Origin of the sequence: Breoghania sp. JC706 (genome assembly GCF_037026715.1) — a bacterium.
Taxonomy (GTDB): Bacteria; Pseudomonadota; Alphaproteobacteria; order Rhizobiales; family Stappiaceae; genus Breoghania.
On sequence record NZ_JBANCG010000003.1, the window covers coordinates 401,980 to 517,322 of the forward strand.

Consider the following 115,343-nt stretch of genomic DNA (forward strand, 5'->3'; position numbering starts at 1 on the left):
TCTGCGCCGTTCCGGCCGGCCCGCCCGCGCCGCTGTTGCTGGTCCTTGACACGTATAAGAACCAAATACCGGAAGTTGTCCGACCCGCCAAGTCCCGTGCCCGGTTGCGACAAGGCCCTGTTGTGGGCCCTGTTGTGAGCCCCGTGGCGGGGGCGTCCCCGCGACAGCGATGCTTTACGACCGACTGTCAGGGCCCGCAAGGGGTTCCCTGGCAGGCTGCAATCTTCCAGCCTGCCGATTTTTACCGCCGATGCAATCACGAGCGATTGCGGACCCGTCCGCCGGCCCCGGCAGGGCATTCCGTGCAGCGAGGCTGCCGGCGCGGTACGCAATGCCGGTCGAGGCGCGTCAGAAAGGGTTCCAGGTCGGCTTCTGGGTGAATTTCAGGTAGCCGACATTGATGCCGAGGCGGGCGCCGACGCCGGCGCGGATGGGCACCACGTAGATCTCGTTGTTGGACAGCACCGTCATGCCGAAGCCGCCGACGAGATAGGCCGAGCCGTTGACGCCGACATAGCGGCGGAAGATCGCGTCGACCGAGGGCAGGTTGTAGACCAGCATCATGACGCGGGCGCCGTCGCCGCCGAAATCCCAGCCGATCGAAGGGCCCTGCCAGAAGACCTTGTGAGTACCGGCGTTGCGCGTGTAGAGCTGGCCCTCGCCGAAGCGCGCGCCGGCCACCAGCGCGCCGGAACCTTCCTCGCCGAGAATGTAGCCGTTGGGCTGGCCGTACTTGGAGACGGCGTTCTCAACGATGGACGCAAGGCCGCCGGCGGCCTTGCCGAAAAAGCGCTGGCCGGCATCGACGATCTCGTCCTGGGAATAGGACTGACTGCCCGGAGGCGCGGCGTTGTCGTAATTGCCCTGGCCCTGATAGCCCTGGGCCTGACCGGCAACCGGCGCGAGCGCGGCGACGACGAGGGTGGCCGCAAACAGTGCCGGCGCTGCAAGCCGCATCACCATTTTCCTGATCGGCAGATACATTCACGGATCTCCTTTGTGCCCTGTTGCGCATGCCAGGCTCTTGTGACAGTGCGCGCGGGCCGGGGGACATGCCGGGGCGCCCGGATCGATGCTATATGCTACATGCGACACGAACACGAAAGCCGGCCCTGACTGGGAGGCGCCGGCGGGCGCGGTGCGAATCGGTGACAAAGTCTATTCGAAATTCGGCAACCTTTGGGCTCGCCATCCCCTCGGGGGCGATATTCGTGTCCCGTTCCTTCTTCCGTTTCCTTTTCGCCGCGTTGTGGCTTGCCGCCCTCACGCTCGCAGCCGAGCCATGCATGGCGCAGGATGCGGCGGAGCCGGGGGTGGCGCAGGAGGGGGCGACCGGCACGGGGAACGCGGCTGCGGAGAACGCCGCGCCCGCAGACGGGCAGGGAACATCAGAGACGCCAGATACACCGGCGGCGGGCTCCGGCTACACGATCCCGCAGCGTTACGTCCAGGTCGATGCGGCGACGGGGCTTGCCATCGGCGGATACGACCCGGTCGCCTATTTCGTCGATCACCGGCCGCGGCTGGGCCTGCCGCGCTTCGAGTTCGTCTGGTCGCAAACCATCTGGCGCTTCGTCAACGAGGGCAACCTTGCCGCCTTCAGGGAGGCGCCGGAGATCTATGCGCCGCAATTCGGCGGGCACGATGCGCGCGCGCTCGCGGACGACCAACTGACACCGGGGGATCCGAAGGTCTGGGCGGTCTACGGCGAGCGGCTTTACCTTTTCTATTCTCCGGCGCGGCGGTTCTCGTGGCTGGTGGCGCCGGACGCCTATATCCGCAACGCCGAGCAAAGCTGGGACAAGCGGCTGCATTTCACGATCGCGCCGGATCTGAGCCGGTGAGCAGGGTTAGCGCCGCTGCCATCTGACACTGGCGGGCAAAACCGGCGGCGCGGGGAAGCGTCCCGACTTGGCACGGCGGGGGTGTCGGTGTAACCCTCGTCTGGCCTGCGTCGAATCAGGCCGATTGCCACCCATCACGGACCCGAGGTTTTCATGGCCAAGCCGATTGACCTGTCATCGCTCGATCTCGCAGCGCTGATCGCCAGCCGTGTCTGCCATGACATCATCTCGCCGGTCGGCGCGGTGACCAACGGGCTGGAAGTGCTCGACGAGGAAAACAATGAGGAGATGCGCGAATTCGCCATGGACCTCATTCGAAAGAGCGCCAAGCAGGCCTCGGCCAAGCTGCAGTTCGCCCGGCTCGCCTTCGGGGCGGCGGGGTCGGCCGGTGCGGAGATCGACCTCGGCGATGCCCATTCGGTCTCGGCCGGCTACATGGAGAACGAGAAGTCCACCCTGGTGTGGAACGTTCCCCGGCTCCTGATGGGCAAGAACAAGGTCAAGCTTCTTCTCAACCTGCTGCTCATCGCCAACCAGTGCGTGCCGCGCGGCGGCACCATCACGGTGGAGATGACCAACGAGGACGCGGCCAAGCCGAGTTTCCGGCTCACCGCGCAGGGCCTCAACGCCCGCATTCCCGCGATGATCGCGGACCTTCTCACCAACCAGGAAGTGGAGCGCATCGACGCGCATGCGATCCAGCCCGCCTATGCGGGGCTTCTGGCAGACGACAGCAACATGTCGATCCTGATGGAGAAGAAGGATGATTCGGTAATTATAACAGCCGAGTAGATGCTTATCCCGGAAGCGTGATTGCCCGCCCGCGCTTCAACCTATCTTAACTTATTCCGCCGAGACTTGGCCCTGCGGGCAGAATGCCCGTGGGGCCGCCTTGCGAGCCCCTGTGCGTATAGTATGTGGGTGGGCACCAGACATGGATGATCTCCTTCGTGAGTTCCTGACTGAGACCAACGAGAGTTTGGACGTCGTCGACGTGGAGCTCGTGAAGTTCGAGCAGGAACCCAACAACGCGACGATTCTCGACAATATCTTCCGTCTCGTTCACACGATCAAGGGAACCTGCGGGTTCCTCGGCCTGCCGCGTCTGGAAGCGCTGGCACATGCCGCCGAGACGCTGATGGGCAAGTTCCGCGACGGAGCACCCGTCACACAGGCCGCCGTGTCGCTGATCCTGTCCTCGATCGACCGCATCAAGGGCATCCTCGCCGATCTTGAGGAAGCCGAGGGCGAGGAGCCGGCCGGCTCCGATGAAGACCTCATCAAGCAACTCGAATACATGTCGGAGCACGCCTTCGAACAGGCGGGCGGCGCTGCCGGCAAGGCCGCGACGGAAACGGCCGACGATGATGCGGAGGGCACCGCGTCCGACGACGCCGATGCCGCCGCGATCAAGCCGATCGATCAGTCGCTGGAACGCGAGCTGCGCCCGGGCGAGGTTTCGCTCGACGAGCTCGAGCGCGCCTTCCAGGAAACCGCGATCGAGATCGAGCTTCCCGAACCCAAGCCCGAGCCGGAACCGAAGGCGGCCGACGTCGGCGCCCTCGCGGCCGACACCAAGGCGGCCGGCGATCACCACCCGGAAAAGGCGCCCGGCGACAAGAAGTCGTCTGTGTCCAACCAGTCGATCCGCGTCAACGTGGAGACGCTGGAACATCTGATGACCATGGTTTCGGAACTGGTGCTGACGCGCAACCAGCTTCTGGAGATCGTGCGCCGTCACGAGGACAGCGAATTCAAGGTGCCGCTGCAGCGGCTCTCCAACGTCACCGCCGAGCTGCAGGAAGGCGTCATGAAGACGCGCATGCAGCCGATCGGCAACGCCTGGCAGAAGCTGCCGCGCGTGGTGCGCGACCTTTCGCAGGAACTGGACAAGCCGATCGAGCTGGAGATGATCGGCGCCGATACCGAGCTTGACCGCCAGGTGCTGGAGCTGATCAAGGATCCGCTCACCCACATGGTGCGCAACTCCGCCGATCACGGCCTGGAAGGCCCGGAGGACCGCAAGGCCGCCGGCAAGCCGGAACAGGGCACGATCACGCTTGCCGCCTATCACGAGGGCGGGCACATCATCATCGAGGTCAAGGACGACGGCAAGGGCCTCGACGTCGATGCGATCAAGCGCAAGGCGATCCAGAGCGGCATGCACACGGAAGCCGAACTGGAGAAGATGACCGACGCCCAGATCCACAAGCTGATCTTCGGCGCGGGCTTCTCCACGGCCGCCAAGGTGACGAGCGTGTCTGGCCGCGGCGTCGGCATGGACGTGGTGCGCAACAACATCGAGCTGATCGGCGGTTCGGTGGATCTGAAGTCGGTCCCGGGCAAGGGCACCAGCTTCATCATCAAGATCCCGCTGACGCTGGCCATCGTCTCCACGCTGATCGTTGAAAGCTCCGGCGATCGCTTCGCCATTCCGCAGCTCTCGGTCGTGGAACTGGTTCGCGTCCAGAACAATTCCGAGCACCGCATCGAGCGCATCAAGGACACGCCCGTCCTTCGCCTGCGCAACAAGCTGCTGCCGCTCTTGCATCTCTCCTCGCTGCTCGGCATGGAGACGGTCGCCAACGCCGACGAGGCGCTCGACCAGGACAACGGCTTCATCGTCGTCATGCAGGTCGGTTCCCAGACCTTCGGCGTGGTGGTCGACGGCGTCTTCCATACGGAGGAAATCGTCGTCAAGCCGATGTCGACCATGCTGCGAAACATCTCGATGTTCTCCGGCAACACCATCCTCGGCGACGGCTCGGTGATCATGATCATCGATCCCAACGGCATCGCCAGCGCGATGGCGAGCCACGCCTCTTCCGCTCTTGCCGAGCAGGAAGAGGAACACGACGAGCGCAAGAAGTTCGTGGACCATCACGCGACCACGTCGCTCTTGCTGTTCCGCGCCGGTTCGGCCGAGCCCAAGGCGGTGCCGCTGTCGCTGGTCACGCGTCTGGAGGAGTTCCAGGTCTCCGAGATCGAACGCTCCAACGGCCGCGACCTGGTTCAGTATCGCGGCGTGCTGATGCCGCTCGTCTACATCGAGCCCGGCCAGGCGCACCGCACCGAAGGCACACAGCCGATGCTTGTGTTCTCCGATAGCGGCCGCTCCATGGGCCTGGTGGTCGACGAGATCGTCGACATCGTGGAAGCGACGCTGAACATCGAGGTCGGCTCGGAAGTGCCGGGCGTTCTCGGCTCCGCCATCATCAAGGAGAAGGCCACGGAGATCATCGATCTCGGCCACTACCTGCCGATGGCCTTCGAGGACTGGTTCGTGCGCAAGGAGATGGCGAGCGAGGCGCTGACGAAGTCGCTGCTGTTCGTCGACGACAGCTCCTTCTTCCGCAACATGCTGACGCCGGTGCTGAAGGCGGCGGGCTACGACGTGACCGTGTGCGACAGCGCGCGTTCGGCCGTGCAGGTCCTGCAGTCGGATCGCAAGTTCGATGTCGTCGTCTCCGATATCGAGATGCCGGATATCAACGGGTTCGAGTTCTGCGAGGCGCTGAGACGCGACCCGCGCTTCCGCAACATACCGGTGCTGGCGCTTTCGTCGCTGGTCACCCCGGCTTCCATCGAACGCGGCCGCCAGGCGGGCTTTGACGACTACGTCGCCAAATTCGACCGGCCCGGTCTCATTGCCGCGCTCAAGGATGTGCTGACGAACGAGGCGAGGGCCGCAGCATGAAGAACGAGCACCAGAACAAAGAAAAGAGCGCCGTGGAAAAGATCACTTCGGCAGGGGCCGGCAGCGAGAACATCCAGTATGTGACCGTCGTCATCGGCGGTCAGCTGTTCGGATTGCAGATCAGCCAGGTGCACGACGTGTTCGTGCCGGAGAGCGTGACGCGGGTGCCGCTGGCGCCGCCGGAGGTGCAGGGCGTCTTGAACCTGCGCGGTCGCATCGTCACGGCGATCAACATGCGCCGTCGTCTGTCGCTGCCTGCGCTTGAAGGCGGCCAGACGATGATGGCGGTCGGGATCGAATACAAGGGGGAATCTTACGGACTGGTCATCGATACCGTCGGTGAGGTACTCACGCTTCCGGTCAGCTCGCGCGAGCCGAACCCGACCAATCTCGACCAGCGCTGGGCGGAGATTTCCGCCGGCGTGCATCGTCTCGACGGCCAGCTGATGGTCATTCTCGATGTGGCGCGTCTTCTCGGCGCGATGATGAGCGAGCCCATTGCCGCTTAACGGAACCGCGTTCCGGCGTGCGTCCCGTGATCAGGAGTTCAGGTGATGAAAACATGCCTCGTGGTCGATGATTCCAGCGTTATCCGGAAGGTGGCGCGGCGGATCCTGGAAGACCTCGACTTCTCCATCGCCGAAGCCGAAGACGGCAAGGCGGCCCTGGAAAGCTGCCGCAAGGACATGCCGGACGCGATCCTTCTCGACTGGAACATGCCGGTCATGGACGGTCTGGAGTTCCTGACAGCGCTTCGGCAGGAAGAAGGCGGAGACCGCCCGACGGTGGTCTTCTGCACCACGGAAAATGATGTCGGCCACATTGCCAAGGCGATCCGGGCAGGGGCCAACGAATACATCATGAAACCGTTCGACAGAGAGATCGTCGAAGCGAAGTTCCAGGAGGTCGGTCTCATCTAGAGACCCCCCCAACAGGAATCTGACATGGTTACAGCGACCCAGTCTGCCGCCCCGCCGGTCGGGACGGTAACGGACCCCATTCGCGTAATGGTCGTCGACGACAGCGTCGTGATCCGCGGCTTGATCAGTCGCTGGGTCGACGCTGACCCGGCGCTCGCCGTGGTGGCGTCCCATCGCAACGGCAGGCTGGCGGTCGACGATATCGAGCGGTCGAACCCGGACGTCGTCGTCCTCGATATCGAGATGCCGGAGATGGACGGGCTCACGGCGCTGCCGCTGATGCTCGCCAAGAAGAAGAATCTCGTCGTCGTCATGGCCTCCACGCTGACCCGGCGCAATGCCGAGATCAGCCTCAAGGCCCTGTCGCTCGGCGCGCAGGACTACGTCCCGAAGCCCGAATCCTCCTCCTCGATCTCCACCTCCGTCGATTTTCGGCGCGACCTGATCGAGAAGCTGAAGAATCTCGGCCCCAAGGGGCGTCAGGGCGGGCTTCCCGGTGCGGCCATCGCGCGCCGTCCGATGCGGGCGGAGACGGCGGCCGGTCAGCAGCTCGGCCGCACGGCCGCGGCGCCCGCGCCGCGCCAGTCGGCGATCGCGCGTCCGCCCTTCACGCTTCGTTCCTATTCCTCCGCGCGCCCGCGCATTCTGGCGATCGGCTCCTCGACGGGCGGACCGCAGGCGCTGCAGCAGCTCTTTCGCGATATCGGCAGCAACCTGGGCGACATTCCCGTTGTCGTCACCCAGCACATGCCGCCGACCTTCACGGCCATTCTCGCCGAGCATCTGGCCAAGGCGGCGTTGCGCCCGGCGGCCGAGGCGCAGAACGGCGAAGTGCTGAAGCCGGGCCAGATCTACGTCGCTCCGGGCGGCAAGCATCTCGTTCTGGAAAAGGACGGCGTGGCTGCCAAGGTGCGGTTGACCGACGATCCGCCGGTCAATTTCTGCAAGCCCGCGGTCGATCCGCTTTTCGACAGCGTGGCGAAAATCTATGGCGCGGCGACGCTGGCCATCGTGCTGACCGGTATGGGGCACGACGGGGCGGCGGGCGTCAGGACGATCGCGGCAGCCGGCGGCAGTATCATCGCGCAGGACGAGAAGACCAGCGTCGTGTGGGGAATGCCGGGTGCCGCAGCCCAGACCGGTCAGTGCTCCGAAGTGCTGCCGCTCGAAGAGATCGGTCCCAAAGTGATCCGTATCCTGGGAGGCCGGCGTTGACCCCGACTGAATTCGAATTCCTCAAGACGTTCCTGAAGACCCGGTCCGGACTGGTGCTGTCCAACGAGAAGCAGTACCTGGTGGAAAGCCGCCTGCTGCCTCTGGCGCGCAAGGACGGTATCGCGTCGCTCTCCGAGCTTGTAACCAAACTCCAGAGGGGCACCGACAGGAAGCTGGAAACGGCCGTTGTGGAGGCGATGACGACCAACGAGTCGTTCTTCTTCCGCGACAAGACGCCGTTCGAGAACTTCACCAACACGATGCTGCCGGCGCTCTTGAAGGCGCGGGCGGACCGCAAGCGTCTGCGGATCTGGTGTGCGGCCGCCTCCACCGGCCAGGAGCCTTATTCGCTGGCGATCCTGCTGAAGGAAGCCGCGGCCCGGCTTTCCGGCTGGCGCGTGGAGATCATTGGTACGGACATCTCCACGGAGGTGCTCGACAAGGCCAAGACCGGCGTCTACTCGCAGTTCGAGGTGCAGCGCGGCCTGCCGATCCAGATGCTGCTGAAATATTTCACGCAGAACGGCGACATCTGGCAGATCAATCCGGACATTCGCAGCATGGTGCAGTGGCGGATGCTCAATCTGCTGGAGAGTTTCTCTTCGCTCGGCGAATTCGACGTGATCTTCTGCCGTAACGTGCTGATCTATTTCGACCAGCCGACCAAGTCCGACATCCTCAATCGCCTCGCCAAACAGATGCCGAGCGACGGCTATCTGGTGCTGGGGGCGGCGGAGACGGTGGTGGGCCTTTCCACGGCATTCCAGCCGGTGCCGGGCCTGCGCGGCCTCTACAATCGGGGCGCTGCGGGAGCCGAGACCGGCGCGAGCGGCCTCGGAATGGCCGCCCGCGGCAGCGCCACGTCGCGTCTTTTCGCGAATTAGCGCCGATCTGCTGTCGCGCAAGCGCGACGGTAAAACGTTACCCGGGCAGTCCGGATTGCAGATAATGCCGAAAGGGCGCCGTCTTCTGACGGCGCCTTTTTCTTTTTGTAACGTAGGGGAAATTGCTCAAATTACCTTGGGTAGACTATTTGTCGATAGGACTATTTATGGTTGTAAAATTTGTACGTCCAATTCTATCTCGCCTAAAATCCGTTTCTACTGGGTAAGTATTGCATTCAATATTTCATATTGTAAGATATGTTACGCCAACGGAACGCTGTGCGAGTATCAGATATTGCTATTGATATCTATAGTTGTTACGTGTTTTTACGAAATATTAAGCATATTATATTATTCCTCGAGACCGAAGATCTTCGCACGGCTGGCGTATGGCCGGGTCGGGATCTGGGGTGGCTTGAGAGGGCGCCCCCTGGTCATGAGGCAACAGAAATGCTCAACAACGTATCTATCAAGACGAAACTGTTCGTGGGCGTGGGGCTCCTCGTCGTCGCGCTCGCGGGCCTTGTCGTCTTCAATCTGACGGGGCTGAAGCAGGTGTCGGGGCTGTTTGACACCTTCAAGAACGGCTCGATCGAAGCGCAGCATGTCAACACCGCGACGCAGAACGTCATTCTGGCGCGACTGGCCGTTCTGAAGTTCGGCGATACAGGCGACGAAGCGCTGGCGGAGAAGGCGACCGTCGCCATCAAGGGGATCGTCGCGGAGGCCGGCAAGATCCGCTCCCAGGTCACGAATCCCCAGATACGCGCCAAGCTGGAGGCCCTGGAAAGCCAGATCAGGGACTACGGCGAAGCCTTCCGGGAGTTCGTGCTCAACGACGCCGACATCGATGCAAAGAACGCGGAGCTGGAGAAGCTGACCGCGACGATGCAAAAGGGGCTCGACGATCTGGCCCGCCAGGCCTATCGGGACGGCAGCGGCAACGAGATCTATTTCGCCGGGCAGGCGCTGGGGGCGCTTCTGTCGGGGCAGGAATACATCAACCGGGTGGCCGACGATCCCAAGGGCGGGGACATCGACCTGGCCAACGGTCAGCTCGAAGCCGTTGGCAAGCACCTGTCCAGCCTGAACGCCATGGCGTCGAACATGGAGCGCCGCAAGGCCGCATCGGGGCTTTCGGAGCAACTCAAGCAGGAAAAGGCCCTTCTGGACGCCCTGCACGCCGACTATCTGAAGCGCGACCGTATCTGGGACGAGCAGCTCGCCGCTCTGGGCTCGAAGTTCATGGATGCCTATCGCGGCATTCTCGAAGACGTCGTGGCCTCGCAGAATGATGTCGGCAAAACGGCCGGCGTGCGCATCGAATCCATCGTCATGGAGGTCACGACGATCGGCGTTGTCGCGACGCTGATCGGTGCCGTAATCGCGCTTTATCTCGGGATGTCGCTGTCGCAGGCGATCCGTCGGATCACCGGCGCGATGACCAGGCTCGCCGACGGCGATCTTGAGGTGGAGATCTTCGGAGTGGGCCGCAAGGACGAGATCGGCTCCATGGCTGCGGCGGTCGGTGTCTTCAAGGAGAACGCGATCGAGAAGGTTCGGCTGGAGGCCGAGCAGAAGGAAGTCGAGGCGCGTGCGGCTGAGGAGCGCAAGGCGCTGATGGAGCGCATGGCGAACGAGTTCGAGGAAGCCGTCGGCACCATCGTGGACACGGTTGCCGGGGCCGCCACAGAGCTTCAGGCCGCTGCCGAAACAATGACGGCGGCCGCAGCCGATACCAACGACAAGGCCACGAACGTCGCTGCCGCTTCCGAGGAGGCGACCAGCAACGTGCAGGCGGTCGCCACCGCCTCGGAAGAGATGGCGGCATCGGTGGAGGAGATCGGTCGGCAGGCGAGCGATACGGCGAGCCGGGCGGCGACCGCCTCCGGCGAAGCCAACCAGATGGTTGACAAGATGCACCAGCAGCAGACGTCGGCCCAGCGTATCGGCGACATCGTCGGCCTGATCCAGGACATCGCAGAGCAGACCAACCTGTTGGCACTGAACGCCACCATCGAGGCGGCGCGTGCGGGCGAAGCCGGCAAGGGCTTCGCGGTCGTGGCGGCGGAAGTAAAGGAGCTTGCGACGCAGACCTCCAAGGCGACCCAGGAGATCGCGGAGCAGATCTCAGAGATCCAGGCCGCCACGGCGGGCTCCTCGGAGGCGATCGGCTCCGTTTCCAGCGCTATCGCGGAGCTGAACGAGATCAGTTCGGCCATCGCGGCGGCCGTGGAGCAGCAGACGATCGCGACGCAGGAGATCGCCCGCAACGTCCAGATGGCGGCGGTCGGCACCCAGGATGTGTCCAACAACATCACCCTGGTTTCGGCCGCAGCCTCCACCACCGGATCGGCCTGTGCGCAGGTCGAGGCATCGGCCGGCGAGCTGTCGCGCATGTCGGAGACGCTGCGCAACGAGGTGAGCCGCTTCCTCTCCACCGTCCGCGCTGCCTGAACCATACCGGACGCTTGCCCGGCCGGCGGCCGGGCGGGCTTGCCTCGACAGGGGTGTGCCAATGGAGGTCCGGCTTCGGCCGGGCCTTTTTCTTTGTTTTCAGAAGGGCCGGTAATCGGTTGCCGCAGCGCTTGGGCTCCATATCTGCAACATATTGATCGGACTCGATTTTCTTGACGAGCTGGCCGCATTTCCAGCAGCTCGGGCGTCCCGTGGCCGGTGTCGCAGCAGATATCCAATTGAAAATGGCATTTTTCGCTCAACAATTCTGTTATTCTATAAAATAACGCAGGCGAATACGATAACAGGTGGCTATATCACCATACGTAAGCGCGAATGTGATAAATAGATATTGGATTTATAAATATAAATCTGTGTAAATGACATTACGTCAACTTTATCTTTTGTATGGAATATTGGAAAATATACGTATTATTAACAGGTATTACGCCTATTGTGCCTCGGGTCACGGCGTTCGCGCTCCCGTCTTCTGAGAAGATGCGATACGGCCGCGCTCCTTGCTCAATGATTGAGGTGGCACAAGTGCTCAACAACATGTCGATAAAAATCAAGCTTCTCGGGGGGGTGGGATTGCTTGTGGTTGCTCTGGCCGGATTGGCCGGGGTCAGTCTCTGGGGGCTCAACACAACGAACAGCATGTTCACGGATTACCGGGGCGAGGCGGGCAAGACCGTCGCGATTACGGACGTGACCAAGGCGTTCACGATGGCACGCGTGGCGGCACTGCAGTTCAAGCTGGCGCCCTCGAAGGAAAACGGGGAGGCCGTGGGGACCTATACGGAGCAGGTCAAGGACGGCGGTGCCGGCCTCAAGAAATGGATCAAGGATCCCGCCCAGCTCGCCCGGTTCGATGTCCTGCAGTCCGATGTCGCCAAGTACGACAAGCTCTTCGACAAGATCCGGGAGAGCCAGGGCGGTGTCACCGGAGCCTTCGCTTCGTTCAAGGCGTGGGGGATCCAGGTTCCCGACCAGATGGGCCGGCTTCTGGGCCTTCTGGCGAGCGATGGTGATCATGGTGCGGAACTGCAGGCGAGCAGGGCCCTGAACGACTTCCTGGTCGCCAGTCTCCATGCCGAACGGATCGCACGCGAGCCCTCGGAGCAGAATTTCAAGGCTGCGCAAGACAACCTCGCCAGCGCTCGCGAGGCCATTGGGGCGCTTGCCAAGGACGTGAGCGATGCGCGCGCGCGCAAGATCGCAGCCGACGTGGGGGAGGCCGTTACCCACTATCTCGATCAACTCGACGAACTGAAGCGACTTTCGGAGGCGCGCAGGCAGGCTGATACGGAAATCGCTGCCATCGGTCCGAAGATCCTCGCGGCCTATCAGGGCATGCTGGATACATCGATCGACAGTCAGAACAGGCTCGGGCCGCAGGCGGTCAAGTTCATCGACGGCACGATCCGGAAGGTCGGGATCATCGGCCTGATCTTCGTGCTCGCGGGCGCGGCGCTGGCACTCTATCTCGGTCTGTCGCTGTCGCGGGCGATCCTTCGCATCACCGCCAACATGAAGACGCTCGCGAAGGGAGACCTGAAGGTCGAGATCTTCGGCGCCGGCCGCAAGGACGAGATCGGCGCGATGGCCGCGGCGGTCGGCGTGTTCAAGGAGAACGCGATCGAAAAGGTCCGGCTGGAGGCCGAGCAGAAGGAAGCCGAGGCCCATGCGGCCGAGGAGCGCAAGGCGCTGATGGAGCGCATGGCGGACGAATTCGAGGAAGCCGTCGGCACGATCGTCAACACCGTCGCCGGGGCCGCCACCGAGCTTCAGGCCGCTGCCGAAACCATGACGGCGGCCGCAGCCGATACCAACGAGAAGGCGACGAGCGTCGCGGCCGCCTCGGAAGAGGCGACCAGCAACGTGCAGGCGGTCGCCACCGCCTCGGAGGAGATGGCGGCCTCGGTGGAGGAAATCGGGCGTCAGGCGACAGATACCGCGAACAAGGCGGCGGTCGCCTCACAGGAAGCCACGCAGATGGTGGAGAAGGTGCACCAGCAGCAGGCGTCCGCCCAGCGCATCGGCGACATCGTCGGCCTGATCCAGGACATCGCGGAGCAGACCAACCTTCTTGCGCTCAACGCCACCATCGAGGCGGCGCGTGCGGGAACGGCCGGCAAGGGCTTTGCCGTGGTTGCGGCGGAAGTGAAGGAGCTTGCGACGCAGACCTCCAAGGCGACCCAGGAGATCGCCGAGCAGGTCTCGGAGATCCAGACGGCCACGGCCGGCTCCTCCGAGGCGATCGGCACGGTTTCCAGCGCCATTGACGAGCTGAACGCCATCAGTTCGGCGATTGCGGCGGCCGTGGAACAGCAGACGACGGCGACGCAGGAGATCGCCCGCAACGTCCAGATGGCGGCGGTGGGCACACAGGATGTGTCCAACAACATCATCCTGGTGTCCTCCTCCGCTTCCACGGCCGGCTCCGCCTCGGCCCAGGTGGAAGCATCCGCGGACGAGCTGTCGCGGATGTCCGAGACGCTGCGCAGCGAGGTCGACCGCTTCCTGGCCTCCGTGCGCGCGGCCTGAGGTTTCGGCCCCCGCCGCCTGCAAGGGCGGCGGGGCACGTCTGCCGGGTTATCAAGTTCCCGCGGAGCGGCACGGACTGCTCCGTGGCTTTTGTCGAGACCCTCGACATCATCACCCGGACTTCGCCGGGCAATGACGACGGAGGGGGGATGGGGGCGCATAGCCCGATACCATTGCCGGGCTTGGCTCTGAGGAGGCGCGAGAGCGCCGTCGCGAAGGATGGGCAACGCGCTGAAAGACCCGTCGCGATCCGGCGTCGCCAGACCATGAAACGATCTCGCTTTTGTCGTCTCGAACGCGCCCATTCTCCTCGTGCCATCCCCGCCGGCGCCGGAAGCGGGCAAAGATGGGACCGACGGAAGGTTCGGCGTGCGCAAACGAAAAAAGCCTGGCCGGGGCCAGGCTTTTTCAAATGATTTCGGAGACGCGCCTCCTTATCAGGACGCGACGCGTTCCTCGTCGGGCTCGCGCAGAACGTAGCCGCGGCCCCAGACCGTCTCGATGTAGTTGCGGCCGGCGGTCGCCGCCGCAAGCTTCTTGCGCAGCTTGCAGATGAAGACGTCGATGATCTTCAATTCCGGCTCGTCCATGCCGCCATAGAGATGGTTCAGGAACATCTCCTTCGTCAGGGTCGTGCCCTTGCGCAAGGAGAGCAACTCCAGCATCTGATATTCCTTGCCCGTCAGGTGCACGCGCTGGCTGTTGACCTCGACCGTCTTGGTGTCGAGGTTCACCGTCAGGTCGCCGGTCGTGATGACCGACTGCGCATGCCCCTTGGACCGACGAACAATGGCATGGATGCGAGCGACGAGCTCGTCCTTGTGGAAGGGCTTGGTCATGTAGTCGTCGGCGCCGAAGCCGAGACCACGAACCTTGTCCTCGATGCCGGCCAGACCCGAAAGGATCAGGATCGGCGTCTTGACCTTGGAGACGCGAAGGGTCCGAAGGACCTCATAGCCCGACATGTCCGGCAGATTCAGGTCAAGCAGAATGATGTCGTAATCATAGAGCTTGCCCAGATCGATGCCTTCTTCGCCAAGATCCGTTGTATAGACGTTGAAGTTTTCGGACTTGAGCATCAGCTCGATGCTCTGGGCCGTAGCGCCATCGTCTTCTATGAGCAGTACTCGCATGCCAATTTCCTCGTCTTGCCTATTCTGGGCAAACCGCACCAACCTAGGTAGGCGATCGCGGCGAATGACTGCTGCTAACCGCGTCTCGAAACCTCGAGGCCCTAGTTAACAAATTCCGATTCGCAGCGGAAGCGTTTTGATACGTAAGCTATGAAACTGACGAGAATTTCTTGAAATTCCCGCCGAATTCCGGCCCGTTGCTATCGACAATCCACATGAGGAATTGCCGCTAACCGATTCAACGGACTCACAGCTTGAACGCTTCGGCCTATAAAGGTTCCCAATCTGTGAACATCCTCTTCAATATGATTAACCAGAACCGTAAACGATCGGTTACCATTCCCCTTAACCGGCTCAATCGGTCCCCGGAGCGGCGCACGTGCAATCCCTGATCAACGAAATCGAATCACTGGACGCCGTCGAGGTCTACGGCCGGGTTGTCGGCGTGCAGGGACTGCTCGTGGAGATCTCCGGACCGGTGCACGAGATGAGCGTCGGATCGCGGCTGGCGATCGAGGGCGGGGCGGGCGACGAAGTGCTGGCCGAGGTCGTCGGCTTCAGGGACGAACGCGCGCTTTGCCTGCCATTTTCCGGGCTTCAGGGCGTGCGCATGGGCTGCAAGGCCGTGCTGGTGGAGCGCGAGAGCGTGGTGCGCATGTCCGATGCGTGGCTCGGCCGGGTCATCAACGCGATGGGCGAGGCGGTGGACGGCAAGGGGGCGCTTGCGCGCGGCGGCGAGCCCCGTCACCTGCGCACCAGCCCGCCGCCGGCCGCCGACCGCGCCCGCGTTGGCGGGCCGATCGACCTGGGGGTGAGGGCACTCAATACCTTCGTGACATGTTGTCGCGGCCAGCGCATGGGCATCTTCGCCGGCTCCGGCGTTGGCAAGTCGGTGCTTCTTTCCATGCTGGCCAAGAACACGGCCGCCGACGTGGCGGTGATCGGGCTCATCGGCGAGCGCGGTCGCGAGCTGCAGGAGTTCGTGCAGGACGACCTGGGCGAGGACGGGCTGAAACATGCCGTCGTCATCGTCGCGACATCGGACGAGAGCGCCTTGATGCGCCGGCAGGCGGCCTATCTCACGCTGGCGACGGCGGAATATTTCCGCGACCAGGGCAAGTCCGTGCTGTGCATGATGGATTCGGTGACGCGCTTTGCCATGGCGCAGCGCGAGATCGGCCTTGCCGCCGGCGAGCCGCCGACCTCCAAGGGCTACACGCCCACCGTCTTCACCGAATTGCCCCGGCTTCTGGAGCGGGCCGGGCCGGGGGTGGTCGGGTCGGGCTCGATCACCGGGCTCTTCACGGTGCTGGTGGAGGGCGACAACCACAACGAGCCGGTGGCGGATGCGGTACGCGGCATTCTCGACGGCCATATCGTGATGGAGCGCGCGATTGCCGAGCGCGGGCGCTATCCGGCGATCAACATCCTGAAGTCGGTTTCGCGCACCATGCCGGGCTGCGTGAAGCCCGAGGCCCTGCCCGTCATTCGCGAGGCGAAAAGGCTGATGTCGACCTATGCCGACATGGAGGAATTGATCCGGCTCGGCGCCTATCGCCGCGGCTCGGACGCCACCGTCGACCTCGCCATCGAACGCCACGATGCGCTGGAAGCCTTCCTCCGTCAGGGCAAGGGCGAGGCGACCACACTGGATGAAGGTTATGGTGAACTCGCCAACCTTTTGGAAATGAGTTTGGGTTAAGGTCGCCCTTCGTTAGGGGGAGTAGTGCCCGATGAAGTCCAGAGAGAGCATCATACGGTTGAAGCGATTCCAGGTCGACGACAAGCGTCGGCAGGTGTCGCAGATCGAGGCGATGATCGCCGATTTCGACCGCATGGCGAAGGAACTAGACGACCAGATCCTGTTCGAGCAGGAGCGCGTCGGCATCACCGACGTGGCGCATTTCGCCTATCCGACCTTCGCCAAGGCGGCCATGCAGCGCCGCGACAACCTCAAGGCCTCGGCCGAGGAACTGCACGGCCAGCTCGAACGCGCCCAGGATGAACTGGCCGAGGCGGTGGAAGAGCTGAAGAAGATCGAGCTGATGGAAGAGCGCGATCAGGAACGCGAGCGCGAGGCCGCGGAAGAGGCCGAACAGGCCGAACTCGACGAGATCGCCGGGCGCAATCACGCCTTCGGCAACTGAGACGAATCATCCGAAACGGCACTGGCCCGTCCGCGGGACAGGTGCGTCAGACAGTCCGCAGCCGGGAAACCGAGGTTCTTCGCGAGCCGGGGTCCTGGCTTTTGTGTTTTGTCCGTTAGCGGGCATGCTCGAAATTCAATCCCCCATGTTTTTGCGAAGGGTAACCCCCACCCCTAACCCCTCCCCTCAAGGGGGAGGGGGATGAGATCGTGCCTGCAGCGGTTGGTCAGGTGAGCACCTGGCAAGCCAGGCTTGCCGACCGGTCCCCCTCCCCCTTGAGGGGAGGGGTTAGGGGTGGGGGTTACCCTTTGCAAAAAAAAACATGGGGTCACCCACCGCAAGCATCCGCCGGCTCTCCCTTCGAGAGCGCGGCAGGATTTTCGCCAGTTCGGCAAGCGGTCGGCGAAAGTGAGGAGGCTCGGCCGCCTGTCTTCGGCAGAAGACTTCCGAAGCCTTTGGGCCGACAGGCCCGCACGCGGGCAGGGTTCGTCGGAGCATCGCAGGGGAGCGGTCGCGAAGGTTGTAGTATCCGAATACCGCATTCGGGCTTTGTCTGCGGGCTTTTCAGTAAAATCTCGCTCGGATTGGCAATATTCACAATGTGTCTTTGTCTTCAATGATTTGAAATGCATCAAATGTCCATTTTAGTAACTTTTTTCAGGAATTTCCGACACAATTTGTTTCAGGTGAAAGCCGTTGTGTTAGCCGGGAAGGCCAGCGTGAGCCGAACCGCATGGGAGACATATGCGCTTGAGAAAACTCTTCCGCCAACTCGCTGGTCAAGACGGGCAGGACCCGGGCGGGTTGCCGAGCGTGGCCGGTCTGCTGGGCAATCTCGCGCGGCTCAAACGCACGATCTTTCTGGTCGAATTCACGCTGCTCGCCGCGTTGTTCGGTTTCGAGATCCTGCATCAATACCGCGCGACGCAGACCCACGAGCGCGATATCGTCACCTCATACATCGACGACGTGGAGACCAAGTCGCGGATCCTGATCGGCATGTCCTGGCAGGATCTGGAGGTCGCGGCACGGAGCGGCGAAGGGGCGAAGGAGACTGCCTCCCAGGCGCCGTGGCAGAGCATGCTGGAGGTCGAGGGCTATGCGACCGTGTCGCTGGTGCTCGGCGGCGCGTTGCTCGGACATGCCGATGACGGCAGCGGTGACAGCTTCATGCCGGAGGAGATCTTCCCCGATATGTCCGAGCCCGTCTGGGGCGAAAGCACTCTTCGAAATGGACGGAGCACGCCTTCGCGTGTCGTGACCGGGTGGTTCTGGCACAACGGCTCGCCCTATCTCGCGACCGCAGGTCCGGTGCCGGTGAAGCTCGATGGCGTGCCGGGCCAGCCCGGCGCCCCCATCCCCCTCCTGGTGCTGACAACACGGTTCGATGCCGCCCGGCTGCAAGCCATCGCGAAGCATTTCGACCTGCCCGAACTGAGCGCCAGCCCCGTTGACGGCGACGACGGCAACAATGGGGTGAGCCTCAGGGACAGCCGCGGTCGTCCGATCGGCGAGCTCGTCTGGGAGACACGGATCGACGATGCCTTTCGGTTGGTCGAGCTGAGCCTCGTGGTTGCCGCCCTGGCCGTCGGGCTCTTCCTGATCGGCCGCTACATGGTGCGCCGCGTAACGGCCGTCGGCCTCGCCGTCGACCGCATCAATCAGGCGAACATGAAGGAGAAGGCACATCTGCGCAGCCTGATCGAGGCGTCCAACGACGGGCTCGTCGTGCTCGACGCGACAGGGATCATTCTCGATTGCAACGAGACGGTCTCCCGGCGCACCGGCGTTGCGAAGTCGGAAGTCGTCGGCGCCAACATATGCACGTTCCTGCCGGAGTTGCCGCTGGACGACCAGGAATTCCTGGACGGAGACAAGACGGTGCGTTGTCGGATCGAGCGGCGGGACGGAACGGTCTTCTGGCTCGACGTGGGTTGCGGCCGCTTCGCCGACGAGGATTCCAAGGAGCGCTACATCGTCGTTGCGCGCGATGTGACGCAGCGGGTGGAGGCGGAGGAAGCCGTCTGGCACAAGGCGCATTTCGATACGCTGACGGATCTGCCGAACCGCGCGCTTTTCAACACGCGGCTGAACGGCGAACTGATGCGCGCGCGCGAGGAGGGCACGCAATGCGTGCTGATGTTCGTCGATCTCGACGGGTTCAAGGCCGTGAACGACACTTTCGGTCACGAGGCCGGCGATGCGCTGTTGCAGACGGTCGCCGATCGCTTCCGTGAACTGATGCCTGCCGAAGCGATGGTGGCGCGGCTCGGCGGGGACGAGTTCAGCGTCATCCTGCCGACCGGTGTGGATCTGGAGGCGGCGATCGCGCTCGCCGGCACGCTGGGGCAGGGGCTTTCGCAGCCCCACGATCTCGCGGACGGGTCGATACGGGTTTCCGCCAGCGTCGGCATCGCGCAGGCGCCGCGCGACGGGCAGACGGCGAGCGAATTGCTGCGCGCGGCCGACAAGGCGATGTATTCCGCCAAACGCAAGGCGCCCGGCGGCTATGCGCTTGCCGGCGAGGGAGGCAAGAACGGCGGCTACCGGGCGGTGAAGCGCTATTCCTGACGGCAGGCGTCGTGATGGCGCCCGGCCGCACCCGGCCGCGTTCGGCCTTGCCCGCGCTTGCCTTGCCCGGCAGCCTTGTGCCACAGGATGGGAGATGTCCCCGACAACCCACCATGCGGCACGTTCATGCGCCTGATGCTCGCCCTGCTCCTGCCGCTCGCCACCTTCTCCTTCGCGCTCGGCCTGACGCTGCCGCTCCTGTCCTTCGAGAAGCTCTATTTCTTTGAAGAGACGCCGTCGCTGATCGAGGTGGTGCGCGGGCTCGATGCGGAGGGTGACCGGGCGCTGGCTATCCTGGTCGGCTGCTTCTCCATCCTGTTTCCGGCGATCAAGATCCTGCTGCTGCATGTGGTGGCGCTCGGCGGGCGGGGGCATTTCCTGTCGCTGCTGGGGGCGGTGTCGAAATGGTCGATGATGGACGTGATGGTGGTGGCGCTGGTGGTGTTTGCGGCCAAGTCCAGCGGGCTTGCGACCGCCATCACCCAGCCGGGCCTGTGGTTTTACGCCTTCGCCACCCTGTCCACCGCGCTCGCCGCGCTGATGTGCCGGCGGTAGAGCGGTCCCTGGTTGACGGAAGGATGGGCCGCAGCACAAAGACCTGCGATCCGCTTGCGCCCGCAGAACAGGCAGGTTTCACCCGTTTTGCGCAAATTTGAAGCGCAAGTGCCGTCAGAATGGATTTGACTATTTGGTCAAAAAACTGAAACTGACGTAACGAACCCTTCCGGCAAAGAGAAGGGTCGAAACGACCACCTTTGAAGACGGGAACATGTGCCGGAACGCTGCCGGGGCCGCTCGCCATGGGCGGTCGCCCCGCAAGGCCGGCCCGCGTTCGATGAAAATGGGAAACGCGCGACGCCCCGCCTCCTGTCCGGTGCGACGGGACCCGCGCGACGAGGAGGTTCCATGACCGACGTTGCGTCCGGTCCGGACATTGCGTGCGGCCGTCTGCCCGCCGAAGCGTATCTGGACAATTTCGCCGATCTGCATCCCCCGCTCGATGCCCACGAGGCGGTGGTGGAGGCGGACCGCTGCTATTTCTGCTTCGATGCCCCGTGCACCAAGGCGTGCCCGACCTCGATCGACATTCCGCTGTTCATCCGCCAGATCTCTACCGGCAACGATACCGGCGCCGCAAAAACGATCTTCGCGCAGAACATTCTCGGCGGCATGTGCGCCCGCGTCTGCCCGACCGAAACCCTGTGCGAGGAGGCCTGTGTGCGCCAGGAGGCGGAGGGAAAGCCGGTGAAGATCGGCCTTCTGCAGCGCCACGCCACGGACCGTTTCCTTGAGACCCGCCCGAAGAGCTTCGCCACGCGGGCGCCTGAGACGGGCAAGTCCGTCGCCATTGTCGGCGGCGGGCCGGCGGGACTTTCGTGCGCCCACCGGCTGGCGGAACTGGGCCATTCGGTCACCATCTATGACGCCAAGCCGAAGCTCGGCGGGCTCAACGAATACGGCATCGCCGCCTACAAGACCGTCGACGGCTTCGCGCAGGAAGAGGTCGACTTCATTCTGTCGGTCGGCGGCATCGCGGTCGAAGCCGGCAAGGCGCTGGGGCGCGATTTCACGCTTGCGGACCTGAAGGCGAAGCATGACGCGGTGTTCCTTGCCATGGGGCTTGCCGGCGTCAACGCGCTGAGGCTTGAGGGCGAGGAGATGGAGGGCGTGCTCGACGCGGTCGATTATATCGCGCGACTGCGCCAGGCCGACAATCTTGCCACGCTGCCCGTGGGCCGGCGCGTCGTCGTCATCGGCGGCGGCATGACGGCGATCGACATCGCGGTGCAGATGAAGCGGCTGGGCGCGGAGGAGGTGACGATTGCCTACCGGCGCGGGGCGGGCGAGATGAAGGCGTCGGCCTATGAGCAGGAGCTGGCGCTGACGAACGGCGTCGTCATCCGCCACTGGATGCGCCCGGCCGCCCTCATCGGCGCCCATGGCCGGGTGAGCTCCATCGTGCTGGAAGGCACAAGGCCCGGAGACGACGGTCGGCTTGAAGGCACGGGCGAAACGTTGCGCCTCGAGGTCGATCAGGTCTTCAAGGCGATCGGCCAGACCTTCCTTGATGCGCCACTTCTGGGTGCCGTGCCGGCGCTGGAAGGGGGCCGCATCGCGGTGGACGAGGACGGACGCACCTCGGTTTCCGGCGTGTGGGCGGGCGGCGACTGCGTGGCGGGCGGCGAGGACCTCACGGTCGCCGCCGTCGCGGACGGCAAGGTCGCGGCCGATGCCATCCACCGTTCCTTTGGTCTTTAGGGGAGAAGAGGACCATGGCCGATCTTTCCAATTCATTTGTCGGCATCAAGTCGCCGAACCCGTTCTGGCTGGCCTCCGCGCCGCCGACCGACAAGGAATACAATGTCGTGCGCGCCTTTCAGGCCGGCTGGGGCGGCGTCGTGTGGAAGACGCTCGGCGACGGCGATCCGGTCGTCAACGTCAACGGCCCGCGCTACGGCGCGACGCATGGCAAGGACCGCTCGCTCACCGGCTTCAACAACATCGAGCTGATCACCGACCGGCCATTGCAACTCAACCTGCAGGAGATCAAGCGGGTGAAGAAGGCGTGGCCCGACCGGGCGCTGGTCGTCTCGCTGATGGTGGCGTGCGAGGAGGAGAACTGGGCCAATATCCTGAAGCTCGTTGAAGAAACGGAAGCCGATGGCGTGGAGCTCAATTTCGGCTGTCCGCACGGCATGTCGGAACGCGGCATGGGCTCGGCCGTCGGCCAGGTGCCGGACTACATCGAGATGGTCACGCGCTGGTGCAAGAAGCACACGCGCATGCCGGTGATCGTGAAACTGACGCCGAACATCACCGACATCCGCTATCCCGCACGCGCCGCGAAGAAGGGCGGGGCGGACGCGGTGTCGCTGATCAACACGGTCAACTCCATCACATCCGTGAACCTCGACCTGATGGCGCCGGAACCCACGGTGGACGGCAAGGGCACGCATGGCGGCTATTGCGGGCCGGCGGTGAAGCCGATGGCGCTCAACATGGTGGCCGAGATCGCGCGCGATGCGGAAACCCGGGGCCTGCCGATTTCCGGCATCGGCGGGGTGACGACGTGGCGCGATGCGGCGGAGTTCATGGCGCTTGGGGCCGGCAACGTGCAGGTGTGCACGGCGGCGATGACCTACGGCTTCCGGATCGTTGAGGAGATGATTTCCGGGCTTTCCGACTGGATGGACGAGAAGGGCTATGCCTCCATCGACCAGTTCATCGGCCGCGCGGTGCCGAACGTCACCGACTGGAAGTTCCTCAACCTCAACTACATCGCCAAGGCGCATATCGATCAGGATCTTTGCATCAAGTGCGGGCGCTGCCACATCGCCTGCGAGGATACCTCGCACCAGGCGATTTCCGCGACGATCGCGGGCAAGCGCGGTTTCGAGGTGATCGAGGCGGAATGCGTGGGCTGCAACCTGTGCGTCAACGTCTGTCCGGTGGAGGGCTGCATCACCATGGAACCGATGGCCTCCGGGACGGTCGATCCGCGCACGGGCAGGCCGGTGGAGGCGGCCTATGCCAACTGGACGACGCATCCGAACAATCCGAACCGGGTGGCGATGCCTGCGGAGTAGCGGTGGGATGCAAAAATATTGGATGGACATGTGTTCTTGAGCACATGCATGGTCGCGTTTTTACGAATCTATGTATGTGCGCTGGGGAATCGTATATCATCATAAGATGAAGAAGAATATACGCGTGGGAACATTATGGGCATTCTTATCTGTGTCTGGTAGTACGCTGGGTGCGTGCTTTCTGGACCAAAGGTATAATTCGTACGTTTTTTATGCATCTTTAGCAATATCTTTGATGTGCTGTGCATGTCTAATGTGGGAGTACCTAGCTATGTCAAAAGAAAAATCCGATAATGCAGTATGGAAAGTCGGGAAATCGGGAAATATAACATTTAGGCGACATAGGTATGAAGGTAATGGTGTGTATTTCGAGGGTGAGGACGTGGGTGATATAGTTTCAGAGGACATGGAAATGATTAGAGGGAAATCTGATGAGCAAGGAAGATAGCTCTAGTAAACGCCCGACGGCAGTTATGATAGGATGCGGGGCGGCTTATTGTGGGACCGGCGTTTTATTCGACGCTAAAGGGCAGAATTTGGTTGTGGATGGATTCAATGGGTACGAAAATAATGTCGATTTTGACATAAAGAACGCAGGAGATATTCATGCATCTCATATAAATATTAAAAAATCAGAAGAAAATAATAGAAATTATAGAAAGAAATATATCAGAGGATGGCGGCCATCTGATTAGAATTTTCCCCATAAGTTTATTTTTTTCAATTTATTTTTTAAATATTATATTATTTTGTGAATGCTGGAGTTGATATTCTGGCCTATTTTATCAGATAGCGACATTCATTGGCTATTTGATTGACTAATTGGAATTTTTTCGAAAAAAGACCATCTTCATGGTAAAGGCCTTTTGGGTGAACGTTTATGGTTTTCCCGGTATGTCATCCCCTTCTGCGCGGTAACGACAAGCTGTGTGGGCTGACGGCGCGGGAGCGGGTGGCCGGATCGTGCTTGTGCTCGCCGACCAGAACGTTTCGTGGTTTGGCAAAGCCTCCGATCCACTTCCCTCAAACCCCAAACCGCTCTACGGAATGAGCGCGCGCAGGAACAGCGTTTTCAGCGTCTCTTCAGCCGTTTTCCGAAACTTCGGTTCTTCCACCGAGTGGCCCGTGATCGCGCGGATCTGGGTGTCGAAATCGGCGTAGTGCTGGGTCGTCGCCCACAGCATGAAAACCAGGTGATGCGGGTCCACCGGCTTCAGCCGGCCCTCCTCGATCCAGGTGCGGATGACGCCGGCCTTGGCGTCGACCAGATCGCGCAACGGTCCCTTCAGCACATCCATCATCACCGGCGCGCCTTCCAGAACCTCGTTGGCGAAGAGGCGGGAGGCTTTGGGGTTCGCAGCCGAATGCTCCAGCTTGCGGGCAATGTAGTCGCCGAGTTCCGATGCCGGGTCGCTCGCGACGTCGAGCGCGCGCAGGGGCTTGAGCCATTCGTCCAGGATCTCTTCCAGAACGGCCTTATAGATCTGCGCCTTGGAGGGGTAATAATAGAGCAGGTTCGACTTCGACATGCCCGCCTCGCGGGCGATCTGGTCGAGCGTCGTGCCGCGGAAGCCGAAGCGCGAGAATATCTCGAGCGCCGCCGCCAGAATGCGGTCGCGGTTGACCGTCTGGATGCGGGTCGCCTTGCGCGATCCCTGTCGGGCCGTGCCCTCGATACTCATCGGCGCCCACCCTCGCCACGCGTCGTCATCGGATCGTTTCCTCCTCCTTGTCCGCCCCTTAGCCGACCGGCGCGGCGTCTCCTGCTATAGCGCGATTTGAACCGCGATTTCACCCCAAGACCGCGCCGGGCACTTTTGCTGCGCCGCAGCGCTTCGAAAAAGCGCCCATTTTTCGCGCGCTTGCGCCCGCAAATCGAGCAAAATCCGCAACTTGGCGATGATTGCTTTTGCATCCGCGTGGATAGAAAATGACCTTGACCGCACTTACGCGGCACTCCTATCGTTATCTTGACCATTTGGTCAGAAATCGCAACGTGAGACATCGCCGAAGTCTTGAAGCTCTCGCAGGGTTGTCGCAGAGGTTTTCAGGGGCGGTTCGGTGTTTTCCGTCTTTTTCCGGTAATGGCGCCATGCGAATGCGCGCAAGGGAAACGGGCGGGCCGGTGCGGGGGCTGACCCATCCCGCGCGACCGCCAGGAAAGGCGGCGCGTTCGCTTGGAGGAATCATGTCGCAGGCCGCCACCAACAATCTCGAAGCCTTCTGGATGCCGTTCACCGCGAACCGGCAGTTCAAGAAGAACCCGCGCATGCTGGTGGGTGCCAAGGACATGCACTACACGGCCGCCGACGGCCGCCAGATCCTGGACGGCACGGCGGGCCTGTGGTGCTGCAACGCCGGACACGGGCGGCCGAAGGTGGTGGAGGCGATTCAGAAACAGGCCGCCGAACTCGACTACGCGCCGGCCTTCCAGATGGGGCACCCGAAGGCGTTCGAACTGGCGGCCCGGCTTTCCGCGATGATGCCGAAGCCGCTCGACCATGTGTTCTTCACCAATTCAGGCTCTGAATCGGTGGAAACGGCGCTGAAGACGGCGATCGCCTATCACCGCGCCAAGGGCAATGCGGCCAAGACCCGCCTCATCGGCCGTCAGCGCGGCTATCACGGGGTGAATTTCGGCGGCATCTCGGTCGGCGGCATTTCCGGCAACCGCAAGATGTTCGGCGGGCTTCTGACTGGCGTCGACCATATCCGCGATACGCACGACATCGAGCGCAACGCGTTTACCCGCGGCCAGCCGGAATATGGCGCGGAGTTCGCCGACGATCTGGAAAACGTCATCAAGCTGCACGATGCCTCCACCATCGCGGCCGTGATCGTGGAGCCGATGGCGGGGTCCACCGGCGTGCTGATCCCGCCCAAGGGGTATCTGGAGCGGCTTCGCAAGATCTGTGATGACAACGATATCCTCTTGATTTTCGACGAGGTCATTACCGGCTTCGGGCGTCTTGGTTCGGCGTTTGCGGTCGATCATTTCGGCGTGGTGCCGGACATGGTGACGACGGCCAAGGGGCTTACCTCGGGCACGGTGCCGATGGGGGCGGTGTTCGTCTCCTCCTCGATCTACGAGGCCTTCATGCAGGGGCCGGAGCACATGATCGAGTTCTTCCACGGCTACACCTATTCCGGCCATCCCTTGGCGTGCGCCGCAGCGCTCGGCACGCTCGATACCTACGAGGACGAGGGGCTGATGACGCGCGGGGCGGAGCTTGCCGACTATTGGGCCGATGCGTTGCACGGGCTGACGGATCATCCGCATGTCATCGATATCCGCAACCTCGGGCTGATCGGCGCGGTGGAGTTGGAGCCGATTGCCGGCGAGCCGACCAAGCGGGCGTTTTCCGCCTTCCTCAAGGCATTCGAGGAGGGGCTGATGATCCGCACCACCGGCGACATCATCGCGCTGTCGCCGCCGCTGATCATCTCCAAGGCGCAGATCGACGAGCTGTTCGGGATTCTCGGCAAGGTGCTGAAGGCGATCGACTAGAGGGAGGACGTCCACTCCGGATGTCATTCCCGCGAAGGCGGGAATCCAGCAACCATCAGGGTTTGGTTGTCTGGCACGCAATTGGAGGATGAGCGGGGCATTCGGCGAACCGCCCCGCCCCGCTGTTTGCTGGATCCCCGCCTTCGCGGGGATGACAATCGAGTTTGTGGCGGGGGCGGAAGACATGGCCTTGCCAACGGATTTCAAAGCGCCCCGCCATGAGGGCGCGCGACAACGCGACGACTGGCCTTTCGGACAAAACCCGCGGCAAAAGCGGGAGCCGATCGGGCCGGACAAGAACCGAAGAGAGCGGAACAGAGTGCGGCGCGCAAGCGCCGGGAATGACATCGGCGATCAGGGGGACAGACGTATGGCCGCAAGTACCGGAGCACCGGGCGAGAACCTGCGCATCAACGCCGACAGGCTGTGGGACAGCTTGATGGAAATGGCGAAGATCGGGCCGGGCGTCGCCGGCGGCAACAACCGCCAGACGCTGACCGATGCCGACAGCGAGGGCCGCAGGCTTTTCCAGAAATGGTGCGAGGATGCCGGTATGACCATGGGGCTCGACACCATGGGCAACATGTTCATGACGCGCCCCGGCACGGAGCCGGATCTGCCGGCCGTCTATGTCGGTTCTCACCTCGATACCCAGCCGACAGGGGGCAAGTATGACGGCGTGCTCGGCGTTTTGGGGGCGCTGGAGGTCTGCCGCTCGCTCAACGATCTCTGCATCAAGACCAGGCACCCCATCGTCGTCACCAACTGGACGAACGAGGAAGGCACGCGGTTTGCCCCGGCCATGCTGGCCTCCGGTGTGTTCGCAGGCCAGCACACCGAGGAATGGGCGAAGGCGCGCGAGGACGCCAAGGGCCTGAAATTCGGCGACGAGCTTGTGCGCATCGGCTGGCAGGGCGATGAACCGGTTGGCAGCCGCAAGGACAAGATCAAGGCGTTCTTCGAGCTCCACATCGAGCAGGGGCCGATCCTGGAGGCCGAAGGCAAGGATATCGGCGTCGTCACCCACGGCCAGGGCTTGTGGTGGCTTCAGGTCACGGTGACCGGCAAGGACGCGCATACCGGCTCCACCCCGATGCCGATGCGCCGCAACGCAGGCCTCGGCATGGCGCGGATGACGGAGCTCGTCCACGAGATCGCCATGAGCCATCAGCCCAACGCGGTCGGCGCCATCGGGCACTGCGATTTCCATCCCAATTCCAGAAACGTCATTCCGGGCAAGGTGGTCTTCACCATCGATTTCCGCTCGCCCGATCAGACCATCCTCGACGGCATGAAGGCGCGCTTCGAGGCGGAAGCCCCGAAAATCGCGGAAGATCTGGGGCTTGGGCTCGAGATCGAGGTCGCCGGGCATTTCGATCCCGTCACCTTCGATGCGGGTTGCGTCAAGGCGGTGCGCGATGCGGCGGAGCGGCTCGGCTATTCGCACCGCGATATCGTTTCGGGTGCGGGGCACGACGCCTGCTGGATCAACCGCGTGGCCCCGACCTCGATGGTGATGTGCCCCTGTGTCGACGGTCTCTCGCACAACGAGGCGGAGGATATTTCCAAGGACTGGGCGAAAGCGGGCGCCGACGTGCTGTTTCATGCGGTGGTGGAGACGGCGGAGATCGTGGGGTGAGGAACGGGTGGATCCGGCGCGAGTTGCGTGCGGAACGCGCGGTTTTGGCGTGATCTTTCCACCCGTCATCCCCGGCTTGACCGGGGATCCATTGGCATCTCTGCAGGTGTTCACGGCAGAGAGACGCACGGTAGCTCTGCGAGATCGAGGGACGCGACGCGATTTCCCTGGCCGACGGGGCATTCGATCCCCGATCAAGTCGGGGATGACAGACGGTGGGTGATGCGGGCGCCGAGGATGCGGCACCGCGCGGACAGGTCCCCTCTCCCCTGGGGAGAGGGTTAGGGTGAGGGGTGTCGGGTTCTCCGTATCCACGAGGGTTCGACACCCCTCACCCGGGCTTTCAGCCCGACCTCTCCCCATGGGAGAGGTTCTTTGGACGAAGCTCGGTGTTACCGCCGTCATCACCCGGCTCCGTCCGGGTGATCCATTCGGGGGCGGTGCGTGCTGTGACGGCAATGACGGAGGAGAGTGGGGGAATTGACGGCTGAACTCAGCATTTCCATCGAGCCGGTGAACCAGCCGGAAATCGTCGAGCTGATCGAGTTGTCGGACGCCTATTCTCTGGCGCGCTATCCGGCGGAGGGGCATTTCGGCACGGATGTCGAGGGGCTTTCAGGTGACGATATATCCTTTGCCGTGGTGCGCGATGAGGGCCGGGCGATCGGCTGCGGGGCGCTGAAATGGAATGGCGACGGGACGGCTGAACTGAAGCGGCTGTTCGTGCGCGACGAGGGGCGCGGCAAGGGCGCTGCGCGCAAGGTGATGGTGTATCTGGAGGATATGGCGCGGGCGCGGGGCGTCACGCGGATCGATCTGGAAACCGGGCCGCTCAATACCGAAGCCGTGGGGCTTTACGGCGCGTTGGGATATGCCGAATGCGGGCCTTTTCCGCCTTACGAGGCGAACCCGTACAGCCTGTTCATGACGAAGGAACTGCGGGCCTGAGAGGGGCGGGAACAGGAGCGTACATCCGATGTCATCCCGGGCGCGCCGCAACGTGAAACGTTGCTGCGCAGAACCGGGATCCGGGGCGGCAGACACCGGGGGTGGATCCCGGATCTGCGAAGCGTCACTGGCGTGCCGCATCGCGTCCGGGATGACGCTGGAGAGATCGAATGCGGGATTACGCCAGAGAGATTGAGAGGCGGAGCCGGAGAGATTGATACGCGGAGCCCGAGAGGTGGGGCGGCGGGGCCAGGGAGACTTCGGCGCGGAGCCGGGGGAATTGAGAGGCGAAACCGATTTCAGGGCCGGCGGGAGCGAACAGGACCCGGACGACGAGGGATGAGGGGCGAGGTGCACCAAAAAAACAAGCGCCCGCCGGCACACCGATAAACCAGAGGAACCAGACATGGCATCGAAAGTCATCAAGGGCGGCACGGTCGTCACCGCGGATCTGAGCTACAGGGCGGACGTCAAGATCGAGGGCGAGACAATCGTTGAGATCGGGCCGAACCTGTCCGGCGACGAAACCCTGGATGCCACCGGCTGCTATGTCATGCCGGGCGGGATCGATCCGCACACGCATCTGGAAATGCCCTTCATGGGCACCTATTCCTCCGATGATTTCGAAAGCGGCACGCGGGCGGGGCTGGCCGGCGGCACGACCATGGTGGTCGATTTCGCGCTGCCGAACCCCGAACAGTCGCTGCTGGAGGCCATCCAGCGCTGGGACAACAAGTCGACGCGCGCGAACTGCGACTATTCCTTCCACATGGCGATCACCTGGTGGGGCGAGCAGGTCTTCAACGAGATGGAGACCGTGGTGCGCGAGAAGGGCATCAACACCTTCAAGCACTTCATGGCCTACAAGGGCTCGCTGATGGTGGACGACGACGAGATGTTCGCCTCGTTCTCGCGCTGTGCCGAGCTTGGCGCTTTGCCGCTTGTGCACGCAGAGAACGGCGACGTGGTCGCCCAGATGCAGGCGAAACTCATGGCCGACGGCAATACCGGGCCGGAGGCGCACGCCTATTCGAGGCCGGCGGAAGTGGAGGGCGAGGCCACCAACCGCGCCATCATGATCGCCGACATGGCGGGCGTGCCGGTCTATATCGTCCACACCAGTTGCGAGCAGGCCCACGAGGCGATCCGGCGGGCCAAGCAGAACGGCATCCGCTGCTACGGTGAGCCGCTGATCCAGCATCTCACACTCGATGACGGCGAATACCAGAACGGCGACTGGGACCACGCCGCCCGGCGCGTGATGTCGCCGCCGTTCCGCAACAAGAAGCACCAGGACAGCCTTTGGGCCGGCCTGCAGGCGGGCACGCTGCAGGTGGTGGCGACCGACCATTGCGCCTTCACCACGGAGCAGAAGCGCTACGGGGTCGGCGATTTCACCAAGATCCCCAACGGTACCGGCGGGCTGGAGGACCGGATGCCGATGCTGTGGACCTATGGCGTCAACACCGGCCGCATCACCATGAACGAGTTCGTGGCCGTCACCTCCACCAACATCGCCAAGATCCTCAACATGTACCCCAAGAAGGGGGGCGTGCTTGTGGGGGCGGATGCCGATCTCGTCGTCTGGGATCCGGAAAAGGAAAAGACGATCTCGGCCAAGTCGCAGCAGTCGGCCATCGATTACAACGTGTTCGAGGGCAAGCACGTGAAGGGCCTGCCGCGCTACACGCTGACGCGCGGACACGTGGCGATCATGGACGGCGAGATCCGTACCCAGGAAGGCCATGGCAAGTTCGTGGCGCGCGAGCCGTTCACCGCCGTGAACCGCGCGCTGTCGCAATGGAAGGAGATCACCGCGCCGCGGAAAGTCCAGCGGGCGGGGATTCCGGCGAGCGGCGTCTAGCGGCGCGCGGATGGCAGGCGGGGAGACTGCGGAGCTTGACGCGCGCTGCGCCGCCCTGCGGCACGTGATTGCCTATCTGGCGGCGGTGTTCGTGGTCGCCGTGGCGCTGTCGGTGGTCATCCACACGATGCTGCCCTTCGAGCGCTTCGGCCCGCCGCCGCCCTTTTCCGCCCTGGGGCTTCGCCAGTTCGCGGAGCTTGCCAGCGCGATTGCGGGGCTCGGCTGGATCGGGTTCGTGCCGGTCACGTGGTTTCTGCTCGCGCGCGGGCGGCGGGGCTGGCCGGCCTTTGCGCTGGCGGGGATCGGCTATGCGGTGGCGATCACGGCTGTCACGCTGGCCGATGTGGGCAGAGGCATGGCGGTTCGCGATGCGCTTTATCTTCTGGCCGTCCTGTCGGGCGGGCTTTGCGTGATCCTGGTGCCGGCCAATCTCGTCTACTGGGCGCTGGCGATCCATCCGGCAACGCTGGGGCTCTGGCCGCGAATTTGCAGGAAGCGGGGGTGAGGGGGCTGACTGCTTTTTGTGAAGGGTGACCCCCACCCCTAGCCCCTCCCCTCAAGGGGGAGGGGGATGAGATCGTGCCTGCAACGGTTGGTCAGGTGAGCACCTCAAAGGCCAAGTTTGCGGAGCAAGTCCCCCTCCCCCTTGAGGGGAGGGGCTAGGGGTGGGGGTCACCCTTCACAAGAAAGGGGGGCTTTGCAAGAAGGCCCCTTCGAGAACAAGGCGGCGTAGATCCGCGCAACCGGTGAAATGGGAACGACAACGTGACGACGAGTGCAGCACAAAGCCTGACACAGGCGGGCGCGGGGGAGGTTCGCGGCGTTGCGGAGCGCGCCAGCGTGATCGCGGCGAGGGATCTCTCGCTCACCTTCGAGACCTCCGACGGCCCGGTCCACGCCCTGTCGAACATCAATCTCGATGTGGCGCGCGGCGAGTTCGTGTCGTTCATCGGGCCGTCGGGCTGCGGCAAGACCACGCTTCTGCGCGTCATCGCCGATCTGGAACAGCCGACGTCGGGCGCGATCACGGTCAATGGCGGCACACCGGAGCAGGCACGGCTCGATCGCTCCTACGGCTATGTGTTTCAGGCCGCCGGGCTTTACCCGTGGCGCACGATTGCCGGCAATATCGCGCTGCCGCTGGAGATCATGGGGTTTTCGAAAGCGGAGCAGCAAAAGCGGACGCGCAAGAATCTGGAGCTGGTCAATCTTTCCGGCTTTGAACGCAAGTTCCCGTGGCAGCTGTCGGGGGGCATGCAGCAGCGCGCCTCCATCGCCCGGGCGCTCTCCTTCGATCCGGATCTGTTGCTGATGGACGAGCCCTTCGGCGCGCTCGACGAGATCGTGCGCGATCATCTGAACGAGCAGCTGTTGCAGCTCTGGGCGAAGACGGAGAAGACGGTCGTCTTCGTCACGCACTCGATCCCCGAAGCGGTGTTCCTGTCGACCAAGATCGTGGTGATGAGCCCCCGGCCGGGGCGGATTTACGACATCATCGAGAGCGATTTGCCGAGGGAGAGGGATCTGGATATCCGCGAAACGCCGGAGTTTCTGGAGATCGCCCATCGGGTGCGCGAAGGCTTGCGAGCGGGGCACAGTTATGAGGATTGAGGGTGTGCTTTGGGTTACGCAAGGGGCGGTTCATCCTCGCTGTCTGCCTCCACTCAATGTCATCCCGGCCCCATTTATTAGGATTGGGCCGGGATCCAGCATCCCGCGACGGCGGCCGATGGGCTCGATTAACGAAACCCGGCGGTTACTGGATCCCCACCTGCGCGGGGATGACAACGGTGAGGGCGGTGACCGCCCCACTGGAGAAATCGGGTGGGCACGCAATGCCTCCACCGTCATCACCCGGCGTAGTCCGGGTGATCCAGTCGGGCGTGCGGTGCATGGGGGCGGCAGTGGATTGCCCGGACTGCGCCGGGCAATGACGGCGGAGAGGGGCCCCGCCCGTCTCTCTGTGGACCGGGGGGCCGCCGCATGACCCGCCTCTTCTCCGGCCGCACCGGGCCCGTCATCGTCGTCGTTCTCGCCATCATCGCGATCTGGTATGCGGGCGCGGTGTATCTCAATGCGCCGTTCCAGCGCGATACCTATGCACGCGCCAAGCAGGCGGATGTGCCGGTGACGCGCCTTGTCACCGACACGCTCAATCAGGACCGGCCCGTGCTGCCCGCGCCCCATCAGGTGGCGGAGGAGATCTGGCAGACGACCGTGATGAAGTCGGTCACCTCCAAGCGCAGCCTCGTCTATCACGCGGGCGTCACGCTCTCCTCCACGCTTTTGGGCTTCGTCATCGGCACCGTGCTCGGCATTCTGCTCGCCGTCGGCATCGTGCATTCCCGGGTGCTCGACAAGTCGCTGTTGCCGTGGGTGATCTCCTCGCAGACGATCCCGATCCTCGCCATCGCGCCGATGATCATCGTGGTCTTGAACGCCATCGGCATATCGGGGCTGCTGCCGAAGGCGTTCATCTCGACATACCTGTCGTTCTTCCCCGTCACCGTCGGCATGGTGACGGGGCTGCGCTCGCCGGAAATCCTGCATCTCGACCTGATGCGCACCTACAACGCCTCGAAATCCCAGGTCTTCTGGAAGCTCCGGTTTCCCTATGCGGTGCCGTATCTCTTCACCTCGATGAAGGTGGCGGTGGCGGCCTCGCTCGTCGGAGCGATCATCGGCGAATTGCCGACGGGCGCGGTTGCCGGGCTCGGCGCGCGGCTTCTGTCCGGTTCCTACTACGGACAGACGGTGCAGATCTGGTCGGCGCTGATCGCGGCCTCGGTGCTGGCCGGCGTACTGGTCGCCATCGTCGGGGTGGCCAACGGGATCGTTCTCAAGCGGATGGGGATGGCGCGATGAGGGGGCTCATGGAACGGACCCTGCCGATGGCGGCCGGTGCGGCCGCGTTGCTCGGGCTGGTGCTGCCGTTGTTTTCCGGCGAGGCGGGGGTGGTCTCGACGTGGGGGCAGACGGGTGCGCTGGTGTTCGCGCTCGCGGTGCTGGTGATGGCGGGGGAGAACCTGCTCGGGCTCTTGGTGCAGGGAAAGGGGGCGTCGGACCACTCCTGGTTTCAAGGGCCCTCCGGCGACATGATCATCGCTGTTATTGCCCATTTCGGTGCCTGGGTGCTGCTCTCCGCGCTTGCCACCCATTCGGGGGAGGCGGCGGGCGGGTTCTGGGCGCTGATCGCCGCCGCCTGGCTGACGGGCTGGCTGTTCGTCCAGCGGCTGGCGAACCGGACGTTTGCGTCGAAATTCGCCCAGCGCGTGGTCGGCATCGTCATTCCGCTTCTGTTCGGGCTGTGGATCCTGATCCTGTGGCAGGCGCTTGTCACCGGTTTCGGCGTGCCGAAGGTGCTGCTGCCGGCGCCATCCGAAATCTGGGTGCGGCTCGTCGGCGGGTTTCCGAGCCCGCTGTGGGAGGATTTTCGCCAGACCTTCCTGAAGGCCGTGCTGATCGGCTACGCGCTGGGGTGCGGTTCGGGCTTTGTTGTCGCGCTGCTGGTCGACCGGGTGGATTTCCTCAAGCGCGGGCTGCTGCCGGTGGGCAATCTCGTTTCCGCGCTGCCCATCGTCGGCGTCGCGCCGATCATGGTGATGTGGTTCGGCTTCGACTGGCCCTCAAAAGCCGCCGTCGTCATCATCATGACCTTCTTTCCGATGCTGGTGAACACGGTCGCGGGGTTGGCGGCTTCCGATCACATGCAGCGCGATCTGATGCGCACCTATGCCGCCTCGCACTGGCAGACGCTCGTCAAGCTCAGGCTTCCGCAGGCGTTGCCATTCGTTTTCAACGCCCTGAAGATCAATTCCACGCTGGCGCTGATCGGCGCCATCGTTGCCGAATTCTTCGGGACGCCGACGGTCGGCATGGGCTTTCGCATCTCGACCGAAGTCGGCCGCATGAATGTCGACATGGTCTGGGCCGAGATCGCCGTGGCGGCGCTCGCCGGCTCGCTGTTCTACGGGTTGATGACGCTGTTGGAGAGGGTTTTCACGTTCTGGCATCCATCGTTCCGCACATAAAACAAAAGGGACGGGTGTGCCGAAACCAGAGGGAGAATGAGGACATGAGGAAGGTATTGTGGGGGGCCGTGGCACTGGCCGCCGGGCTCGGCATGGCGAATGCGGGTGTATCCGGGGCTCTGGCTGCCGATGCGGTGACGCTGCAGCTGAAATGGGTCACCCAGGCCCAGTTCGGCGGCTATTACGTCGCCAAGGACAAGGGGTTTTATGAGGACGAGGGTCTCGACGTCACCATCAAGCCGGGCGGGCCGGACATCGCCCCGCCGCAGGTGATCGCCGGCGGCGGCGCGGACGTCATCGTCGACTGGATGCCCTCGGCACTCGCCAGCCGCGAAAAGGGCGTGCCGCTCGTCAACATCGCCCAGCCGTTCAAGAAGTCGGGTATGATGCTGACGTGCCTGAAGGAGAGCGGCGTCAAGACGCCCGAGGACTTCAAGGGCAAGACGCTGGGCGTCTGGTTCTACGGCAACGAATATCCGTTCCTGTCGTGGATGGCGCATCTGAACATCCCGACCGACGGCGGGCCGGAGGGCGTCAAGGTGCTGAAGCAGGGCTTCAACGTCGATCCGCTGTTGCAGAAGCAGGCGGCCTGCATCTCCACCATGACCTACAACGAATACTGGCAGGTGATCGACGCCGGCATTTCCGAGGATGACCTCGTCGTCTTCAAGTACGAGGACCAGGGTGTGGCGACGCTGGAGGACGGGCTCTACGTGCTGGAGGACAAGCTCAAGGACCCCGCCTTCGTCGACAAGATGGCGCGCTTCGTGAAGGCCTCCATGAAGGGCTGGGAATATGCCCGCGAGCACCCGGACGAGGCGGCGGACATCGTTTTGGAAAACGATGCCACCGGCGCCCAGACCGAAAAGCACCAGCGCCGGATGATGCGCGAGATCAACAAGCTGACCGAGGGCACCGACGGTGCGCTGGACGAGGCCGACTACAAGCGCACGGTCGAGACGCTGCTGTCGGGCGGGTCCGATCCCGTCATCACCAAGGAGCCGGAAGGCGCCTTTACCCACGCGGTGACCGACAAGGCGCTCTAAGCGCTTCGGCCGGATGAGAGCGGAGGGCGGTGCAGCCGATGCGCCGCCCTCTTCGTATCCGCCCATGTCCGCGCGGCGCCCGCATGGCGCCACAGGTTTCCTTTTCACAATCGGGAAAAGCCGGTTTTATTGGTCTGTAAATTAACGTCCAAACCCATTAGATAGCGCTTGCGGCGGTTCTCATCCGAACCGACCCTTCCCACGCACAAGGCGGCAGGATCGCAAGGCTTACCCATGAGCTTCACGTTGGATCTGGCGAATTGGGTAATCGCTTATCTCGGCCACAATCCCCATCTCTCCATTGCCATCGTGTTTCTGATCTCGATGGGCGAGGCCCTGCTGATCATCGGGCTGTTCGTGCCCTCCACCGTGGTGCTGGTGGGGGCGGGCACGCTGGTGGGCGGCGGCAAGCTGGATTTCTGGCCGATCTTCGTCGCCACGACGCTCGGCGCCATCATCGGCGATGCGGTGTCCTACTGGGCAGGGCGCATCTATGGCGCCCAGCTCAAGCGCATGTGGCCGCTGTCGCGCTATCCAGGCCTCGTTGAAAAGAGCGAGCTGTTCTTCGCCGATCACGGCGGCAAGTCCATCGCCATCGGCCGCTTCGTGCCGGGCGTGAAGGCGGTCATTCCCGGCATCGCCGGCATGATGGGCATGAGCCATACGCGCTTCGTCACCATCAATGTCGTCTCCGCCTTCGTCTGGTCGCTGATGCACCTTTTGCCCGGCGTCTTCATCGGCAAGGGGCTGGCGGTCGCCAACCAGGTGTCGGGCCGTTTCGCCATCGTGCTGTTCGGGCTGATCGGTGTGGTCTTCATCGCCGCATGGCTGATCCGGGTCGTGGTGATGAGCGCGATCCCGCCGCTCATTCGCCTGCAGACGCGCTTCGTCGCCTACGTGGCCTCCAAGCCCGGCCGCGGCTGGCAGTGGCTGGCGGAAACCTTCGCGCCCGACAATCCGCGCGCGCTGCGCGTCGTTGCCCTGAGCGCGGTGCTGGCGGCCGGCGGCATCGGCTTTGCCGCGCTGTTGGAGGACCTCGTCGCCCGCGATTCGATGATCTATGCCGACCTTTCCATCGCCAATCTCGTGCAGTCGGTGCGCAACACGCCGGCCGACCGGGTGATGGTGGCGATCACCATGATCGGCGACGGCACGGTGCTGATCGCGCTGGGCGCGGTGATCGTCATCTGGCTGGCGGCGCGCAAGGCGTGGACCATCGCGGGCGCGGCGGCGGTGACGATGGTGTCGGCCGCCCTGTTCGTTCCCTTCATGAAGCTGCTGTTGCAGGGCGCGCGGCCGACGGAAGCGTTCGGCGCCGATCTCTACACCTTTCCCTCCGGGCACGCGACGCTGGCGACCGTCGTCTTCGGCATGCTGGCGGTGCTGATCGGGCTTGGTGTCGGGCGCTGGGGCAAGGCGGTGATCTTCGCCTGCGCCGGCGCCATCATCGTCGCGATAGCCTGTTCGCGCATCTATCTCGGCGCCCACTGGCCCTCGGACGTCGCCGGCGGCTTCCTGTTCGGCGTTTCCATGACGGCTGCCTTCGCGCTGGCGGTGGAGGCGACGCGTCCGGAGAAGATCGCCCCCGTCGCGCTCGGCATCGTGTCGCTGACGATCTATGTGCTCGTGTCGCTGGTCTATGTGGCCAACGGCCATGCCAATGCGATGCTGTTCTACGCCGCGCCCGTCCACGAGACGGTGATTACCGAGGACCACTGGCGCGATACTGGCTGGAAAAGCCTGCCGGCACGGCGGATCGAACTGACGGGAGAGACCGGCGAGCCCTTCATCGCGCAATGGGCCGGGCCGGTCGACACGCTCTCCCAACTGGTGCGCGCAAACGGCTGGGAGATCGTGCCGACATGGTCGTGGGTCGATGTGCTGGCCTATTCGGACGGGCGCAACCGGATCGACGCGTTGCTGCCGCGCCCCTCGCTGCACGAGGGGCGGCTGGCGGACCTGAGCGCGACCATGGCCGCGCCGCAGGATCACGGCCGTCTGGTGCTCAGGGCCTGGAAGACGGACATGATCGTGACCGGGCAGAACGGCGAGCGCTTGCCGCTGGTGCTTGTCAGCCTGACGCTGGAGCGCAAGAAGGAGCTGCCGATCATCGCACTGCCGCATGACGTTCCCGCCCCGCCGGGCGACGTGATCACGGTGCTGCGGTTGCTGTCGCGGGCCGGCAAGGCCGAAACGGCGCCCGAAGATGGGCACTCCCGGCGCAAGCCGCCGCTTCTGGTGCAGGCGGCCCGTTAGGGCGGTTCAAGGCTGGAGGGATCCGTATGGCGGGCGTCTCTCAGGATGGGCGGCAACACGAAGACGCGCGATCCGCGTCCTCATTCGCGGCATTCCTCCATCAGGCATGCGCCGTCGTTTTACGTCGGGCTCGCGGTCACTCCGCCGCGGTGTCGCCGGAGGCGGTACGCTTCGACCTCAGTGCGTGTATCATCCGGTCCAGCACATCGTAGGCCTCACGCATCAGGTCCTGGCCGATATCGCTGGTGATCGAGCGATAGAGCCGCTCCGATTCGGGCGCGATCTGGTTGAACAGGGCACGTCCCTTGGGGGCGATGGTGACGATCACGCGACGCTGGTCCGCCTTGTTGGGCCGCCGGTTGATGATGCCCGCCGCATCCAACTTCGGCAGAATGCGCGACAGACTTGCCGGATGGATGCCGCAGACGTCGCTGAGATCGAGAATCTCGCACGATTCGACTTCCATCAGCGCGCGGATGATGCGCCACTGCTGGTCGGTCAAGCCATGCGCGTGAAGATGCGGCCTGAACCGCAGCATCACCTCCTCCCGGGCCGTCATGAGTTGCATGGGCAGCGACTGATGAAACGGACGGAGGTCTTCGTCTTCGCCGCTCACATCGTGTTCCGAAGCTGACTTCAATTCATTTGCCGTCAATGGGATCGCCTTGTGTCTTGTTCAATCCTACAAAGCTGCGGCGATGGGAAGTCGTGCCAGTTTCGGTCGATCTTTCAGGGGATTGGAGATGCCCCCCTCGTTATTTATTTAACTAATGAAATAAATTCTATCGAAAATGTGTTTCGCTCCATTTCCGATAGAATAGGGCCGAAGCGGAGTATGTCAAAACATCATTTTGACGAAGGGGGCGGTGCGCGGGCGCCGTTTTGCGGCCCTGTCCTCCGGCCCATCCTCCGGCTCTTTCCTTTGGCCTCGTCCTCTGGCCATGTTCGGGGCGCCGCGCCCGACCCCGTGCCGGGACTGCGTGCGGGCGACGGGCTTGCGGCGCGGGCGTCGGCATGGCAGGGAACGGAGCGGGCCGAGGGGGGCCGGCGACACATCACCATGGAGTGCTCAATGCGGCGACGTGCAACGACCATATCGGGCCTGGCGGGCCTGCGGATAGCGGCCCTGGCCATGGCGGCCGTGGTGACGGCGGGGGGGCTCTCCGGCGCGGCGCGCGCTGCCGGATGCAGCGATCCCGCCAATTTCGGAAAATGGCTCCAGGACTTCAGGGCCGAGGCGCGGACGCAAGGGATTTCCGAGCGCACGATCGCCGCCTCGCTTGACGGGCTGCGCTACGATCCTTCCATCGTGCGCAAGGACCGGGCTCAAAGCGTCTTTTCCCAGAGCTTTCTGGAATTCTCCAACCGGATGGTCTCCTCCTACCGGATGAAGCACGGCACCGGCTATCTGAAGAAATATGCCGGCGAATTCGCCGATCTGGAGCGCAAGACCGGCGTGCCGGGGGCGGTCATCGTCGGCTTCTGGGGGCTGGAGACGGATTTCGGCGCCAATATCGGCAATCTTCCGGTGATGAATTCCCTAGCGACGCTGGCCTTCGACTGCCGGCGCCCCGATCTCTTTCGCGAACAGCTGATGTTCGCGCTGAAAATCGCGGAACGCGGCGACCTCAGGCCGGACCAGATGGTCGGTGCCTGGGCGGGCGAGCTTGGTCAGTTGCAGTTCCAGCCCAAGGACTATTACCAGCTCGGCGTCGACTACAACGGCAACGGCCGGGTGGATCTGTTGAAGGAGGTGCCGGACGTGCTGGCATCGGGTGCGAACCTGATCAGGCATCACGGCTGGCGCGCCGGCGAGCCGTGGCTGGTGGAGGTGCGGGTGCCGCGCTCGATGCCGTGGGCGGAGGCCGGACTTGAGACGCATCACGACGAGGCGAAGTGGTCGGGGTGGGGCGTGACCCAGCGCGACGGCGCGCCGTTGCGCAAGACCGGCCTCGAATCCTCTCTGCTGCTGCCCATGGGCCGCAACGGTCCGGCCTTTCTCGCCTATCCGAATTTCGACGTCTACCTGCAATGGAACCAGTCGCTGGTCTACGCGACGACGGCCGCCTATTTCGCCACCCGGCTCGCCGGCGCGCCGCCGCGTTTCGAAGGCAACGGCAACGTCGATGCGCTGAGCTTCAGCGAGATCAAGCGGCTTCAGCAGATCCTGCAGAGCCGCGGCTATGACGTCGGCGGCGTCGACGGCATGATCGGCGCCAACACGCGCTCCTCGGTGCGTGATGTCCAGGCCAAGCTCGGCCTGCCGGTCGACGGATATCCCACGCAGGACCTGCTGCGCCGGCTGTCGGGCAACTGACCTGGCGGTCCGGCCGGTCCTCGCGGTCAAGCGCGGCCCGGCCCGATGAAGAGGCGTGCGGGAAATGCGTGCGCGAGACAATAATGCTGAAGCGGTCGGCGCCGTTCGCGCCGGCCGCTTTTCTGTTTTCGACCAGGCGTTGTCAGATACGCATATATAACGATACATTATACAACGTACCGGTGATATCGTTATCTTTGGGAGTAATGATTAGAGCTGCGGCATGACGCGGTTCTGGACGGGAATTTCTACTTCGGGGTGATTTATCTCAAGACGCGAGAGGTGCGGGCCTTCGGGTCGCGGTGTCCTCCGGTTGGCGACAATCGCGCCGCAGTGGCTGATACGCGCAGGGGACGGATCCGGATACGCCAGCCAAATCGGCGATTTCGGACCGGTGGGAGGGGCGTTCTTCATCTTTCGGTGGGCGCCGTATTGCAAGTGGACGGCGGTCATGCTTGGCAAATACAAAGGCAGCGTCGCCAACAGGATCATCTTCTGGACCGTGATCTTTTCCCTCGTCGCCAGCGCTCTGGTGACGGCGGTGCAGTTCTACTTCGAGCACCGCAATCAGGTCGCCCGCATCCGGCACGAGCTTTCCGACATCGAGCGATCCTACGGCAACAGCGTGCGCCGCGCGCTGTGGACCCAGGATGTCGCGCAGCTGCAGATCCTGGCTGAAGGGATCGCGGCGGCGCGCGAGATCGCCTTCGTCGCCATCAAGGAAAACGGCAAGGCGGTGGTGGAGGTGGGCGAGCGTCCCGCCGACAGCAATATCTCTTGGGAAAAGAGGGTCACCTTCGAATACCGCGGCGCGACCATCGAGATCGGACGGATCGAGATCGTCGCCGACCTGTCAAGCGAACGCGAGCGCATGCTGTTGCTGGCGCTGCGAATGCTGGCGACGAACGTGGCGATTACCCTGGCGGTCGCGATCTTTTTCTATTTCGTGTTCTCCAGGCTGGTGACACGGCACGTCAGCGCGATGGCCGAACAGTTGAGCGGCATGTCGGGCGACGATCTCGATACCGTCGTCAGACTGCGGCGCCCGGCCGGTCACCGTGAAAGCGGCGACGAGTTCGACCTTCTCGTCTCCGCCTTCAACGGTTTGCGCGAGCGGTTGCGAGAAACCCGGCGCACCATGATGAAAAGCGAGGCGGAGCTGAAGGCGAGCGAGCGGCGCTACCGGGCGATCCTCGACGAGATGCTCGATACCTACTACCGCACCGATACCGAGGGGCGGGTGACGATGGTCACGCCGTCCATGTACGATCTGCTCGGCTGGCAGCCGCAGGAGGTGATCGGCCGCAAGGCCCGGGAATTCTACGCCGATCCGAAGGATCACGATATCTTCCTGGAGGCTTTCAAGACCGGCGGCGGGGCGGTGCGCACCTACGAGACAGCCATGCGGCATCGCGACGGACGGACCGTGTGGATTTCCACGACAGCACGGGTCTATCGCGGCGAAGACGGCAGCCTTGCCGGCATCGAGGGGATCGCCCGTGACACCACCGAACAGCGGAATGCGGCGGAAGCGGTGCGGCGCAGTCACAACCAGCTGCGGCTGGTGGCCGATTCCGTGCCTGCGCTGATCCTCTATGTGGACCACGACCTGACGATCCGCTTCGCCAACCGGGAGGCCGCAAACTGGCTTGCGCGCGATATCGGGGATCTTGTCGGAAGCGATCTCGAGACGGTGATGGACACGGCTTGGGTCGAGCGCATCCGCACGTACTGGGATGCGGCGCTGACGGGCGAGATGCAGGTGGTCTCCGATGTCTTCCCCACGCCCGACGGCAAGGAGCGCCGGCTGGAGCTGCGTCTGGTGCCGCACCTGCAGGGCGACGGCGAGGTCGAGGGCTTCTTCGCGCTCGGCCTCGACATGACCGAACGGTTGGTGCTGGAGGAAAGGCTGCGCCAGTCGCAGAAGATGGAGTCCGTCGGTCAGCTCACCGGCGGCGTGGCGCACGATTTCAACAATCTCCTGGGCGTGATCCTCGGCAACGTGGAGTTTCTCATCGAGGAGCCGGAGATGAGCGCCCGCGAGCGCGCACCGCTTCTCTCCGCGATCCAGCGGGCGGGGGAACGGGGTGCGCGGTTGACCCGGCAGTTGCTGGCGTTTTCGCGTATGCAGCCGCTGGAGCCGAGCGTGCTGCATCTCGACCGCGATCTGAGGGAATTCCTGTCGATGCTGCGCCCGACCATCGGCGATGCGGTAACGGTGACGATGCACGCCCAGCCGGGGCTGTGGCCCTGCATGGCGGACAGGGGCTTGCTGGAACTGGCGCTGCTCAACCTGACGCTCAACGCGCGCGATGCGATGCCCGGCGGCGGAGACGTGACGATCACGCTCGCCAATGCGGACGCGAACGAAATAGAGGATGCCGAACGGCTGGAATTGTCACCGGGCGACTACGTGATGATCGCCGTGTCGGACGCGGGCAAGGGCATTCCGCCGGAGATCCGGCAACAGGTCTTCGAACCCTTCTTCACCACCAAGGGGGTCGGGCAGGGGACCGGGCTAGGGCTCTCGATGGTCTACGGTTTCGTCTCGCAATCGGGCGGCCAGGTGCTTCTGGAAAGCGAGGTGGGCGCGGGAACCACGATCCGCATCTATCTTCCGGCGGCCAGGGCGCAGCCGGCGGACGCGAAGCCTGACACGCAGGCCGCGGCCGGTTCCTTCGGGGGGGCGCCGCGCGCCGGTATGTGCGGCCAGAACGACCGCATCCTCGTTGTGGAGGATGACGACGATCTGCGCAATCTGACGGCGACGATGCTCGACCGGCTGGGCTATCAGGTCCTCCCCGCCCAGGATGGAGCGCAGGCGCTGGAACTCCTGCACAAGGGGCCGGCCCCCGATCTCCTGCTCACCGACGTAAGGCTTCCCAACGGCCTTCTGGGGCCGGAGGTCGCGCGCGCCGCGCGTGAGATCAAGCCGGACATCCATGTCGTCTACATGACGGGTTTCGCCGACCGCGCCGAAACCGGTTGCGAAAGCCTGCACGACGGCGAGGCGATCATCAACAAGCCGTTCCGCTCCGACGATCTGGCATCGGTGCTGGCGCGCCTGAAAAGCGGTGCCTGAGCGCCTGTTCCCGCGATGGCGCCGCGGGACGGTCGAGACCGATACCACGCTGGCAGGAGGCTTGCGCGGCAGACCGGTTTTTGGCACTTGATTTGCGGTTGCCGGGTCCTTGTCCTTGCGGGCCCCGCGCTCGGGAGCGATCTTGCGTCGTCCCGTTCGGCCTTTCCTCCCCATCCCTCTTTCGCAACAGCAGTCGAGGCACGTCCATGAATGCCACCGGTTCCGTCATCGTCCCGCCCGCCGTCCCGGTTCTTCCCGTTCTCGGCACGCAGGCGACGTTTCCGGTGCGCCGCATCTACTGCATCGGCCGCAACTATGCCGCTCACGCCATCGAGATGGGCCACGATCCGGATCGCGAGCCGCCGTTCTTCTTCCAGAAGAACCCGGACAACATCGATACCTCCGGCCGGTTTCCCTATCCGGTGAAAACGGGCGACGTTCATCACGAGATCGAGCTGGTGGTCGCGCTCAAGACCGGCGGCACGAACATTCCCGTCGAGGGCGCGCTCGACCATGTCTTCGGCTACGGCGTCGGCCTCGACATGACGCGCCGCGACCTTCAGGCGGAGGCGAAGAAGCTCGGCCGGCCCTGGGAGATCGCCAAGGCGTTCGAGCATTCCGCGCCGATGGGGCCGCTTGTGCCGGCCGAGCGCATCGGCCACCCGCAGGCGGGCCGGGTGACGCTGTCGGTCAACGGCACGCTGCGCCAGGAGGGCGACCTCAACCAGCTCATCTGGAAGGTCCCGGAAATGATCGCCTATCTGTCGGATTTTTTCGAACTGGCGCCGGGCGACCTGATCATGTCGGGCACACCGTCGGGCGTCGGCGCGGTGGAGCGGGGCGACGTGATGGAGGGCGCGATCGCGGGCGTGGGCGAGCTCCGCGTCGAAGTCGTCTAGGGCGCGAGAGCACCCGGAAGGGAACCGATCGGCGCCCAATACCGTTGGCTAGCTGAAACGACCGGGCGGTATGCCGTCACCGGCCGGTCGTTCCGGTCAAGCATTTCAGCCTGCCAGCGGAAGGACAAGCCATTGGAATACCTTGCAAGACGTCTCGGTCTGAGAACGGATCCGGCCATCTTTTTCATCTCCGCCGGTCTGACCGTCGCCTTCGTCTTGCTGCTTGTGATCGCGCCCGGGCCGATCGGCGACGCGTTTGCCGCCGGACGGTCGTGGATCGTCACCAATCTCGGCTGGTTCTTCATCTTCGGCGTCAACCTGTGGCTCGGCTTCCTGATCTGGGCCGCCATGTCCAACCACGGCCACATCCGGCTCGGCACCAAGGATTCGCGACCGGAATATTCCAACCTGTCGTGGTTCACGATGCTGTTTGCCGGCGGCATCGGCACCGTTTTGATGTTCTGGGGCGTGGCCGAGCCGATCAGCCATTTCAAGGATCCACCGCTGCCGGGTGTCGAGCCCTTCTCCGCCACGGCCGCACAGGATGCGATCTCCATCGCCATCTATCATCTCGGCCTGCACACTTGGACGATCTTCACCCTGCCGGGGCTGGCGTTTGCCTATTTCATCAACCGCTACGACCTGCCGCTGCGGGTCAGCTCGGTCTTCTATCCGCTGCTGCGCGAGGGCATCCACGGGCCCATCGGCAAGGCCATCGACATCGCCTCGATCCTCGGCACGCTGTTCGGCGTGGCAGTGTCGCTGGGGCTCGGCTCCTCGCAGATCGCGGCCGGCCTTTCCGCGCTGTTCGGCTGGGAAGCCGGCACGTTCCTGAAGGTGGCGATCCTGACCGTGCTGACCGCCGTCGCCGTGACCTCCATCGTCGCCGGCCTCGACAAGGGCGTGAAGATGCTCTCCAACATCAACATCGCCATGGCGGTCGGGCTGATGCTGTTCGTGCTTGCTGCCGGTTCGACGCTGTTCCTGCTGCGCGGCGTGGTGGAGACTTTCGGCCTCTATCTGGAGAACCTGCCGCGTCTCGCCTTCTGGAACGACATGCTGGCCAATGAGAACCCCGCCTCCGACGGCTGGGGCTGGCAGGCGGACTGGACGGTCTTCTACTGGGCGTGGACGGTGACGTGGTCGCCCTTCATCGGCCTGTTCGTGGCGCGGATCTCGCGCGGTCGGACGATCCGCGAATTCGTCTTCGGCGTGCTGCTGGCACCCTCGCTGTTCACGCTGATCTGGTTCGCGATCTTCGGCTGGCAGGCGATGGAATTCGACGGCATCGGCGCGGCCGCGCGGGCGGCGATGGGCGACAGCGCGGGCGAGATCAGCCGTGCGGTGACCGACAGCGTGCCGCTCGCCATGTTCGCCTTCTTCGAGCATTTCCCCTTCACGCATTTCGTCCAGGGCTTTGCGGTGGTGATCGTTGCGATCTTCTTCGCGACCTCGTCGGACTCGGCCTCTCTGGTGGTCGACATGCTGTGCACCGGAACGTCGAAGCCCGGCCCCGTGCACCAGCGGGTGTTCTGGGGCGTGGCGGAGGGGCTGGTCGCGGCCATGCTGATCGTGCTGGCCGGCGAGGCGGGGCTGACCGCCCTGCAGCAGGTGATCACCGTCGTGGGGCTGCCGATCTTCGTGCTTGTCTCGATGATGATCCCCTCGCTCATCCGCGGATTCGCGCTGGAGGACATCGACGGCGTGACCATCGGTACCCGCCCGAAACTGGAGGAATTCTGAGGCGCCATGCCGGGCGCATGCGCGCCGGCGATCTTCGCCGCAGAGACTTTCTCTGCCGATGGCCGCGATGACGGCCCATCTCTCCGCCGGACGCGGTGCGAACAGTCTCTCTCTCCGGCCAGTCCGGGGCAATCTCCCGATCTGACCGGTGTTTCGCACAGGGGAGGGAGAGACCCATGACCGCAATCCGCGCCCGCCGCGAGCGTCACGACGCGCTCGATCGCCTTGCCGACCGCCGCCTCTTGCGCGAGCTCGCCTATGTGGGCGGGGCTTGGACGGCGAGCGAGACCGGCCTCGGCTTCGAGGTCGTCGATCCTGCGACGGGCGCGCAACTTGCCTGGGTGGCGGCGCTAAGTGCCGACCAGACCGACACCGCCATCGATGCGGCTGCCGGAACCTTTTCCGCCTGGGCGGGGCTTCTGCCGCAGGACCGCGCCCGCACCTTGCGCGCCTGGTACGACCTCATTTGCGCGCATCGCGAGGATCTTGCCCTCATCATGACGCTGGAGCAGGGCAAGCCGATCGCGGAGGCGCGCGGCGAGATCGACTATGCGGCGGGCTTCGTGGAATGGTTCGCCGAGGAGGCGAAACGCGTGAACGTGGAGGGCGTCACCTCGCACCTGCCCGGAGCGCACATGTCGGTGGAACGCATGCCGCTCGGCGTCGTCGGCCTCGTCACGCCGTGGAACTTTCCCTCAGCCATGCTGACCCGCAAGGCGGCGGCAGCGCTCGCCGCCGGCTGCACCGTCGTCGCCCATCCCTCCTCGCAGACCCCGCTCTCCGCTCTGGCGCTGGCGGAACTCGGCGAGCGCGCCGGCCTTCCCGCCGGGGTCTTCAACGTGGTCACGGGCGAGGCCTCGGAGATCGTCGGCCGCCTGTGCGATGCGACCCGCGTGCGCGCATTGTCGTTCACCGGCTCCACAGAGATCGGCCGGCTGATCGCCGCCCGCTGCGCCCCCACCATGAAACGGCTCGTGATGGAGCTTGGCGGTCACGCCCCGCTTATCGTTTTCGACGACGCCGATATCGACCGCGCGGTGAAGATCGCGCTCGACGCCAAGTTCGCCACCTCCGGCCAGGATTGTCTGGCCGCCAACCGGATCTATGTGCAAGGCCCCGTCTACGATCGTTTCTGCGCCCGGTTCGCTGAGGCCGTCTCGGCGCTGAAGGTCGGCAACGGCCTCGACGAGGATACCGAGATCGGCCCGCTGATGCACGCGCGCGCGGTGAGGAAGGCAACCGATCACATCGCGGATGCGATCGCGAAGGGCGCGCGCCTTCTCGCCGGCGGCGGCATCCACAAGGCCGGCCCGCTTTTCGTCACCCCGACGCTTCTGGCCGACGTCTCCGCCGATGCCGCGATCATGAATGAGGAAACCTTCGGCCCCGTCGCCGCCGTCACCCGGTTCGAAACGGAGGACGAGGTCGTCGCGCGGGCCAATGACACCGATTACGGCCTCGTCGCCTATGTCGTGACCGAAAACGGCGCCCGCCAGCGCCGCATGGCGCGGGCGCTGGAGTTCGGCATGGTCGCGATCAACCGGGTGAAGATCACAGGCGCGCCGATCCCGTTCGGCGGCATCAAGCAGTCCGGCATGGGCCGCGAGGGCTCGCGCCACGGTCTGGAGGCCTTCACCGAGCTCAAATACGTGTGCTGCGATGCCGCGTGAGCGTGGCCCGAGCTTCTTTTTTGCAGGGGGGACCCCCACCCCTAGCCCCTCCCCTCAAGGGGGAGGGGTATGAGATCGTGCCCACAGCGGCTGGTCAGGAGAGCACCTGACAGGCCAGGCTTGCGGACCAGTCCCCCTCCCCCTTGAGGGGAGGGGCTAGGGGTGGGGGTCTCTCTTCAAAAAAGAAATGGGGGCACCGGCAGAAACAACACCGAGCCGCCCGATATCCGTCATCACCAACCAAGAGGATCCGACATCATGCTCGACCGTTCCAACGAACTGACCGCGTGGGACCGCGATCATTTCTTCCATCCCTCCACCCACATGGGCCAGCACGCACGTGGCGAGACGCCGACGCGGATCATCACCGATGCGCAAGGCGTTACCATCACCGATGCGCAGGGCCGTTCCAGTCTCGATGCGTTTGCCGGGCTCTATTGCGTGAATGTCGGCTACGGCCGACGCGAGATCGCCGACGCCATCGCCGAGCAGGCGAAGAACCTCGCCTACTATCACGCCTATGTCGGCCACGGCACGGAAGCCTCGATCACGCTTTCCAAGATGATCATCGACCGCGCGCCCAAGGGCATGAGCCGTGTCTATTTCGGCATGTCCGGCTCGGATGCCAACGAGACCAACATCAAGCTGATCTGGTACTACAACAACGTCCTCGGCCGGCCGGAGAAGAAGAAGATCATCTCGCGCCATCGCGGCTATCACGGCTCGGGCGTGATGACCGGCTCGCTGACCGGGCTCGCCACCTTCCACAACGCCTTCGACCTGCCGCGCGCGCCGATCCTGCACACGGAAGCACCCTACTATTTCCACCGCGAGGATCGCTCCATGAGCGAGGAGCAGTTCGCAAGCCATTGCGCCGAGAAGCTTGAGGAGATGATTCTCGCGGAAGGCCCGGACACCGTCGCCGCCTTCATCGGCGAGCCGATCCTCGGTACCGGCGGCATCGTGCCGCCGCCGGCGACCTACTGGGCGAAGATCCAGGCGGTGCTGGCGAAATACGACATCCTGCTGGTGGTGGACGAGGTCGTCACCGGCTTCGGGCGTCTGGGCACCATGTTCGGGTCCGACCATTACGGACTGAAGCCCGATCTCATCACCATCGCCAAGGGGCTGACATCGGCCTATGCGCCGCTGTCGGGCTCCATCGTGTCTGAGAAGATGTGGAAGGTGCTGGTCGATGGCTCCGACGCGATGGGGCCGATCGGCCACGGCTGGACCTATTCCGCCCACCCGATCTGCGCGGCCGCCGGTGTCGCCAACCTGAAGCTCATCGACGAGATGGGGCTTGTCGAGAACGCCGGCACGGTCGGCGCCTATTTCCGCGGCGAGCTGACTTCGGCGCTGAAGGATCACGCCAATGTCGGCGAGGTGCGCGGCGACGGGATGATGGCGGCGGTCGAGTTCGTCAAGGACAGGGACGACCGCGTGTTCTTCGACGCGTCCGAAAAGGTCGGCCCGCGTGTGGCAGCGGCTCTGGCGGCGCGCGGCGTGCTGGGACGCGGCATGCCCCAGGGCGATATCCTCGGATTTGCCCCGCCGCTGTGCCTGACGAGGGAAGAGGCCGATATCGTTGTCGGTAAGACGGTCGAAGCGGTGAACGAGGTGCTGGGCTAAAGACCGCGAAAATGACGGGAGCCGGCGCGGGAGTATCGGCTCCAATCGCCAACCGCTGTGGAAGTGGAGGGCCCGTTACCCCCACCCGAACGACCAAGCGGTCGTTCGACCTCCCCTCAAGGGGGAGGTGGGTCGTGCTGCGGATCTCGTTCCTCAAGCCCAACGCGATACCTGGGGCAAGCCGCATCCGTCCCCCTCCCCCTTGAGGGGAGGGGTCAGGGGTAGGCCACGCGCGGGATGCCCGTGCAAGGGGAAGGAGGGGCCGCCTGCCGAGCGCCGGCGCCCTCGTTCACCCCGCCGCGATCGCCTTCAGAAACGGCTCGGCATATTCCGCGAGTTTCTTCGGCCCGACGCCGTTGACCTCGCCCATCTGCGCTTCCGACGTCGGCCGGGCTCTGGCGAGTTCGATGAGCGTCGCGTCGGGAAACACCACATAGGCCGGCACGCCGCGTTCGCGCGCCAGTTCCAGCCGCAACGCCTTCAGGTCCGCCAGAAGCCGCTGGTCGCGTTCCGACAGATCGCCGGCCGCCGCCTGCACGCGTGCCGCGCGCTTTTCCCCGCGCGCCGATTTCGAACGCGGCATCAGCGCTTCCTCGCGGATCGAGAAAGTCTCCGTGCCCGTCATGACCGCATCGGCGCGCGGCGTCAGTTCAAGGCAGCCGTATTTCTGGATGTTGATGACCAGATAGCCGCCGGATACCGCCTGGCGGATGAAGCCCTGCCAGAAATCCTTCGGCCGCGCCTTGCCGATGCCGAACACGTCCAGCTTGTCGTGGCCGCGTTCGGCGATCTTCTGCGTCTCCGCCCCGCGCAGGATGTCGATGATGTGCGCGGCGCCGAAGAACTGCCCCGTCGCCGCGATCGCCTCGAACAGTGCGCGCGCCTCGCCGGTGCCGTCGATGACCTTTGGCGGATTGAGGCAATTGTCGCAATTGCCGCAAGGCCCGGTCGTGTCGTCGAAATAGGCGAGCAGCGCCTGACGCCGGCAGCTTGAGGCCTCGCAATAGGCGAGCAGCGCGTCGAGGCGCTTGTGCTCGCGCAGCTTGTGCTCGCCGTCCTCGCCGTCGTTCTCGATGAACTGGCGCTGCATGCGGATGTCGTCGAGGCCGTAGAGCATCAGCGTTTCGGCCGGCTGGCCGTCGCGGCCGGCGCGGCCAATCTCCTGGTAGTAGGCCTCCATCGAGCCGGGCAGGTTGAGGTGGCAGACGAAGCGGATGTCCGGCTTGTCGATGCCCATGCCGAAGGCGATGGTCGCCACCATGACGACGCCGTCCTCCGACATGAAACGGTCCTGGCTTTCGCGGCGCTGGTCGGCCGGCTGGCCGGCATGGTAGGCGATCGCCTTCACGCCCTCCTCGCCGAGATAGCCGGCCACTTCCTCCGTCATCCGTCGCGACAGGCAGTAGACGATGCCGGACAGCCCCTCCTTGCCATTGAGGAACTCCATCAGCTGCCGGCGCCAGTTGGTCTTCGGCTGCACGGCGAGCGTCAGGTTCGGCCGGTCGAAGCCGTGGACGATGGTGCGGCCCTGACCGTGGAAGAGCTTGTCGGCGATGTCCACCCGTGTGGCGCTGTCGGCGGTGGCGGTGAAAGCGGCGATGGTGGCATTGGGGAAATGCTGCGAGAGCGAGGCGAGCTGCTCGTATTCCGGGCGGAAGCTCGGGCCCCACTTGGAGATGCAGTGCGCCTCGTCGATGACGAAAAGACCGGGGCCGATTCGCGCCATCGCCGAGAGCATGCGCGGGGTCATCAGCCGCTCCGGCGAGAGGTAGAGGAGTTTCGAGCGCCCTGCGGCGAAATCGCGCCATTCCTCGACATTGTGCTCGCGCGGGCGGCCGGAATGGATGGCGGCGACGTTCACGCCGTTGGCTCTGAGCGCGGCCGCCTGATCGTCGATCAGCGCCACCAGCGGCGAGACGACGACGGTGGGGCGGTCCGACAGGATCGCGGGGATCTGGTAGCACAACGATTTGCCGGCGCCGGTCGGCATGACGGCGAGCGTCGATGTGCCATCGCACAGAAGATCGATGATCTCGGCCTGCCCGGGGCGGAACGCCTGATAGCCGAAGACATCGTGCAGCACATCGAGCGGTCCGCGGAATCGCTGCGGTGCGTCCGCCGCGTCCGTCGCATGTGTCGCGCCCGCCTGCCGCAACTCACCGTTCCCGTCCACGTGCCCTGAACCTCTCGACGTTTCCGGCCAAATCAGCCGGGGCCCCTCGGGTAGCGCGTTCGCTTCGTCCGTGCAATCGTTCTGCGGGCCTTCTGCTGGCGTCCTGCGGCTTGCTTTCTGGTCGACGGGGCCCGATAACGCGGGCGTCTCGAAGGGCGGGCAGCACGCCACCCCGTCCATACGAAGCGTTTTCAACGGAGGCCCCGCCCCCTTGTTCTCCTCCCTCGGCCAGCGGATCCTGGACCGTCCCGCAAAGGGGCTCTTTCTTCTTTGCCTGATGCAGGTCGCCTTCTGGAGCGCGCTGCCGGCGATGACGAGCCGGGCGCCCACGCTCGACGCGGTGGAGATGCTGGCCTGGGGCGAGCACTGGCAGCTCGGCTACTACAAGCATCCGCCGCTTCCCGCCTGGATCGCGGAAGCCGCGCGGATGGTTTCCGGCGAGCCGATCCTCGGCCCCATGGTGGCGAGCCAGCTCCTCGTCGCGCTGACCTTCGTTTTCGTCTTTCTGCTGGGGCGGCGGCTTCTGGGCGCGCGCGATGCGATCCTCGGCACATTCCTGTGCACCGGCGTCTACTATTTCTCCTGGCCGACGCCGGAGCTGAACCACAACGTGGTGCAGATGCCGGTCTGGGCGGCATGCTTCTGGCTCTTTGCCGTGATCCGCGACAATCCCCGCCGCATGCTCCCGTGGCTGGGCCTCGGGCTCGCCGCCGGCATCGGGGTTTATGCGAAATATGCGGTCGTCGTGCTCTATGCGGTTCTGGGCGTGTGGATCCTTGTGGAGGCGCGGCTGCGCCGGGCGCTCGCAACTCCGGGGCCGTGGGCCGGCGCGGCGCTCGCCGTCCTCATCGCGCTGCCGCATCTCGTGTGGCTCGTCCAGACCGATTTCATGCCCATCGCCTATGCCGAGGCGCGCAGCGCGCGGGCGGCCGACAGCGTTTGGCGTCCGGCCGGATTTCTCCTCGCCCAGATCGCCGATCACGCGCCGATGCTGATCCTGCTGGCGCTTGCGGTACTGCTGCCGCAGCTGCGCCGTCGTGGCCCGGAAGCGCCGCACGCTCCGGCATCGGCCCGCGCGATCCGCTTTCTGGCCATCGCCACGCTCGCGCCGGCGCTGATAACGGCGGCTGGCGCATTCCTGACCGGCGCCGGGCTGAAGGACATGTGGGGGGCGCCGATGTTCACCACCTCCGGCCTCTTCGCCGTCGCGCTCCTGTCCCGCCATCTCGGCGACAGTGTGGCGAAGAGGGTGCTTGCCGGCTGTGCGGTGCTGCTGATCGTGCTGCCGGTCGCGTTTGCCGCGCAGGTGCCGGTGGCGCTGGCGATCGGCAAGGTGCCGCCACGCAACGGTGCGCCGATGCCGGCGATCGCCGGTTCCGTCACCGCCGCCTGGCGTGCGGCGACCAAGCGCCCCTTGCGCTATGTGGGCGGCAATACCTGGCTCGCCGGGCTGGTGGCGGCGGGAAGCGCCGACCGCCCGGCCATGGTCGCCGACCGCGATCTTGCCTATTCGCCCTGGGTGACGCCCGAGGACATCGCCCGCGACGGCCTGCTGATCGTCTCCTTTGCCAAGGATGCGCCGCCGGCCCAGCCCGGCATGGAGCCGCGGTCCATCGGCAATGTCGAAATCCCGTGGGGCGGCCCCCGACCGCTCGTCATCCGCTACGCGATCTATCCCCCGCGCGCGCCGGTCGAGCCGTGAAAGCCTGGCTTGGAAACAGTGCCGGGGGGCGCTTGCAAACCCACCCGCCCATAACCCTCCGCCGTCATTGCCCGGCTTTGTCCGGGCAATCCATTGCGGGCGGCGGCATATCGGGCGGACACTGGATCACCCGGACAGAGCCGGGTGATGACGAAGGAGGGGCATGAGGGGGAATTCGGGTGAAGAACCAACCGACATTTCCGGGCGAGGCTCTCAGAATAATGTAGCTGCGTGGTGCCCCTGCGGCATTGCGGACTTGCCCCGCATTAGCCCGATGCGCGGTTGCGGAAACCGCAGTTTCCCGGACAATTCTGGTTTGCTCCGCCCGCTTCCGCAGGCTATAGCCCAGAGTATCAGCGCTGCGGACGCTCTCGGCCGCGCGCGTGCGGGCTATGGGCGATCCGGAAAACGTTTCTCCTGTTCCGCATGTGTGCCGCCGGCCCATGAGCTTCGTCTTGCGCGACAACAGATGATGCTCCATGGGAAGGAAATGCCAGCATGACATTCAGTATCCGCAAGACCCTGATGCGCGCCGCCGCCGCGAGCCTTGCGCTTGCCGCGTTTTCGTCGGTCGCGGCCTCGGCCGCCGACAAGGTCACGCTCGGTGCGATCCGGTTTACTTCCCATGCCGCGAGCTTCGTCGCCTATGAGCGCGGCTACTTCAAGGAGCAGGGGCTCGATGTCGAGCTGAAGTTCTTCCAGGCCGCCCAGCCCATGGCCGTGGCGATCGCCTCCGGCGACGTCGATTTCGGCGTCACCGCGATTTCCGGCGGGCTGATGGGCCTTGCCGACAAGGGCGTCGTCAAGGTCATCGGCGGCGCGCTGCACGAGGAAAAGGGCATCGACGGCCAGATCATCCTCGTTTCCAACAAGGCCTATGACGAGGGCGTCACCGATCCCTCAAAGCTCAAGGGCCGCACCTTCGGCATCACCCAGGCCGGGTCCTCCTTCCACTACATGGCGGCCAAGATCGCCGATGCGGAAGGCTTCACGCTTGAGGACATGAAGGTGAAGCCGCTGCAGAAGGTGGGCGCGATCATCGGTGCGCTGAAGTCGGGCCAGATCGACGCCTGGGCCATCCAGCCGCACATCGCCAAGGCGCTGATCAACGCGGGCGCCGCCAAGAAGATCGGCATGGTCGCCGACTTCATCCCCGACTATCAGGTCACGACCGTCTTCACCTCCACCAAGGTGGCCGAGGAAAACCCTGACCTCGTCAAGCGCTTCCTCGCCGCGTTCTCCAAGGGCGCTGCCGACTTCAACGCCGCCCTCGTCGACAAGACGGAAGGCGAGGAGGGCCAGATCGCCATGGCCAAGCTCATCCACAAGTACGTCTATGCCGACCAGCCGTTCGAGAAGGCTTCCGTCTCGATCATCAACGGCGCCATGCGTTTGAACCCGAACGCCCGGCTGGACATGGGAAGCGTCAAGGACCAGCTCGCCTGGTTCAAGGCCGAGCATCTGGCTCCGGAAAGCCTGACGCTGGAGAAGCTGGTCAACACGAACTACGTGGAAACCTACTGAACCCGTGCAAGAGCGTCCGCTGGCGTATTGCCGGCGGATGCTCAAGACGCCGCGGCTGATTTCTTGCCCGCGATTGTCATCCCCGCGAAGGCGGGGATCCAGCATTCCAGAGACCTGTCGTTTGTGCGCCGCGCCCCTATCCTGTGGTTACTGGATCCCCGCCTTCGCGGGGATGACAGTCGCCGGATGGCGAGAGCCGGGCAATCGAATTCCGGGTTCAGGAACACCCCAAGCCGAAAGCCGACAGCGCTTCGCAAGGAGAACAGGTCGATGGACCTCAAGCTCGACCGGGTCAGCCATTCCTACGGCGCCACGCATGTGCTGGACGATATCTCGCTCACCGTGAAGAAGGACGAGATCGTCTGTCTCATCGGGCCGTCGGGGTGTGGAAAGTCGACCCTTCTGCGCTTCATCGGCGGGCTGGAGCGGCCGACATCGGGCGAGATCCTGCAGATCGGCGAGCCGCCGGCCGCCTCGCTCAATCCGCTGACCTACATCTTCCAGGATTTCGCCCTGCTGCCGTGGCGCACGGTGGAGGGAAACGTCTCGCTCGCGCTTGAAGATCACAAGCTGCCCAGGGCCGAGCACCGCGCGATCATCGAGGATGTTCTGCGCCGCACGAACCTGACCGATTTCGCGAAGGCGCTGCCGCGCCAGCTTTCCGGCGGCATGAAGCAGCGCGTGGCGATCGCCCGCGCGCTTTCCGTGCGCCCCGCCGTGATGCTGATGGACGAGCCGCTGTCGGCGCTCGACAGCCAGACGCGCGAACTGCTGATGGACGATCTCGTCGATCTGTGGACACGCGAGTCCTTCACCGCCGTCTACGTCACCCACAATCTCGCCGAAGCCGTGCGCCTCGGTCATCGCATCGTCGTGCTGTCGCGCCGGCCGGGCCGGATCCGCGAGATCGTGGAGATCGACATGCCGCTTGCCGAGCGCAAGGACCGTTTCCTCGAGCTGGAGACGAAACAGCACCACCTGTGGGATCTCATGCGCGAGGAAGCCCGCGCCGCCGACCGGGAGCTTGCCGATGTCTGAGGCCACCATGACCAACGCGGATATCCAAGATACGCGCACCGAGGCCACACCCGTCGCCCGCCCCGTGCCCTTCCGCGGCGGCGGGTTCGTCTACAAGCCGGTTCGCATCGCCGGGCCGCTCGTCTTCCTCGTGCTTCTCGCCATCTGGGAGGTCGGCTGCGACATGGGCTGGATCAGCCCGCTCATCCTGCCGGCGCCCTCGGAGGCCTGGGGCGCGTTCATGGATCTCGTCCATTCCGGCCTGCTGTGGAAGCATATTGGCGCCTCGCTGCAGCGCCTCGTCATCGGCTGGACGGCCGGCACCCTCCTCGGCATCGTCGCGGGGCTCGCCATCGGGCTCTTCTCGCTCGCCCGCTCCGGCCTGCAGCCGCTCGTCTCGGCGCTGTTTCCCGTGCCGAAGATCGCGCTCCTGCCGCTTTTCATCATCTGGTTTGGCATCGATGAGGGCTCCAAGGTCGCGACCATCCTGTTCGGCACCTTCTTTCCCACCGTGATCTCCACCTATTCCGGCGTCGACAATGTCGATCGCACGCTCATCCGGATGGGGCAGTCGTTCGGGCTGTCCTGGCTGTCGATCGTCCGCAAGATCGTCATTCCCGGCGCCATGCCGGCGATCCTGTCGGGCTTCCGCATCTCCGTGTCCATCGCCATCGTGCTGCTGGTGGCGGCGGAAATGATCGGCGCGGAATACGGCGTGGGCGCCTACATCCTGATGGCGGGCTCGCTGATGGCGACCGACCAGCTGATCGCCGGCGTCGCCATCCTTTCGGTGCTGGGGCTGATCATCGCCTGGGCGATCGGGCTTGCGGAGAAGTACTTCCTGCGCTGGCGCACGTGAGGGACGGAGCCTGTGCCCGCGAAAGCGGGTGCCGGGCAATGACGGTGGAGGACGCGGACGCCGTGGCGATCCTGGCCCCTTGCGAGGACGACGGGTCCTGCGCCCTATTCCTCTCCCGCGCCGGGCAGCAACGCGGCCACCGGCAGCGCCGCCTCGTCCTTCACCACCTTGGTGACGATGTAGGTGAAGTAGCGGTCGATGCCGATCTCGCGTTCCAGCAGCGCATCAACGAGGCGCTGGTAGGCGTCGATGTCGCGGGCGGTCACCTTCAGCATATAGTCGATGCCGCCGCCCACAGACCAGCAGGCGACGATCTCCGGCACGTCTCGCACGACACGCTCGAAGCGGTCGAAATCGGCCTGACGGTGGTTGGCGAGCGTCACCTCCATCAGCACGGTCGCGAAGGGGGCGACGGATTTCAGGTTGAGCCGCGCATGGTAGCCGGCCACGATGCCGGACTTTTCCAGCCGCGAAAGACGGGTCCAGGCCGGCGTCGGCGACAGGCCGACACGTTCGGCGAGCTTCAGCTTGGTGATGCGGCCGTCGCGCTGGATCTCCGACAGGATCTTCAGATCGATCGCATCAAGCTTCAGCTTGGCATCCATGCGGGGGGAGGTGGCCATGTGCGGATCCGTCCAGAGGGTGGAGATCAAATGACAATGCCAGAAAAAGATTGTCAATTGACCTGATTTCGATCTCTTATAAGTCATGACATTCTGGCGCCCCGATCCGACGCTTCTTCGCCGCCCCGCCTATCTCTCGCTGGCCGACCAGATCGCACGCGCGATCCAGGAAGGGGTTCTCGTCAACGGCACGCGGCTGCCGCCGCAGCGCAAGATGGCGGATGAACTGAAGCTTTCCGTCCAGACGGTCTCGCGCGCCTACGAGGAGCTGGGGCGGCGCGGGCTGATCACCGGCGAGATCGGCCGCGGCAGCTTCGTGCAGACGCCCCGGCGCGAGATGCATCCGCCCTATCTGCCGGACCGGCTGGGCGAGGTGATCGACCTGTCGATCCTGAAGCCCGTGTGCGAGCCGATGCATGTGGAGAAGCTGAAGGAGGCGCTCGGCTGGCTGGCGCAGAACCTGCCGGCGCGCTCGGCCTTGTCGTTCCGGCCGAACGTGGTGTTTCCGGCCCATGCCGCGGCGGCGGTGGAATGGCTCAGGGCCTGCGGGCTGGAAACTTCGGCGCAGAACGTCACCATCACCAACGGCGCGACCGGCGCGCAGACCGTGGCGCTGATGAGCGTTGCGCCTCCCGGCTCCACCGTTGCCTGCGAGGAGGTCACCCACCACACGCTGTCGCCGCTTGCCTGCTACCACGGGTTCACGCTGGCCGGGCTTGCCATCGACGGGGAGGGACTGGTGCCGGAGGCGCTGGACGAGGCGTGCCGGCAAGGCGGGATTCGGGCGGTCTTCATCCAGCCGAGCGTGATCAACCCGACGGCGGCGCTGATGGGGCGGGCGCGGCGCGAGGCGATCGTCGAGATCGCGCGCCGGCACGATATCGCGATCATCGAAAACGACATTCTGGGGCCGCTCGTAACCCACCGGCCGCCTCCGATTGCGGCGCTGGCGCCGGAGCGCACGCTTTACATCACGAGCTTCACCAAGGTGACGGTGCCGGGCCTCAGGATCGGCTATCTGGTGGCGCCGGACCGCTACGTGGCGGCGGCGGCGAACCGGCATCTCGTCTCCAACTGGATGGCGACGCCGATGGTGGCGGAGATCGCTACCCGGTGGGTGAATGACGGTACCGCGCTGGAGCTTGTGCGCTGGCAGCGCGCCGCGCTCGCCAAGCGTCATGCCATCGCAGCACAGATGCTCGGCAACGTCCCCTATGCGAGCCACCCCCAGGCGCTGCACCTGTGGCTGCCGCTGAAGGAGGGGCGCACGGAGGAAGGGTTCGTCGCCCAGGCGCGGTTGATGGGGGTCGCGATCGCTCCGGGCTCGGCCTTCCGGGTCACGCGTGGGGAGCGGAGGCCGGCGGTGCGTCTTTCCATCGGATCGACCACGGAAGCCGAGCTGCGCGACGGGCTGAGCGTGGTCGCCAAGCTCCTGCGCGGGGATCAGGAAGTCGTTCTGCCCGCAATCTGAACAAATTGCCTGACATCGCATCATTTGCAGCGCGATTGTCATGATACGATATAAATGATTGACATGATTTCAAAGTGCTTTCATCGTCAGGGCAATCCCTGATCACGAGCGCATTTCTTGCGAAAGGCACCGATGAACGCGCCAACGACCCCGCCCGCCCCGGATGCCTCTCCGGCTCCCATCATCGAGATCGATGCGATCTCCAAGAGTTTCGGCACCTTCCAGGTGCTGAACGGGCTGTCGATGAACGTGATGCCAGGCGAGAAGCTGGCGCTGATCGGGCCTTCGGGGTCCGGCAAGACCACCATCCTGCGCATTCTGATGACGCTGGAGAGCATCGACGACGGTCATATCCGCATCGACGGTGAAGAGCTCTACCACATGCCGAAGAACGGCGGCCTCGTGCCGGCGAGCGAGGCGCACCTGCACCGGATGCGCCAGAAAATCGGCATGGTGTTCCAGCTCTTCAACCTGTTTCCGCACAAGTCGGTCATCGACAACATCACGCTGGCGCCGATGCTGACGAAAGGGACTTCCAGGGCCGATGCGGAGGCGCGGGCGATGGAGCTTCTGGACATGGTGGGCATGGCCGACAAGGCGAAGGCCATGCCGGCCCAGCTTTCCGGCGGCCAGAAGCAGCGCATCGCGATCGCCCGCGCGCTGGCGCTTTCGCCCAAGATCATGCTGTTCGACGAGGTGACTTCGGCGCTCGATCCGGAGCTTGTGGAAGAGGTGCTGAACGTCATGCGAAAGCTCGCGGACGAGACCGACACGACCATGCTGCTGGTCACCCACGAGATGGGATTTGCCCATGATTTCGCCGACCGGGTGCTGTTCTTCGACGGCGGCCGGATCGTGGAGGAGGGGCCGCCGGAGGAGATCTTCTCCAACCCCAAGGAAGAACGCACGCAGAGCTTCCTGAAGAAAATCATCGCCGCTGGCCATCGCGTCTGAGCGCCTTGCCGCCGGACGGGCCGACCGCGGCCGGTTTTCGACACCAGACCAACAACAGAAGAACACCGCATCACGAGAGGAGTAACGAGATGAAGACCATCGGATGGATTGCCGCGGCCGGGATCGCGGTTGCCGCTCTCGCCCAGTCCGCCAATGCGGCGGATCTGGAGCAGCTGAAGGAACAGGGCTTCGCCCGCGTCGCGATCGCCAACGAGCCGCCCTATACGGCGGTTGGCGCCGACGGCAAGGTTTCCGGCGCCGCGCCCGACATCGCGCGCGAGGTGTTCAAGCGCCTGGGCGTGCCGGAGATCGTCGCCTCCGTGTCCGAATACGGCGCGATGATCCCGGGCCTGCAGGCGCGCCGCTTCGATGCGGTCACCGCCGGTCTCTTCATGAAGCCGGAGCGCTGCGCGGCGGTCGCCTATTCGGAGCCGATCCTGTGCGATGCGGAGGCCTTTCTCGTCAAGAAGGGCAATCCGAAGGGCTTCAAGAGCTTCGCCGATATCGCCAAGGACGAGAGCGCGAAGATCGGCGCGCCGGGCGGCGGTACGGAAGAGAAGCTGGCGCTTGAGGCCGGCGTTCCGCGCAGCCGCGTGATCGTGGTGCCGGACGGCCAGTCGGGCCTGAAGATGCTGCAGGACGGCCGCATTGACGTCTATTCGCTGCCTGTTCTCTCGCTCAACGACCTGAAAAAGAAGTCGGGCGACGATACGATCGAGGTCATGGCCCCGGTCGAGGGCGCTCCGGTCTATTGCGACGGCACGGCCTTCCGCAAGCAGGACACGGCGCTGCGCGACGCCTACGACAAGGTGCTGGCGGAGATGAAGGAGAGCGGCGAGTTCGCCAAGATCATCGAGCCTTACGGCTTCTCCGCCGCGGCGGCGATGTCGACCTCGCGCGAGAAGCTCTGCAAGGGCTGAGCGCACGGGACTGACGACTGCGGGCGGAGCGGCTTCAGGGGCGCTCTGCCCAACGGGTCCGGGTGCGGCGCCGGGTTAGGGGGCGTGCGGGTGGCCTATCCTTCGAGACGCCGTCTGCGACGGCTCCTCAGGATGACGTTGTTATTGTTGATTCTTCAGAGAAACAAGCGACACGAAAACGTCATCCTGAGGAGGTCGCGAAGCGACCGTCTCGAAGGATGGGCCAGGCGCTCCGTCCCGCCCCCGCTTTCCCGTCGCCACCCGACGACGGCCGGACTTTCATTCTTCAACCGCCCAACGAGTAAGCCATCATGATCGACTGGTCCGGATATCTCGGCCTGATCCTGAAAGGGGCGCTGGTCACCGTGGAGCTCACGCTGATGGGCTGCGCGCTGGCGCTCGTCATGGCGTTCATCGCCGGGCTCGGCCGGTTGTCGCGCCACTTCGCGTTCCGGGCACTCGCCACCGCCTATATCGAGTTCTTCCGCGGCACCTCCATCTTCGTGCAGCTGTTCTGGGCCTATTTCGTGCTGCCGCTGTTCGGCTTCGAGCTGACGCCGTTGCAGGCGGGCGTGCTGGCACTGGGGCTGAATGTCGGCGCCTACGGCGCGGAGGTGGTGCGCGGCGCGGTGCTCTCCATCGGACGGGCGCAATACGAGGCCTGCGTGGCGCTGAACCTGACGCGCTACCAGTGCATGCGTCACATCATCCTGCCGCAGGCCTTTCTCGTCATGCTGCCGACCTTCTGCAACAACGCCATCGAGCTTTTGAAAGCGACCGCCGTGGTGTCGCTGATCTCACTGTCCGACATGACGTTCGAGGCGCAGGTGGTGCGGGCACAGACCGGCAACACGCTGGTGCCTTTCGGCACCATTCTCATTCTCTACTTCCTGATGGCGCTCGCCATCTCCCGGTTCGTGCGGATGCTTGAGAAGCGTCTTGCGCGCGGCCTCGACGGGGTGAGGGTCTAGGTCATGGAATGGGACTGGGAATTCGTCTGGAAGATCATGCCGACCCTCATCGAGGGCGTGAAGATCACCATTCTCGCGACGCTGCTGGGCTCGGTGCTGTCGACTGTCGTGGGGCTCGCGATCGCGCTCTTGCGGCGTTCGCCATCGCGACTGATCTCCCGGACGGTCGGCTTCCTGGCGGAGTTCATCCGGGGCACCCCGCTTCTGGTGCAGCTCTATTTCATTTTCTACGTCTTGCCGGATTTCGGCATCCTGCTGCCGCCGCTGGTGGCCGGCGTCATCGGGCTCGGGCTGCATTACGGCACCTATACGGCTGAGGTCTACCGGGCCGGCATCGACAACGTGCCGAGCGGCCAATGGGAGGCGGCCAAGGCCTGCAACCTGACCGGGCGCCAGACCTGGACGCACGTGATCCTGCCGCAGGCGATCCCGCCGATGATCCCGGCGCTCGCCAACTATTTCATCGCCATGTTCAAGGAGACGCCGCTTCTGTCGGTGATCACCGTTCTGGAACTGATGAACCAGGCCAAGAGCGTTGCGAACTCCTACTATCGCTATGTCGAGCCGATGACCCTTGTCGGCGTGTTCTTCCTGACGATCAGCATCCTGTCCGTCTTCGGACTGCGCTGGCTGGAGCGTCGCTACGGACGTATCGAGAGATGACCACGATCACCAGAGTGCCCCAGATCGTGCGGGCGGAGACAACGCCGGACTTCGACCAGCGCGCGATCGAGAAGCGGGTCGGGCTCGTCGTGCTTTCGACCGATCACACGAGCGAGGCGGATTACGCCCGCATGGTGGCCGGTGAGCGCATCGGCGTCTTCACCAGTAGGGTTCCCTACGTCAATCCGGTGACGCGGGAAAACCTGCGCGCCATGCAGCCGGACCTGACGGCGGCAGCGGGGCTGATCCTGCCGGAGGAGGACCTGGACGTCGTGTGCTATTCCTGCACGTCGGCGTCCGTGATGATCGGCGATCAATCCGTCATCGACGCGATCCGCGCGGCGAAGCGCGGCGCGCCGGTGGTTACCCCCGCGATGGCGGCGGTTGCCGGGCTGACCGCGCTGGGGGTGACCCGCATCGCCATGCTGACGCCCTACACCCTGGAAACCAGCCAGCCGATGGCCGACTATTTCGTCGGGGCCGGGTTCCAGCTGGAAAGGCTCACCTATCTTGGGCTTGACGACGACCGCAAGATGGCGCGGATCAGCACGGCTACGCTGGTTGCGGCGGCGCGTGAGGCGATGGTCGAAGGTGCCGAGGCGTTGTTCATCTCCTGCACGGCGCTGCGCACGGCCTGTGTCATCGCCGAGATAGAACAGGCGCTCGGCTGCCCGGTGGTCTCCTCCAACCAGGCGACGGCGTGGATGTGCCTCAGGCTTCTAGGCGAGACGGCCGCTCGGCCCGAATACGGGCGGTTGATGACCCTGCCGCTTTCCGATGAAAGCGGGAGCCGTGCAGGTGCCGCATGAGTGCCGCGACGCTTCCGCTGACGGAAATCCATGAGGCGCGCCAACGCATTGCCGGGCTGGTGGAGCGCACCGCCTGCACCGTTTCGCCCGACCTGAGCGAACGGGCCGGGGCGCCCGTGCATCTCAAGATGGAACATCGCCAGACGACCGGCAGCTTCAAGCTGCGCGGCGCCTCGAATGCGGTGGCTTTGCTTTCGCCGACAGAACGGGAGCGCGGCGTGGTCACCGCCTCCACCGGCAATCACGGCCGCGCGCTGGCCTTCGCCGCCGGGCGCGAAGGCATATCCGCGACCGTGTGCATGTCGGAACTGGTGCCGCAAAACAAGGTTTCGGAGATCCGCAGGCTCGGGGCCGATGTTCGCATCATCGGCCGCAGCCAGGACGATGCGCAGCGGGAAGTCGACCGGCTGGTGGCGGAGGAGGGACGCACGATGGTGCCGCCCTTCGACGCGCCGGCCGTGATCGCCGGGCAGGGCACGCTAGGGCTGGAGATCCTTGAGGACGTGCCGGACGTGGCCTGCGTGGTCGTGCCGCTTTCCGGCGGCGGGCTGATCGCGGGCATCGCCAGCGCGGTCAAAGGCATCAACCCGAACGTCCGCATCGTCGGCGTCTCGATGGAGCGGGGGGCGGCGATGAAGGCGAGCCTCGATGCCGGGCACCCGGTCGAGGTGGAGGAACAGGCTTCGCTCGCGGATTCTCTGGGCGGCGGCATCGGGCTCGACAACCACTTCACGTTTTCGATCTGCCGGGCGCTGGTCGACGAGGTGATCCTGCTTTCAGAGGACGAGATCGCCGCCGGCATCCGGCATGCCTACGCCACCGAGCGCGAAGTGCTTGAGGGCGCCGGGGCGGTTGGCATCGCGGCGCTTCTGGCGGAAAAGCTGACCGTATCGGGGCCGACGGTGCTGGTGCTTTCGGGCCGCAACATCGACATGGGCGCGCATCGCGAAATCGTGGGTGCCGGGGAGGGCAGGGCATGAGCCGGATGACGATCCTCACCGAAGCCGATCTCAGGGGCGTCATTTCGCTCGATCGCGATGCGGTCGCCTGCGTGGAGGAGGCTTTCCGCGCGCTTGCGACGAAGCCCGTCGCGATGCCGCCGATCCTCCGGCTCGATATCCCGGAATATCGCGGCGAGGTCGACGTGAAGACGGCCTATGTGCCGGGCATCGACGGCTTCGCGATCAAGATCAGTCCGGGCTTTTTCGACAATCCCTCGCTGGGGGTGCCGAGCGTCAACGGGTTGATGGTGCTGCTGTCATCGAGAACCGGGCTTGTGGAGGCGCTGCTTCTCGACAACGGCTATCTGACGGATGTGCGAACGGCGGCGGCCGGAGCGGTCGCCGCGAAGCATCTGGCGCGGGAGGATGCGCGGGTGGCGGCCATCTTTGGCGCCGGCGTGCAGGCCGGGCTGCAGCTTGAGGCGTTGAGGCTGGTCAGGCCCATCGAGGAAGCGCGGATATGGGCGCGCGATCCCGGCAAGGCGGAGGCGAAGGCGGCGGAATTGAGCGCGCGGCTCGCGATGCCGGTGCGGGCGGTGGAAGCCCCGCGCGCGGCCATGGCCGGGGCCGACGTGGTCGTCACCACCACGCCGTCCGAGACGCCGCTCGTCATGGCCGACTGGCTGGAGCCGGGCCAGCACGTTACCGCCATGGGATCGGACGCGGAGCACAAGAACGAGATCGAGCCGGCCGCGCTTGTCCGCGCCGACCTCTATGTCGCCGACAGCCTCGCCCAGACGCGCCGCCTCGGTGAATTGCATCACGCGATCGCGGCCGGGCTTGTCGATGCGGATCGCGCCTTTCCGGAACTTGGCGCGATCGCCGCCGGAAATGTGCCGGGAAGGGAGCGGGCGTCGGCGATCACCATTGCGGATCTGACCGGCACGGGCGTTCAGGACACGGCCATTGCGACGCTCGCCCGGCAGCGGGCCGCCGCCGCCGGCGCGGGAACTGTTTTCGACACCTGATTTTTGACCGTCGAGTTTGCGGTCGTTGGACCGCGCCACCTGAGGATCAGCCCATGACGGGTCCCAATCTGAAATTCACGCGCGCAGAGTATGCCGAGCGGCTCGCCAAAACCCGCCGGGCGATGGAGGCCAAGGGCATCGACACGCTGATCGTGTCCGACCCGTCCAACATGGCCTGGCTCACCGGCTATGACGGCTGGTCCTTCTATGTGCATCAGGCGGTGATCGTGCCACCGGAGGGCGAGCCGATCTGGTTCGGTCGCGGGCAGGACGCCAACGGCGCAAAGCGCACGAGCTATCTCGGCCACGACAACATCATCGGCTATGCCGATCACTACGTGCAGTCGAGCGAGCGTCATCCGATGGACCGCCTGGCCGAGATCCTCAAGGAGCGGCGGCTCGATCGCGGCGTGATCGGCGTGGAACTCGACAATTACTGGTTTTCCGCAGCCGCCTATCTGGCCTTGCAGCGGCATCTGCCCGACGGGCGGCTCGGCGATGCCAACGCGCTGGTGAACTGGCTGCGCGCGGTCAAGAGCCCGACCGAGATCGACTACATGCGCAAGGCCGCGCGGATCGTCGAGAAGATCCACGAACGCATTCTGGAAAAGGCCGAGCCGGGTCTGCGCAAATGCGATCTGGCGGCCGAGATCTATGACGCTTCCCTGCGCGGCGCGGAGGGGGCTGACGGCGCCTTCGGCGGCGATTATCCGGCGATCGTGCCGTTGATGCCGTCGGGCGCGGATGCGTCCGCTCCGCATCTGACCTGGGACGACAAGCCGATGCGCAAGGGCGAGGGCACCTTCTTCGAGGTGGCCGGCTGCTACAACCGCTACCATTGCCCGCTGTCGCGCACCGTCTTCCTCGGAAAGCCGGATGCGGCATTCCTGGAGGCGGAAAAGGCGACGCTGGAGGGCATGGAGGCCGGCCTTGCGGCGGCGCGGCCCGGCAACACCTGTCAGGACATCGCCAATGCCTTCTTCGCGGTGCTGGCGAAGTACGGCATCGTCAAGGACAATCGCACCGGATACCCGATCGGGCTCAGCTACCCGCCCGACTGGGGCGAGCGGACGATGAGCCTCAGGCCCGGCGACACGACCGAACTGCAGCCGGGCATGACCTTCCATTTCATGACCGGACTGTGGCTGGAGACGATGGGGCTGGAGATCACCGAATCCATTCTCGTCACCGAGACCGGCGTGGAATGCCTCGCCAATGTTCCTCGCCAGCTTTTCGTGAAGGAGTGAGCCATGTTGGTCACCTATCCGGCCGCGCCGCTCAGGCCGTCGCCGATATCGCCGAGCGTCGATTTCGAGAAGAACGGCGTGCAGCACGGGCTTCTGCGCCTGCCCTACAGCCGGGATGACAGCGCCTGGGGCTCGGTGATGATCCCGATCTGCGTCGTGAAAAACGGGGACGGGCCGGTGGCGCTTCTGTCCGGGGGCAATCACGGTGACGAATACGAGGGGCCCCTGGCGCTCTACGATCTCGCCAACTCGCTGAAGCCGGAGGACGTCACCGGCACGGTCATCATCGTGCCGGCGATGAACTTCCCGGCTTTCCAGAACGGCTCGCGGACGTCGCCTGTCGACTACGGCAACATGAACCGGATCTTTCCCGGCCGGCCCGACGGCACGGTGACGGAAAAGATCGCGGACTATTTCCAGCGCTATCTGCTGCCGATGGCCGATATCGTGCTCGACTTCCATTCCGGCGGGCGCACGCTCGATTTCATTCCCTTTTGCGCCGCTCATGTGCTGGAAGACAAGGATGTGGAAGCGCGTGCCATGGCTGCGGTGGAGGCATTCTCCGCGCCCTATTCGGCCCGCATGCTGGAGATCGATGCGATCGGCATGTACGACACGGCGGCGGAAGAACTGGGCAAGGTGTTCCTCACCACGGAGCTTGGCGGCGGCGGCACGGCGCGGGCCGCGACCGTGCGGATCGCGCGCATCGGGGTTGCGAACGTGCTGAAACATGCCGGCATCCTGAAGGGCGAGCCGGTGCGCCAGCCGACCCGTTGGCTCGACATGCCCTCGGTCGACTGCTTTTCCTTCGCCGAGGACGGCGGGCTCTGCGAGACCATGGTCGATCTCGGCGAGCGGGTGGAAAAGGGCGACGTGATCGCGCGCGTTCACGGCTACAACCGTACCGGTCGTCCGCCGCAGGAGTTGCGGGCGAAGCTTTCGGGCGTGCTGGCGGCGCGGCACTATCCGGGCCTGATCAAGCCCGGCGACTGTGCCTCGGTGGTGGCGGTGCTGACGGATTGAGAGCCTCAGGGTGTGATGCCGCCGGATCGCCTCTCCCGTGGGGAGAGGTCGGCGCGTATGCGCCGGGTGAGGGGATGGGATTTTTCGTGGATACGGAGAACCCGACACCCCTCACCCTAGCCCTCTCCCCATGGGAGAGGGGACATATCCGCGCGGTGCGGCTGCCGGTGCCGTTTCCCATCGAACCTGAATCGGCCTAGAGATGCCCTGCAACGAAACCGGCATCGGATATCAGGCGTGGACAGGAAACGGCTTATCATCGGGATTTCCGGGGCATCGGGGGCGATCTACGGCATCCGGGCTCTGGAACTCTTGAGACGCGCGGGCGGCGTGGAGACGCATCTCGTGCTCTCGCCCGCAGCGCTTTCGACGGTGGAGACGGAGACGGACTTCACCGGGGCGGAGGTTGCGGCGCTCGCCGATGTCGTCCACGACTTTCGCGATGTCGGGGCGTCGATCGCATCAGGCTCCTATCGCACGCTCGGCATGCTGGTGGCGCCGTGTTCGATCAAGACGCTGTCGGGCATCGCCAATTCCCATTGTGACAGCCTGCTGACCAGAGCCGCCGACGTGTGCCTGAAGGAACGGCGCCGGCTGGTGATGATGGTGCGCGAAACGCCGCTTCATGCCGGGCATCTGGAGCTGATGGAACGCGCGACGCGGTCCGGCGCGGTGATCATGCCGCCGGTGCCGGCGTTCTACACCAAGCCGCAGAGCCTCGACGATGTGGTGACGCATTCCGTGGCCCGCGCGCTCGATCTGTTCGATATCGAGATCGAAGGGGTGAGGCGCTGGAAGGACGGGTAGGGGGACTTTTGGTGGCGTGCGCCGCACGCCGCTTGCTCCTCTCGCGGCGTATGATTTCCCGTCTCGAAACGTCCCCTACCTCAGGCACTCCAGCAGATCCGCCTGGCGCACCACGCCCAGCACCTCGTCGCCCTCGCGAACGATGACCGGCTCGTTGGCCTCCAGGCAAAGATCGATCAGCTCGCGCACGGGCGTGCGGGCGCCGCAGGTGGGGCCCCCGTTGAGCGTCATGCCGGTGGCGTCGCCCATCACGTCGCGCGCGCGCAACACGTTGAGCGGGTTCATGTGGGCGACGAAATCGGCCACATAGTCGGTCGCGGGCTTGCGGACGATCTCCTGCGGCGTGCCGAGCTGGACGACGCGGGCACTCTCCATGATGGCGATGCGGGTGCCGATCTTCACCGCCTCGTCCAGATCGTGGCTGACGAAGATGATGGTGCGGTTGAGTTTGGCCTGGAACTCCAGAAGCTCGTCCTGAAGGCGGGAGCGGATGAGCGGGTCAAGCGCGGAAAACGGCTCGTCCATCAACAGGATCGGTGCGTCGGTGGCAAAGGCGCGGGCAAGGCCGACGCGCTGCTGCATGCCGCCGGAAAGCTCGTGCACGCGCTTGTCCGCCCATTCGGTAAGGCCGACGAGTTCGAGCTGGGCGCGGGCGCGTTCCTCGCGCACCTTTCGTTCCACGCCGGAAAGCTCCAGCGCGAAGCCGACATTCTCCAAAACGGTGCGCCAGGGCAGCAGCGCGAACTGCTGGAAGACCATGGCGACGCGGGAGCGGCGCAGATGGCGCAGGCGCTCCGACGAACAGTCGCCCGGATCGACCATCTCCTTTCCGTCGCGCACCAGAACCCGTCCGCGGATGACGGGGTTGAGGCCGTTGACGGCCCTGAGCAGCGTCGACTTGCCGGAGCCCGAAAGCCCCATCAGCACAAGCACCTCGCCCTCGTGTACGTCGAAGGTGGCGCCGGTGACGCCGACGATCTGGTCGGTTTCGGCCTGGATCTCGTCGCGGCTCTTGCCCTCGTCGATGAGCGGCAGGGCCTTTTCAGGCCTGTCGCCGAAGACGATATCGACGCTCTCGAAGCGGACGATCGGGTTTTCGGTCGCTGTCATGTCTCCGTTTCCCATGTCAGCGGCCCGCCTTTTCGTCGTCCATCTTGAGGAAGCGGTCGAGCATGATCGCGATCATCACGATCGCGAGGCCGACCTCGAAGCCCTTGGCGATGTTGACCTGGTTGAGCGCGCGCAGCGTCGGCACGCCGAGCCCGTCCGCGCCCACGAGGGCGGCAATGACCACCATGGAGAGCGAGAGCATGATGGTCTGGGTGAGACCGGCCATGATGGAGGGCATGGCGTAGGGCATCTCGATCTTCCACAGAAGTTGCCATGGGGTGGCGCCGAATGCCTGTCCGGCCTCGATCAGCGGCTTGGGCGTGGAGGCGATGCCGAGCCGGGTGAGGCGGATGGGGGCCGGGATGGCGAAGATCACGGTTGCGATCAGGCCCGGAACCATGCCGAGGCCGAAGAGGATCAGCGCCGGGATCAGGTAGACGAAGGTCGGGATCGTCTGCATGAGATCGAGGATCGGGCGCAAGATGGCGTAGAAGGTATCCGAGCGCGCCGCCAGGATGCCGATAGGAACGCCGACGACCATGCACAGCACGGAGGCGGAAATCACCAGCGACAGGGTTTCCATCGTCTCCGTCCAGTAGCCCTGGTTGATGACAAAGAGCAGCGCGATGGCGACGAAGAGCGGGAAGCTCCAGTTGCGGCGCACGAGCCAGGCGAGCCCCACCGTGGCCAGCACCACGACGAGCGGTGGAGGCGTGAGCAGGATCCAGAGAAGACCGTCGATCAGCTGGGACAGGGCCCAGGCGATGCCGTCGAAGACGCCGGCGGCGTTGTCGGTCAGCCAGTCGACGAGCCAGGCGACCCAGCGTCCGATCTGAAGCTTGTGCTCAGCTATCCAGTTCATGCGTTCTCGTTCTTCGTGTGGGGCAAGAGGTTCGTTATCGCCAAATCGCATCCGGACCTTGCGCGCGTACCCGCGTTCCGGGTGCAGGCGGAAGGTTCAAAGTAACAATGATGCGCGCAAGCGGGCGCGCGGTCGAGGGCAAGCTTTACGCGCGCCTGAAGTGACGTGGCGGGTGCGCGCGATTGCCGGTGGAAAAAGGGGGCGCCGACAGGAGAGCCGCGTTTGCCGCCCTTCGCTCTCTGCGTCGTTTTCCGATCACTGCCGGCCTCGCCGTCGTCATTGCCCGGCGACGTCCGGGCAATCCAGTTCTTCGCCCCGCGAGGACGAGGGGGCGATGGATCCCCCGGATTGCGCCGGGGGATGACGATGGAGAGAGCGGGTGAGGGTGCGGGCGCGCCCGGTCCTCAGAGCCCTATCCTCAGAGCCCCAGCGAGGCCTTCACCGCGGGAAGCGCGTCCTTGCCGTCGATGGTCTTCACGCCGTCGAGCCAGGCGTCCAGAACGTCGGGGTTCTTCTTCAGCCAGGCCGTCGCCGCCGGCTGGGCATCTTCACCGTCGTCCAGGATCGCGCCCATGATCTCGTTTTCCATCGGCAGCGAGAATTCAAGGTTCTGGAGCAGCTTGCCGACGTTGGGGCAGGCGTCCATGTAGCCCTTGCGCACGTTGGTGTAGACGGTCGCGCCGCCATAATTGGGGCCGAAGACGTCATCGCCGCCCGACAGATACTCCAGATCGAAGTTGGAATTCATCGGATGCGGCGCCCAGCCGAGGAACACGATGTCCTTGTCGCGGCGCGTGGCGCGGCGGACCTGCGAGAGCATGCCCTGTTCCGACGATTCCACCAGATCCATCTTGCCCAGGCCGAACTGGTCGTTCTTGATCATGTCGAGGATCAGGCGGTTGCCGTCATTGCCCGGCTCGATGCCGTAGATCTTGCCGTCGAGGTCGTCTGCAAACTTCGCGATATCCTGGAAGGACTTGAGGCCCTTTTCATAGGTGTATTTGGGAACCGCCAGCGTGTACTTGGCGCCTTCGAGATTGGCGCGCACGGTCTCCACCGAGCCGTCCTCGCGGTAGGGCTTCAGGTCTGCTTCCATGGTCGGCATCCAGTTGCCGAGGAAGACGTCGATGTCCTTGTTCTTGAGCGAGGTGTAGGTGACCGGCACCGAGAGAAGCTTGACGTCCGGCTCGTAGCCCATGCCTTTCAGCACGACCGAGGTGGCCGCCGTGGTCGCGGTGATGTCGGTCCAGCCGACGTCGGAGAAGCGGACCGTCTTGCAGGCGTCGTCCGCCGCCGTCGCCGATCCGGCGAACCCGAGGCCGATGACCGTCGCGGTGGCCAGTGCCGCGATCGTGCGCGCAAGGACCCGTCCGTTCTGGCGCCCGCTGGCGCTCACTTCGGTTCGGCTCGTGTCGTTCTGCATCGATGACATCTCCTCGTTTGTCTCAGGTTCGTCGGTCTCAGGTTCGTCTAACGCCCGGGGGCGCAATCTGGATTTTGTCGGGCCGCAATCTCCGCGCACCGCATCAGGGTGAGCGGTATCGAGCGGGCTGGCCCGGAAGCACCGGAGCTTGCGCGTTCGGGGAAGCGGGCACAAGCCATCGGGCCGCGCGGCGGGGCGCACGTCGGAATCTTTCCGGTCGTTTCCACCGGAAAGATGGTTATATCGGCGCGGAACCGGGCCGCAATCGGACGATGCCGGCTCGCGGATGCTGGCCTGCCGGTGCGGGCAAGAGACTGCCCCGGATGCGCGGAAGCATCATGCTGCGGGCGCGCTCGTCCTGGCCGCTTGCCGAAGACATTCCGCGAGGCGGAGCGCCGGCTCTGCGGGATGCAATCCGTAGCAATCCCCTACGCGATACTGCGACCATATAACCACCAACCCGCATGGATGGCAAATTTTTATTGATTGACTGTTCAATCAAAAATAGATTGGTGCCGATCGGCGGCCAGTCAGAGGTGGCGGGCTCAAGGTCAGATTTGGGGGTAAACGCTGAAGTCAGGCGCTAAAATCCGGCGCTTAAGTCAGACCCTGAGATCTGGGGCGGTGCCGGGCGTCCGGCGAGAAAAGCCGGTCTTCGCACGCCTGTCCGGCGGCTGGAATGGTGCCGTACGGAGCGAAGGGGGACTGTCGGCTGTGCTGCGCCCCTGGGCTGGCTGTGTGGCGGGCCGGCGGGACCAATTGAAGAACATGAAGGCCCCGCAAAGGATGCTACGGCGCGCCCGAAAGCGGCCGGCCGCATCGCGAAGGGCCTCGGGAAAGCGAAAATGCCTCGGATCGGAATGGAAGGCGCGCGCAGGCGCGCGTTGATCTCGGCGACGGTGGAAGCGATCCACGAGCGCGGCTTCTGCGATGCGACGGTGGCCGACATCGCGCGGCGCGCCGGTGTCTCCGGCGGGCTCGCGCTGCACTATTTCGGCTCCAAGAAGGCGCTTCTGACGGAGACGATGCGCCATCTGCTGGCCGATCTCGCGCGCGAGTTGAAGGAAGAGAGGGCGAAGGCGCGCACGCCGCGCGAACGCATCTCGGCGGTGATATCGGCGAGCTTCGCGCCCTCGCAGTTTCGTTCCTCGATCATTTCCGCCTGGCTCGCCTTCTACCTGCAGGCGGAGACGGATCCGGAAACGCAGCGGCTGTTGCAGGTCTATCACCGCCGGCTCGTGTCCAATCTGACCTATGAGTTTCGCAGCGCGCTCCACCGTCGCGGAGCCGCGCGGCAGGCGGCGGAGGGTACGGCGGCGCTGATCGACGGGTTGTGGCTGCAACGGGCGCTCGCCAGCGGCGAGCCGGATGCCCGCTCCGCCATCCGTCTGGTGGAAGACTATGTGGAGCGGCAGTTCGCCGGAGCTGCGCCGGCCGGCGCAAGCGCCGGCAAGACCGGTGGACGCACCGGCAAACATGACAGCAACGATTGAGAGAAAAGCTGAGTGAACCAGTACGATTACATTGTCGTGGGGGCGGGCTCCGCCGGCTGTGCTCTGGCCGCACGCCTGAGCGAAGATCCGAAGAACGAAGTGCTGCTGCTGGAATATGGCGGAAGCGATTTCGGCCCCTTCATCCAGATGCCGGCTGCTCTGTCCTATCCGATGGGCATGAGATGCTACGACTGGGGCTTTGAGACCGAGCCCGAGCTGCATCTGGGCGGGCGGCGGCTTCAGACCCCGCGCGGCAAGGTGATCGGCGGGTCCTCCGCCATCAACGGCATGGTCTATGTGCGCGGTCACGCGGGCGATTTCGACGCCTGGGCGGAGATGGGAGCAACGGGCTGGGACTATGCGTCCGTGCTGCCCTACTTCAAGCGCATGGAGACGAGCCACGGCGCGCAGAGCGCCTGGCGCGGCACGCATGGGCCGGTGCATGTGACACGGGGCGCACGGAAGAACCCGCTTTATGACGCCTTCATCGAGGCCGGCCGGCAGGCCGGATACGAGGCGACCGCCGACTACAACGGCGAGCGGCAGGAAGGCTTCGGCGAGATGGAGATGACGGTGTGGCGGGGCAAGCGCTGGTCCGCCGCCGATGCCTATCTGAAGCCCGCCATGAAACGGCCGAACCTGACGGTGGTGACCGGGGCGATGACCCGGCGCGTGCTGATGGAGGGGATCGAGGCTGCGGGCGTGGAATACGAGCTGCGCGGCAGCATAGAGACGGCACTGGCCAACAAGGAGGTGATCCTGGCGGCCTCTGCGATCAATTCGCCGAAGCTCTTGATGGCATCGGGCATCGGCAATGTTGAGGAGCTGAAGCGCGCAGGCATCGAGCCGCTCGTCCACCGGCCGGGCGTCGGGCTCAATCTGCAGGATCACCTGGAGGTCTACGTCCAGCAGGCCTGCACGCAGCCGATCACGCTCTACAAATACTGGAACCTCTTCGGCAAGGCGCTGGTCGGCGCGCAATGGCTCTTCACGCGCACTGGCATCGGCGCCTCGAACCAGTTCGAGAGCTGCGGTTTCATTCGCTCGCGCGCGGGCGTTTCCTATCCCGACATCCAGTTTCATTTCCTGCCGATGGCGGTGCGCTACGACGGACAGACGGCTGCCGAGGGCCACGGCTATCAGGCCCATGTCGGGCCGATGCGGTCGGCCTCGCGCGGGACGGTACAGCTTGCCGGGCCGGACCCGGCCGCAAAGCCGGTGATCCGCTTCAACTACATGAGCGAGCCGGAGGACTGGGCCGATTTCCGACAGGCGATCCGGCTGACGCGGGAGATCTTCGCGCAAGACGCCTTCGCGCCCTTCCGCGGCAAGGAGATCCAGCCGGGCGAGGACGCGGTGAGCGATGCGGCGATCGACGATTTCGTGCGCGAGCATGCCGAAAGCGCCTATCATCCGTGCGGCACCTGCCGGATGGGGGCTGCGGACGATCCGTTCGCGGTGGTCGATCCGGAATGCCGGGTGATCGGGGTCAAGGGCTTGCGGGTCGCCGACAGCTCGATCTTCCCTCGCATCACCAACGGCAACCTCAACGCGCCCGCGATCATGGTGGGCGATAAGGCGGCCGATCACATACTTGGCAAGAGCCTGCCGAGGGCAACGAACGTGCCGGCGTGGTGGCATCCGGATTGGCGGAATGCGCAGCGGTAGGGAGAGGCGTTCGAGCGGCCGGAGCTTGTCCGAAGATTGGCAGCGGGCACCCTTCTACCCCCTTGCGGGGGAGATGTCGACGAAGTCGACAGAGGGGGGCTAAGCGGCAGGTGCGGCGCAAGCGGCTTCACCCCCCTCTGTCACGCGAAGGCGTGACATCTCCCCCGCAAGGGGGGAGAGGGGCACGAGCGGTGGGATACGGGCTTTCTCCCGGCAACGCTTTGTTGACCGCCATCGTGCTCCCATCCCGTACCACCAGAATTACGGCGCATGGCGGAAATGCGAATGCGACACTCGACATCGAGGGCCTTTCCGGGCTCCAATCGCCAGACTTCAGCTCAATAAGAACAGGAGGCCGCCCATGCGCGCCCAACCCGAAGCATCCCACTACATTCACGGTGCCTATGCGAATGAGGCCGAGGGGCCCGAATTCGACAGCGTCTATCCCGCCACCGGCGAGGTGATCGCCCGGATCGGTGCGGCGCGCGGGGAGACGGTGAATGCGGCGGTGGCCTCGGCGCGCGCAGGCTTTGAGGAATGGTCGGCGACGCCGGCGGTGGAGCGCGGACGGGTGCTGCGGCGGGCGGCCGAAATTCTGCGCGATCGCAACCGGGAACTATCCGAACTGGAAACGCTCGATACCGGCAAGGCGCTGCAGGAAACGCTGGTCTCCGATCCGGCCTCGGCGGCGGAATGCCTTGAGTATTTCGGATCGCTGATCCCGACGCTCGCAAGCGAGCACATCGATCTGGGCGGGTCGTTCGCCTATACCCGGCGCGAGCCGCTGGGCGTGTGCGTCGGCATCGGGGCATGGAACTACCCGATCCAGATCGCCGGCTGGAAGGCTGCGCCGGCGCTCGCCTGCGGCAACGCGATGGTGTTCAAACCGTCAGAAGTGACGCCGCTTTCCACGCTGAAGCTCGCCGAAGTCCTGATCGAGGCGGGCCTGCCGAAGGGCGTCTTCAACGTGATCCAGGGCGACGGCGAGACGGGGCGGCTGCTGGTCTCGCACCCGGAGATTGCCAAGGTGTCGCTGACGGGCTCGGTGCCGACGGGCGAAAAGGTGGCCGCACTCGCGGGCTCCGGCCTGAAGCAGACGACGCTGGAGCTCGGCGGCAAATCGCCGCTGATCATTTTCGAGGACGCCGATCTCGACGAGGCGGTGTCGGGCGCGATGCTGGCGAATTTCTATTCCACCGGGCAGATCTGTTCCAACGGCACACGGGTCTTCGTGCACCGCTCGATCCGCCGGCAGTTCATCGAGAAACTGGTGGAGCGCACGCGCAGGATCGTCATCGGGGATCCGATGGACGAGGCGAGCCAGATGGGGCCGCTCGTTTCCAAGGCGCAGTATGACAAGGTGCTGAACTACATGCGGCTCGGCCAGGCGGAGGGCGCGGAACTCGTCTATGGCGGCGAAGCGGCTGTGGTCGAGGGCTTTGCTGACGGCTGGTGGGTGAAGCCGACGATCTTCGCGGATGTCGCCGACCACATGCACATCGCGCGCGAGGAGATCTTCGGTCCCGTCATGTGCGTTCTCGACTTCGACAGCGAGGACGAGGTGATCGTGCGGGCGAACGCCACGCAGTTCGGTCTCGCCGCAGGGCTCTTCACCCGCGATATCGCCCGCGCACATCGGGTCGTGGCGCGACTTCACGCGGGCACATGCTGGATCAACACCTACAACCTGACACCGGTTGAAATGCCGTTTGGCGGCATGAAGAAATCCGGCATCGGCCGCGAGAACGGCAAGGCCGCGATCGAGCATTATTCCCAGGTCAAGGGCATCTACGTGGAGACGGGCAAGATCGACTGTCCCTATTGAGGGGCGGAGCACTTTCCTGTCCACTGTCTCGGTCGTCATCCCCCGGCTTTGTCCGGGGGATCCACCTTTTGTTCGTCGCACGCGGCGGTCGGCAATGGATTGCCCGGACTTCGCCGGGCAATGACGGTGGAGAGGTTTGGGGCGGAGGCACGAGCCCCGAGGCAGCTTCAGTCGAGGCTCACCCGGCAAGCGGGCCCGGCAGTTCGTGCAGGGTCGCGCCCGGGCAGACCTTCTTTGCGATGGCGCACAGGTGAGGATGGTGGGTCAGGTAGATGACCTGACCCTTCTCGCCCATTTCCGCCAGAAGCTTAATGGTCTCGGCCGCGCGGTCGTCGTCGAAGGTTTCCAGAATGTCGTCGGCAACGAAAGGCAGGCTTGCGCGGCTTGCGACGAATTCGTGATAACCGGCGATCCTGAGCGCCAGATAGAGCTGGAAGCAGGTGCCCTTCGACATTTCCCCCGCCCGCTTGGAGGCGTTGCGGTGGTCGATGCCGATCAGCTCTTCCCGTTCGCCGTTCGACTGGGTGACGAGGCCCTGATAGGCGCCGCATGAGATTTTCCGGAATGCCGCGCTCGCGCGTTCCATCATCGAGGAGCGGTGGTTGTCGCGATAGGCGCGCAGCGCCTGTTCGGCGGCCAGAATGCCGGCCCTGAGGCGGAGCCACTGCTTCGCACTTTCCTCGATTTCCAGAAGCACGGTCTGGCGTTGCTCCTCCAGCCGGGCGACCGCATCGTCGCCGCCGATGGAGGCGACCGCCTCGGACGCCTTCTCGCGCGCGGCGTAAAGCTCGCGCAGACGCGCGTCCTGATCCTCGATGCGCTGTTCGGTCTCCGCCCTTTCCGTCTCCAGCGCCTCGCGGTCGGCCTCCTCCAGCCGCGCCTCCGCTTGCGCCATGTCGGCGAGGCCGAGGCGCGTCAGGATCTCGTCTTCAAGCTCGGTCTCCTGTGAGCGCAGGCGCTCGCGCTCGCGAAGGGCGGCGAAGGCCTGTTGCACCTCGTCGAAGGTTGCGACTTCGAAATGCGCGGTCATTTCCGCCTTGCGCCTATGAAGGGCGGCGATGGCTTCGGCCGTCTCGCCGGCGCTGTTGCGGGCTTCGTTGAGGCTTTCGCGCAGGGCCTCGCGCTTCTCGTGTGCCTTGCGGGCGGCAGCGGCGCGGGCGCTGAGGTCGCGGAAAAGATCGCGGGGATCGGCCGCCGCCGGCAGGCCGAGTTCGTCGCCGAGGACCTCGCACGCCTTGCGAAAGGTCTCTGCGACGGTTTCCATCGCCTCGATGCGACGGGCCACACCGTCGCGGGCTTCGAGCGCGGGGGCGAGATGGTTCAACTCGTCGAGAAGTGCGCGCACGGTTTCGGGCGAAGGCGTTCCGGCTTCGCCGAACCAGCAGCGGGAACAGGCCTCCGCCCAGTCCGTCTGCCAGCGCTCGGCTGCCTCTTCGGCCGCTTGCAGCACCGTCTCGCGGCGACGGGTTTCGGATCGGCACTCCTCCAGCCGCTTGCGCGCCCCGGCCATTCGCGCTTCGCCGTCGACCAGCGTCTGTCCGAGTTCGAGAAGATCGGCTGGGGACATGTCGCCCTGCACCGTCGCGCCGGCGTCCTCAAGCGCGCGCACGAGACGGTTCCGCAGGTCGGTCTGCGCCTCGTCCGCGACCTTCAGATCGCGTTCGCTCTGGCGAAGCTCCGTGCGCTGGTCCAGAGCCTTATCGCGCTCGCCAAGCCAGGCGCGCAGGGCGGGGAGGCTGAAATCGGCGAGCGCCGGATCGCATTGGCGCAAGCTGGCTGCGATCTCGTTCTTCAAGGCATCCGCCTCCGCGCGTGCGTCGTCGCGGATCCGGTGCGCGGCCGCAAGATCCGCCGAGACTTCGGCGAGCTCGATGCTCATGCGCTTGTGTTCCGCCCTGTCGGCCGACTGGGCGAGCCGGGCGGCGGTCAGCGCGTCGTCCTGTTCCAGAGCCTCGCGGAAAGTGGCGGCCGTCTGCGCATCGAGCCGGGCGGCATGGGCTGCCCACGCGGCGTCGCGCGCGGTGCGGACCCGGGTCGCGGCCGTCTCGTCCAACAGGCCCGCGGCCTGTTCCAGCGCCTCGCGTCCGGCCGTCAGCCGGTCGTGTTTCTGGCTGAATTTCGCGATCTGTTCCTTCTGGAAGGACAGCGTGTCGCGCAAGGTCGCGCCCGTCTCTTCCCATGCCTGAAGGGTGGCGGGGGCCGGCACCTTGAGATGGGCCAGCGCGCCGGCATCCCCCTGCCAGGGCAGAAGGCGCTCGAAGCAGGCGTCGAGCGTTTCGCGCTGGTTCACGATGCTGCGCTCCGCCTGACGCTGTTCGGCCGAAATCCGCGCCGCCTCGGTCTGAAAGGCGGGGAGTTGGGCCTTGAGCGCGGCAAGTGCCGCGTGGTCGCCGGCATTCCCGCCGGCGTCTTCCGCTTCCGCCGCGGCCTTGCGTTCCGCCTCACGCGCCGCGTCCAGTTCGTTTCGGGCGGCCAGCGTTTCGCGGGTGACGGTGGTGCGCGCCTCGATCAGCTCGCGCAGGCGCGCCACGCTCGCCGCCGGCAGGACAAGGGCTTCCGGCTCGGCTTCGCCGTCACGCTCCAGCTTGCGCAGTATGTGCGCGACACGCGCCTCGGCCTGTTCCAAGCGGGCGCGCTCTTCCGGCAGATCGGTCGCAGCGCTCGCGTGCCGGGCCGCGAGGTTTGCGAGATCGTCGATGCGGGGGGCAAGTGCCAGCGCGGTCTCGTCGATCCCGATTGCGGCGAGGTCCTGCTCCAGCACCTCGATGCGCGCCTGATTTGCGCGGGCGCGCTCCTCCAGTTTCGGTTCCTCGCGGATGAGGTCGGGCAGGGCCTCCGCCCAGCCGGCAGGTGCGTCGCGCAGACCTTGCAGTGGGGCAAGGGTTTCGCGCAGACGGCGCAAGTTCGCGAGGCGGGGCAGTGCGGAGAGAAGGGCGTTCACCACGCCGAGGCGCTGCTTCAGGCGTGCGCTCTCGCCAAGCGCCGTGTCGTAGTCGGCGGCAGCCTGATCGCGGTCCCTCACGAGCTTGCCATAGGCGGAGGCTGCCGTGTCGAGTTCCTTGCGCCGGCTCGCAAGATCATCGAGCGTCCGCTTCAACTCGCGCAGCCGCGTGGCGCTGCGCCCGCCGGGGCGGTGAATCGCGTCGGCGTCATCGTGCAATTTGGCCAGATGCAGCGAGAGTGCTGCAAGTCCGGAACTGGCGGAAAACAGCAACTGGCCGAGATCGCCCTTGCTCTCAAGGATCGCCTCGCCGCCGGTTTCCAGCGTCTTGTCGTCGAGCGAGAACATGGTGCGGTAGGCTTCGCGGTCAACACCGGCAAGCGCTGCCTGGAGCAGTCCTTCGGGAAGCGGACGGTCGGCCTCGTCGAGCAGGCTGTTGCTGCGCTTCTTGACGCGCGCCAGCGTCAGCGGGCGGTCGCTGAGATCCAGCCGCGCACCGATGCGCATCGTGTCGTAGGCATGCAGGAAATTGAACTTGCTCTGGGGCTCAATCCCGAACAGCAGGTCGAGCCAGGCATTGAACAGCGTCGATTTGCCGGCCTCGTTCGGGCCGTAAACGATGTGGAAGTCCGGCGTTCCGGCCGCACCTTCGCCGAAATCGAGCGTGTGGCCGGTGAACTTGCCATAGCGAACCAGGTCGAGCCGTTCGATGCGCATCAGACGTCCCCGCTTTCAGGGGCTGCCTGGAGACGGGCGAGGATGTCCCGCGCGCCTTCGCGGGCGAGATCGTCGAGGATCTTCGCGCGGGTTTCCGTATCCTCGCCCAGCACGTCGCGGATCTCGCCGGGAAGCTGGCTGGTGAGGTCGTCGGCGAGGGCCTCCACGGCCTGCCGGTAACCCGGGCTTTGCAGGATTTCGCCGTCGATGAGGGCGCCGAGCTCTTGCAACGGCGGGCCGTCGCCGGAAGGGGCATCCGCTTCGCTGCCGGCGGGAACGGTGGCGTTGATGATCTTGTCGATCCAGGTATCGCCGACGGCGAGCGCGACGGCTTCTGCCTCGCTGGCGAGCTTGTCCGCATCGCGGCGCAGTCGCCAGGAAAGCGGGGTCTGTCCGCCCAGCTCCAGCCGCGCGACGAGGTGCCGGCAGTCGAGCGCCGCACGCGCCGCCCTGAGCGCGGTTTCCAGACGCGACACCATCTGCGGCCAGTCCTCGACCCCGGAAAGATCGACGCCGACGCGTTCGAACCGGGCAAGCGCCACGGTGCGCTCCTCGATCGTGATGGAGCGGTCGTCGGCCACCGTGACGAGGCTCACCGATTTTTCGCCGGCCTCGCCGATGTCGCGCCCCTGCGGGATGCCGGGCATGACGATCTTGGAGGACGTGCCCTGCACGCTGCGCTGATGGATATGGCCGAGCGCCCAGTAGTCGAAGCCCATGGCATCGAGTTCCGCCGGCTGGCAGGGGGCGTAAGGGTCATGGCCCGGCGCGCCGCCGAGGCTCGTGTGCAGCATGGCGATGTTGACGGCACCTGCCACCGGCGCCTTGAACTTGTCGAGAAGGCTGTCGGGTGCCTGCGGCTGACGGAAGCTGACGCCGTGGATGGCGACCTCGAAGGGCGCATCGGCGGTGAGCGTTACGGTCTCTGCCCGGGCGGTGAAGGTGGTGACGCTCTCGGGCAGGGTCAGTTCGTTGGTGATGCGCGAGGCGGCGTCGTGGTTGCCGCGAATGAGGAAGGTGCGGATGCCGGCCGCATCGAGGCGCTTAAGCTCATGCGCCAGAAACACCGCCGTCTTCATCGATGTCTGCGCGCCGTCATAGAGATCGCCGGCGATCAGCACCGCGTCGACGGCCTCTTCGCAGGCGAGATCGACGATCTGCGAAAACGCCGCCCGGGTGGCCCCGCCGATCAGCCGGCCAAGCTCGGCATTGCGCAGCGCTAGCGATTTCAGCGGGGAATCGAGATGAATGTCGGCGGTATGGATGAAGCGGAACGGCAACGGAGCGGGTCCCCTGGCGGGCGTGCAAGGAATTGCGAATACAAAGCGAAGGAACGTGGCGCAAGGTGCATTTCTAGCGGGAGTCGGGGGTGGGGGAAAGGCGCGGGTGACGCTGGAGAGAACGGTGGAAGATGCCGGCGGGCCGTTTCCCTTTCGCATGTCGCACTTGCTATGCCTCAACGTTTTCCCGACGTAACCGATGACATGTCGAATTTCCCCCGCTACAAATTGCCCTTGGGTAAAAGCGCGCAAAGCGCACCGAGCCGGGGAACAGGGATATGGCATCAAACGGGTTGGGAGGGGCGGCGCTTGCCGCCCTGTTGATGGCGGGCGCGATGGCGGTTTCGCCGGAGGCTGCGGCCGAGCCGGTCAAGGTCGGCATGATCACCACGCTTTCGGGCGGCGGGGCGAGCCTCGGGATCGATGCGCGCGACGGCTTCCTGCTGGCGCTGAAGCAGTCGGGCACGAAGGACGTCGAGGTCGTCGTGGAAGACGACCAGAGGAAGCCCGACGTCGCGGTGCAGCTCGCCGACAAGATGATCCAGTCGGACAAGGTCGATGTCTTGACCGGTATCATCTGGTCGAACCTCGCCATGGCGGTGGTGCCGGCGGCGGTGAACCAGGGCAAGTTCTATCTCTCCGTCAATGCCGCGCCCTCGCAGCTCGCCGGGCGGGGCTGCAATCCGAACTATTTCTCCGTTTCCTACCAGAACGACAACCTGCATGAGGCGGCGGGTGCCTACGCCTCGAGCGCGGGCTACAAGAAGAGCTTCATTCTTGCGCCCAACTACCCGGCCGGAAAGGACTCTCTCACCGGCTACAAGCGCTTCTACGAGGGCGAGCTTGCGGGCGAGGTCTATACCAAGCTCGGCCAGACCGATTATGCGGCTGAGATCGCCCAGATCCGGGCTTCGGGCGCGGACAGCGTGTTCTTCTTCCTGCCGGGCGGCATGGGTATCGCCTTCATGAAGCAATACGCACAGTCGGGGCTCGACGTGCCGCTGGTAGGTCCTGCCTTCTCGTTCGACCAGGCGATCCTGCAGGCCGTGGGCGATGCGGCGCTGGGTGTGAAGAACACGGCCAACTGGTCCAAGGACATCGACAACGCCGCGAACAGGAAATTCGTCGACGGCTTCGTGGAAGGCTATGGCCGGCTGCCCTCCATCTATGCCGCCTATGGCTACGACACGGCGAACCTGTTGCTTTCCGCGATGGCAAAGGCCAGCGTTTCGGATGCGGATGCCTTCCGCAAGGCGCTGGAGGTCGCCGATTTCGAGAGCGTGCGCGGCAAGTTCTCGTTTGCGGCGAACCATCATCCGATCCAGGACATCTACGTGCGCGAGGTGGTCAGGGAAGGCGATGTCTTCACCAACAAGATCATCGCCACCGCCATGACCGACCGCGACAACGCCTATGTGGCGGACTGCAAGATGTGATCGGGGCGGGCAGGATCGGCTACGCGTCGCGACTCTCGACCGTCATCACCCGGCGCAAGTCCGGGTGATCCATCCGGGGCTGGTGCAGGATGAGGGCGCAATGGATTGCCCGGACTTCGCCGGGCAATGACGGCGGTGGGGGCGGTCGCGTTTGGCTCTGCGGAGTGTGGGCTGATCGTCCGAGAACGAAGTTTCCAGAGTTTGCGAACGGTCCTGCGATGCCTTCCACATCCCTCGATGTCATCTCCGCGAAGGCGGTGATCCTGCATCCCGGAGGCCTTTCGATGATGCGCCGAAATCCGACCCGGTGGTTGCCGGATCCCCACCTTCGCGGGGATGACACCGGTGCGTGGGATGGGCGCAAGGGACAAGGCAACTTGCGGGACCGGTCCCGGAACGGTGCCCTTCGCCGGTCATCATGTAGTTCGATGTGGGCCGAGGCGCTGCGGCTTGTTCCCCTCTCCCCCCTTGCGGGGGAGATGTCACGCTCTTGCGTGACAGAGGGGGGTATGCGGCGGGTTCGGAGCAAGCGGCTCCACCCCCCTCTGTCGGCTCTGCCGACCTCTCCCCCGCAAGGGGGGAGAGGGGAGCCCGGAGTTGGCTCCCGGACAAACGAGGCGCATTGGTGACCGCATCCCTTCTCTTCGAACAGACCCTCAACGGGTTGCAGTTCGGCGTCATGCTGTTTCTGATGGCGGCGGGGCTGACGCTCGTCTTCGGCGTGATGGGGCTCATCAATCTGGCGCACGGCTCGCTCTACATGGCCGGGGCGTTTGCCTGCGCGGCCGTGGCTGCGGCCAGCGGCTCCTACTGGCTGGGACTTGCCGCAAGCCTCGTGGCCGCCGCTGCGGCCGGCGCCGTCGTGGAGGTGGTGGTGATCCGCCGGCTCTATGGGCGCGACCATCTCGATCAGGTGCTTGCGACCTTCGCTCTCATCCTGTTGTTTTCCGAAGGCACACGCTGGCTTTTCGGCTCGTTCCCGCTCTATCTCGATCTGCCTGCGGCGCTGAAGGGCGCTGTGCGGCTGCCGGGCGGGATCGACTATCCGCGCTTCCGGCTGGCGCTGATCGTCGTGGGGCTTGCGCTGGCGTTGGCGCTGATGTGGCTGATCAACCGCACAAGACTTGGCATTCGCATCCGCGCGGGCGAGGCCGACCGGGAGATGATCGCGGCGCTCGGCGTCGATATCACGAAGCTCTACACCATCGTTTTCGCGCTGGGGGCCGGGCTTGCCGGGCTCGCCGGCGCGCTTGTCGGCACCGTGCAGTCGGTGCAGGTGGGGATGGGCGAGCCGGTGCTGATCCTCGCCTTCGTCGTGGTCGTCATCGGCGGCATCGGTTCCATCAAGGGCGCGCTGGTCGGCGCGGTGCTTGTGGGGGTGACGGACACGCTCGGCCGTTTCCTGCTGCCGGAAGCCTTCGGGCTCTTCATGGATGCCTCGCGCGCGACCTCCATCGGCTCCGCGCTCGCCTCCATGTCGATCTACATCCTGATGGCGGTGGTGCTGGTGTGGAAGCCGGGCGGGCTCTATGGCGGGGACGCGCCGTCATGAGCCGCGAGACGATGATCAACGCGACGCTTGCGGTCGGGCTGTTGGCGGTCGCGGTCGGGGCGCAGGCGGCGGGGTGGACCTTTACGGTGACGCTCGCCACCAAGGTCGCGATCCTGGCGCTGGCGGGTGTCGGGCTCAACGTCGCGCTGGGCTTCGGCGGGCTCGTCTCATTCGGGCATGCGGCCTTCTTCGGTATCGGCGGCTATGCGGCCGGCATCCTGGCGAGCCATGCGATGCTCTACGAGCCTGTCCTGACATGGCCCGTCGAGATCGAAGGCACGCGGGCAATGCCGGCGATCTGGCTCATGGCGATCGCGGCGAGCGGGCTTGCTGCACTGGTCATCGGCGCGCTGAGCCTGAGGACGCGCGGCGTGTTCTTCATCATGATCACGCTGGCATTCGCGCAGATGATCTACTATTTCGCGATCTCCTGGCCGGCTTATGGCGGCGAGGACGGGCTGTCGCTGGGCATGCGCAACACCTTTCCCGGGCTCGATACGCTCGATCCCTTGAGCTTCTTCGCGATCTGCTACGTCTTGCTGATGATCGTGCTCGGGCTTTCCGCACTGCTTCACCGCTCGCGTTTCGGGATGGCGCTGGGCGCCGCGCGGCAGAACCCGGAGCGGCTGAAGAGCCTCGGCATCGATCCGACCCGCGTGCTGCTGACGGCCTGCGTGCTCTCCGCGATGGTGACCGGACTTGCCGGCGCGCTCTATGCCGATCTCAACCGCTTCGTCTCGCCCGCGATGCTGTCGTGGCAGACGTCGGGCGAGATCATGATCTTCGTGATCCTTGGCGGTGTCGGGCGACTGTTCGGGCCGCTTGCGGGGGCCGCGCTCTACATCGTGCTGGAGCACAGCCTCGGCGGGGTTTCCGAACACTGGCAGTTTCTGCTGGGGCTCATTCTGCTGCTGGTCGTTCTGTTCGCGCGCGGCGGGCTTGTCGGTGTCATCGCCGGGGAGCGGCGGCATGGCTGAACCGGTTCTGGAAATCCGCGGGCTGTGCAAGCAATTCGGGGCGCTCAGGGCGAGCGACAATGTCGATTTCGATCTGTTGCCCGGCGAAGTCCATGCGCTGATCGGGCCGAACGGGGCGGGCAAGTCGACGCTGATCAAGCAGATTGCGGGTGAGATCATGCCGGATGTGGGTGTCATCCGGTTTGCCGGGCGGGACGTGACGGGCCTGAACGCGGTGGCTCGGGCGCGGATGGGGCTTGCACGCAGTTTCCAGGTGTCGTCGGTCTGCGGCGAATTCACCGTGCTTCAGAACGTCATGCTGGCCGTGCAGGGACGGCTCAGGCGGAGCTACCGCTTCTTTCGGCCGGCGCTTTCGGACAGGCGGCTCACGGATCCGGCACGCGCCGCGATCGCGCGGGTGGGACTTTCGCAGCGCGAGGGCGTACGTGCGGGCGATCTCTCGCACGGCGAGCGCCGGGCGCTGGAAATCGCCCTCGCGCTGGCGCTGAAGCCGAAGGTCTTCCTGCTTGATGAACCGATGGCGGGGATGGGGCCCGAGGGCGCGCGCAGTCTCACCGGCCTTCTCGACGGGCTACGCCATGAGGCGCCGATCCTGCTGGTCGAGCACGACATGGAGGCGGTCTTCGCGCTCGCCGACCGTATTTCCGTGCTCGTCTACGGGCGGATCATCGCGACCGGCACCGTGGCCGAAATCCAGAACGATGCGGCGGTGCGCGCGGCCTATCTGGGCGAGGAGGAGGCCCGATGACGCCGCTGCTCGAGGTCTCCGGTCTCAGAGCCTTCTACGGCCCTTCGCAGGCGCTCTTCGGTGTCGATCTCGCTGTTGGCGCGGGCGAGGTCGTTGCGCTGATGGGGCGCAACGGCATGGGCAAGACGACGACGGTCCGGTGCATCTGCCGGATGATGCCGGCCGTCGGCGGACGCATCGCCTTCGCGGGGCACGATCTCGGCGCTCTCGCCTCGCACGAGGCGGCCCGGCTGGGCATCGGGCTGGTGCCGGAAGGCCGACGCTGCTTCGGGCCGCTGAGCGTGGAGGAAAATCTCGTCTGCGCGGCCCGGCCGGGGGAATGGGACATGCCGCGCGTCGGCGACCTTTTTCCGAGGCTCACGGAACGGCGCAGCCAGGCGGCGCGCACGCTTTCGGGTGGCGAACAGCAGATGCTCGCCATCGGCCGGGCGCTGATGACCAACCCGAAGCTGCTCGTTCTGGATGAGGCGACCGAGGGGCTCGCGCCCGTGGTGCGCCGGGAGATCTGGCAGGCGATCGGGGAACTGAAACGGGCGGGTCTTGCGATCCTCGTCATCGACAAGTCGTTGCGCGAGCTGAAGGCGCTCGCCGACCGCTGCGTTGTTCTGGAACGCGGCGCCACGGTGTGGTCCGGAATGCCGACGGCGTTGAGCGAAGACCTCTGCGATCGTTATCTCGGCGTGTGAATTCGAACCTCGTCATTACTGACTAAGTATTACAATCTTTCGTGTTTCTATAAGGCTCTAGCCTGTGGACGAGCGTGAATGTTTAATCTATGTTAACCATAAATTTGAAACCGATCGGGCATTTCAGGCTTTTTACTGAGTGAAAAGCGATGCGAGTGCCGCGGGCTGCGGGAATACAGGAAATGAGGCGGATTCTCGTTATCGATGACGATGAAATTGTTCGCAATGCTTTGCAGGCGGCGTTGAAGATGCGGGGTTTCAGCGTGCGGCTTGCCAAGGACGGGGTCGACGGCATGCGGGAAATCAGCCACCGGACCGTCGACCTCGTCTTCGTCGATATCTTCATGCCGACGATGGATGGATTCGAGTTCATCCGCGCGTTGCGCAAGGCCGAGCATCAGGTTCCGGTCGTGGTCATGTCGGGAATGAAGATGCGGCCGGCGTTTCCCTGCGGCGGCGTCGACGCACCGGACTATCTGCGCATGGCGCAGGCTCTGGGAGCCGTGCGCGCGCTCCAGAAGCCGTTCTCGCCTGAGGAACTGACAGCGGTGCTGGAGGCAAGTATTGGCGCCTCGGGAAGGGCGCAGGTGTCTCCCGGCGGCGCAGCGGGCGCCGGCGGTTTGGCGCTGATGGTCGCGGGGCGATAGCCCGGGCGTTGCCTTTTGCGGCCCGCACATCGCACGTGCGCGCCTTTTCGATACGATCTCCTCCAAACCGAACCGTTGAGGGCGGCTGCGTCATGGACGAGCTTGCGCCAGAGGAAAGCGCCCACGCCGGCAATGAACACGAGGCCGTGCCGGATGCGATGGCATCGCTTGCCCGTGGGGTCGCTCACGATTTCAACAATCTGCTTCTCGCCATGATGCTCTATGCCGATCTCGTCGCGTGGAAGGCCGGCGACGGCGAGGGGGCGGCCGAAGCGCGGGAGATCCGTCGCGCGGTGGACCGAGGCTGCAGGCTCACCCGGCAATTGCAGAGCTATGCGGGCAGCGATCCGCTCAGCGCCGAAACGCTTGATCTGGGCGAATTTCTGCGAGAGATGGAGCCGCGGCTGCGGCACGTGCTGGGGCCGGACATTGCGCTCGACATGTGGCTTGACGGTGGCGTGCTCTGGCCGGTCAATGCCGACGCGGCGCATCTGAAAGAAGCGTTCCTTGCGCTGGCGGGCGAGATCGGCATCTGGATGGGCAAGGGCGGGACGATGGTCCTCGATGTCGGCAACCGGTCGCAGGACGGGTTCATCGCGATCGGCGTGGACGGCGACGGTGCGCGCCTGCCCCCTGTCGCCACCCAGGCCGCGTTCGATCCGGCGCGGGTTTTCGAGCCCTATTACATCTCCCGAACTCTGGGGGCGGGCTCGGGGCTGGGGCTTGCCGCCTGCCGCACCGTCGTTGAGCATGCCGGCGGGGCACTCGAACTTGAGCGGTGGGACGCGCGCGGCATGCGGTTTACGCTCCGCCTGCCGCGCTGGCGGGAGCTGTAGCGGCCAAGGGATCGCCCCCGGCTTTCAGACGGCGGTGCCTGTCTTTTCGGCGCAAACCGCCTTGCACCAGGAAACCACGGTTTCGACGTTGCGCGGCAGCGTGATGCCGAGGCCGCCGTGGAAGGCTTCCCAGGCTTCGCGATAATCCGAACGCACGGCGGTGAGTACGGGAACGCCGTCGATAACCGCGCGTTCGAAGATCCGGCGCAGGCCGTAGCCTTCGGATTCGGAGCGGCCGAAGCGGTTGACCAGCAGGATGTCGGCGCCGGCGGCAAGTTCCGCCTCCAGCCGCCCGGCAACCTCCGTAATCGCGTGCGGGCTCAGCCGGCAGCCGCGCGCCTCCGTGCCGCGTTCCTCCAGGATGCGGATCTCCCATCCGTCGCGCAGGCTCTTCAGCGCCATCGCCTTGACGTCGCATCCCTCGCCGCCGCCGATCTGGACGACGCCGGCGATGCGATAGCCGGAAAGCGCGGCCGCGGCCTCGCCGAGCAGCGTGTCGACGTCTTCGCGCGGTTCAAAGGGAATGGCGGCAAGGAAGGCGGCAGTCGGCTCTGTATCGCCGGTCATGGGGGAAGGACATTCGCTCACTTGATCACTCGGTCGCTGGCGCTGGTCACTTGAACACGGGAGCGCGAGGAGGTTCGGTAAGCCCCGCCAGGCACTGATCCGCTCGGCGTTTGGCATTCGTCCGGCCATTTGGCCGACGGCCTCTACGGAGCGCGCTAGGGGGACGTTACGCGAACAACCTGCGTCTGCATTCCTCACTGGCCACGACTATAGCGTCAGGTGCGGGCGCGGTTCGACGGAAAAATCGGAAGTGGCGCGTTGGGCTCACTTCATCGGGCCGATGAGGCGGGCATATTCGGCCTCCGGTTTTCCGTAGGTATCCCGGGCGAATTCCTCCAGTCCGGCGCGGTCGCGAATGATGATGTGACCGCGCTGCGCGATGATCAGCCGCATGCCCTCCAGCATGTGAAGCGCGGTCGTGACCGACGGGCGTCGCACAGCGAGCATCAGCGATAGGAAATCGTGGGTGATGGCGAGGTCGTCGCCATCACACCGGTCGTGGCACATCAGCAGCCAGCGCGCCAGGCGTTCGTTGATGTGGTGTATGGCGTTGCTCAGCGCCGCATAGGCGGTCTGGCTCGCCAGCGTGTGCAGGTAGCGCACCAGCAGCAGGCGCAGGGTCGGGCTTGCCTCAACCAGTTCCCCCATCGTGTCGGAATCGATGCGGTAGCCATCGCCCGGCTGCTGGATGAAGATGGTGTAGAGGCTGCGGTCAGACCCGGTCAGGTGCGAGGTCGGCGCAAAGCCGTCGCGGCCGAAGACGCCGGTTTCCGCCTGCCGCCCCGAGGGGGAGACGGCGACGATCGAGCCGATGCCGCTGTTTGGAAAATAGGCGTGCGTGACCGGCTTGTCCGCCGTGGCCACAACGTACTTCATCGGTAGCTGAACAGGTTCGAGGTACGGCGCGAGACGTTCGAAGTCCTCGTCCGGCATCAGGGCAAGAAGACGATTGCGTATCGAACCACGCAAATCTGCAGACATGTCATTTTCTCCAGTGACCCCGAAAGCTGGACTGCTTTCCACGCCACGATTCTCTTTGGATCCTACGGTATTCGATAAGCTGCAAAATCACCGTACGCTATTGGACCAAGTCCTGATCACTCCGGGACAGGATCGATGGCGAAGCCGCCGCAGGGTCTCGGCTTGCCAGTGGGGGCGTGTCGGGGCGCAAGTGGCCCTGCCGGCAAGCTCCGCCGCATGCGGGTGCGGCGCATCCGTCGCGGCGTTGAACGCCCTTCGTCGCGTCGCGCGGACCCTGTAACCGGTGTCATTCCGGCTCGTCTTCAGCGTCCAGTATTCATAACGCGTTACCACCCGGCGCGTTCCGGGGTATTTTCGTGGCCAAGAGGCGGCATGGCTGTGGCGGCGGCCAGTCGCGTTCACGGATATTCCATCGAACCAAAGTGGCGCATCGGCGGTTTCCCGAAGGAAGACTGCGCTGGAAAAGGCTTCCGGCGCGGCATGGCCCGGGAAAGAACGCGATGTCTGTCCTTGTCGGAAAGTCCCCTCTGACCGGCCGCAGGGATGCGGCCATCCTTCTCGCGGGTCGCGTGAAAGCGGCGAGCGGCCTGAAAAGGGCCTGCGCGTCGCAGACAGGATGGTGGACATGAGCGATCCCCTTGGCGGCCCGGTCGCGCACGATGTGGTGATTGCGGGCGGCGGCCCCGTCGGAATGACACTGGCGCTTGGTCTGGCGCGGGCCGGGCTCGACGTGCTGGTTCTTGAAGAGGACGACTCGACCACGGCCCATTCGCGCGCGCCTGTCTTCTGGCCGGGAACACAGGCCGTGCTGGCCACGCTCGGGGTTTTCGACCGGTTCGCCGAACGCGGTTTCCGGCTGCCGTGCCCGACAGTGTGGGATGCGGACAGAAGCGCACCGCTTCTCGCCCTGCCACTGACGGAGCTTGCCGGGGAGACGCCCCATCCGAGCCTTCTCATCCTGCCGCAATCGGAAACGGAAGCGCTGCTTTGCGAGGAAATCCGCAACACCGTGGGTGTGGAAATCCGTTTTTCCAGCAAGGTTACAGGGCTTATCCAGGATTCCTTCGGGGTGGACGTCGTCTACCGGCGGTTCGACCACGAGGAACGGGTGAGAGCGAAATACGTGGCGGGCTGCGACGGAGCGCACAGCACGGTGCGCGACCACATCGGCGGCCGTCTGGAAGGCAAGACCTACGGGTTCAAGGCGGCGCTTGCCGATATCCGCATGCCGGGGCATGAGGATCTCGACTTTCCCAGGATCTCCACCGCGCCGCGGCTTGTCATGGCCCTGCGTCTCAAGCCGGACCTGTGGCGCCTCGTCTTTCCCTTTTCCGCCACGCGGCAGCCGGATCCCGCTTTCTGGATTTCGCAGGCGTCCGTGGCGCTCTTCGCTCGAGAGCCGGCGGAAATCGTCTGGCAGGACGATTTCCGCCTCCACCGGCGGGTCTCAAGCCACTGGGTGAAAGGGCGCATCGTTCTGGCCGGGGATGCGGCGCATCTCAACAGTCCCGTCGGCGGCGAGGGGCTGAATGCGGGCATGCAGGACGCCGTCCTGCTCAGCCGCGCGCTGCAAAAGGCGGTGGCGGTCGACCACCCTCAGCCGCTTGTCGATTATGTCACCTACCGGCGGCGGGCTGTGGAACGCGGGGTCAACGCCTTCACCGACATGCTCACGCGCATCCTGCTGTTCGACGAAGGCCGCATGATCCGTCCGGCCTTCGCGCTCGCACGCGTGCTGTTCGCGGTCCCCGCATGGCGCCGCCGCATGCTGCGCAGGCTGGCCCTTGTCGAGCACGGTTGAAGGTGCGCCGGATCGCCCTCCACGCGACAGGCATGGAAGGGGCGACCGGGCGTTGCGCAAGTCCGTTCTTCTAGAGCACATCCCGATCAGATTGAAGCAATCTGATCGATAAGCGCTCTAAAGGTGCTGTTCCTCGTAGTCGGCGCAGGAATAGCCGATCAGCGCGAGCCCCTCGCTGAGGTAATCGGCCAGAAGCGGCGTGCCGCAGAGATATTCGGCGGTGTGTTCGTTGTGGGCGTCGCTCGCGTCCTCGCGCACCGCTTCCCAGTCGGAGGCGGCATAGTCGCCGCGGCCGAGCCACATCAGCGTCACGAGATCGATCTGGCCGTCGACGGTCAGCGCATCGATCAGCGATGTGACTTCCTCCAGCACGGGATCCTCACCGCCTTCGTCCAGTACGTCGATGTCATCGTCGTCGATCGGGTTGGAACCGTCGTCGTCGTCGCCGGCGTCCTCCTTGACGTCCAGCTCGCGGGCCTTGAAAGCGATGTAGCAGGCAGTTTCCAGCGGGATGGAGAGTTCCGGCCGGTCTTCGTCGGTCTGGGGGGAGCGCTGCGTCATTGCGAATTGCCTCCTTGCCTTGGTGATCAGGGCCTGAATGACCTCATGTATCTGTCAACCGATCGGGCCCCTTCCGGTTTCCTCCTCCGGCACCGTGCCGTGCGCGTCGCGCGAGCCGACGCGACCCGTTCACTTCAGGAAAGCCCTGAACCGGTTCAGGGCGACGGCGAAGAATATCGCACCGATGACGATCAGCGCCAGAAGTTGTGGCCACACCACGGAGAGCCCGGCGCCACGAAACAGCACCGACTGCGCCAGGATCACGAAATGCGTGTTGGGGGCCGCCAGCATGATCCACTGGATGATTTCCGGCATGCTCTCGCGCGGCGTCATGCCGCCGGACAGGATCTGCAACGGCAGCAGCACCAGCACCATCAGCATGCCGAACTGCGGCATCGAGCCGGCCATCGTCGCAAGGAAGATGCCCAGCGCGGTGGTTGCGAAGACCTCCAGCACGGTGCCGGCGAGAAACAGCGCCAGCGAACCCTGCGTCGGGATGTCCAGCAACCCTTGCACGATCATGACCAGCGAAGCGCTCGACGCCACCAGCACCACGAGCCCCATCGACCAGACCTTGGAGAGCATGATCTCGAAGGGTGTCACCGGCATGACCAGCAAATGCTCGACCGTGCCGTGCTCGCGTTCGCGGATCAGGGCGGCGCCGGTCAGGATGATCGCCAGCATGGTCACGCTGTCGATGATCGAGGTGACTGCGCCGAACCAGCCGGGATTGAGCTCGGGATTGAAGCGGGCGCGCAGCGTGAGCGCGACGGGAAGATCGTCGCCGCCGCGGTAGCGGTTGAGGAACTCGGTGATTTCGCTTGTGACGATGGACTGTATGTGGCCGGCGCCGGTGAAGGCTTGGGACATGCGCGTCGCATCGACGTTGAGTTGAATGGTCGGTTGCTTGCCGGCCAGGAGATCTCGCTGGAAATCGGGTGGGATGTCGAGGGCGAAGGTGTCGAGCCCCGCATCCATGCGCGTGTCCATCTCGGTCGTGGTAATCTCGGCCGGCTTCAGGAAATAGGGCGGATAGAAGGCGTTGGAGATGCGAAAGGACAGTGGCGAGCGGTCCTCGTCGACGATGCCGATCGCGGCCTTTGAGAGCGTCTCCGGCATCGCCTTGGAATGGGTATAGACGGAGGCGGAGAAGGCATAGACGATGAGGATGAGCAGCGCGGGGTCGCGCAGGAGGCCGCGCAGTTCCTTGACCCCCAGTTGCCATATGTTGGCGATCCGCATGGCCTACCTCGCCTGTTTCTTGAGGAGGAACGTGCCGGCGAGAACCAGCACCGGAACCGTGACGAGAAGCGGCCAGAACGCGCCCGCCAGGCCAGCGAACTCGAGCCCCTTGGAGAACGTGCCGCGCGAGATCGTGACGAAATAGGTCGTGGGATAGATCTCGCCGATGAAGCGACCTGCGCCTTGCAGCGAGGAGACCGGATCGATGATGCCGCAATATTGCGCGGCCGGGATGATGGTGATCAGCGCAGTCGCGAAAAGGGCGGCGATCTGGCTGTTGAAGAAGGACGAGATCACCAGTCCGATCGCGGTGGACGACATCACGTAGAGCAGGCTGCCGAGGAGAAACGCCAGATAGCTGCCGGTGAACGGCACCTGGAAGACCACCCGGGCGAAGACAAGCAGCAGCAGGGCGTTGGCCATGCCGAGCACGACATAGGGAAGCTGCTTGCCGAGCAGGAATTCGAGCCGGCTGACCGGCGTCACGTAAAGGTTGACGATGGAGCCGAGCTCCTTCTCGCGCACCACCGACAGGGCGGTCAGGATGGCCGGGATCAGCAGCAGCAGCAGTGGGATGACCGCCGGAACCATGGCGACCAGGCTTTCCACATTGGGGTTGTAGCGATAGCGCAACGCGATGTCGAAATCGGCGGCGGCGGCTTGAGGTCCGTAAATCTCGCGCGCCTTGCGGGTGAGCCAGGCGGCGAACATGCCGCGCACATAGCCGCTCGCTGTCTCCGCCCGCACCGGCATGGCGCCGTCGAGCCAGGCACCGATCTCCACCTTGCGCCCGCGCATCACGTCCTTGGCGAAGCCCGGCGGGATCTCCACCGCAAGGCTCAGCTCGCCGGAGCGCATCCGCCGGTCGAGATCGTCGTAGTCGGTGATAGGGGCTTTCTCGATGAAGTAGCGCGAGCCGGAAATGTCGAGCAGGAAATCACGGCTGAGCGTGGTGTCGTCCCTGTCGAGCGCGGCGAAGGTGAGGTTCTCCACATCCATATTGATGCCGTAGCCGATGACGAACATCAGGATGAGGGTGCCGAGGACGGCGAGCGTCGCGCGGATGGGGTCGCGCTTGAGTTCAAGCGCTTCGCGGCGGGAATAGCTCAGCATGCGACGCAGGTCGAAACGGCGGGCGAGCGCCTTGCCATTGTGGGTGGCAGGCTTCGCCGCCTCGACGGAGGCCGTGTGTCGCTCGGGCTTTTCGACGATGGCGTCGAGATAGCCGATGAAGGCTTCTTCCAGGTTCGCGGCCCCACGGCCCTCGACGATCGCACGCGGACTGTCGCTGACCAGCACCTTGCCGGCATGCATGAGCGAGATGCGGTCGCAGCGTTCCGCCTCGTTCATGAAATGGGTGGAAATGAAGATCGTCACCCCGTCGCGGCGCGACAGATCGACAAGGCTCTGCCAGAAGGCGTCGCGGGCGACGGGGTCCACGCCCGAGGTCGGTTCGTCGAGGATCAGGATATCCGGCGAGTGGATCATCGCGACCGCGAGCGACAGGCGTTGACGGATGCCGAGAGGCAGGGCATCGGGCAAGGCGTCGGCCGTGTCAGCAAGGTCGAAACGCTCCAGCATCTCCGCAACCCGGGCGGGAATCCGGTCTGCCGGCATGGCGAAGAGGCGGGCGTGCAGTTCCAGGTTCTGGCGGACCGTCAACTCGCCGTAGAGCGAGAAGGCCTGCGACATGTAGCCGACGCGGCGGCGGACATCCATGTCCCGGGGATCGATCGGGTGACCGAAGAGATCGGCGGTGCCTTCGCTCGCCTCCAGGAGGCCGGTCAGCATCTTCATCGTCGTCGTCTTGCCGCAGCCGTTGGAGCCGAGGAAGCCGAAGATCTCGCCCTTGGCGATGCGAAAGCTGACATCGTCGACGGCGGTGAAGTCGCCGAAGCGCCGGGTCAGATGGTTCGCTTCGATGGCGATATCGCCGTCACCGTCGCGCGGCGGGATGACGATTTCGACGTGGCCGGCGCGTTCCTCCTCCGGCAGCAGTGCGATGAAGGCGCTGTCGAGGTCCGCCGTGGCGGTGCTCTCCAGCAGCTCTTGCGGCGTGCCGGTCGCCAGCACCCGGCCGGAATTCATCGCGACCAGCCAGTCGAACCGGGCCGCCTCCTCCATGTAGGCGGTGGCGACGATCACGCTCATGCCGGGCCGGCCGGCGCGGATGTCGTCGATGAGTTCCCAGAACTGGCGGCGCGACAGCGGGTCGACGCCCGTGGTGGGCTCGTCGAGGATCAGTAGGTCGGGATCGTGGATCAGCGCGCAGCACAGGCCGAGCTTCTGCTTCATGCCGCCGGAAAGCTTGCCGGCCGGGCGATCGGCAAAGGGGGCGAGGCCGGTTGCCTCGAGCAACTCGCCGATGCGGCGCTCGCGTTCCGCCCTGGCGTGGCCGAAGAGACGGCCGAAGAACTCGACGTTCTCAAAGACCGACAGGGTGGCATAGAGATTGCGGCCGAGGCCCTGCGGCATGAAGGCGATGGCCGGACAGGTCTGCCGTCGGTGGCCAGCATCGCGCATGTCGCCGCCGAGCACAAAGATCTCGCCGTCCTGCACGGCGCGGGCGCCCGCGATCAGCGACAGCAGCGTGGACTTGCCGACGCCGTCGGGCCCGATGAGGCCGATCATGCGGCCCGCGGGAATGTCGAGATCGATCGTCTTCAGCGCCTGCACATTGCCGTAGGCGTAGCCGATGCCGGAAAGACGCGCGACGCCTTCGGCGCCGGTTCCGGTCCCGTCGTCTCGTCCGGCCATGGTCATTTGACCAGATTTTCTTCAAGCCATGCCGGCCAGGTCGCATCCGGGTCGACCTGCACGTAGGCCATGCCCGGGAGGCCCGTCTTGACCATGCGGATGTAGCGCTTGAGCAGGTCCGGATCGATCCGCGCCTTGATGCGGAACATCAGCTTCTGGCGCTCCTCCTCCGTTTCCACGGTCTTGGGCGTGAACTGGGCGACGTCGGCGACATAGGAGATCTTCGCCGGGATGACGTATTGTGGGGCGGCGTCGAGCACGATGCGGGCATCGGAACCGATGGCAAGGCGGCCGGCATCGGCGGTTGGCAGAAAGACCGTCATGTAGACGTCGGCGAGATCGACCAGATTGAGCACCCGGCCGCCGCTTGCGACGATTTCGCCGGGCTGGGCGACGAGATACTGCACGCGGCCGGCGCGCGGCGCCTCGAGCGTGGAATCGGCGATCTGGGTCGCGACGTTCTCGAGAACGGCCTTCGCGGCATCGACGGCGGCCCCGGCATCCACCACCTGCGCCTTCGCCGCGCCGATGGCGGCATCGGAGGCGGCGAGCGAGGCTTCGGCTGCGGCAAGGGCCGCCCGGGACTGGCGCTCGCTGGCCTCGTCGTCATCGAGCACTTGCTGGGAGATGGCGTCGGTGCGTACGAGATGCTGCGAGCGGACGAGCTTCTTTTCAGCGGCATCGAGCTGGGCGCGCCGCTGTTCGATCACGGCCTGGGCGGAGCGCTTTTCGGCCTCGCGCTGGGTGACGAGGCTTCCCGCCGTCTCAATGCCGATTTCGGCGCGGCGCAGCTCCGCCTCCGCCTGGCGCTTCTGGGCGAGAAGCTGCCGGGTGTCCATCTTCACCAGAACCTGTCCTTCGTCCACGAATTCGCCTTCGGAGACGAGGATCTCGGCGATGCGTCCGGCCGTCTTGGCGGCGATGTCGATTTCTGTCGCCTCGATGCGGCCGTTGCCGCTGGCGATTCCCTCGGGAAGTTTGTTCGTGGTCAGATCGTCCCAGATCGCCAGACCGCCGGCACCAAGGCCCGCGGCGACCAGGATCACGAGCCAGGTCTTTTTCGAAAACTGCATTTGGGCGATCTCCGTTATTCAAAAGAAGGGCCGGGATGGCGAAACGGGGGCATTTGAACGGACGCCGCGCAAGACAACGGATCGCGCAGGATGCGCTGCTGGCGCAGGCAGGTCTCAAAATCTTCCCGTGGCAGACAGGGCACTCACCATCCGGAATCGTCTTTTTTTACAATACAGAACCTTACGGCAGAAGGCCTGCCCATATTATGACGCGGGCGGGCTCTGCGAATTGCCAACGATCAATGCGCGCGTCGGACGGTCGGCGGATCGGGGAGGCGTGCGGGCGAGGCGCCGTCAATGGGCGAGAAGCAGCGGGATGTTGCTCGTTTCCAGCATTTCGCGCGTGGTGCCCCCAAGGACGTTCTCGCGCAGCCGCGAGTGGCCGTAGGCGCCCATGACGATTAGGTCGGCGTCAACCTCCCCGGCCTTGTCGAGTATGTCCCTGGAAACCGACTGCCCGGTGTCTTTGACCGTGGCAACCGAGACACGCAGCCCGTGGCGGGCGAGAAGCAGTGCCACATCGGCCCCCGGTTCTTCGCCGTGGGCATCGATCCCGGTCTCCGGATCCACGAGAAGCAGCGTCACGGCCTCGGCCTTTGCGATGAGCGGCATCGCGTCGGCGAGTGCCCGGGCCGCCTCGCGCCGCGCGTTCCAGGCGACGAGGACATGGCGTCCGACGGGGCGGGTGGAGGCCGGATCGGGCATCACCAGAAGGGGGCGGCCGGAATCGAACAGGACGCCATCGATGGTCTGCTTTTCCACGGTGCTCAATTCGCCCCGGCGCGGGCGCAGCATCACGGTGAGGTCGGCGTAGATCGCGTGCCGGCCGATGACCTCGTCCTCGCCCGCAACGGACGTCAGGCGCGGTCGCACGTCGAACGAAATGTCACGGGTGGAAAGGATATGCTCGACGCGGGCGCCGGCGGCGGCGAGGTCACGGGCGCGCTGCTCGTTTTCCTCCACCCAGACCTGAGCGCCGCCCGCTCCGTAGCCGTAGAAGGGCAGGGGAGGCACCCCTCCCACCACGAGGACGGAAAGATGGGCCGAGAAGCGTTGCGCAAGCGCGATGGCGGCCTCGAATTCGAGCGTTCCGCTTTCGCTGAACTCGGTCACGGTCAGCAGCGTCTTGAAGGCCATCGACAGCATCCCCCGTTTCGGTGCGGGCACGCCATCGGATCTGGCGCGAGCCCCGGCGCCTCTGCGTCGCGCGGCGCGGGCGCGCTGTCAAGCCTCCTCGAAGGGCCGCCGGCGGCGCATCACGCCGCCGGCAGGATCTAACCTTGCGTCAGCAGGCTTCCATGCTGTGGCCGTGCGTGTCGTGCAGCAATTCATCCGCCAGCTTGCGCAGGGCGGGCGAGACGGTGATCGGGTAGGCGGGTGTTCCCTCCAGCCGCTTCAGCGGTTCCGGCAGGCGGGCGAGTTCGGCTGCCGCGTGGGCCCGGATCTCGGCGAGGTCCGGCAGCGGCTCCACCAGGGCGCCATCGCGCAGGATCGGCTTCAGCAGCGCCTCGCCCGGTGCGGTCTCGTCGGCGCCGGTGATGCGGTCGCCGGCGATGCGGCCGTCCGCGTCGAGGCTGCGCCAGACCTGCGTGGCACCCGGCCAGTAGGACTTTCCTTCGGCCAGCTTGCGCCGGGCCGTGCCCTCATAGGCCTTCAGCTTGTAGCCGCAATCGAGCGAGGGCAGGTCGGCGGAGGTGACCAGACTGGTGCCGACGCCGTAAAGGTCGATCGGTGCCTTGCGGGCGGTGAGGTCGGCCAGTTCGTATTCGTCGAGGCCGCCACTGACGACGATCTGGAGATGGCCGAGGCCGCCGTCGTCGAGGATCTTGCGCACCTTGCGGGAATGCTCGGCGAGATCGCCGCTGTCGATGCGCACGCCCTTCAGCCGGATGCCCAGCTCGTGCAGCTTCGGCGCCAGTTCCACGAGCCGGTGGGCGGCGCGCTCCGTCTCGTAGGTATCGAGCAGGAAGACGGTCTGTTCCGGCCGCGCGAGCGCGAAGGCGCGGAAGGCTTCGATCTCGTCGGTGAAGGTCTGCACGAAGGAATGCGCCATCGTGCCGTAGAGCGGGATGTCGAAATGACGCCCGGCGGGAACGCTCGCGGTGCCGTTGAAGCCGGCGAGATAGGCGGCGCGCGCGGCCAGCACGCCGCTTTCGCCCGAATGCGCCCGGCGCAGACCGAAATCGACGATGCCCTTGCCCGGCGCGGCCAGCATCATGCGCGCCGCCTTGGTGGCCACCAGAGTCTGGAACTGCAGGAAGTTGATGAGCCGCGTCTCGATCAACTGGGCTTCGGCGACGGGGGCGGTGATGCGCACGATCGGCTCGTCGGCGAAGACGATGGTGCCTTCCGGCACGGCGTCCACGTCGCCGGTGAAGCGGAAGTCGGCGAGATAGTCGGCCAATTGGTCGGAGAAGGCTTCGGAGTTGCGGATCCAGTCGATCTCGGCCTGATCGACGCGGGCGCCGAGCAGGAAACCGATGAGTTGTTCGAGGCCTGCGGCCATCAGGAAACCGCGGTTCTTCGGCATGCGGCGCACGAAGAATTCGAAGACGGCCGTGCCTTCCATGCCGGCGGAGCGATAGGCCTCCAGCATGTTGAGCTGGTAAAGGTCGGTCACCAGAAGGCTGTGGCCGAAATCGGTCTGGGAAAGAGTGTCTGCCATGGGTCTCATGCCGCGATTGCGTTGGAGACGACGCGGGTAGCACCCGCGCCGTCCATCGCGGCCAGCGCCGCGTTCAGGGAGCCGTCCAGATCGATCGCCCGGCAGGCGTCCTCGATCAGCACGGCGTCGAAGCCCTCTTTCAGGGCGTCCTCTACTGACCAGCGCACGCAGAAATCGGTGGCGAGCCCGCAGAAGAAGAGACGCTTGAAACCGCGTTCGCGCAGGTAACCGGCAAGGCCGGTCGGCGTGTTGCGGTCGTTCTCATAGAAGGCGGAATAGGAATCGATATCCGCGCGGTAGCCCTTGCGCAGGATCAGCTCGGCGCGATCGGCCCGGAAGCCGGGGTGGAACTCCGCGCCCTTCGTTCCCTGCACGCAATGGTCCGGCCACACGGTCTGCGGACCGTAGGGCGCCTCGATGGTGTCATAGGCGGCTGCATTGGCCTGCGCGGAAGCGAAGGAGAAATGGCCGGCCGGGTGCCAGTCCTGCGAAGCGATGACATGGGCGAACCGGTCGAGCAGCCGGTCGACAATCGGCACGATCTCATCGCCGCCGGGAACGGCCAGCGCGCCGCCCGGTATGAAGTCGTTCTGCAGGTCGATCACCACGAGGCAATCGCTTTCCGCGGGCCGGAATTCGGGCATGCGCTGTCCTTCGTCTTTTGCTCTGCCTGAGTATATAGGCGCGCAACGGAATTTTCGATGCCGCCGCAGTCATTGCAAGGCTGAGGGCATCGGTCAATGCGGCGTTTGATAAAAGATTGCCGAGAGGCTTCGGAAGGTGCGCCTCTAGCTCCGCATCAGAACCCGCTGCGCGGCGTTCCTGGCGTGGTCGGCAACGCCTGGGTCGCGGGTGATCAGGGCGGAGACGATCGCGCCGTCGATGAGCAAGGCCATTTCGTGGGCGAGGCCTTCGGGGTCGTCGGGGCGGGCGGCACGGGCAAGCTCGCGGATCTTCTCCATGACCAGCCCCTTGTGCTTCAGCGCGATGGTGCGCATGCGGTCGTCGTCCTTGTCGCATTCGCCGACCGCGTTGATGAAGGGGCAGCCATAGAAATGCTCCTCCGCGAACCACTTCTTCAGGACATCGAAGAGGTGGACGAGCTTTGCCGAGGCATCGCCCGGCAGCGCATCGACCTGTCCGATGAACCAGTCGCGCCAGGCGCTGCCCTCATGTTCAAGGACGGCCTCGATCAGCCCTTCCTTGGAGCCGAAGGCCTTGTAGAGGGTGGTTTTTGCCGTGCCGGCCGCGGCGACGATGGCGTCCACCCCGGTGGCGTTGATGCCCTGACGGCAGAACAGATCGGAGGCGGCAAGCAGCAGGCGTTCGCGTGCGGCGCTGGTTTCGGTGGTCACCGCGTGATGCGGGCCGCCGGAAGGGGCGGCGGAGCCGTTGAGGGAAGGCATGCGGACCTCCTTGCTGTTCCGTATGGGTGTACGGACCGATCTGTTTCCCGTGCGTAGCGCAGTTCGCGCGGGCGGGCAATGGGGGAGGGGCTGGAGGGTGAGGGAGAAAGGGAAGAAGGTAGATGGAGCGGCTTCGCCGCGCTTGCCCACGCTGGATCCCGGGTCTGGCCATGCGGCTTGCGCCGCAGACCGCCCAGGATGAGGGCGCGTGTGGCGGGCTTGAAGCTTCCCACGAACGCCCTCATTCCGGACAAGTGAGGCGAAGCCGAGCGCTGATCGGGAATCCGGCGCAACAAGCGCGACGAAGCCGCTCTCCATTCCTTCCATTGTGGTGCCCCTGCGGGCACTCCGCCCTCCGCCCCGCTCCCGGTGCACTTCAAGTACGCACGTCCACAAAATAGGCGTTTTCCCTAGGCGTCCGGCTTTCCTTTGCGCAGCGGCAGTTTCGGGCAAACAGGCCGGGAAATGCGGCCGGGAAACGAATTCAACGAGATAGTCGCATTTTCCGGCTTTGGCACGTCTCCTGCTTTATTGGAAACAGAACGGTTTGTTTCCTGCCTCCTCTTTCGGGGACGACATGTTGCGGGAGGTCGGCGATGAGGGGAGCGCATCTGGCGGTGGAGGAGATCACCCACCGCTATCGCCGGGCCGGCCAGCCGGCGGTCCGCGATATCAGTTTCGAGGTGAACCCTGGCGAGGCGCTGGCGCTGGTGGGGCGCTCGGGCTGCGGCAAGTCCACGCTTCTGCACATCATGGCGGGTCTGATCCCTCCCACGCAAGGCACGGTCCGCATCGACGGGCTGTCCATCGTGGAGCCGTCGCCAAGATGGGTGGTGATGTTCCAGCAGCCCTCGCTCTATCCGTGGATGAGCGTGGCGCAGAACGTGGCGCTGGGGCTGAAGTTCACCGGCCGCAAGCGCGAGATCGCCACCCGCGTGCCGGAAATGCTCAGGCTCGTGGAACTTTCCGACTATGCCGATCGCAACGTACAGGATCTCTCCGGCGGGCAGCAGCAGCGCGTGGCGTTGGCCCGCTCGCTGGCGCCCTCGCCGGAAGTGCTGATGCTGGACGAGCCGTTCTCCGCGCTCGACGCCTTCACCCGGGGCACCCTGCAGCGCGACGTGCGCCGCATCGCCAAGGATCTCGGCATCACGCTGGTGCTGGTCACGCACGATCTGGCCGAAGCGGTTGTGATGGCCGATCGCGCGCTGGTGCTGGCCGCCAACCCCGGCCGGATCTCCAAGGTCGTGCCGATCGATCTCGAAAATCGCGATGACCTGAGAACGCCCGAATACGCCGAGGCACGGACCCGGCTCGCCGCGGCTTACGAAACCGCAGTCGGACGCGAACTGGCGTCCTCGGGCGCAGGCGGGCCGTCCGCCACTCCCGATGACGATGGCCTGAATGCCGCGCGGCCTGCGGCGCGCTGATGACATTTACCGAGAACAGGGGACCGAGATGAGCGATCGCAACAAGGATCAGGATCAGGATCCGAACGGGAATGGCGCCTGGGACGACGACTATTTCCCGACCGATTTCACCCGTCGCCAGACCCTCGACATGTTCGCAGCCGGCGGGCTGATGGCTGCGCTCGGGCCGCTGATCGGGGCTATGAACTCGCCGGCCTTCGCTGCGGCGGACGATGAGGTCGTGCGTATCGGTTACTTGCCGATCACCGATGCCACCGCGCTGCTGGTGGCCCACGGCATGGGCTACTTCAAGGACGAGGGGCTGAAGGTGGAGCGGCCGACGCTGATCCGCGGCTGGTCACCGCTTGTCGAGGGTTTCGTCGCCGGCAAGTTCAACCTCGTCCACTTCCTCAAGCCCATCCCCGTGTGGATGCGCTACAACAACAAGATCCCCGTCAAGCTGATGGCCTGGGCGCACACAAACGGCTCCGGTCTCGTGGTCGGCGGAAAGACCGGCATCACCAGTTTCAGCCAGCTCGGCGGCAAGCAGGTGGCAGTGCCGTTCTGGTACTCCATGCACAACATCGTGCTGCAGTACGCGCTGCGGCAGTCGGGCGTCACGCCGGTGATCAGGTCGGCGTCGGAACCGCTCGCTCCCAACGAATGCAATCTCCAGATCCTGCCGCCGCCGGAAATGCCGGCAGCGCTCGCGGTCGGAAAGATCGACGCCTACATCGTCGCCGAGCCGTTCAACGCCATGGGCGAGCTGAAGGCCGGCGCGAAGATGCTGCGGTTTACCGGCGACATCTGGAAGAACCACCCCTGCTGCGTGATCTGCATGCATGAGCAGGTCACGACCGAAAAGAAGGAGTGGACCCAGAAGGTCATGAACGCGGTCGTGCGGGCCCAGATCTATTCCTCGAAGAACAAGGCGGAAGTCGCGCGGCTGATGTCGAAGGACGGCGAGGGCTACCTGCCGATGCCGGCCAAGGTCGTGGAATGGGCGATGACGCTCTACACCCAGGACGAGGAATACATCGAGACCGGCGCCATCAAGCACGGTGCCGAATGGGGCAACGGCCGCATTGACTTCCAGCCCTGGCCCTATCCATCCGCCACCAGGCTCATCGTCGAGCAGATGAACGAGACCGTGGTCGGCGGCGACCGAACCTTCCTCGACGGGCTCGACCCGCAGCATGTCGCGGACGATCTCGTCAACTACGAGTTCGTCAAGAACGCGCTCGACAAGTATCCGGAATGGAAGGACGACCCCTCCGTCAATGCGAACGATCCGTTTGCCCGTGAGGAGGTGCTTGAGCTGTGAGCACCGACCTCGTGGCTGACGCGTTCATGGAAGGCGAGGTGTCGGCGCAGCGCCGGGCCGGCCAGTGGAAGGCGCTCCGAAGCCTGGGCTTTGCAGGCCTCGGCATGGCGCTGCTGCTGGTTGCCTGGTGGATCGGCGGGCTTCTGGTGGAGAACGATCCCGCGCTGATGGCCTTCGCCGATTTCGCGCCGGAGCCGGCGCTGGCGCGGCTTGCCGAGATGATCGCCTCGGGCGAGGCCTGGGCGATGATGGTGCCGAGCCTTGGCCGGGTGATGCAGGGGCTGGCGCTTGCGGTTGCCACCGGGGTGCCGGTCGGCATCGCGATCGGCCGGCTGCCGGTGATGCGCGAGATCACCAACATCCCGTTCCAGTTCCTGCGCATGATCTCGCCGCTTTCCTGGATGCCGATCGCGGTGATGGCGTTTGCGACGTGGGACGGGGCGATCGTCTTCCTGATCACGATCGCGGCCGTGTGGCCGGTGCTTTTCTCTACCGCCGCAGGGCTGAAGCGGGTCGATCCGGCCTGGTTCCGGGTGGCGCGCAATCTTGGCGCCCGGCCCTGGCACATGCTCTTCACCATCATCCTGCCGGCGATCTCGCAGGACATCCTCACCGGCATCCGCCTTGCGCTCGGCGTCGCCTGGATCGTGCTCGTGCCGGCCGAATATCTCGGTGTCACATCCGGACTTGGCTACGCCATCAACGATGCCCGCGACACCCTGGAATACGACCGACTGGCGGCCACCGTCGTGATCATCGGCGTGATCGGCTTTGCCCTCGATTTCGCCTGCCAGCAGGCGATTTCCCGATTGAGCTGGCACCGGGACGACTGATCCCTGGCCTGCTTGATGTCCAACGCACTCAATCAAGGAGAGTGAAATGTCCAGTCAACCTGCAACGGCCCTCACGGGTTGCCTTGCCCCGATCGACAAGGGCGGGCTCAACGACCTGATCGAGAAGGGCAAGGCCGATCCCAAGGCCGTCAAGACGCTCAAGTGCAAGACGGTCGCCGAAGGGCGTTTCCGCCACGCCAACTACATCCGCGATCTCGATCCCTACATCGTCGACGAGCCGCCGGGACTGCTTGGCGACGACACCGCGCCGAACCCGTCGGAAGCCTCGCTCGCCGCACTCGGCTCGTGCATCGCGGTCGGCCTGCACGCCAATGCGATCCATCGCGGCATCACCATCAACTCGCTGGAACTGGAGCTTGAGGGCGACCTCAACATCACGGCCGTGTGGGGCACGGGCGATGTCAGCGAAAAGCCGGTCGGGTTCACCGACGTGCGCATCATCGTCCACATGGACGCGGATGCGCCGCAGGAGACGATCGACGAGTTGATCGCCCACGTCACGCAGTGGTCGCCGGTGTTCAACACCTTCTCGCGTCCCGTGAACATGGTCGCCCAGTCCGCCTGATCCTGCAGCCTGATCCGGCAGCCTGAACGCCTGTGGCCCCAGCTGCGGGAGAGGAGGCGGGTCCTCTCCCGCGGATTCCATCAACAAGGAAAACGAGACCATGACGATTGAGACGAAGACCCGGACGCCGGAAGCGGCGGCAGATGCACTCCAAGGTCCCGCCGCCGTGCCCAGTGCCATGATCGACGAAGTCGCGCGGATTTCGCGAACCGACCTGGCGCCGATTGTTCACGACATCGATCTCGACGGCGTCTACCCGGAAGCCGTGATGCGCGACTTCGGCAAGGCCGGTGCCTATGCCCACCACGCCCCGATGAACGGTAACGGATCGTACGACCTTGAGACCGCCATCAGGGCCATGTCTGCGGTGAGCGAGCATTGCCTCTCCACCGGTTTTTGCGTGTGGTGCCAGGACGCGCTCGCCTGGTATGTGGCCAACAGCGAGAACGAGACGCTGAAGGCGACACTCGGCCCGAAGCTGTTGACCGGCGCCGCTCTCGGCGGCACCGGGCTTTCCAATCCGATGAAGACGCTGTTCGGGATCGAGAAGCTTCGCCTGAGGGCTGAGCGGGTCGAGGGCGGCTATGTCGTCACCGGTATCCTGCCGTGGGTCTCAAACCTCGGCGAGGACCATTATTTCGGCGTGATCTTCTCATTGCCCGACGGGCGCATGGTAATGGCGGTTGCCGATTGTGCGGCCGATGGCGTGAAGATCGTAGCTTCCGACGAATTCGTCGCGCTCGACGGCACGCGCACCTTCGCGGTGCAGTTCCGCAAAGCCTTCATTCCCGACGAGATGATACTGGCCGACCCCATCGACGATTACGTCCCGCGCATTCGCGCCGGCTTCATCCTGCTGCAGGCGGGCATGGCCTTCGGTCTCATCCGCAACTGCATCGACCTGATGGAGCAGTCCGGCCAGTCGCTTTCGCATGTGAACTGTCATCTGCCGGATCAGCCGGGCGATTTCCGCCAGCAGCTCGCCGCCTTCGAAGACGAGGTCTACGCGCTTTGCAAGACGCCGTTCGACACGTCGGAGGACTATTTCGTCCGTGTGATAAAGGCGCGGCTTGCCGCCGGCGAGGCGACGGTGGCCGCCGCCCACAACGCCATGCTCCATTGCGGCGCGCGCGGCTACGTCAAGCGCGGCACGGCGCAGCGGCGCCTGCGCGAGGCCTATTTCGTGGCGATCGTCACGCCCGCCACCAAACAGCTCAGAAAGATGCTCGCTGATTTCGGCGCTGCCTGATCCGTTCCGGCGTGGCCTGACCGGGCGCGACGAACGACGCCGGCAGACCTCGCCGTTTTGCCAGAGGGACCAGACATGAAAAGGAGTGCAGCATGACGGACAAGAGCCTGTTGTCGCCTGAAGAGCTTGCCGAACTGATGAAGAGCGAGCCCTGCGTGCTCATCGATACGCGCAATCCGGAGTCCTATGCGGCCGGGCATATTCCCGGCGCCGTCGACATGCACGACATCTTCACCTACCTCGCGACCTCCTCGGCCGATGGCATCGCGGAGTTGCGTCACAAGTTCGCCGAGGAATTCGGCGCGGCCGGGCTCTCGGGAGAGGAGACGGCCGTCATCTACGAGCAGTCGATGGCAACCGGCTTCGGCCAGTCCTGCCGCGGCTATTTTCTGCTGCAGTATCTTGGCTATCCGAAGGTGAAGGTGCTGCACGGCGGCTATCAGGCGTGGGAGGCGGCGGGCCTGCCGGTCTCCACCGAGGTGGTGAAGCCCGTGCCCAGGACCTTCCCGGTATCGCAAGCGGGCGCGGATCTGATGCTCGACGTTGCGGACATGATGGCGGCGATCGGGACGGACGACATCGTCAAGCTCGACGTGCGCGACATCGACGAGTGGATTGCCGACAGCTCCTCGCCCTACGGCAAGGATTTCTGCCCGCGCAAGGGCCGTATTCCGGGCGCTAAGTGGATCGAGTGGTATCGGATGATGAAGCCGACGCCGACCGGGCCGATGATCAAGAGCAAGAACGAGATCCTGGCCGAATGCGCGACCGTCGGCATCACGCCGGAAACGCCCGTCTATCTCTACTGCTTCAAGGGTGCGCGGGCTTCCAACACCTATCTGGCGCTGAAAGAGGCGGGCGTGAAGGACGTGAAGATCTATTTCGGCTCGTGGAATGAATGGTCCCGCGACCCGGCGCTGCCGATCGAGGAAGGGCTGCCGTTCTAGAGCGGCGAACGGTATCCCCATCGACCATCCGGCCGGGACGGTTCCGCCCCGGCCGCCAATGACAAAAGGGCAGGACAATGAGCGATCCGATCATCATCGTTGGTGCCGGTCAGGCCGGGCTGAAGGCGGCGGAAACGTTGCGCCAGAAGGGCTATGAGGGTGGCCTGATCCTGATCGGTGACGAGCCGTTTTTCCCCTACCAGCGTCCGCCGCTTTCCAAGGCCTATCTCAAGGGCGAGATGGACGAGGACCGGCTGTTCCTGCGCCCGCCGGCCTGGTTTGAGAGCACGTCCGTCGACTTGCGCAAGGGCACGCGCGTCGCCTCTCTCGAGGCCGAGGCTCACACCGTGACGCTGGAGAGCGGCGAAGAGCTTTCCTATTCGAAGCTGCTGATCGCGACCGGTACCCGGGCGCGCAAGCTGCCGATCGAGGGGGCGCATCTTCCTGGCGTCTTTACCCTGCGCACCATGGCCGATATCGCGCCGATCCGGGCGTCTCTCGAGGCGGTCGACGAGGTCGCCATCGTCGGCGGGGGGTACATCGGCATGGAATTCGCGGCCGTCGCCGCCGGGTTAGGCAAGACCGTGACCGTCATCGAGGCATGCGACCGCATTCTGGAGCGCTCGGTGGCACCGGAAACCTCCGAATTCCTTCAGGATCTCCACCTCTCCCATGGCGTTCGGATCAAGCTGGGGACGGGCGTGGCCCGCATCGACGGCGAGGGGGCCGTTTCGGGTGTCGTGCTTGCCTCTGGCGAGACCGTTCCCGCCGGGCTGGTGCTGATCGCGGTTGGGGCGGAACCCGTCACCGAACTGGCGGGGGCCGCCGGGCTGAGGGTCGAGGGAGGCATCGTGGTGGATGAGGCTTGCCGCACGTCGGCGCCCGATATTCACGCCGCCGGCGACTGCACCGTTTTCCCCTCCGCCCGCTATGGCCGCATGATCCGTCTGGAAAGTGTGCAGAACGCCTGCGACCAGGCGAGGGCCGCCGCTGCGGCAATGCTGGGTGAGGACGTTTCCTACGATCCGGTGCTGTGGTTCTGGTCCGATCAGTACGACGTCAAGCTGCAGATTGCGGGGCTTTCGCAGGGCTACGACCGCACCGAGATCGACGGATCGCCTGAAGAAGCCAGCTTCGCGCTTTCCTATTTCGCCGGCGACCGGCTGCTGGCCGTCGATACGGTCAATGCGCCCCGCCAGCACATGATGGCCCGGAAGATGCTTGCCGAAAGCGACAGCGAGACCACCCCGAAACCCGCACGCCAGGCCGTTGCCTGACGCGACCGTTTATCTTGAAGAGGAGAACAAACCATGTCGAACGTGACCAGTCTGAATGCCGCCGATGCCGCTCCCGCTCCGCTGATGTCGAAGCTGGAAATGACCGAACTGGTCATGGCCGCGAAGTTCGCCAAGGGGCTTTCCTGGAAGGAGATTTCCGAAGCCGCCGGCATGTCGGACGTCTTCGTCGTCTCCGCCTGTCTCGGCCAGAACACGCTGCCGAAGGAAGCGGCGGCCAAGGTTGCGGCCGTTCTCGGGCTCGGCAACCGCACGAAGGACGTGGAGATCGCCCTGCAGCTTCCGCCCAAGAAGGGCCAGGGGGCGGAGACTGTTTCCAAGGACCCGCTGATCTACCGCTTCTTCGAGATCACCTATGTCTATGGCGACACGATCAAGGAGCTGATCCACGAGGAATTCGGCGACGGCATCATGAGCGCCATCGACTTCGACCTGAAGGTGGAACGGGTGGCCAACCCAAAGGGCGACCGCGTGCAGGTCACCATGTCCGGCAAGTTCCTGCCCTACAATCAGTGGTGAGGGGCGGGGCCCTCTCAGATGGGGGCCCTTGCCGATCTTAGGCTCAATCCCGCGTCAAGGCGGCGACCGCGATCAGGTGGCCCTCGGCCATCGCCCAGCGGCCGGCGATCGTTCGCCGGCCGGCGAGCGCCGGGTGGTCGGGATCGGTGAGGCTGACGACAAAGCCCTTGGCATCGCCGAGAACGACGCGGGCGTCGGGGAAATCGAGGAACTGCCGGGTGGCCGGATAGTAGGCCTTGTAAAAGGCCTCCTTGATCACGAAGACCAGCTTCGCCGCATCCTTGATGCCCGGAGCCTCAAGCGCCCGTTCTTCCGGCCGGCAGATCGCCTCTGCGAGACCGGACGCGAGAGGGGTTGCGGGCTCAATGTCTATGCCCAGGCCGACGAAATCGTCCGTCCTTGCGCATATCGCGGCGGCGAAGTGATCGGAATGACTGATCGAGCCGACGGTGCCCTCCGGCCACAGGGGCCGGCGGTCGGCTGCCGCCGGGATCGCTACGGCCTCGATGCCGAGCTTCCGCAGGGCAGAGCGTGCGCAGGTGCGTCCGGCGCGAAAGCCCATGCGACGGGCCTCGACCGCCTGAGCGATTTCGGCATCCTCGTTGCCGATGAGGGGGCCTTGCCGCTCACTGAGAGGGCCGCAATCGAACCGGGCGCCCTGCGGCAGACACGCGGCAATCGCTGTAGCGAGACTGCGTCCGGCCATCGCCTCGCTAGACACGTCCTCCTGCACCGGCATGGCTCAGTCCGCGCTCATCAGGATGATCGCGAAGGGATAGGGATCGCTCACCCAGCTTTTCTCGATCCGCCAGCCGGCCTTTGCGGCAAGGGCCGCGATGGCATCGTAGCTGTATTTGTGGGAATTCTCGGTGTGGATGGTCTCGCCTTTTGCAAAGGTGATCTCCCGACCGCCCAGATGCGCGGTCTGATCGGCTTTCGAGACCAGATGCATCTCGATGCGGCCCTGGGCCTCGTTCCACACCGCGCGATGGGAGAAGGCGTCGAGGTCGAAGTCGGCGCCAAGCTCCCGGTTGAGCCGTGCGAGCAGGTTGAGGTTGAAGGCCGCAGTGACGCCCTGCGCGTCGTCATAGGCGGGCACCATCACTTCCGGATCCTTGGCGAGATCGACGCCGAGGATGAAGCGGGCTCCGGCGCCAAGCGTCTCCCGCGCCGATTTCAGGAAGCCGACGGCGGCCTCGGGCTGGAAATTGCCGATGGTCGAGCCGGGAAAGAAGCCGACATGGGGGCGTCCGTCCGCAGCGGCGGGCAGGCTGTGTGGCGCGGTGAAATCGGCCACGAGCGGCGCGACCTGGAGTGCGGGAAAGTCGGCGCGCAAGGCTTCGGCCGCCTCATCGAGCGCGGTCTGGGAGATGTCGATCGGGACATAAACCTCGATATGCGGTGTGGCATCGAGCAGGGTGCGCGTCTTGGTGCTGGCGCCGGAGCCGAACTCTACCAGCACCGCATGGCGCGCGACCGCCTCGGCCAGGTCGTGCGAGATGGCCTGAAGCAGAGCCGTTTCCGTGCGGGTGGGATAGTATTCCGGCAGTTCGCAGATTTCCTCGAAGAGCCGGGATCCTTCCGCATCGTAGAGATATTTGGTCGGCAGGGTCTTGCGCGGCGCCGTGAGGCCGGCGAGTGCGTCGCGAAGGAAGTCGTCGGTGGAGGGAAGTTCCCCTTCCTCCAGCTCGAGCACGGACGTTTCTGACATGGCGGGGCTCACAGATCCGTTGCCAGACGGAAGCCGGCGAACTGCCAGCGTGCGTCGGTGGGGAAGAAGTTGCGGTAACTGATGCGGTCGTGTCCGGCGGGCGTCGCACAGGAGCGCCCACGAAGCACCATCTGGTTGATCATGAACTTGCCGTTGTATTCGCCGATGGCCCCTTCCGGCGGGCGGTAGCCGGGATAGGGCGAATAGGGGCTCATGGTCCATTCCCAGACATCCTGGCGCATGCCCGGTCGCAGCCGTTCGGGATGCGGCCGGGGGCCGTCGGGAAGGGCGTCGCCTGCGGGAAAAGTCGCTGCCGCGAGCTCCCATTCGAACTCGCTCGGCAACCGGTGTCCCGCCCATTGCGCATAGGCGGCGGCCTCGAACCAGCTGACATGGCAGACCGGCTCGCAAGGATCGACGGGCCTGCGTCCGTGCAGCGTGTAGACTGACCAGCCGTCGTCCTCCCGGCGCCAGTAGGCCGGCGCTTCCCAGCCGAGCCGGTTGACGGTCGCCCAGCCTTCCGACAGCCACAGCTCGTGCCGGCGGTAGCCGCCGTCCTCGATGAAGGCCATGAACTCGCCGTTGCTCACCGGCCGGTCGGCGATGGCGACGTTGCGGATCAGCGCCTCGTGGCGGGGCAGTTCGTTGTCGAAGCAGAAAGGCAAGGCCTCCTCTCCGCGCCGCCAGCCGATCTCGTGGAGGCCGGCCTCTAGCGGCTGCCATTGGAGCGGGGCAAGGGCGGGAGCGGGATCTGCCGTCCTGTCGTGTTCGGTGTAGACCGGGTCGAGCGGCGAGAGCGAAAAGGCGTGCTTGATGTCGGTGAGCAGCAGTTCCTGGTGCTGTTGCTCGTGATGCAGACCCATGACGACGAGATCGGCGACCTTGCGCTCGCAGCGCTTGATGAGCGCGTGCATCGCCAGGTCCACATGGGCGCGATAATCGGTGATGGTGGCCACCCCCGGGCGGCTGAGCAGCCCGCGCGAGGGACGCGGATGGCGCGGCCCCACGGCTTCGTAATAGGAATTGAAGACATAGCCGAAGGTTTCGTCGAAGACCTTGTAGCCTGGCAGATGCGGCGTCAGCAGGAAGGTTTCGAAGAACCAGGTCGTGTGGGCACGGTGCCATTTGGTGGGGCTGGCATCGGGCATCGACTGCAGGGTCTGGTCTTCCGGCGAGAGCGGCGCGGCGAGCGCTTCGGTGTCGCCGCGAACGCGGGCATAGAGCGTGTCGAGCCGCCCGCGCCATTCGGCTGCGGCGTTGCGGGCGACGGGTTCGCCCGTCGGCTTTTCCTTCAGATCGAGCATGGAAGCCTCCCTTTCCTGGCCGGCCTCGGTCCCGCCGGTCTTTCGAGTTCTCCGTATACGCAGGGCGTTTCGCGTCCGGACGGCAGCGTCGCGATCTGCATGAAAATGTTGCCTCATAAATTAGTACCGCACGTCGATTTGACGAGACTGTGATGGCCCGCGTCGCAAATCGTGCGGCGCTGCGATGCCCATCCGGAATTGCCAGGCGGGCCGACATAAACGCGGCAGCGGCGAATTGGATCCCGAACCCGGCCGGGCGCGCGCCCGCGCTCGAAAGCGCGCCGGGCGCGATCCTCTGCGAGGGGCTGTTTCACGGTTCGCTCGACGCATCGATCGTAAAGAAAACTTGTGTTTGCGGAAAGTTCTCTTGCTTGGTCGAAAAAGACAGGCGGCGAGGTATCCGTGCGATTCCCAAGATTGAAGGCGTCGCTGCTCCGGATTATAACATTACGACAAATTACAGGGTTCAAACGTCTTCAAAATGACAGCCCCGGGACAGGGGGCGATGCGCGGAGATTGCAAACGCCGGACCGGTTGCCGAGATGTCGGCAGGTTCTTCAATTGCCCGATCTTCATGAGGGGATGAGGGGCTGCGGACAGGCCGGAGGCGAAGTGGGCTGGTACCGGCGCTAGCCGGAGCGGCAACGCAGCCCCTGCACGAGGTGATGATCAAGTCTCTACGGGGCGCCAGTTTGCGAGTATCATGCTCCTGTCGTGCCCCGGGGGATGTGAACCGGCGACTGCGGCAGGAATGGCGGCTGCACCGCGATGCGGGGGCCGGGAGTGGCGGCCGGCATGGGGCCGGTCGACTGGCAGTGAAGGCGAATGCGATGGCCGACACGTTGTTTCTCGATGACTGGGACGCATTGACCCGCGAACGCGACGCGCGGTTTTCGGCGACCCTGGATCGCGTCTTCGCCTACCACCCGTTCTACAAGGACCTTCTCACGCGCGCGCGGCTCCGGCGGCGCGATATCTCCGGCGTCGCCGATCTCTCCAAGCTGCCGGTGACGACAAGGAAGGACTATCTGGCCAATCCGGCCGGTTTCGTCCTCGCCTGGCCGGAAGCCGCGACGGCGGACGAAAGCATCGTTTGGGATGTGATGCACACGGCCCAGGCGGCCGGGGCGCCGGCGCCGTTCGTCTCCACGTCCTATGATTTCGTCAACATTCTGGCACTCAACCGAAACATGCTGCGGCTGCGTGGGACGGAACAGTCCGACAGCATTCTCAACCTTTTTCCGCTGACACGACACCCCAACGGAGCCTTCACCCGGGCCATGAATGCGGCTTCGGCCTACAATATTCCGGTCATCGCCGCGATGCCGGGGGCGCCCAACGCGCGCCAGCCCGATATCGGCAACCCGCTGGAGGAGGTGGTGGCGATCGCCGCGCGCTCCAGGGCGACCGTTCTGTGGGGGGTGTCGTCCTACGTCCGCAAGGTTGTGGCAAGGGCGGAGGAACTCGGCGTGGAGCTGCCCCATGTGCGGCTGGTCTTCGCCGCGGGCGATGGCCTCGGCGCGGCGGCGCGCGACGACCTGATCGCCCGGCTGAAGCGGCTGGGGGCGAATGATCCGAAGATCAGCGTTTCCTACGATGCCAGCGAAATGCAGGGTGGCATGGTGGAATGCGTGCCCGGTGCGGGCTTCCACAATCCCGCGCCTGACCAGTTCTGCTTCGAGGCAGTGGACCCGGACAGTCACAAGCCCGTGCCGGATGGGGCCGAGGGGCTTCTTCTTCTCACCCATCTCGACCGGCGCGGCACGGTGATGCTGCGTTATGCGCTGGGCGACATGGCCAGACTGACGCGCGAGCGCTGTCCTCATTGCGGCGCCCTGACCGAAAGGCTCGTCAGCATGCCGCGCCGCACGGACGGTTTCGTCAAGATCCGGGGCAAGCTTGTGGATCCGCAGGTGCTCAGCGACGCGCTGGCCGGAGAGGCGGCCGTCGCGGACTTTCAGGCGCTGGTGGAGAAGGAGGAGGAGGGCGACGTGCTGTCGCGCGACCGGCTGCGCATCAAGATCGCGCCGACGGGTGAGCCCGACGAAACCCTCTCCCGCCGACTGGCCGAGCGCGTGCGAACCGCGATCGGCATTCGGCCGGTGATCGAGTTGACGACGGCGGAGGATCCGGTGCTCGCCGGACGCGGATGGACCACGCGTCCTCTGGTCGATCTCAGAAAGAAGAAGCGCCGCTAGGGCAACTCGCGGTTGGATGGGCGCCAGCCGAAATGCCAGCCATGCGGACAATGCGGGAAAGGCGATCCGTTTCCGGGTCACCTGTATGCCGGCCACCTATTTTCGGACAGCGACGACCTTCTGGTAGAGCCCGCCGAAAAATGTCCGCTTCGTCCAGGTAAAGCTGTCTGGGGCGCTAGCGAAGTTGCGGATCTCGGAGGCGCAAAGGGACGGCGCCAACGGTTCAAGATAGCGGAACACGAACCACATGATCGGGCCCATCGGGTGGAAACGGTGCCACCGGTGGTAGTCGACGAAGACGACCTTGCCGCCCGGCTTCACGGCGGCGAGCACGTTGTCGACGAT

At 65.0% G+C, this 115,343-nt stretch carries 93 protein-coding genes (1 of these 93 running past the window's edge); 68 read left to right on the forward strand and 25 right to left on the reverse strand.

Going from position 1 to position 115,343, the window contains the following annotated elements:
• Positions 1 to 348 precede the first annotated feature (348 nt).
• Entirely contained in the window at positions 349 to 984 is a 636-nt protein-coding gene (locus tag V2L18_RS07725) for a DUF1134 domain-containing protein (RefSeq protein WP_336177479.1), read from the reverse strand.
• A gap of 227 nt (positions 985 to 1,211) precedes the next feature.
• Between V2L18_RS07725 and V2L18_RS07730 the strand changes: the two genes are divergently transcribed.
• The 9 genes from V2L18_RS07730 to V2L18_RS07770 all read left to right on the forward strand — a co-directional run bounded on the left by V2L18_RS07730 (position 1,212) and on the right by V2L18_RS07770 (position 13,564).
• Positions 1,212 to 1,844 carry a YHS domain-containing (seleno)protein gene (locus tag V2L18_RS07730; RefSeq protein ID WP_336177480.1) on the forward strand — a complete coding sequence of 211 codons (633 nt, stop codon included), beginning with the start codon at positions 1,212 to 1,214 and terminating at the stop codon, positions 1,842 to 1,844.
• 153 nt (positions 1,845 to 1,997) lie between these two features.
• Positions 1,998 to 2,636 (forward strand): histidine phosphotransferase family protein, encoded by a 639-nt coding sequence (locus tag V2L18_RS07735; RefSeq protein ID WP_336177482.1) that lies wholly within the window; start codon positions 1,998 to 2,000, stop codon positions 2,634 to 2,636.
• A 142-nt stretch (positions 2,637 to 2,778) separates the two neighbouring features.
• Positions 2,779 to 5,541, forward strand: coding sequence for a hybrid sensor histidine kinase/response regulator (locus V2L18_RS07740; protein WP_336177483.1), 2,763 nt, complete (start codon positions 2,779 to 2,781; stop codon positions 5,539 to 5,541).
• Positions 5,538 to 6,050 (forward strand): chemotaxis protein CheW, encoded by a 513-nt coding sequence (locus V2L18_RS07745; RefSeq protein ID WP_336177484.1) that lies wholly within the window; start codon positions 5,538 to 5,540, stop codon positions 6,048 to 6,050. Before V2L18_RS07740 ends, V2L18_RS07745 begins: the two co-directional genes overlap by 4 nt.
• A gap of 45 nt (positions 6,051 to 6,095) precedes the next feature.
• Complete coding sequence (locus V2L18_RS07750; RefSeq protein ID WP_336177485.1) at positions 6,096 to 6,461, forward strand: response regulator; 366 nt, start codon at positions 6,096 to 6,098, stop codon at positions 6,459 to 6,461.
• 24 nt (positions 6,462 to 6,485) lie between these two features.
• Complete coding sequence (locus tag V2L18_RS07755) at positions 6,486 to 7,676, forward strand: chemotaxis response regulator protein-glutamate methylesterase (protein ID WP_336177486.1); 1,191 nt, start codon at positions 6,486 to 6,488, stop codon at positions 7,674 to 7,676.
• Positions 7,673 to 8,560 (forward strand): protein-glutamate O-methyltransferase CheR, encoded by an 888-nt coding sequence (locus tag V2L18_RS07760; protein ID WP_336177487.1) that lies wholly within the window; start codon positions 7,673 to 7,675, stop codon positions 8,558 to 8,560. The genes V2L18_RS07755 and V2L18_RS07760 overlap by 4 nt, the downstream gene beginning before the upstream one ends.
• Positions 8,561 to 9,010: 450 nt before the next feature.
• Positions 9,011 to 11,017: a methyl-accepting chemotaxis protein gene (locus V2L18_RS07765; protein ID WP_336177488.1), complete on the forward strand. Its 2,007-nt coding sequence runs from the start codon at positions 9,011 to 9,013 to the stop codon at positions 11,015 to 11,017.
• Between the two features lie 597 nt (positions 11,018 to 11,614).
• Complete coding sequence (locus tag V2L18_RS07770; RefSeq protein WP_336177729.1) at positions 11,615 to 13,564, forward strand: methyl-accepting chemotaxis protein; 1,950 nt, start codon at positions 11,615 to 11,617, stop codon at positions 13,562 to 13,564.
• A 437-nt stretch (positions 13,565 to 14,001) separates the two neighbouring features.
• Here V2L18_RS07770 and V2L18_RS07775 read toward each other — a convergent pair whose 3' ends face one another.
• A complete protein-coding gene (locus V2L18_RS07775) occupies positions 14,002 to 14,697 on the reverse strand; it encodes a response regulator transcription factor (protein ID WP_336177489.1) in 696 nt (231 codons plus the stop codon).
• A gap of 379 nt (positions 14,698 to 15,076) precedes the next feature.
• Here V2L18_RS07775 and fliI point away from each other — a divergent pair, with 379 nt between their 5' ends.
• The 7 genes from fliI (at position 15,077) to V2L18_RS07810 (ending at position 23,697) form a co-directional block, all read left to right on the forward strand.
• Positions 15,077 to 16,399, forward strand: a complete 1,323-nt coding sequence (gene fliI / locus V2L18_RS07780) for a flagellar protein export ATPase FliI (RefSeq protein ID WP_336177491.1) — start codon at positions 15,077 to 15,079, stop codon at positions 16,397 to 16,399.
• A gap of 31 nt (positions 16,400 to 16,430) precedes the next feature.
• Positions 16,431 to 16,844 (forward strand): flagellar export protein FliJ, encoded by a 414-nt coding sequence (gene fliJ / locus V2L18_RS07785; RefSeq protein ID WP_336177493.1) that lies wholly within the window; start codon positions 16,431 to 16,433, stop codon positions 16,842 to 16,844.
• 750 nt (positions 16,845 to 17,594) lie between these two features.
• Positions 17,595 to 19,415: a diguanylate cyclase gene (locus tag V2L18_RS07790; protein ID WP_336177494.1), complete on the forward strand. Its 1,821-nt coding sequence runs from the start codon at positions 17,595 to 17,597 to the stop codon at positions 19,413 to 19,415.
• 126 nt (positions 19,416 to 19,541) lie between these two features.
• Positions 19,542 to 19,970, forward strand: a complete 429-nt coding sequence (locus V2L18_RS07795; RefSeq protein WP_336177495.1) for a paraquat-inducible protein A — start codon at positions 19,542 to 19,544, stop codon at positions 19,968 to 19,970.
• A 351-nt stretch (positions 19,971 to 20,321) separates the two neighbouring features.
• Positions 20,322 to 21,674, forward strand: a complete 1,353-nt coding sequence (locus tag V2L18_RS07800; protein WP_336177497.1) for an NAD(P)-dependent oxidoreductase — start codon at positions 20,322 to 20,324, stop codon at positions 21,672 to 21,674.
• 14 nt (positions 21,675 to 21,688) lie between these two features.
• Positions 21,689 to 23,002 (forward strand): NAD-dependent dihydropyrimidine dehydrogenase subunit PreA, encoded by a 1,314-nt coding sequence (preA, locus tag V2L18_RS07805; protein ID WP_336177498.1) that lies wholly within the window; start codon positions 21,689 to 21,691, stop codon positions 23,000 to 23,002.
• A 431-nt stretch (positions 23,003 to 23,433) separates the two neighbouring features.
• The gene (locus tag V2L18_RS07810; RefSeq protein ID WP_336177499.1) at positions 23,434 to 23,697 is read left to right on the forward strand and encodes a hypothetical protein; all 264 of its coding nucleotides are present in this window, start codon (positions 23,434 to 23,436) and stop codon (positions 23,695 to 23,697) included.
• Positions 23,698 to 24,042: 345 nt separating this feature from the next.
• On the opposite strand, the gene V2L18_RS07815 is transcribed toward V2L18_RS07810, so the two are convergent.
• Positions 24,043 to 24,684 (reverse strand): TetR family transcriptional regulator C-terminal domain-containing protein, encoded by a 642-nt coding sequence (locus tag V2L18_RS07815; protein ID WP_336177500.1) that lies wholly within the window; start codon positions 24,682 to 24,684, stop codon positions 24,043 to 24,045.
• A 506-nt stretch (positions 24,685 to 25,190) separates the two neighbouring features.
• Between V2L18_RS07815 and V2L18_RS07820 the strand changes: the two genes are divergently transcribed.
• The 10 genes from V2L18_RS07820 to V2L18_RS07865 all read left to right on the forward strand — a co-directional run bounded on the left by V2L18_RS07820 (position 25,191) and on the right by V2L18_RS07865 (position 38,294).
• Complete coding sequence (locus V2L18_RS07820) at positions 25,191 to 26,510, forward strand: aspartate aminotransferase family protein (RefSeq protein WP_336177502.1); 1,320 nt, start codon at positions 25,191 to 25,193, stop codon at positions 26,508 to 26,510.
• A gap of 370 nt (positions 26,511 to 26,880) precedes the next feature.
• Positions 26,881 to 28,149, forward strand: coding sequence for a Zn-dependent hydrolase (locus tag V2L18_RS07825; protein WP_336177503.1), 1,269 nt, complete (start codon positions 26,881 to 26,883; stop codon positions 28,147 to 28,149).
• 480 nt (positions 28,150 to 28,629) lie between these two features.
• Positions 28,630 to 29,097: a GNAT family N-acetyltransferase gene (locus tag V2L18_RS07830; protein WP_336177504.1), complete on the forward strand. Its 468-nt coding sequence runs from the start codon at positions 28,630 to 28,632 to the stop codon at positions 29,095 to 29,097.
• 406 nt (positions 29,098 to 29,503) lie between these two features.
• Positions 29,504 to 30,961, forward strand: coding sequence for a dihydropyrimidinase (gene hydA, locus V2L18_RS07835; protein WP_336177505.1), 1,458 nt, complete (start codon positions 29,504 to 29,506; stop codon positions 30,959 to 30,961).
• A 10-nt stretch (positions 30,962 to 30,971) separates the two neighbouring features.
• Positions 30,972 to 31,466 (forward strand): hypothetical protein, encoded by a 495-nt coding sequence (locus tag V2L18_RS07840; RefSeq protein ID WP_336177506.1) that lies wholly within the window; start codon positions 30,972 to 30,974, stop codon positions 31,464 to 31,466.
• Positions 31,467 to 31,801: 335 nt separating this feature from the next.
• A complete protein-coding gene (locus V2L18_RS07845) occupies positions 31,802 to 32,572 on the forward strand; it encodes an ABC transporter ATP-binding protein (protein WP_336177730.1) in 771 nt (256 codons plus the stop codon).
• Positions 32,573 to 32,944: 372 nt separating this feature from the next.
• Entirely contained in the window at positions 32,945 to 33,826 is an 882-nt protein-coding gene (locus V2L18_RS07850; protein ID WP_336177507.1) for an ABC transporter permease, read from the forward strand.
• 8 nt (positions 33,827 to 33,834) lie between these two features.
• A complete protein-coding gene (locus V2L18_RS07855; protein WP_336177509.1) occupies positions 33,835 to 34,992 on the forward strand; it encodes an ABC transporter permease in 1,158 nt (385 codons plus the stop codon).
• A 92-nt stretch (positions 34,993 to 35,084) separates the two neighbouring features.
• Positions 35,085 to 36,038 (forward strand): ABC transporter substrate-binding protein, encoded by a 954-nt coding sequence (locus tag V2L18_RS07860; protein ID WP_336177731.1) that lies wholly within the window; start codon positions 35,085 to 35,087, stop codon positions 36,036 to 36,038.
• Between the two features lie 234 nt (positions 36,039 to 36,272).
• Positions 36,273 to 38,294: a bifunctional DedA family/phosphatase PAP2 family protein gene (locus V2L18_RS07865; RefSeq protein WP_336177510.1), complete on the forward strand. Its 2,022-nt coding sequence runs from the start codon at positions 36,273 to 36,275 to the stop codon at positions 38,292 to 38,294.
• A gap of 136 nt (positions 38,295 to 38,430) precedes the next feature.
• Here V2L18_RS07865 and hpaR read toward each other — a convergent pair whose 3' ends face one another.
• A complete protein-coding gene (gene hpaR / locus V2L18_RS07870) occupies positions 38,431 to 38,910 on the reverse strand; it encodes a homoprotocatechuate degradation operon regulator HpaR (RefSeq protein ID WP_336177511.1) in 480 nt (159 codons plus the stop codon).
• Between the two features lie 456 nt (positions 38,911 to 39,366).
• Here hpaR and V2L18_RS07875 point away from each other — a divergent pair, with 456 nt between their 5' ends.
• From V2L18_RS07875 to V2L18_RS07900, 6 genes are all read left to right on the forward strand, one after another.
• Positions 39,367 to 40,611: a lytic murein transglycosylase gene (locus tag V2L18_RS07875; RefSeq protein ID WP_336177513.1), complete on the forward strand. Its 1,245-nt coding sequence runs from the start codon at positions 39,367 to 39,369 to the stop codon at positions 40,609 to 40,611.
• Between the two features lie 451 nt (positions 40,612 to 41,062).
• Positions 41,063 to 43,693, forward strand: a complete 2,631-nt coding sequence (locus V2L18_RS07880; RefSeq protein ID WP_336177514.1) for a PAS domain S-box protein — start codon at positions 41,063 to 41,065, stop codon at positions 43,691 to 43,693.
• 206 nt (positions 43,694 to 43,899) lie between these two features.
• Positions 43,900 to 44,592, forward strand: a complete 693-nt coding sequence (locus tag V2L18_RS07885) for a fumarylacetoacetate hydrolase family protein (RefSeq protein WP_336177515.1) — start codon at positions 43,900 to 43,902, stop codon at positions 44,590 to 44,592.
• Positions 44,593 to 44,724: 132 nt separating this feature from the next.
• Positions 44,725 to 46,335: a BCCT family transporter gene (locus V2L18_RS07890; RefSeq protein WP_336177516.1), complete on the forward strand. Its 1,611-nt coding sequence runs from the start codon at positions 44,725 to 44,727 to the stop codon at positions 46,333 to 46,335.
• A gap of 176 nt (positions 46,336 to 46,511) precedes the next feature.
• On the forward strand, positions 46,512 to 48,005 hold the full coding sequence (locus V2L18_RS07895; RefSeq protein ID WP_336177517.1) for an NAD-dependent succinate-semialdehyde dehydrogenase: 1,494 nt from the start codon (positions 46,512 to 46,514) through the stop codon (positions 48,003 to 48,005).
• Between the two features lie 258 nt (positions 48,006 to 48,263).
• Positions 48,264 to 49,637 (forward strand): aspartate aminotransferase family protein, encoded by a 1,374-nt coding sequence (locus V2L18_RS07900; protein ID WP_336177518.1) that lies wholly within the window; start codon positions 48,264 to 48,266, stop codon positions 49,635 to 49,637.
• A gap of 289 nt (positions 49,638 to 49,926) precedes the next feature.
• On the opposite strand, the gene recQ is transcribed toward V2L18_RS07900, so the two are convergent.
• The gene (gene recQ / locus V2L18_RS07905; RefSeq protein WP_336177519.1) at positions 49,927 to 51,810 is read right to left on the reverse strand and encodes a DNA helicase RecQ; all 1,884 of its coding nucleotides are present in this window, start codon (positions 51,808 to 51,810) and stop codon (positions 49,927 to 49,929) included.
• A gap of 211 nt (positions 51,811 to 52,021) precedes the next feature.
• Between recQ and V2L18_RS07910 the strand changes: the two genes are divergently transcribed.
• From V2L18_RS07910 to V2L18_RS07925, 4 genes are all read left to right on the forward strand, one after another.
• A complete protein-coding gene (locus tag V2L18_RS07910; RefSeq protein ID WP_336177521.1) occupies positions 52,022 to 53,512 on the forward strand; it encodes a glycosyltransferase family 39 protein in 1,491 nt (496 codons plus the stop codon).
• Between the two features lie 498 nt (positions 53,513 to 54,010).
• On the forward strand, positions 54,011 to 55,036 hold the full coding sequence (locus V2L18_RS07915; RefSeq protein ID WP_336177523.1) for an ABC transporter substrate-binding protein: 1,026 nt from the start codon (positions 54,011 to 54,013) through the stop codon (positions 55,034 to 55,036).
• Between the two features lie 270 nt (positions 55,037 to 55,306).
• Entirely contained in the window at positions 55,307 to 56,074 is a 768-nt protein-coding gene (locus V2L18_RS07920; protein WP_336177524.1) for an ABC transporter ATP-binding protein, read from the forward strand.
• Positions 56,075 to 56,081: 7 nt separating this feature from the next.
• Positions 56,082 to 56,912: an ABC transporter permease gene (locus tag V2L18_RS07925; protein ID WP_336177733.1), complete on the forward strand. Its 831-nt coding sequence runs from the start codon at positions 56,082 to 56,084 to the stop codon at positions 56,910 to 56,912.
• A 104-nt stretch (positions 56,913 to 57,016) separates the two neighbouring features.
• Here V2L18_RS07925 and V2L18_RS07930 read toward each other — a convergent pair whose 3' ends face one another.
• Positions 57,017 to 57,535, reverse strand: a complete 519-nt coding sequence (locus V2L18_RS07930) for an Lrp/AsnC family transcriptional regulator (RefSeq protein WP_336177526.1) — start codon at positions 57,533 to 57,535, stop codon at positions 57,017 to 57,019.
• 85 nt (positions 57,536 to 57,620) lie between these two features.
• Here V2L18_RS07930 and V2L18_RS07935 point away from each other — a divergent pair, with 85 nt between their 5' ends.
• The 11 genes from V2L18_RS07935 (at position 57,621) to V2L18_RS07985 (ending at position 68,369) form a co-directional block, all read left to right on the forward strand.
• A complete protein-coding gene (locus V2L18_RS07935; protein WP_336177527.1) occupies positions 57,621 to 59,006 on the forward strand; it encodes a PLP-dependent aminotransferase family protein in 1,386 nt (461 codons plus the stop codon).
• A gap of 132 nt (positions 59,007 to 59,138) precedes the next feature.
• Positions 59,139 to 59,960, forward strand: a complete 822-nt coding sequence (gene ehuA / locus V2L18_RS07940) for an ectoine/hydroxyectoine ABC transporter ATP-binding protein EhuA (protein ID WP_336177528.1) — start codon at positions 59,139 to 59,141, stop codon at positions 59,958 to 59,960.
• Positions 59,961 to 60,049: 89 nt separating this feature from the next.
• Positions 60,050 to 60,880 carry an ectoine/hydroxyectoine ABC transporter substrate-binding protein EhuB gene (gene ehuB / locus V2L18_RS07945; protein WP_336177530.1) on the forward strand — a complete coding sequence of 277 codons (831 nt, stop codon included), beginning with the start codon at positions 60,050 to 60,052 and terminating at the stop codon, positions 60,878 to 60,880.
• 311 nt (positions 60,881 to 61,191) lie between these two features.
• A complete protein-coding gene (gene ehuC, locus V2L18_RS07950) occupies positions 61,192 to 61,851 on the forward strand; it encodes an ectoine/hydroxyectoine ABC transporter permease subunit EhuC (RefSeq protein WP_336177532.1) in 660 nt (219 codons plus the stop codon).
• A gap of 3 nt (positions 61,852 to 61,854) precedes the next feature.
• Positions 61,855 to 62,514, forward strand: a complete 660-nt coding sequence (gene ehuD, locus V2L18_RS07955) for an ectoine/hydroxyectoine ABC transporter permease subunit EhuD (RefSeq protein WP_336177534.1) — start codon at positions 61,855 to 61,857, stop codon at positions 62,512 to 62,514.
• Positions 62,511 to 63,323 carry an ectoine utilization protein EutA gene (gene eutA / locus V2L18_RS07960; protein WP_336177535.1) on the forward strand — a complete coding sequence of 271 codons (813 nt, stop codon included), beginning with the start codon at positions 62,511 to 62,513 and terminating at the stop codon, positions 63,321 to 63,323. Before ehuD ends, eutA begins: the two co-directional genes overlap by 4 nt.
• On the forward strand, positions 63,320 to 64,303 hold the full coding sequence (gene eutB / locus V2L18_RS07965) for a hydroxyectoine utilization dehydratase EutB (protein ID WP_336177537.1): 984 nt from the start codon (positions 63,320 to 63,322) through the stop codon (positions 64,301 to 64,303). The genes eutA and eutB overlap by 4 nt, the downstream gene beginning before the upstream one ends.
• On the forward strand, positions 64,300 to 65,292 hold the full coding sequence (gene eutC / locus V2L18_RS07970) for an ectoine utilization protein EutC (RefSeq protein ID WP_336177539.1): 993 nt from the start codon (positions 64,300 to 64,302) through the stop codon (positions 65,290 to 65,292). Before eutB ends, eutC begins: the two co-directional genes overlap by 4 nt.
• Positions 65,293 to 65,345: 53 nt before the next feature.
• A complete protein-coding gene (doeA, locus tag V2L18_RS07975; RefSeq protein ID WP_336177541.1) occupies positions 65,346 to 66,539 on the forward strand; it encodes an ectoine hydrolase DoeA in 1,194 nt (397 codons plus the stop codon).
• Positions 66,540 to 66,542: 3 nt separating this feature from the next.
• Positions 66,543 to 67,562, forward strand: a complete 1,020-nt coding sequence (gene doeB / locus V2L18_RS07980) for a N(2)-acetyl-L-2,4-diaminobutanoate deacetylase DoeB (protein ID WP_336177544.1) — start codon at positions 66,543 to 66,545, stop codon at positions 67,560 to 67,562.
• 237 nt (positions 67,563 to 67,799) lie between these two features.
• Positions 67,800 to 68,369, forward strand: coding sequence for a UbiX family flavin prenyltransferase (locus V2L18_RS07985; RefSeq protein ID WP_336177546.1), 570 nt, complete (start codon positions 67,800 to 67,802; stop codon positions 68,367 to 68,369).
• Positions 68,370 to 68,444: 75 nt separating this feature from the next.
• Here V2L18_RS07985 and choV read toward each other — a convergent pair whose 3' ends face one another.
• The 3 genes from choV to V2L18_RS08000 all read right to left on the reverse strand — a co-directional run bounded on the left by choV (position 68,445) and on the right by V2L18_RS08000 (position 71,764).
• Positions 68,445 to 69,479 (reverse strand): choline ABC transporter ATP-binding protein, encoded by a 1,035-nt coding sequence (gene choV, locus V2L18_RS07990; protein ID WP_336177548.1) that lies wholly within the window; start codon positions 69,477 to 69,479, stop codon positions 68,445 to 68,447.
• A 16-nt stretch (positions 69,480 to 69,495) separates the two neighbouring features.
• Complete coding sequence (gene choW, locus V2L18_RS07995) at positions 69,496 to 70,341, reverse strand: choline ABC transporter permease subunit (protein ID WP_336177550.1); 846 nt, start codon at positions 70,339 to 70,341, stop codon at positions 69,496 to 69,498.
• A 418-nt stretch (positions 70,342 to 70,759) separates the two neighbouring features.
• On the reverse strand, positions 70,760 to 71,764 hold the full coding sequence (locus V2L18_RS08000) for a choline ABC transporter substrate-binding protein (protein WP_336177552.1): 1,005 nt from the start codon (positions 71,762 to 71,764) through the stop codon (positions 70,760 to 70,762).
• Between the two features lie 845 nt (positions 71,765 to 72,609).
• On the opposite strand from V2L18_RS08000, the gene betI reads away from it, so the two are divergent.
• The 3 genes from betI (at position 72,610) to betB (ending at position 76,750) form a co-directional block, all read left to right on the forward strand.
• Positions 72,610 to 73,257, forward strand: coding sequence for a transcriptional regulator BetI (betI, locus tag V2L18_RS08005; RefSeq protein ID WP_336177554.1), 648 nt, complete (start codon positions 72,610 to 72,612; stop codon positions 73,255 to 73,257).
• A 12-nt stretch (positions 73,258 to 73,269) separates the two neighbouring features.
• Positions 73,270 to 74,925, forward strand: coding sequence for a choline dehydrogenase (gene betA / locus V2L18_RS08010; RefSeq protein ID WP_336177556.1), 1,656 nt, complete (start codon positions 73,270 to 73,272; stop codon positions 74,923 to 74,925).
• Between the two features lie 361 nt (positions 74,926 to 75,286).
• Positions 75,287 to 76,750 carry a betaine-aldehyde dehydrogenase gene (gene betB, locus V2L18_RS08015; RefSeq protein WP_336177558.1) on the forward strand — a complete coding sequence of 488 codons (1,464 nt, stop codon included), beginning with the start codon at positions 75,287 to 75,289 and terminating at the stop codon, positions 76,748 to 76,750.
• 178 nt (positions 76,751 to 76,928) lie between these two features.
• On the opposite strand, the gene V2L18_RS08020 is transcribed toward betB, so the two are convergent.
• On the reverse strand, positions 76,929 to 80,408 hold the full coding sequence (locus tag V2L18_RS08020) for an AAA family ATPase (RefSeq protein WP_336177560.1): 3,480 nt from the start codon (positions 80,406 to 80,408) through the stop codon (positions 76,929 to 76,931).
• Entirely contained in the window at positions 80,408 to 81,688 is a 1,281-nt protein-coding gene (locus V2L18_RS08025) for a DNA repair exonuclease (protein WP_336177562.1), read from the reverse strand. The genes V2L18_RS08020 and V2L18_RS08025 overlap by 1 nt, the downstream gene beginning before the upstream one ends.
• Positions 81,689 to 82,011: 323 nt before the next feature.
• Here V2L18_RS08025 and V2L18_RS08030 point away from each other — a divergent pair, with 323 nt between their 5' ends.
• The 7 genes from V2L18_RS08030 (at position 82,012) to V2L18_RS08060 (ending at position 88,570) form a co-directional block, all read left to right on the forward strand.
• The gene (locus tag V2L18_RS08030) at positions 82,012 to 83,124 is read left to right on the forward strand and encodes an ABC transporter substrate-binding protein (RefSeq protein ID WP_336177735.1); all 1,113 of its coding nucleotides are present in this window, start codon (positions 82,012 to 82,014) and stop codon (positions 83,122 to 83,124) included.
• Between the two features lie 625 nt (positions 83,125 to 83,749).
• On the forward strand, positions 83,750 to 84,676 hold the full coding sequence (locus V2L18_RS08035; RefSeq protein WP_336177564.1) for a branched-chain amino acid ABC transporter permease: 927 nt from the start codon (positions 83,750 to 83,752) through the stop codon (positions 84,674 to 84,676).
• Positions 84,673 to 85,653, forward strand: coding sequence for a branched-chain amino acid ABC transporter permease (locus V2L18_RS08040; protein WP_336177566.1), 981 nt, complete (start codon positions 84,673 to 84,675; stop codon positions 85,651 to 85,653). The genes V2L18_RS08035 and V2L18_RS08040 overlap by 4 nt, the downstream gene beginning before the upstream one ends.
• Complete coding sequence (locus tag V2L18_RS08045) at positions 85,646 to 86,401, forward strand: ABC transporter ATP-binding protein (RefSeq protein ID WP_336177567.1); 756 nt, start codon at positions 85,646 to 85,648, stop codon at positions 86,399 to 86,401. Before V2L18_RS08040 ends, V2L18_RS08045 begins: the two co-directional genes overlap by 8 nt.
• Positions 86,398 to 87,087, forward strand: a complete 690-nt coding sequence (locus tag V2L18_RS08050) for an ABC transporter ATP-binding protein (protein ID WP_336177568.1) — start codon at positions 86,398 to 86,400, stop codon at positions 87,085 to 87,087. Before V2L18_RS08045 ends, V2L18_RS08050 begins: the two co-directional genes overlap by 4 nt.
• A 182-nt stretch (positions 87,088 to 87,269) precedes the next feature.
• Positions 87,270 to 87,734 carry a response regulator gene (locus V2L18_RS08055; RefSeq protein ID WP_336177570.1) on the forward strand — a complete coding sequence of 155 codons (465 nt, stop codon included), beginning with the start codon at positions 87,270 to 87,272 and terminating at the stop codon, positions 87,732 to 87,734.
• 92 nt (positions 87,735 to 87,826) lie between these two features.
• On the forward strand, positions 87,827 to 88,570 hold the full coding sequence (locus tag V2L18_RS08060) for an ATP-binding protein (protein ID WP_336177572.1): 744 nt from the start codon (positions 87,827 to 87,829) through the stop codon (positions 88,568 to 88,570).
• 24 nt (positions 88,571 to 88,594) lie between these two features.
• Here the strand turns inward: V2L18_RS08060 and V2L18_RS08065 are convergent, their stop codons facing one another.
• Together V2L18_RS08065 and V2L18_RS08070 are read right to left on the reverse strand one after the other, a co-directional pair.
• Positions 88,595 to 89,137, reverse strand: coding sequence for a DUF2478 domain-containing protein (locus tag V2L18_RS08065; protein ID WP_336177574.1), 543 nt, complete (start codon positions 89,135 to 89,137; stop codon positions 88,595 to 88,597).
• A 264-nt stretch (positions 89,138 to 89,401) separates the two neighbouring features.
• On the reverse strand, positions 89,402 to 90,118 hold the full coding sequence (locus V2L18_RS08070; RefSeq protein WP_336177575.1) for a Crp/Fnr family transcriptional regulator: 717 nt from the start codon (positions 90,116 to 90,118) through the stop codon (positions 89,402 to 89,404).
• 625 nt (positions 90,119 to 90,743) lie between these two features.
• Here V2L18_RS08070 and V2L18_RS08075 point away from each other — a divergent pair.
• Positions 90,744 to 91,919, forward strand: a complete 1,176-nt coding sequence (locus V2L18_RS08075) for an NAD(P)/FAD-dependent oxidoreductase (RefSeq protein WP_336177577.1) — start codon at positions 90,744 to 90,746, stop codon at positions 91,917 to 91,919.
• Between the two features lie 117 nt (positions 91,920 to 92,036).
• On the opposite strand, the gene V2L18_RS08080 is transcribed toward V2L18_RS08075, so the two are convergent.
• The 8 genes from V2L18_RS08080 to V2L18_RS08115 all read right to left on the reverse strand — a co-directional run bounded on the left by V2L18_RS08080 (position 92,037) and on the right by V2L18_RS08115 (position 101,623).
• On the reverse strand, positions 92,037 to 92,480 hold the full coding sequence (locus V2L18_RS08080) for a DUF3775 domain-containing protein (protein ID WP_336177579.1): 444 nt from the start codon (positions 92,478 to 92,480) through the stop codon (positions 92,037 to 92,039).
• A 129-nt stretch (positions 92,481 to 92,609) separates the two neighbouring features.
• Positions 92,610 to 93,722: an ABC transporter permease gene (locus V2L18_RS08085; protein ID WP_336177580.1), complete on the reverse strand. Its 1,113-nt coding sequence runs from the start codon at positions 93,720 to 93,722 to the stop codon at positions 92,610 to 92,612.
• Between the two features lie 3 nt (positions 93,723 to 93,725).
• A complete protein-coding gene (gene rbbA, locus V2L18_RS08090; RefSeq protein WP_336177582.1) occupies positions 93,726 to 96,485 on the reverse strand; it encodes a ribosome-associated ATPase/putative transporter RbbA in 2,760 nt (919 codons plus the stop codon).
• Entirely contained in the window at positions 96,482 to 97,552 is a 1,071-nt protein-coding gene (locus V2L18_RS08095) for an HlyD family efflux transporter periplasmic adaptor subunit (protein WP_336177584.1), read from the reverse strand. The genes rbbA and V2L18_RS08095 overlap by 4 nt, the downstream gene beginning before the upstream one ends.
• A gap of 294 nt (positions 97,553 to 97,846) precedes the next feature.
• Positions 97,847 to 98,689 carry a universal stress protein gene (locus V2L18_RS08100; RefSeq protein WP_336177586.1) on the reverse strand — a complete coding sequence of 281 codons (843 nt, stop codon included), beginning with the start codon at positions 98,687 to 98,689 and terminating at the stop codon, positions 97,847 to 97,849.
• Between the two features lie 148 nt (positions 98,690 to 98,837).
• Positions 98,838 to 100,217 carry a nicotinate phosphoribosyltransferase gene (locus tag V2L18_RS08105; RefSeq protein WP_336177588.1) on the reverse strand — a complete coding sequence of 460 codons (1,380 nt, stop codon included), beginning with the start codon at positions 100,215 to 100,217 and terminating at the stop codon, positions 98,838 to 98,840.
• Between the two features lie 5 nt (positions 100,218 to 100,222).
• On the reverse strand, positions 100,223 to 100,861 hold the full coding sequence (gene pncA, locus V2L18_RS08110) for a bifunctional nicotinamidase/pyrazinamidase (protein ID WP_336177590.1): 639 nt from the start codon (positions 100,859 to 100,861) through the stop codon (positions 100,223 to 100,225).
• Positions 100,862 to 101,005: 144 nt separating this feature from the next.
• Complete coding sequence (locus V2L18_RS08115) at positions 101,006 to 101,623, reverse strand: TetR/AcrR family transcriptional regulator (protein WP_336177591.1); 618 nt, start codon at positions 101,621 to 101,623, stop codon at positions 101,006 to 101,008.
• Positions 101,624 to 102,219: 596 nt separating this feature from the next.
• Between V2L18_RS08115 and V2L18_RS08120 the strand changes: the two genes are divergently transcribed.
• The 8 genes from V2L18_RS08120 (at position 102,220) to cynS (ending at position 109,785) form a co-directional block, all read left to right on the forward strand.
• Positions 102,220 to 103,053: an ABC transporter ATP-binding protein gene (locus V2L18_RS08120; protein ID WP_336177592.1), complete on the forward strand. Its 834-nt coding sequence runs from the start codon at positions 102,220 to 102,222 to the stop codon at positions 103,051 to 103,053.
• A gap of 28 nt (positions 103,054 to 103,081) precedes the next feature.
• Complete coding sequence (locus V2L18_RS08125) at positions 103,082 to 104,356, forward strand: ABC transporter substrate-binding protein (protein WP_336177593.1); 1,275 nt, start codon at positions 103,082 to 103,084, stop codon at positions 104,354 to 104,356.
• Between the two features lie 26 nt (positions 104,357 to 104,382).
• Positions 104,383 to 105,189, forward strand: a complete 807-nt coding sequence (locus tag V2L18_RS08130; RefSeq protein WP_336177737.1) for an ABC transporter permease — start codon at positions 104,383 to 104,385, stop codon at positions 105,187 to 105,189.
• Between the two features lie 46 nt (positions 105,190 to 105,235).
• Positions 105,236 to 105,775, forward strand: a complete 540-nt coding sequence (locus tag V2L18_RS08135) for an OsmC family protein (RefSeq protein WP_336177595.1) — start codon at positions 105,236 to 105,238, stop codon at positions 105,773 to 105,775.
• A 178-nt stretch (positions 105,776 to 105,953) separates the two neighbouring features.
• On the forward strand, positions 105,954 to 107,024 hold the full coding sequence (locus V2L18_RS08140) for an acyl-CoA dehydrogenase family protein (RefSeq protein ID WP_336177739.1): 1,071 nt from the start codon (positions 105,954 to 105,956) through the stop codon (positions 107,022 to 107,024).
• A gap of 92 nt (positions 107,025 to 107,116) precedes the next feature.
• Positions 107,117 to 107,971, forward strand: coding sequence for a sulfurtransferase (locus V2L18_RS08145; RefSeq protein WP_336177597.1), 855 nt, complete (start codon positions 107,117 to 107,119; stop codon positions 107,969 to 107,971).
• 77 nt (positions 107,972 to 108,048) lie between these two features.
• Positions 108,049 to 109,248 (forward strand): FAD-dependent oxidoreductase, encoded by a 1,200-nt coding sequence (locus tag V2L18_RS08150; protein ID WP_336177598.1) that lies wholly within the window; start codon positions 108,049 to 108,051, stop codon positions 109,246 to 109,248.
• A 33-nt stretch (positions 109,249 to 109,281) separates the two neighbouring features.
• Positions 109,282 to 109,785, forward strand: coding sequence for a cyanase (gene cynS, locus V2L18_RS08155; protein ID WP_336177600.1), 504 nt, complete (start codon positions 109,282 to 109,284; stop codon positions 109,783 to 109,785).
• 43 nt (positions 109,786 to 109,828) lie between these two features.
• On the opposite strand, the gene V2L18_RS08160 is transcribed toward cynS, so the two are convergent.
• The 3 genes from V2L18_RS08160 to egtB are packed head-to-tail and all read right to left on the reverse strand — an operon-like array spanning position 109,829 to position 112,800.
• On the reverse strand, positions 109,829 to 110,524 hold the full coding sequence (locus V2L18_RS08160) for a 4'-phosphopantetheinyl transferase superfamily protein (RefSeq protein ID WP_336177601.1): 696 nt from the start codon (positions 110,522 to 110,524) through the stop codon (positions 109,829 to 109,831).
• Positions 110,525 to 110,527: 3 nt separating this feature from the next.
• A complete protein-coding gene (egtD, locus tag V2L18_RS08165; protein WP_336177603.1) occupies positions 110,528 to 111,496 on the reverse strand; it encodes an L-histidine N(alpha)-methyltransferase in 969 nt (322 codons plus the stop codon).
• Between the two features lie 8 nt (positions 111,497 to 111,504).
• Positions 111,505 to 112,800 (reverse strand): ergothioneine biosynthesis protein EgtB, encoded by a 1,296-nt coding sequence (gene egtB, locus V2L18_RS08170; RefSeq protein ID WP_336177605.1) that lies wholly within the window; start codon positions 112,798 to 112,800, stop codon positions 111,505 to 111,507.
• Between the two features lie 152 nt (positions 112,801 to 112,952).
• Here egtB and V2L18_RS08175 point away from each other — a divergent pair, with 152 nt between their 5' ends.
• Positions 112,953 to 113,285, forward strand: a complete 333-nt coding sequence (locus V2L18_RS08175) for a hypothetical protein (protein ID WP_336177606.1) — start codon at positions 112,953 to 112,955, stop codon at positions 113,283 to 113,285.
• A 345-nt stretch (positions 113,286 to 113,630) separates the two neighbouring features.
• Entirely contained in the window at positions 113,631 to 114,998 is a 1,368-nt protein-coding gene (locus tag V2L18_RS08180) for a hypothetical protein (protein ID WP_336177607.1), read from the forward strand.
• Positions 114,999 to 115,094: 96 nt separating this feature from the next.
• Here the strand turns inward: V2L18_RS08180 and rquA are convergent, their stop codons facing one another.
• Positions 115,095 to 115,343, reverse strand: the end of a protein-coding gene (gene rquA, locus V2L18_RS08185) for a rhodoquinone biosynthesis methyltransferase RquA (RefSeq protein WP_336177608.1). 480 nt of this gene lie beyond the right edge of the window; 249 of the gene's 729 nt are visible here — the last part of the coding sequence; its start codon lies off the right edge, out of view — the gene reads right to left on this strand; the stop codon is at positions 115,095 to 115,097.

Coding starts and splice junctions, on each gene's coding strand:
- V2L18_RS07725 (WP_336177479.1), bottom strand. CDS start 984: ATGTATCTGCCGATCAGGAAAATGGTGATGCGGCTTGCAGCGCCGGCA.
- V2L18_RS07735 (WP_336177482.1), top strand. CDS start 1,998: ATGGCCAAGCCGATTGACCTGTCATCGCTCGATCTCGCAGCGCTGATC.
- V2L18_RS07740 (WP_336177483.1), top strand. CDS start 2,779: ATGGATGATCTCCTTCGTGAGTTCCTGACTGAGACCAACGAGAGTTTG.
- V2L18_RS07745 (WP_336177484.1), top strand. CDS start 5,538: ATGAAGAACGAGCACCAGAACAAAGAAAAGAGCGCCGTGGAAAAGATC.
- V2L18_RS07750 (WP_336177485.1), top strand. CDS start 6,096: ATGAAAACATGCCTCGTGGTCGATGATTCCAGCGTTATCCGGAAGGTG.
- V2L18_RS07755 (WP_336177486.1), top strand. CDS start 6,486: ATGGTTACAGCGACCCAGTCTGCCGCCCCGCCGGTCGGGACGGTAACG.
- V2L18_RS07765 (WP_336177488.1), top strand. CDS start 9,011: ATGCTCAACAACGTATCTATCAAGACGAAACTGTTCGTGGGCGTGGGG.
- V2L18_RS07775 (WP_336177489.1), bottom strand. CDS start 14,697: ATGCGAGTACTGCTCATAGAAGACGATGGCGCTACGGCCCAGAGCATC.
- fliJ (WP_336177493.1), top strand. CDS start 16,431: ATGAAGTCCAGAGAGAGCATCATACGGTTGAAGCGATTCCAGGTCGAC.
- V2L18_RS07795 (WP_336177495.1), top strand. CDS start 19,542: ATGCGCCTGATGCTCGCCCTGCTCCTGCCGCTCGCCACCTTCTCCTTC.
- V2L18_RS07800 (WP_336177497.1), top strand. CDS start 20,322: ATGACCGACGTTGCGTCCGGTCCGGACATTGCGTGCGGCCGTCTGCCC.
- preA (WP_336177498.1), top strand. CDS start 21,689: ATGGCCGATCTTTCCAATTCATTTGTCGGCATCAAGTCGCCGAACCCG.
- V2L18_RS07810 (WP_336177499.1), top strand. CDS start 23,434: ATGAGCAAGGAAGATAGCTCTAGTAAACGCCCGACGGCAGTTATGATA.
- V2L18_RS07815 (WP_336177500.1), bottom strand. CDS start 24,684: ATGAGTATCGAGGGCACGGCCCGACAGGGATCGCGCAAGGCGACCCGC.
- V2L18_RS07820 (WP_336177502.1), top strand. CDS start 25,191: ATGTCGCAGGCCGCCACCAACAATCTCGAAGCCTTCTGGATGCCGTTC.
- V2L18_RS07825 (WP_336177503.1), top strand. CDS start 26,881: ATGGCCGCAAGTACCGGAGCACCGGGCGAGAACCTGCGCATCAACGCC.
- hydA (WP_336177505.1), top strand. CDS start 29,504: ATGGCATCGAAAGTCATCAAGGGCGGCACGGTCGTCACCGCGGATCTG.
- V2L18_RS07840 (WP_336177506.1), top strand. CDS start 30,972: ATGGCAGGCGGGGAGACTGCGGAGCTTGACGCGCGCTGCGCCGCCCTG.
- V2L18_RS07850 (WP_336177507.1), top strand. CDS start 32,945: ATGACCCGCCTCTTCTCCGGCCGCACCGGGCCCGTCATCGTCGTCGTT.
- V2L18_RS07855 (WP_336177509.1), top strand. CDS start 33,835: ATGGAACGGACCCTGCCGATGGCGGCCGGTGCGGCCGCGTTGCTCGGG.
- V2L18_RS07860 (WP_336177731.1), top strand. CDS start 35,085: ATGGCGAATGCGGGTGTATCCGGGGCTCTGGCTGCCGATGCGGTGACG.
- V2L18_RS07865 (WP_336177510.1), top strand. CDS start 36,273: ATGAGCTTCACGTTGGATCTGGCGAATTGGGTAATCGCTTATCTCGGC.
- V2L18_RS07875 (WP_336177513.1), top strand. CDS start 39,367: ATGCGGCGACGTGCAACGACCATATCGGGCCTGGCGGGCCTGCGGATA.
- V2L18_RS07880 (WP_336177514.1), top strand. CDS start 41,063: ATGCTTGGCAAATACAAAGGCAGCGTCGCCAACAGGATCATCTTCTGG.
- V2L18_RS07885 (WP_336177515.1), top strand. CDS start 43,900: ATGAATGCCACCGGTTCCGTCATCGTCCCGCCCGCCGTCCCGGTTCTT.
- V2L18_RS07895 (WP_336177517.1), top strand. CDS start 46,512: ATGACCGCAATCCGCGCCCGCCGCGAGCGTCACGACGCGCTCGATCGC.
- V2L18_RS07900 (WP_336177518.1), top strand. CDS start 48,264: ATGCTCGACCGTTCCAACGAACTGACCGCGTGGGACCGCGATCATTTC.
- V2L18_RS07915 (WP_336177523.1), top strand. CDS start 54,011: ATGACATTCAGTATCCGCAAGACCCTGATGCGCGCCGCCGCCGCGAGC.
- V2L18_RS07920 (WP_336177524.1), top strand. CDS start 55,307: ATGGACCTCAAGCTCGACCGGGTCAGCCATTCCTACGGCGCCACGCAT.
- V2L18_RS07925 (WP_336177733.1), top strand. CDS start 56,082: ATGACCAACGCGGATATCCAAGATACGCGCACCGAGGCCACACCCGTC.
- V2L18_RS07930 (WP_336177526.1), bottom strand. CDS start 57,535: ATGGCCACCTCCCCCCGCATGGATGCCAAGCTGAAGCTTGATGCGATC.
- V2L18_RS07935 (WP_336177527.1), top strand. CDS start 57,621: ATGACATTCTGGCGCCCCGATCCGACGCTTCTTCGCCGCCCCGCCTAT.
- ehuA (WP_336177528.1), top strand. CDS start 59,139: ATGAACGCGCCAACGACCCCGCCCGCCCCGGATGCCTCTCCGGCTCCC.
- ehuB (WP_336177530.1), top strand. CDS start 60,050: ATGAAGACCATCGGATGGATTGCCGCGGCCGGGATCGCGGTTGCCGCT.
- ehuC (WP_336177532.1), top strand. CDS start 61,192: ATGATCGACTGGTCCGGATATCTCGGCCTGATCCTGAAAGGGGCGCTG.
- ehuD (WP_336177534.1), top strand. CDS start 61,855: ATGGAATGGGACTGGGAATTCGTCTGGAAGATCATGCCGACCCTCATC.
- eutA (WP_336177535.1), top strand. CDS start 62,511: ATGACCACGATCACCAGAGTGCCCCAGATCGTGCGGGCGGAGACAACG.
- eutB (WP_336177537.1), top strand. CDS start 63,320: ATGAGTGCCGCGACGCTTCCGCTGACGGAAATCCATGAGGCGCGCCAA.
- eutC (WP_336177539.1), top strand. CDS start 64,300: ATGAGCCGGATGACGATCCTCACCGAAGCCGATCTCAGGGGCGTCATT.
- doeA (WP_336177541.1), top strand. CDS start 65,346: ATGACGGGTCCCAATCTGAAATTCACGCGCGCAGAGTATGCCGAGCGG.
- doeB (WP_336177544.1), top strand. CDS start 66,543: ATGTTGGTCACCTATCCGGCCGCGCCGCTCAGGCCGTCGCCGATATCG.
- choV (WP_336177548.1), bottom strand. CDS start 69,479: ATGACAGCGACCGAAAACCCGATCGTCCGCTTCGAGAGCGTCGATATC.
- choW (WP_336177550.1), bottom strand. CDS start 70,341: ATGAACTGGATAGCTGAGCACAAGCTTCAGATCGGACGCTGGGTCGCC.
- V2L18_RS08000 (WP_336177552.1), bottom strand. CDS start 71,764: ATGCAGAACGACACGAGCCGAACCGAAGTGAGCGCCAGCGGGCGCCAG.
- betI (WP_336177554.1), top strand. CDS start 72,610: ATGCCTCGGATCGGAATGGAAGGCGCGCGCAGGCGCGCGTTGATCTCG.
- betB (WP_336177558.1), top strand. CDS start 75,287: ATGCGCGCCCAACCCGAAGCATCCCACTACATTCACGGTGCCTATGCG.
- V2L18_RS08020 (WP_336177560.1), bottom strand. CDS start 80,408: ATGCGCATCGAACGGCTCGACCTGGTTCGCTATGGCAAGTTCACCGGC.
- V2L18_RS08030 (WP_336177735.1), top strand. CDS start 82,012: ATGGCGGGCGCGATGGCGGTTTCGCCGGAGGCTGCGGCCGAGCCGGTC.
- V2L18_RS08040 (WP_336177566.1), top strand. CDS start 84,673: ATGAGCCGCGAGACGATGATCAACGCGACGCTTGCGGTCGGGCTGTTG.
- V2L18_RS08045 (WP_336177567.1), top strand. CDS start 85,646: ATGGCTGAACCGGTTCTGGAAATCCGCGGGCTGTGCAAGCAATTCGGG.
- V2L18_RS08050 (WP_336177568.1), top strand. CDS start 86,398: ATGACGCCGCTGCTCGAGGTCTCCGGTCTCAGAGCCTTCTACGGCCCT.
- V2L18_RS08055 (WP_336177570.1), top strand. CDS start 87,270: ATGAGGCGGATTCTCGTTATCGATGACGATGAAATTGTTCGCAATGCT.
- V2L18_RS08060 (WP_336177572.1), top strand. CDS start 87,827: ATGGACGAGCTTGCGCCAGAGGAAAGCGCCCACGCCGGCAATGAACAC.
- V2L18_RS08065 (WP_336177574.1), bottom strand. CDS start 89,137: ATGACCGGCGATACAGAGCCGACTGCCGCCTTCCTTGCCGCCATTCCC.
- V2L18_RS08070 (WP_336177575.1), bottom strand. CDS start 90,118: ATGTCTGCAGATTTGCGTGGTTCGATACGCAATCGTCTTCTTGCCCTG.
- V2L18_RS08075 (WP_336177577.1), top strand. CDS start 90,744: ATGAGCGATCCCCTTGGCGGCCCGGTCGCGCACGATGTGGTGATTGCG.
- V2L18_RS08080 (WP_336177579.1), bottom strand. CDS start 92,480: ATGACGCAGCGCTCCCCCCAGACCGACGAAGACCGGCCGGAACTCTCC.
- V2L18_RS08085 (WP_336177580.1), bottom strand. CDS start 93,722: ATGCGGATCGCCAACATATGGCAACTGGGGGTCAAGGAACTGCGCGGC.
- rbbA (WP_336177582.1), bottom strand. CDS start 96,485: ATGACCATGGCCGGACGAGACGACGGGACCGGAACCGGCGCCGAAGGC.
- V2L18_RS08095 (WP_336177584.1), bottom strand. CDS start 97,552: ATGCAGTTTTCGAAAAAGACCTGGCTCGTGATCCTGGTCGCCGCGGGC.
- V2L18_RS08100 (WP_336177586.1), bottom strand. CDS start 98,689: ATGGCCTTCAAGACGCTGCTGACCGTGACCGAGTTCAGCGAAAGCGGA.
- V2L18_RS08105 (WP_336177588.1), bottom strand. CDS start 100,217: ATGGCAGACACTCTTTCCCAGACCGATTTCGGCCACAGCCTTCTGGTG.
- pncA (WP_336177590.1), bottom strand. CDS start 100,861: ATGCCCGAATTCCGGCCCGCGGAAAGCGATTGCCTCGTGGTGATCGAC.
- V2L18_RS08115 (WP_336177591.1), bottom strand. CDS start 101,623: ATGCCTTCCCTCAACGGCTCCGCCGCCCCTTCCGGCGGCCCGCATCAC.
- V2L18_RS08120 (WP_336177592.1), top strand. CDS start 102,220: ATGAGGGGAGCGCATCTGGCGGTGGAGGAGATCACCCACCGCTATCGC.
- V2L18_RS08125 (WP_336177593.1), top strand. CDS start 103,082: ATGAGCGATCGCAACAAGGATCAGGATCAGGATCCGAACGGGAATGGC.
- V2L18_RS08130 (WP_336177737.1), top strand. CDS start 104,383: ATGGAAGGCGAGGTGTCGGCGCAGCGCCGGGCCGGCCAGTGGAAGGCG.
- V2L18_RS08135 (WP_336177595.1), top strand. CDS start 105,236: ATGTCCAGTCAACCTGCAACGGCCCTCACGGGTTGCCTTGCCCCGATC.
- V2L18_RS08140 (WP_336177739.1), top strand. CDS start 105,954: ATGATCGACGAAGTCGCGCGGATTTCGCGAACCGACCTGGCGCCGATT.
- V2L18_RS08145 (WP_336177597.1), top strand. CDS start 107,117: ATGACGGACAAGAGCCTGTTGTCGCCTGAAGAGCTTGCCGAACTGATG.
- V2L18_RS08150 (WP_336177598.1), top strand. CDS start 108,049: ATGAGCGATCCGATCATCATCGTTGGTGCCGGTCAGGCCGGGCTGAAG.
- cynS (WP_336177600.1), top strand. CDS start 109,282: ATGTCGAACGTGACCAGTCTGAATGCCGCCGATGCCGCTCCCGCTCCG.
- V2L18_RS08160 (WP_336177601.1), bottom strand. CDS start 110,524: ATGCCGGTGCAGGAGGACGTGTCTAGCGAGGCGATGGCCGGACGCAGT.
- egtD (WP_336177603.1), bottom strand. CDS start 111,496: ATGTCAGAAACGTCCGTGCTCGAGCTGGAGGAAGGGGAACTTCCCTCC.
- egtB (WP_336177605.1), bottom strand. CDS start 112,800: ATGCTCGATCTGAAGGAAAAGCCGACGGGCGAACCCGTCGCCCGCAAC.
- V2L18_RS08175 (WP_336177606.1), top strand. CDS start 112,953: ATGGCCCGCGTCGCAAATCGTGCGGCGCTGCGATGCCCATCCGGAATT.
- V2L18_RS08180 (WP_336177607.1), top strand. CDS start 113,631: ATGGCCGACACGTTGTTTCTCGATGACTGGGACGCATTGACCCGCGAA.